This is a genomic window from Clostridium carboxidivorans P7 (assembly GCF_001038625.1).
Taxonomy (GTDB): Bacteria; Bacillota; Clostridia; order Clostridiales; family Clostridiaceae; genus Clostridium_AM; species Clostridium_AM carboxidivorans.
Genome location: NZ_CP011803.1, coordinates 807,401 through 922,743 on the forward strand (window position 1 = coordinate 807,401; position 115,343 = coordinate 922,743).

General features: G+C 29.9%; 104 protein-coding genes, 1 pseudogene and 1 riboswitch (2 of these 106 running past the window's edge). Of the genes and pseudogenes, 80 read left to right on the top strand and 25 right to left on the bottom strand.

What is annotated here, in order from left to right:
* The 3 genes from Ccar_RS03495 to Ccar_RS26635 all read left to right on the top strand — a co-directional run.
* A protein-coding gene (locus Ccar_RS03495; protein WP_169823839.1) for a DEAD/DEAH box helicase crosses the window boundary here: on the top strand, positions 1–1,174 show its final stretch. It extends 2,009 nt beyond the left edge of the window; 1,174 of the gene's 3,183 nt are visible here — the last part of the coding sequence; its start codon lies beyond the left edge, outside the window; its stop codon occupies positions 1,172–1,174.
* A gap of 157 nt (positions 1,175–1,331) precedes the next feature.
* Positions 1,332–3,008, top strand: a complete 1,677-nt coding sequence (locus tag Ccar_RS03500) for an AAA family ATPase (RefSeq protein ID WP_007059474.1) — start codon at positions 1,332–1,334, stop codon at positions 3,006–3,008.
* 983 nt (positions 3,009–3,991) lie between these two features.
* Complete coding sequence (locus Ccar_RS26635; protein WP_242655061.1) at positions 3,992–4,123, top strand: DUF3791 domain-containing protein; 132 nt, start codon at positions 3,992–3,994, stop codon at positions 4,121–4,123.
* A 265-nt stretch (positions 4,124–4,388) separates the two neighbouring features.
* Here Ccar_RS26635 and Ccar_RS27200 read toward each other — a convergent pair whose 3' ends face one another.
* Together Ccar_RS27200 and Ccar_RS03510 are read right to left on the bottom strand one after the other, a co-directional pair.
* On the bottom strand, positions 4,389–4,895 hold the full coding sequence (locus Ccar_RS27200; protein ID WP_007059473.1) for a hypothetical protein: 507 nt from the start codon (positions 4,893–4,895) through the stop codon (positions 4,389–4,391).
* A gap of 13 nt (positions 4,896–4,908) precedes the next feature.
* Complete coding sequence (locus Ccar_RS03510) at positions 4,909–5,799, bottom strand: ParA family protein (protein WP_007059472.1); 891 nt, start codon at positions 5,797–5,799, stop codon at positions 4,909–4,911.
* A gap of 293 nt (positions 5,800–6,092) precedes the next feature.
* Here Ccar_RS03510 and Ccar_RS03515 point away from each other — a divergent pair, with 293 nt between their 5' ends.
* From Ccar_RS03515 to Ccar_RS26655, 24 genes are all read left to right on the top strand, one after another.
* Positions 6,093–7,016 (top strand): DNA-methyltransferase, encoded by a 924-nt coding sequence (locus Ccar_RS03515; RefSeq protein WP_007059471.1) that lies wholly within the window; start codon positions 6,093–6,095, stop codon positions 7,014–7,016.
* A gap of 227 nt (positions 7,017–7,243) precedes the next feature.
* Positions 7,244–9,487, top strand: coding sequence for an McrB family protein (locus tag Ccar_RS25995; RefSeq protein WP_082141585.1), 2,244 nt, complete (start codon positions 7,244–7,246; stop codon positions 9,485–9,487).
* Positions 9,465–11,171 carry a restriction endonuclease-like protein gene (locus Ccar_RS03525; RefSeq protein ID WP_007059468.1) on the top strand — a complete coding sequence of 569 codons (1,707 nt, stop codon included), beginning with the start codon at positions 9,465–9,467 and terminating at the stop codon, positions 11,169–11,171. The genes Ccar_RS25995 and Ccar_RS03525 overlap by 23 nt, the downstream gene beginning before the upstream one ends.
* A 198-nt stretch (positions 11,172–11,369) precedes the next feature.
* Positions 11,370–11,933 carry a hypothetical protein gene (locus tag Ccar_RS26000; protein WP_007059467.1) on the top strand — a complete coding sequence of 188 codons (564 nt, stop codon included), beginning with the start codon at positions 11,370–11,372 and terminating at the stop codon, positions 11,931–11,933.
* 100 nt (positions 11,934–12,033) lie between these two features.
* The gene (locus Ccar_RS26005) at positions 12,034–12,549 is read left to right on the top strand and encodes a toll/interleukin-1 receptor domain-containing protein (RefSeq protein ID WP_050787045.1); all 516 of its coding nucleotides are present in this window, start codon (positions 12,034–12,036) and stop codon (positions 12,547–12,549) included.
* Positions 12,550–12,957: 408 nt separating this feature from the next.
* Positions 12,958–14,835 (top strand): SLOG domain-containing protein, encoded by a 1,878-nt coding sequence (locus Ccar_RS03535; RefSeq protein ID WP_007059465.1) that lies wholly within the window; start codon positions 12,958–12,960, stop codon positions 14,833–14,835.
* 25 nt (positions 14,836–14,860) lie between these two features.
* Entirely contained in the window at positions 14,861–15,544 is a 684-nt protein-coding gene (locus Ccar_RS03540) for a TIR domain-containing protein (RefSeq protein WP_007059464.1), read from the top strand.
* A gap of 68 nt (positions 15,545–15,612) precedes the next feature.
* Positions 15,613–15,849 carry a hypothetical protein gene (locus tag Ccar_RS03545; RefSeq protein ID WP_053075331.1) on the top strand — a complete coding sequence of 79 codons (237 nt, stop codon included), beginning with the start codon at positions 15,613–15,615 and terminating at the stop codon, positions 15,847–15,849.
* A gap of 354 nt (positions 15,850–16,203) precedes the next feature.
* Complete coding sequence (locus Ccar_RS03550; RefSeq protein ID WP_007059462.1) at positions 16,204–16,704, top strand: TIR domain-containing protein; 501 nt, start codon at positions 16,204–16,206, stop codon at positions 16,702–16,704.
* A 117-nt stretch (positions 16,705–16,821) separates the two neighbouring features.
* Entirely contained in the window at positions 16,822–16,974 is a 153-nt protein-coding gene (locus Ccar_RS26645; RefSeq protein WP_007059461.1) for a hypothetical protein, read from the top strand.
* Between the two features lie 887 nt (positions 16,975–17,861).
* On the top strand, positions 17,862–19,154 hold the full coding sequence (locus Ccar_RS03560; protein ID WP_007059460.1) for a hypothetical protein: 1,293 nt from the start codon (positions 17,862–17,864) through the stop codon (positions 19,152–19,154).
* Between the two features lie 595 nt (positions 19,155–19,749).
* Positions 19,750–23,022, top strand: a complete 3,273-nt coding sequence (gene hsdR, locus Ccar_RS03565) for a type I restriction-modification system endonuclease (RefSeq protein ID WP_007059459.1) — start codon at positions 19,750–19,752, stop codon at positions 23,020–23,022.
* Between the two features lie 2 nt (positions 23,023–23,024).
* Complete coding sequence (locus tag Ccar_RS03570; protein WP_007059458.1) at positions 23,025–24,446, top strand: class I SAM-dependent DNA methyltransferase; 1,422 nt, start codon at positions 23,025–23,027, stop codon at positions 24,444–24,446.
* On the top strand, positions 24,446–25,789 hold the full coding sequence (locus tag Ccar_RS03575; protein ID WP_007059457.1) for a restriction endonuclease subunit S: 1,344 nt from the start codon (positions 24,446–24,448) through the stop codon (positions 25,787–25,789). The genes Ccar_RS03570 and Ccar_RS03575 overlap by 1 nt, the downstream gene beginning before the upstream one ends.
* Before the next feature lie 674 nt (positions 25,790–26,463).
* Positions 26,464–28,395: a hypothetical protein gene (locus Ccar_RS03580; RefSeq protein ID WP_048029891.1), complete on the top strand. Its 1,932-nt coding sequence runs from the start codon at positions 26,464–26,466 to the stop codon at positions 28,393–28,395.
* Between the two features lies 1 nt (position 28,396).
* Positions 28,397–29,239, top strand: coding sequence for a hypothetical protein (locus Ccar_RS03585; protein ID WP_007059454.1), 843 nt, complete (start codon positions 28,397–28,399; stop codon positions 29,237–29,239).
* On the top strand, positions 29,239–29,982 hold the full coding sequence (locus Ccar_RS03590; protein ID WP_007059453.1) for a hypothetical protein: 744 nt from the start codon (positions 29,239–29,241) through the stop codon (positions 29,980–29,982). Before Ccar_RS03585 ends, Ccar_RS03590 begins: the two co-directional genes overlap by 1 nt.
* A 169-nt stretch (positions 29,983–30,151) precedes the next feature.
* Positions 30,152–30,592 carry a hypothetical protein gene (locus tag Ccar_RS03595; RefSeq protein ID WP_007059452.1) on the top strand — a complete coding sequence of 147 codons (441 nt, stop codon included), beginning with the start codon at positions 30,152–30,154 and terminating at the stop codon, positions 30,590–30,592.
* Positions 30,582–31,319 carry a hypothetical protein gene (locus Ccar_RS03600; RefSeq protein WP_007059451.1) on the top strand — a complete coding sequence of 246 codons (738 nt, stop codon included), beginning with the start codon at positions 30,582–30,584 and terminating at the stop codon, positions 31,317–31,319. Before Ccar_RS03595 ends, Ccar_RS03600 begins: the two co-directional genes overlap by 11 nt.
* A 595-nt stretch (positions 31,320–31,914) precedes the next feature.
* Positions 31,915–33,180: a DUF262 domain-containing protein gene (locus tag Ccar_RS03605; RefSeq protein ID WP_157132458.1), complete on the top strand. Its 1,266-nt coding sequence runs from the start codon at positions 31,915–31,917 to the stop codon at positions 33,178–33,180.
* A 2-nt stretch (positions 33,181–33,182) separates the two neighbouring features.
* The gene (locus Ccar_RS03610) at positions 33,183–35,039 is read left to right on the top strand and encodes a DUF262 domain-containing protein (protein ID WP_007059449.1); all 1,857 of its coding nucleotides are present in this window, start codon (positions 33,183–33,185) and stop codon (positions 35,037–35,039) included.
* Between the two features lie 270 nt (positions 35,040–35,309).
* A complete protein-coding gene (locus Ccar_RS26650) occupies positions 35,310–35,447 on the top strand; it encodes a hypothetical protein (protein WP_156184550.1) in 138 nt (45 codons plus the stop codon).
* A gap of 177 nt (positions 35,448–35,624) precedes the next feature.
* On the top strand, positions 35,625–35,819 hold the full coding sequence (locus Ccar_RS27310) for a hypothetical protein (RefSeq protein WP_242852187.1): 195 nt from the start codon (positions 35,625–35,627) through the stop codon (positions 35,817–35,819).
* 94 nt (positions 35,820–35,913) lie between these two features.
* The gene (locus Ccar_RS26655; RefSeq protein ID WP_007059447.1) at positions 35,914–36,069 is read left to right on the top strand and encodes a hypothetical protein; all 156 of its coding nucleotides are present in this window, start codon (positions 35,914–35,916) and stop codon (positions 36,067–36,069) included.
* A gap of 7 nt (positions 36,070–36,076) precedes the next feature.
* Here Ccar_RS26655 and Ccar_RS03620 read toward each other — a convergent pair whose 3' ends face one another.
* On the bottom strand, positions 36,077–36,727 hold the full coding sequence (locus Ccar_RS03620; RefSeq protein ID WP_007059446.1) for a Crp/Fnr family transcriptional regulator: 651 nt from the start codon (positions 36,725–36,727) through the stop codon (positions 36,077–36,079).
* A gap of 109 nt (positions 36,728–36,836) precedes the next feature.
* Here Ccar_RS03620 and Ccar_RS03625 point away from each other — a divergent pair, with 109 nt between their 5' ends.
* Positions 36,837–37,586: a class I SAM-dependent methyltransferase gene (locus Ccar_RS03625; RefSeq protein ID WP_007059445.1), complete on the top strand. Its 750-nt coding sequence runs from the start codon at positions 36,837–36,839 to the stop codon at positions 37,584–37,586.
* 35 nt (positions 37,587–37,621) lie between these two features.
* Positions 37,622–38,011 carry an OsmC family protein gene (locus Ccar_RS03630; RefSeq protein WP_048029894.1) on the top strand — a complete coding sequence of 130 codons (390 nt, stop codon included), beginning with the start codon at positions 37,622–37,624 and terminating at the stop codon, positions 38,009–38,011.
* Positions 38,012–38,098: 87 nt separating this feature from the next.
* Here the strand turns inward: Ccar_RS03630 and Ccar_RS26220 are convergent, their stop codons facing one another.
* The gene (locus tag Ccar_RS26220; RefSeq protein ID WP_156184607.1) at positions 38,099–38,440 is read right to left on the bottom strand and encodes a nucleotide disphospho-sugar-binding domain-containing protein; all 342 of its coding nucleotides are present in this window, start codon (positions 38,438–38,440) and stop codon (positions 38,099–38,101) included.
* Here Ccar_RS26220 and Ccar_RS03640 point away from each other — a divergent pair.
* From Ccar_RS03640 to Ccar_RS03665, 6 genes are all read left to right on the top strand, one after another.
* Entirely contained in the window at positions 38,419–38,679 is a 261-nt protein-coding gene (locus tag Ccar_RS03640; protein ID WP_007059442.1) for an RtcB family protein, read from the top strand. The genes Ccar_RS26220 and Ccar_RS03640 overlap by 22 nt on opposite strands.
* 80 nt (positions 38,680–38,759) lie before the next feature.
* Positions 38,760–39,689: a hypothetical protein gene (locus Ccar_RS03645; protein WP_007059441.1), complete on the top strand. Its 930-nt coding sequence runs from the start codon at positions 38,760–38,762 to the stop codon at positions 39,687–39,689.
* A gap of 2 nt (positions 39,690–39,691) precedes the next feature.
* Positions 39,692–40,744: a radical SAM/SPASM domain-containing protein gene (locus tag Ccar_RS03650; protein ID WP_007059440.1), complete on the top strand. Its 1,053-nt coding sequence runs from the start codon at positions 39,692–39,694 to the stop codon at positions 40,742–40,744.
* Between the two features lie 311 nt (positions 40,745–41,055).
* Positions 41,056–41,853: an RNA ligase family protein gene (locus tag Ccar_RS03655; protein ID WP_007059439.1), complete on the top strand. Its 798-nt coding sequence runs from the start codon at positions 41,056–41,058 to the stop codon at positions 41,851–41,853.
* A 7-nt stretch (positions 41,854–41,860) separates the two neighbouring features.
* Complete coding sequence (locus Ccar_RS03660) at positions 41,861–42,949, top strand: AAA family ATPase (RefSeq protein ID WP_007059438.1); 1,089 nt, start codon at positions 41,861–41,863, stop codon at positions 42,947–42,949.
* Positions 42,950–43,205: 256 nt separating this feature from the next.
* A complete protein-coding gene (locus Ccar_RS03665) occupies positions 43,206–43,535 on the top strand; it encodes a hypothetical protein (protein ID WP_007059437.1) in 330 nt (109 codons plus the stop codon).
* Positions 43,536–43,546: 11 nt separating this feature from the next.
* Here Ccar_RS03665 and Ccar_RS03670 read toward each other — a convergent pair whose 3' ends face one another.
* From Ccar_RS03670 to Ccar_RS03695, 7 genes are all read right to left on the bottom strand, one after another.
* The gene (locus Ccar_RS03670) at positions 43,547–44,296 is read right to left on the bottom strand and encodes an ATP-binding protein (protein ID WP_007059436.1); all 750 of its coding nucleotides are present in this window, start codon (positions 44,294–44,296) and stop codon (positions 43,547–43,549) included.
* Positions 44,238–45,341 carry a DnaD domain-containing protein gene (locus Ccar_RS03675; protein WP_007059435.1) on the bottom strand — a complete coding sequence of 368 codons (1,104 nt, stop codon included), beginning with the start codon at positions 45,339–45,341 and terminating at the stop codon, positions 44,238–44,240. The genes Ccar_RS03670 and Ccar_RS03675 overlap by 59 nt, the downstream gene beginning before the upstream one ends.
* Before the next feature lie 16 nt (positions 45,342–45,357).
* Positions 45,358–45,942, bottom strand: a complete 585-nt coding sequence (locus Ccar_RS03680; RefSeq protein WP_007059434.1) for a sigma-70 family RNA polymerase sigma factor — start codon at positions 45,940–45,942, stop codon at positions 45,358–45,360.
* The gene (locus Ccar_RS03685; RefSeq protein WP_007059433.1) at positions 45,933–46,577 is read right to left on the bottom strand and encodes a sigma-70 RNA polymerase sigma factor region 4 domain-containing protein; all 645 of its coding nucleotides are present in this window, start codon (positions 46,575–46,577) and stop codon (positions 45,933–45,935) included. Before Ccar_RS03685 ends, Ccar_RS03680 begins: the two co-directional genes overlap by 10 nt.
* Before the next feature lie 412 nt (positions 46,578–46,989).
* Positions 46,990–47,163, bottom strand: a complete 174-nt coding sequence (locus Ccar_RS26225; protein ID WP_007062839.1) for a YvrJ family protein — start codon at positions 47,161–47,163, stop codon at positions 46,990–46,992.
* 98 nt (positions 47,164–47,261) lie between these two features.
* Positions 47,262–47,480 carry a DUF2922 domain-containing protein gene (locus tag Ccar_RS03690; protein WP_007062838.1) on the bottom strand — a complete coding sequence of 73 codons (219 nt, stop codon included), beginning with the start codon at positions 47,478–47,480 and terminating at the stop codon, positions 47,262–47,264.
* Positions 47,481–47,825: 345 nt separating this feature from the next.
* Positions 47,826–48,050 carry a DUF1659 domain-containing protein gene (locus tag Ccar_RS03695; protein ID WP_007062837.1) on the bottom strand — a complete coding sequence of 75 codons (225 nt, stop codon included), beginning with the start codon at positions 48,048–48,050 and terminating at the stop codon, positions 47,826–47,828.
* Positions 48,051–48,339: 289 nt separating this feature from the next.
* Between Ccar_RS03695 and Ccar_RS03700 the strand changes: the two genes are divergently transcribed.
* The 10 genes from Ccar_RS03700 to Ccar_RS03740 all read left to right on the top strand — a co-directional run bounded on the left by Ccar_RS03700 (position 48,340) and on the right by Ccar_RS03740 (position 56,943).
* On the top strand, positions 48,340–49,224 hold the full coding sequence (locus Ccar_RS03700) for a DUF4351 domain-containing protein (protein WP_007062836.1): 885 nt from the start codon (positions 48,340–48,342) through the stop codon (positions 49,222–49,224).
* A 348-nt stretch (positions 49,225–49,572) separates the two neighbouring features.
* Positions 49,573–49,761, top strand: coding sequence for a hypothetical protein (locus tag Ccar_RS03705; protein ID WP_007062835.1), 189 nt, complete (start codon positions 49,573–49,575; stop codon positions 49,759–49,761).
* Positions 49,762–50,008: 247 nt separating this feature from the next.
* Complete coding sequence (locus Ccar_RS26015) at positions 50,009–50,275, top strand: ScoMcrA-related endonuclease (RefSeq protein ID WP_007062833.1); 267 nt, start codon at positions 50,009–50,011, stop codon at positions 50,273–50,275.
* A 141-nt stretch (positions 50,276–50,416) separates the two neighbouring features.
* Positions 50,417–50,902 carry a hypothetical protein gene (locus Ccar_RS26020; RefSeq protein WP_007062832.1) on the top strand — a complete coding sequence of 162 codons (486 nt, stop codon included), beginning with the start codon at positions 50,417–50,419 and terminating at the stop codon, positions 50,900–50,902.
* 23 nt (positions 50,903–50,925) lie between these two features.
* Complete coding sequence (locus tag Ccar_RS03715) at positions 50,926–51,246, top strand: hypothetical protein (protein WP_007062831.1); 321 nt, start codon at positions 50,926–50,928, stop codon at positions 51,244–51,246.
* A gap of 164 nt (positions 51,247–51,410) precedes the next feature.
* The gene (locus Ccar_RS03720) at positions 51,411–51,773 is read left to right on the top strand and encodes a VOC family protein (RefSeq protein WP_007062830.1); all 363 of its coding nucleotides are present in this window, start codon (positions 51,411–51,413) and stop codon (positions 51,771–51,773) included.
* Positions 51,774–51,890: 117 nt separating this feature from the next.
* A riboswitch (FMN riboswitch) is annotated at positions 51,891–52,004 on the top strand.
* 449 nt (positions 52,005–52,453) lie between these two features.
* The gene (locus Ccar_RS03725; protein WP_007062829.1) at positions 52,454–53,971 is read left to right on the top strand and encodes an FGGY-family carbohydrate kinase; all 1,518 of its coding nucleotides are present in this window, start codon (positions 52,454–52,456) and stop codon (positions 53,969–53,971) included.
* Between the two features lie 205 nt (positions 53,972–54,176).
* A complete protein-coding gene (locus Ccar_RS27535) occupies positions 54,177–55,016 on the top strand; it encodes a methyl-accepting chemotaxis protein (RefSeq protein ID WP_007062828.1) in 840 nt (279 codons plus the stop codon).
* 171 nt (positions 55,017–55,187) lie between these two features.
* Positions 55,188–55,892, top strand: coding sequence for a hypothetical protein (locus tag Ccar_RS03735; RefSeq protein WP_007062827.1), 705 nt, complete (start codon positions 55,188–55,190; stop codon positions 55,890–55,892).
* Positions 55,893–56,037: 145 nt separating this feature from the next.
* Entirely contained in the window at positions 56,038–56,943 is a 906-nt protein-coding gene (locus Ccar_RS03740) for an EamA family transporter (RefSeq protein WP_007062826.1), read from the top strand.
* Between the two features lie 207 nt (positions 56,944–57,150).
* Here Ccar_RS03740 and Ccar_RS03745 read toward each other — a convergent pair whose 3' ends face one another.
* On the bottom strand, positions 57,151–57,693 hold the full coding sequence (locus tag Ccar_RS03745; RefSeq protein ID WP_007062825.1) for an MORN repeat-containing protein: 543 nt from the start codon (positions 57,691–57,693) through the stop codon (positions 57,151–57,153).
* Positions 57,694–57,973: 280 nt separating this feature from the next.
* On the opposite strand from Ccar_RS03745, the gene Ccar_RS26025 reads away from it, so the two are divergent.
* From Ccar_RS26025 to Ccar_RS03755, 3 genes are all read left to right on the top strand, one after another.
* Positions 57,974–58,693, top strand: coding sequence for an Ig-like domain-containing domain (locus Ccar_RS26025; RefSeq protein WP_007062824.1), 720 nt, complete (start codon positions 57,974–57,976; stop codon positions 58,691–58,693).
* A 62-nt stretch (positions 58,694–58,755) separates the two neighbouring features.
* Positions 58,756–58,878, top strand: a complete 123-nt coding sequence (locus Ccar_RS26230) for a hypothetical protein (RefSeq protein ID WP_242655118.1) — start codon at positions 58,756–58,758, stop codon at positions 58,876–58,878.
* Positions 58,879–58,936: 58 nt separating this feature from the next.
* Positions 58,937–59,647 (top strand): hypothetical protein, encoded by a 711-nt coding sequence (locus Ccar_RS03755; protein WP_007062823.1) that lies wholly within the window; start codon positions 58,937–58,939, stop codon positions 59,645–59,647.
* Positions 59,648–59,748: 101 nt separating this feature from the next.
* Here the strand turns inward: Ccar_RS03755 and Ccar_RS03760 are convergent, their stop codons facing one another.
* Complete coding sequence (locus Ccar_RS03760) at positions 59,749–61,338, bottom strand: cell wall-binding repeat-containing protein (RefSeq protein ID WP_007062822.1); 1,590 nt, start codon at positions 61,336–61,338, stop codon at positions 59,749–59,751.
* 372 nt (positions 61,339–61,710) lie between these two features.
* On the opposite strand from Ccar_RS03760, the gene Ccar_RS03765 reads away from it, so the two are divergent.
* From Ccar_RS03765 to Ccar_RS03775, 3 genes are all read left to right on the top strand, one after another.
* A complete protein-coding gene (locus Ccar_RS03765) occupies positions 61,711–62,943 on the top strand; it encodes an MFS transporter (RefSeq protein WP_007062821.1) in 1,233 nt (410 codons plus the stop codon).
* Between the two features lie 259 nt (positions 62,944–63,202).
* Complete coding sequence (locus tag Ccar_RS03770) at positions 63,203–63,826, top strand: TetR/AcrR family transcriptional regulator (RefSeq protein WP_007062820.1); 624 nt, start codon at positions 63,203–63,205, stop codon at positions 63,824–63,826.
* A gap of 14 nt (positions 63,827–63,840) precedes the next feature.
* Positions 63,841–66,198 (top strand): PEP/pyruvate-binding domain-containing protein, encoded by a 2,358-nt coding sequence (locus tag Ccar_RS03775; RefSeq protein WP_007062819.1) that lies wholly within the window; start codon positions 63,841–63,843, stop codon positions 66,196–66,198.
* A 359-nt stretch (positions 66,199–66,557) separates the two neighbouring features.
* On the opposite strand, the gene Ccar_RS03780 is transcribed toward Ccar_RS03775, so the two are convergent.
* From Ccar_RS03780 to Ccar_RS03790, 3 genes are all read right to left on the bottom strand, one after another.
* The gene (locus Ccar_RS03780) at positions 66,558–67,289 is read right to left on the bottom strand and encodes a LytR/AlgR family response regulator transcription factor (RefSeq protein ID WP_007062818.1); all 732 of its coding nucleotides are present in this window, start codon (positions 67,287–67,289) and stop codon (positions 66,558–66,560) included.
* On the bottom strand, positions 67,286–68,518 hold the full coding sequence (locus Ccar_RS03785) for a sensor histidine kinase (protein WP_157132485.1): 1,233 nt from the start codon (positions 68,516–68,518) through the stop codon (positions 67,286–67,288). The genes Ccar_RS03780 and Ccar_RS03785 overlap by 4 nt, the downstream gene beginning before the upstream one ends.
* A gap of 228 nt (positions 68,519–68,746) precedes the next feature.
* Positions 68,747–69,424 carry a hypothetical protein gene (locus tag Ccar_RS03790; RefSeq protein WP_007062816.1) on the bottom strand — a complete coding sequence of 226 codons (678 nt, stop codon included), beginning with the start codon at positions 69,422–69,424 and terminating at the stop codon, positions 68,747–68,749.
* 381 nt (positions 69,425–69,805) lie between these two features.
* Here Ccar_RS03790 and Ccar_RS03795 point away from each other — a divergent pair, with 381 nt between their 5' ends.
* A complete protein-coding gene (locus tag Ccar_RS03795) occupies positions 69,806–70,840 on the top strand; it encodes an Rpn family recombination-promoting nuclease/putative transposase (RefSeq protein ID WP_007062815.1) in 1,035 nt (344 codons plus the stop codon).
* A 176-nt stretch (positions 70,841–71,016) separates the two neighbouring features.
* Here the strand turns inward: Ccar_RS03795 and Ccar_RS03800 are convergent, their stop codons facing one another.
* Both Ccar_RS03800 and Ccar_RS03805 read right to left on the bottom strand, forming a co-directional pair.
* A complete protein-coding gene (locus Ccar_RS03800; protein WP_007063980.1) occupies positions 71,017–72,033 on the bottom strand; it encodes a fumarylacetoacetate hydrolase family protein in 1,017 nt (338 codons plus the stop codon).
* A gap of 130 nt (positions 72,034–72,163) precedes the next feature.
* On the bottom strand, positions 72,164–72,799 hold the full coding sequence (locus tag Ccar_RS03805; protein WP_007063979.1) for a TetR/AcrR family transcriptional regulator: 636 nt from the start codon (positions 72,797–72,799) through the stop codon (positions 72,164–72,166).
* 262 nt (positions 72,800–73,061) lie between these two features.
* On the opposite strand from Ccar_RS03805, the gene Ccar_RS03810 reads away from it, so the two are divergent.
* Complete coding sequence (locus tag Ccar_RS03810; RefSeq protein WP_007063978.1) at positions 73,062–73,697, top strand: hypothetical protein; 636 nt, start codon at positions 73,062–73,064, stop codon at positions 73,695–73,697.
* A 450-nt stretch (positions 73,698–74,147) separates the two neighbouring features.
* Positions 74,148–74,876, top strand: a complete 729-nt coding sequence (locus Ccar_RS03815) for a DUF429 domain-containing protein (RefSeq protein WP_007063977.1) — start codon at positions 74,148–74,150, stop codon at positions 74,874–74,876.
* A gap of 74 nt (positions 74,877–74,950) precedes the next feature.
* Here the strand turns inward: Ccar_RS03815 and helD are convergent, their stop codons facing one another.
* Complete coding sequence (gene helD, locus Ccar_RS03820; RefSeq protein WP_007063976.1) at positions 74,951–77,197, bottom strand: RNA polymerase recycling motor HelD; 2,247 nt, start codon at positions 77,195–77,197, stop codon at positions 74,951–74,953.
* 641 nt (positions 77,198–77,838) lie between these two features.
* Between helD and Ccar_RS03825 the strand changes: the two genes are divergently transcribed.
* Together Ccar_RS03825 and Ccar_RS03830 are read left to right on the top strand one after the other, a co-directional pair.
* Complete coding sequence (locus Ccar_RS03825; RefSeq protein WP_007063975.1) at positions 77,839–78,219, top strand: hypothetical protein; 381 nt, start codon at positions 77,839–77,841, stop codon at positions 78,217–78,219.
* Between the two features lie 142 nt (positions 78,220–78,361).
* Entirely contained in the window at positions 78,362–79,654 is a 1,293-nt protein-coding gene (locus tag Ccar_RS03830) for an L-cysteine desulfidase family protein (RefSeq protein ID WP_035775519.1), read from the top strand.
* Positions 79,655–80,419: 765 nt separating this feature from the next.
* On the opposite strand, the gene Ccar_RS26965 is transcribed toward Ccar_RS03830, so the two are convergent.
* Positions 80,420–80,584, bottom strand: a complete 165-nt coding sequence (locus Ccar_RS26965; protein WP_007060447.1) for a hypothetical protein — start codon at positions 80,582–80,584, stop codon at positions 80,420–80,422.
* Positions 80,585–80,991: 407 nt separating this feature from the next.
* Here Ccar_RS26965 and Ccar_RS03835 point away from each other — a divergent pair, with 407 nt between their 5' ends.
* From Ccar_RS03835 to Ccar_RS03850, 4 genes are read left to right on the top strand one after another with little or no spacing between them, the layout of a single operon-like run.
* Positions 80,992–81,762 (top strand): DeoR/GlpR family DNA-binding transcription regulator, encoded by a 771-nt coding sequence (locus tag Ccar_RS03835; RefSeq protein ID WP_048029897.1) that lies wholly within the window; start codon positions 80,992–80,994, stop codon positions 81,760–81,762.
* Between the two features lie 2 nt (positions 81,763–81,764).
* Positions 81,765–82,703, top strand: coding sequence for a 1-phosphofructokinase (gene pfkB, locus Ccar_RS03840; RefSeq protein WP_007060445.1), 939 nt, complete (start codon positions 81,765–81,767; stop codon positions 82,701–82,703).
* Positions 82,704–83,147, top strand: coding sequence for a PTS sugar transporter subunit IIA (locus tag Ccar_RS03845; protein ID WP_007060444.1), 444 nt, complete (start codon positions 82,704–82,706; stop codon positions 83,145–83,147).
* 21 nt (positions 83,148–83,168) lie between these two features.
* Positions 83,169–84,569, top strand: coding sequence for a PTS fructose transporter subunit IIC (locus Ccar_RS03850; RefSeq protein WP_007060443.1), 1,401 nt, complete (start codon positions 83,169–83,171; stop codon positions 84,567–84,569).
* A 338-nt stretch (positions 84,570–84,907) separates the two neighbouring features.
* Here the strand turns inward: Ccar_RS03850 and Ccar_RS03855 are convergent, their stop codons facing one another.
* Positions 84,908–85,534 (bottom strand): TetR/AcrR family transcriptional regulator, encoded by a 627-nt coding sequence (locus tag Ccar_RS03855; protein ID WP_007060442.1) that lies wholly within the window; start codon positions 85,532–85,534, stop codon positions 84,908–84,910.
* 284 nt (positions 85,535–85,818) lie between these two features.
* On the opposite strand from Ccar_RS03855, the gene Ccar_RS03860 reads away from it, so the two are divergent.
* The 3 genes from Ccar_RS03860 to Ccar_RS03870 are packed head-to-tail and all read left to right on the top strand — an operon-like array spanning position 85,819 to position 89,613.
* Complete coding sequence (locus Ccar_RS03860) at positions 85,819–87,858, top strand: FAD-dependent oxidoreductase (RefSeq protein WP_048029900.1); 2,040 nt, start codon at positions 85,819–85,821, stop codon at positions 87,856–87,858.
* A gap of 15 nt (positions 87,859–87,873) precedes the next feature.
* On the top strand, positions 87,874–89,163 hold the full coding sequence (locus tag Ccar_RS03865; protein WP_007060439.1) for an aconitase X: 1,290 nt from the start codon (positions 87,874–87,876) through the stop codon (positions 89,161–89,163).
* Between the two features lie 3 nt (positions 89,164–89,166).
* Positions 89,167–89,613, top strand: a complete 447-nt coding sequence (locus Ccar_RS03870) for an aconitase X swivel domain-containing protein (protein ID WP_341391592.1) — start codon at positions 89,167–89,169, stop codon at positions 89,611–89,613.
* A 130-nt stretch (positions 89,614–89,743) separates the two neighbouring features.
* Here the strand turns inward: Ccar_RS03870 and Ccar_RS03875 are convergent, their stop codons facing one another.
* Positions 89,744–90,472 carry a metallophosphoesterase family protein gene (locus Ccar_RS03875; RefSeq protein WP_007060437.1) on the bottom strand — a complete coding sequence of 243 codons (729 nt, stop codon included), beginning with the start codon at positions 90,470–90,472 and terminating at the stop codon, positions 89,744–89,746.
* Positions 90,473–90,631: 159 nt separating this feature from the next.
* Between Ccar_RS03875 and Ccar_RS03880 the strand changes: the two genes are divergently transcribed.
* From Ccar_RS03880 to Ccar_RS03915, 8 genes and pseudogenes are all read left to right on the top strand, one after another.
* Positions 90,632–91,453: an Imm6 family immunity protein gene (locus Ccar_RS03880; RefSeq protein ID WP_007060436.1), complete on the top strand. Its 822-nt coding sequence runs from the start codon at positions 90,632–90,634 to the stop codon at positions 91,451–91,453.
* Between the two features lie 311 nt (positions 91,454–91,764).
* Complete coding sequence (locus Ccar_RS03885; RefSeq protein WP_007060435.1) at positions 91,765–92,946, top strand: GGDEF domain-containing protein; 1,182 nt, start codon at positions 91,765–91,767, stop codon at positions 92,944–92,946.
* 884 nt (positions 92,947–93,830) lie between these two features.
* The gene (locus Ccar_RS03890; RefSeq protein ID WP_007060434.1) at positions 93,831–94,847 is read left to right on the top strand and encodes an SAM-dependent methyltransferase; all 1,017 of its coding nucleotides are present in this window, start codon (positions 93,831–93,833) and stop codon (positions 94,845–94,847) included.
* 84 nt (positions 94,848–94,931) lie between these two features.
* Positions 94,932–95,468: a GNAT family N-acetyltransferase gene (locus Ccar_RS03895; protein WP_007060433.1), complete on the top strand. Its 537-nt coding sequence runs from the start codon at positions 94,932–94,934 to the stop codon at positions 95,466–95,468.
* A gap of 124 nt (positions 95,469–95,592) precedes the next feature.
* Positions 95,593–95,679: pseudogene (locus Ccar_RS27320) on the top strand (tail fiber protein); the annotation flags it as partial.
* 114 nt (positions 95,680–95,793) lie between these two features.
* Positions 95,794–96,219, top strand: a complete 426-nt coding sequence (locus tag Ccar_RS03905; protein ID WP_007060431.1) for a hypothetical protein — start codon at positions 95,794–95,796, stop codon at positions 96,217–96,219.
* A 21-nt stretch (positions 96,220–96,240) separates the two neighbouring features.
* Entirely contained in the window at positions 96,241–96,534 is a 294-nt protein-coding gene (locus tag Ccar_RS03910; RefSeq protein WP_048029902.1) for a DUF6916 family protein, read from the top strand.
* Between the two features lie 58 nt (positions 96,535–96,592).
* Positions 96,593–100,960 carry a fibronectin type III domain-containing protein gene (locus Ccar_RS03915; RefSeq protein ID WP_242852188.1) on the top strand — a complete coding sequence of 1,456 codons (4,368 nt, stop codon included), beginning with the start codon at positions 96,593–96,595 and terminating at the stop codon, positions 100,958–100,960.
* 129 nt (positions 100,961–101,089) lie between these two features.
* Here the strand turns inward: Ccar_RS03915 and Ccar_RS03920 are convergent, their stop codons facing one another.
* The gene (locus tag Ccar_RS03920) at positions 101,090–102,211 is read right to left on the bottom strand and encodes an HD-GYP domain-containing protein (protein ID WP_007060428.1); all 1,122 of its coding nucleotides are present in this window, start codon (positions 102,209–102,211) and stop codon (positions 101,090–101,092) included.
* Positions 102,212–102,512: 301 nt separating this feature from the next.
* On the opposite strand from Ccar_RS03920, the gene Ccar_RS03925 reads away from it, so the two are divergent.
* Positions 102,513–102,749 (top strand): hypothetical protein, encoded by a 237-nt coding sequence (locus tag Ccar_RS03925; protein WP_007060427.1) that lies wholly within the window; start codon positions 102,513–102,515, stop codon positions 102,747–102,749.
* A 94-nt stretch (positions 102,750–102,843) separates the two neighbouring features.
* Entirely contained in the window at positions 102,844–104,415 is a 1,572-nt protein-coding gene (locus Ccar_RS03930) for a P-loop NTPase family protein (protein ID WP_007060426.1), read from the top strand.
* A gap of 87 nt (positions 104,416–104,502) precedes the next feature.
* On the opposite strand, the gene Ccar_RS03935 is transcribed toward Ccar_RS03930, so the two are convergent.
* Positions 104,503–105,189, bottom strand: coding sequence for a YjjG family noncanonical pyrimidine nucleotidase (locus Ccar_RS03935; RefSeq protein WP_007060425.1), 687 nt, complete (start codon positions 105,187–105,189; stop codon positions 104,503–104,505).
* A gap of 252 nt (positions 105,190–105,441) precedes the next feature.
* Between Ccar_RS03935 and Ccar_RS03940 the strand changes: the two genes are divergently transcribed.
* Both Ccar_RS03940 and Ccar_RS03945 read left to right on the top strand, forming a co-directional pair.
* On the top strand, positions 105,442–106,131 hold the full coding sequence (locus Ccar_RS03940; protein ID WP_007060424.1) for a Crp/Fnr family transcriptional regulator: 690 nt from the start codon (positions 105,442–105,444) through the stop codon (positions 106,129–106,131).
* A 209-nt stretch (positions 106,132–106,340) separates the two neighbouring features.
* Positions 106,341–108,356, top strand: a complete 2,016-nt coding sequence (locus Ccar_RS03945) for a molybdopterin-dependent oxidoreductase (RefSeq protein WP_007060423.1) — start codon at positions 106,341–106,343, stop codon at positions 108,354–108,356.
* Between the two features lie 268 nt (positions 108,357–108,624).
* On the opposite strand, the gene Ccar_RS03950 is transcribed toward Ccar_RS03945, so the two are convergent.
* Positions 108,625–109,194 carry a dihydrofolate reductase family protein gene (locus tag Ccar_RS03950; protein ID WP_007060422.1) on the bottom strand — a complete coding sequence of 190 codons (570 nt, stop codon included), beginning with the start codon at positions 109,192–109,194 and terminating at the stop codon, positions 108,625–108,627.
* A 306-nt stretch (positions 109,195–109,500) separates the two neighbouring features.
* Here Ccar_RS03950 and Ccar_RS03955 point away from each other — a divergent pair, with 306 nt between their 5' ends.
* From Ccar_RS03955 to Ccar_RS03975, 5 genes are all read left to right on the top strand, one after another.
* Positions 109,501–112,473, top strand: coding sequence for a DEAD/DEAH box helicase (locus tag Ccar_RS03955; RefSeq protein WP_242852189.1), 2,973 nt, complete (start codon positions 109,501–109,503; stop codon positions 112,471–112,473).
* A gap of 210 nt (positions 112,474–112,683) precedes the next feature.
* Positions 112,684–113,424 (top strand): NADPH-dependent oxidoreductase, encoded by a 741-nt coding sequence (locus Ccar_RS03960; protein ID WP_007060420.1) that lies wholly within the window; start codon positions 112,684–112,686, stop codon positions 113,422–113,424.
* 240 nt (positions 113,425–113,664) lie between these two features.
* Entirely contained in the window at positions 113,665–114,105 is a 441-nt protein-coding gene (locus Ccar_RS03965; RefSeq protein ID WP_007060419.1) for an NAD(P)H-dependent oxidoreductase, read from the top strand.
* A gap of 75 nt (positions 114,106–114,180) precedes the next feature.
* Positions 114,181–115,041, top strand: coding sequence for a helix-turn-helix transcriptional regulator (locus tag Ccar_RS03970; RefSeq protein ID WP_007060418.1), 861 nt, complete (start codon positions 114,181–114,183; stop codon positions 115,039–115,041).
* Between the two features lie 58 nt (positions 115,042–115,099).
* Positions 115,100–115,343, top strand: partial view of a hypothetical protein gene (locus Ccar_RS03975; protein WP_007060417.1) — the 5' portion only. The gene runs 122 nt beyond the window's last position; the window shows 244 of its 366 coding nt (coding positions 1–244); the start codon lies at positions 115,100–115,102; its stop codon lies beyond the right edge, outside the window.

Sequence of the window (115,343 nt, forward strand, 5' to 3'; positions counted from 1 at the left end):
AGTACTGGACTTTGTAGGTCAGGCTCATAAAAACTATGATTTTGAGCAAAAATTTAAAGCACTCATTGGTAAATCAAAGCATTCAGTAGAATATAGTATAAATAATGGATTTTTAAATTTACCTAAAGGCTGCTATATACATTTAGAAAAACAAGCTAAAGAGTATATATTAAGAAATATAAAGGGAGCTAAATTGACAAAAGCAAGCCTTATAAGTAAATTGAAATACTTTGAAGGTGACTCTTACAAAAAGCCAACACTTGAAAACTTTTTAGATTATTATAATTACAGTTTAGTTGATGTTTATGGCAAAAATGGAGACAGAAGTTTTTCTAGAATGAAGGTTGAAGCAGGATTAATAGATGACTATATAAACAAGGATGAGGTAGTTCTTACAAAGAAAATGAAAAACCTATTTCATATTAATTCAAGAAAACTTATAGAGTTTATGATAAAAGTGTTAACTTTAAAATCTAAATTTGACACTATCAATTCAGATGAAGAAGAAAAACATATGCTTGGAATGTTATATTACAGCTTTTATATGGAACCTCCAGAAAAAATAGGTTATGAATACTTTGAAGAGGCTTTATATAACCTTTGTTCTAATAATAAGGAATTAATAGGAGAAGCTGTAGAAATTCTTAATTATAATTACTTGCATATTGATTTTGTAGATAAAACTGTGGATTTAGGAGGCACTGTTCCATTAGATTTACATTGCAATTATTCTATAGATCAGATTATGGCTGCCTTTGGATATTTTAATGAAAATAAAAAGCCATCCTTTAGAGAAGGAGTAAAGTATTTTAGAGAAATGAAAGTAGATGCCTTTTTTATAACCTTAAATAAAACAGAAAAGGATTATTCTCCTTCCACTCTTTATGAGGACTACGCTATGAATGAGAGATTGTTCCACTGGCAAAGTCAAAGTAGAACCAGTTTAGAAAGTGAAACAGGACAAAGGTATATTAATCATTTCAAAACAGGTAATAAAATAGTTTTATTTGTTAGAGAAAATAAGAAGAAGGATGGTTTAGCTGCACCTTACATTTATCTGGGAGAGGCAGAGTATGTAAGTCACAGAGGAAGCATGCCTATTAGCTTTGTGTGGAGATTGAAGGAAGAGATGCCTGCTGGGATTATGGGAGCAGCTAATAAGGGAGTAGTTTAAAAAGTTATGAAAGCATTTATAACCAGCAACATTCATATATTCGAATTGATATAATATGTTTTTATAATTTTAAATAACTAATTTATAGGCTATAATACAATTAAGAAAATCATTAAGGAAAAATAAAAACATCTTTATAAAGAAGGAAGGTGCATTAATGAAGAAAATACAAGTTGGAACATCAGATTTTAAAAAGTTAATAGAAGGCAATAACTATTTTGTAGATAAAAGTTTATTAATAAAGGAATTTATAGAAAATGGAGCAGATATAATATTGACACCAAGACCTAGAAGGTTTGGAAAGACATTGAATTTAAGTATGCTCAAATACTTTTTTGATATAAGGACTAAAGAAGAAACTAAAGATTTATTTAAAGGCTTAAAAATAGAAAAGGAAAAGGAAATAATGAAGCTGCAGGGAGAATATCCTGTTGTTTTTATTACTTTTAAAAATGTAAAATATATTTCCTATGAAGATTTTAAAGATGGTATTGAATTCCTTTTATCCAGTTTGTATAAGGAACATGATTATTTACTCCAAAGTGATAAATTATCGGAAACAGATAAAAAAGAATATCTGGAGATGATGGAAAGAAGAGCTTCAATAGCTTCCTTAAGTAATGGTATTAGTTCTCTTATGGGTTATATGAACAAGCATTATGGAAGAAAGGTTATGCTTTTTATAGATGAATATGATGTGCCAATACAAGAAGGATATCTTAGAGGATACTACAATGAAATGATAGTCCTAATAAGAAATTTACTAACAGCAGCTTTAAAGGATAATCCATATGCTGAAAAGTCATTAATAACAGGTATTCTTAGAGTGGCAAAGGAAAGCATCTTTTCTGGTTTAAATAATTTAAAAGTATATTCTATATTGAGCTTTAAATTTAGTGACAAATTTGGATTTACAGAAGAAGAAATGAAAGATCTTATAGAATATTATAATTTAAAAGACAGCACAGAAGGAATAAAAAATTGGTATAATGGATATATTTTTGGCGGAAAAGTAATATATAATCCATGGTCTGTTTTAAATTATATTGATAATAATGAAGAAGGCTTTATGCCATATTGGATTAACAGCAGCAGTAATGATCTTATAAAAAGGCTTCTATTAAAAGGGGATAAGGAAATAAAATTAGATCTGGAATACCTTATTGAAGGAAAATCTATAAATAAAGTAATTGATGATACTATAGTTATGGCAGAGGTTGAAGATTCCAACCAAAATATATGGAGCTTTTTACTTTTGAGTGGTTATTTGAAGGCGGTAAAGACAGAACTAATAAGAGGAAGATTAAATTGTGAACTCCAAATTCCAAATGAAGAGGTTCATATATTTTATGAAAATTTAATAGTAAAATGGTTTCAGGAAGCTATGACCAATCAAAAGTATGAGGAAATGTTAAGTAATTTAGTCACTGGTGATATAGAAAACTTTGGCTATGCTTTTCAAGAATTTGTAATAAATAATTTGAGCTATTTTGATGTATCAGGAAAAGAGCCAGAGAAAGTATACCATGCATTTGTACTTGGAATGCTTGTTTCTATTTCAAACACTCACAAGGTGAAGTCAAATAAAGAAAGCGGTTTTGGAAGATATGATGTAATGATAATTCCAAAGGATATCTCAAAGCCAGGAATTATTATTGAATTTAAGAAAATAAATGTGCTGTCAAAGGAAACAATAGAGCAGGGAAAAGTAGAAGCATTAAAGCAAATAGATAAAATGAAATATGATGAGGAACTTATAAATTGTGGAGTTAAAGATATAATAAAGATTGCTATTGTGTTTAAGGGGAAGGAAGTAATGATTTCTGAGTCATAGGAAAGGTTAAAGAAAGAATATAGGTTTTGTAAGATTCTTATCTATATATACAAAATTTTTATCCGATGGCTACCATCCGTAATACTCCCATCCTCTTAAGGTGGGAGATAACGGCTGACACGCCCCTGGATAAGTTCTTCTAAGACTCAGATGGAGAAAGTATTCCTCATAAGCAAACTCCATCTGAGTCTAAGAATCACTTGATAACTTGAAGACTTTGACTGACTTTATAATTGGTCGAAATATAATAAGGAAAAATATTTACGCTTTTCCTTATTAAACTTTGTATTTTTCTAAAAAAATTGCACATATTAATATCATAAGGGACATAACAGTTGAACGCAGACTTCTATACGCTCCTTAAAAGCGGGGTATATACAGGTCGACCAACGATTATATGATGGTCATTAAAAATGGCTGTTATATAGTCAGAGGGCAGATCTTCTAGGGTGGAGAAAAGTTTTATTATAGTCGACATCGATCAATTGATTATAATGGGATTCCAATTTATTCTATGAGGTCGAGTTAAGACTACTCAGGGTGCCGACGGATCAAATAAAACACAATTCATTATGGCTTTAACCATAATTTTGTAAATTTTATTTTATTCCTTTCGATCCTATACAGCCGAAAGGTTGTATAGGGTTGAGTAAGTATTCTGTTTGGTTGAACGAACCATGATTATAGGTTGTGATTTGCTTTATTATGGTGGCAATATCATAATGAGGTGATAAGCTATCTATAATTGTGCAAGATAGATTGTTATATTCTTTATATGAATTACTGGAGTTTTATAGTGAATTCCAGTTAAAAATAGAAGAGGTCATATTAATGGTAAATATACTATTAATATGATCTTTTTTATATTTAACCATTTTCTGGTTAATTTAGTAACAAAAATTGACCTCTCTGTTTTCAATTTTTGCAAGGTAAAATCTCTTTGATGATGAATATTAAGATGATTTTTAAAAAGATAAAATAGAATGAAATATGTTATAATTTTTACAGATGAAAACACATTGGAATTTACTATCTTTTGTATTGAAAGTTTAGCGGAGAGATTAAAAATGAGTTCAAAAGGAATATATAAATTAATTAATTCAGTCTTTATATAAAGATATAATACTTGAATTTTCAAAAGAAACTGGTAAGAGGTTAGATGAAAGTGTTAATTTATTCTATAATTATGAAGCATAAAAGCTATCCAAAGGATTTGGTTCATTAAAGCAAAAAATGAAAAAACAGTTTAAATTGCTGGTATACTTATGGAGATAAGATAGTTATTTTTACAGAAGAAAAGGTATGGCATTTTGCTATGCCTTTTCTTCTATGAGTTGCACAGCGACAGGAATATCTACAGAATACCATTTTAGAGGAAATCTATTCATGTGTACTTGTAGTTCTAAACACCTGTCCCATTTTTGAAAGTTTGGAGGCTCTTTCAACTATATATTCTATGACTACATTAATGTCTTTTTGCCTGTATATCCTTCCATTCAAATCAGGAGTGTATACTTTAACTATATTTATTAGCTGCTCCAATTTAAATAATTTTAGCTGTGCTCTTAGTTTAGCTTCGCCCATATCTCTAAAGGCAGTTACTGGATTTAATAAAGGTATGTTATTACTAATTGAATCAGGATTACAGCTATTTACACTAATTGAAATATTAACATTGATATTCAACTTATCACATTTTTTTTGCAGTTCTTCAAGTATTTCTGCTAGCTTCTTTATATCATTTACATTAGTCTTTTTATTAGATGCTTCAAAATTTCTTAAAACTTGTTTAACATATTTTTTATTAAAACCTTTTTCTATTATAGTATTTATATCAAGGCCATCCTTGTAAAACTTAATAATCTGACTTTTTTTAGTGATTTTCATATGAATTCTTCCTTTACAAATTACTTCTACTCATAAATTCTATAGTTAAATTCTTGTAGTCGTTAAAGTTGTCTCCATATTTCTTTTTAACTGTGTTGATTGTTTGGCAAAAATCAGCTATGTTTGAGGAAGCATCCCTTTGGTATATTATTGATTCAAAAAGTTTAGGAACATAACTAGAATCCTTTCTAGGTTTAGCTTGTCTAGAACGTAAATCCTCAAGAGTACGTTTATGCATGCCGCTTTTTTTTATCATTTTATTAATGATTAGTCCTAATTCTGATAGATTATAGGAAGGATTTAGCCTTTTAAGCTTCCTCTTTGAGGATTCTATTTTATTGAGCATTTGAGGTATACCATAGGTAGATAAAATATCAGGAATCACTGGAATTACATAATGATCACTGACATAAATACCGTTTAAAGTGATAAGACCTAAGTTTGGAGGGCAATCAATTAATACATAATCATATCTATTTATCAATTTTTGTGTTAAGTACTTTGATAATATAGGTATTGAATTATTATTTATCTCATGATTTTTATCAAGTTCTGATAATCTGTCACTTAAATCAATCAAATTGATACTTGATGGAAGTAGATGCAGATTATTGTTACCACCTTTAATATTTGAAGTTCTTTTTATTATAGCTTCTTCAATATCAAAAGCCTTAGTTCCATTTAGTTCATCAAAAAACATTTGGTGGATAGTTTTATTATTTTCGTTTGCCTTCTTCCAAGTGTCTTGATCAATAAGCAAGATAGTGGCATTAGTTTGAGGATCTAAATCTATTACCAATACCTTTTGATTAAATTCATAAGTAAGAAATTCAGCTATTGCAACTGCAGTTGTGGTTTTACCCACACCGCCTTTTAAATTAATAAAACTTATAACTTTTCCCATAATGTCTCCATTTAATTAATACAGTATATTTATATTATTTTGGAGGATGAAACATTCAGGATTGGGGAGAAAAATGGATAGTTAAAGCATTAAAATGGAGTTTTAATTTTACAAGTATTGATAATAAAGTATATATAGAATTTACAGTGAAAAATATATTGTGAATTAAAAGTTGATCTTTAAATATTACTTATGGTAAGATCTGATCGGTTATTATAAGTAAATAGAAACCTAACAGAAAATATAATTAATTTTACAAAAGAATAAATTTACAAGGTGAGGTAGGTTATAAAATGAAAAATGGATTAGCTGATTTTATACATCAATGTTTTAAAAACAAAGATTGCTTTACTTTAAAGGATGCATATGAAAGTATTGTAAATAAGCCAAAAGAAACTGTAAGAGCTAGGATATATGATAATTTAGGAATAAAGTTTGAACGTATAGAAAAAGGCATATATAAAACAATTAGTGGAAATGAAGCCTGTGTTGTTATAGAAGGGGATGGAAGAGATTTATCTATAATAGAGGATAATTCTATTGATTGTATTTTAACGGATCATCCATGGCTAGATACTAAATCAAATAAAGGAGGTTCTAGATCTTTTAGTGATTATGATTGTTTTAGGTACAATATAGATGATTTTAAAGAAAAAGCTAGAGTGCTTAAGCCAGGATGTTTTTTAGTTGAGATTATTCCAAGTGAAAATGAAAATAACTTTGAATATTTATATGAAATAAAAAAATATGCTAAAGAATGTGGATTGATTTATTATTCTAAGGTTACCTGGAAGAAGGGCAACTTTGTAAGCAACACTGGAAGAAAGGCTAAAAATTCACAGGATGTAATGATTTTTTCAAAGGGAAAAGCAAGGGCAATGCGAATGGATCAAAAGAAAACCTTGAAGACAGGAGAAAATTGTTATATGAGTGGCTGCAATGGTATGCTTCCTACTATGTTTGATGTGCCTCCAGTATCAAAAAATAAAAGGATTCATCAAAGCGAGCTGCCAACTTCTTTGTGTGAGCAAATCTTAGAATTTGTCACCTATGAAGGAGAAGTGGTATTAGATTCCTTTGCAGGAAGTGGAGCTGTAGGCGAAGCTGCACTTAATAAGAAAAGAAACTGCATATTAATTGAACTGTTAAGGGAAAATGTTGTTAAGATAAAAAGTAGATTGAGAGATAAGATTTATTTTGATGTGGTTTTGGAGTGAGAAATATAAGATTCAATAAAAAAATATGCTTTAGAATAACATTAAAAGTGCAGAGGTTAAGTAATAATTTTAAACACACCAGTGTGTGTGTTTAAAATATTACTTAATCTCTATTTTTTTTCTTTAAAAAATACCCAATGTGTTATAAAATAACAGTATAATTTGAAATTTTATGTCAGAGAAGTAATTAATGTAACTATAATAATTAAATTTGACAAGTAGGTGAAATGATGGAAGGAAGAACAGGGGGATGGATAGAAGCTACTGGAGAAGATTTACTAGGAAAAAAACTAGTTGATAAATCGATTTTTAGACATGGCACTACCTTACCTAAAGATGAAGCATATAAATATTTTAGTGTTATAAACAGAGATCATTTGGAAAGAGGAGAAAGTGAAGTAGTTACCTTTTTAATTGATGGAAAAGAGTTTAAAGCTTTATTTAGAAATGTAAAATCAGATAAAAGAGATAATACATATCAATTCCTTTTTAGAAAAGAACTTAAAAATTACTTAAGAGAAACATTACCAAAAAGCTATAAATACATATTTGAATACAAAGAAACCTCCAACATAGAAAAACCTCAAGAGTACATAGAGTTTTACAAAACTGACAAGATTAATACCTTTAGGGTTGAGCTTATTGCTGATGATAGTTACAGCTTTAAAGATATACCTAATGAAGAAGAAAATGATTTTAAAGATGTTGAAAAAGCTGTTTTAGAGAACAAAAATGAATTAAAGAAAAAGTTTTTTACTTACATTGGAGATAAGGAAGAGAACCTTGGAAACAAGTATCAAAAAAGTTATAAGCTTGTTTTATTAATAGCTCTTTTAGAATTAGCAGATTTTGAAGGAAAAGCTGTATTTGATGATGTTTGCTCGCATATTATGAATGCTTATATAGAAAAACATAAAAAAGGCTTACTAGTAGAGACTTCAGATTCAGAAATTCAAAAAAGCATAGAAAGTTTATCCTTAATTATTGTGAGAAGGGTAATGAGCGGAAATCCATATGAAGCTATAAACAGAGATAACTATATATTTAAGGAATATGTAGAGGATGTTGAATATTTGAGTTTTAACACAGAACTTTGGGATAAACTTACTGAGGAAGATAAAGAAAAACTAAAGGATATTTTAGAGTTTAAGCTTAATAAATATTATTCAGAAAAAGTTTTGGGAGAAAATGAAGAGTTACAAAGTAGGGAAGAAAATGCATCTGCAAATGAAGAAACTAATATGATTGAAACAGTAATATCAAAGAAAATTTCAAGATTAGAAAAAGATTTTGATAATAAAGCTGTAATTGAATTTATTCATAATTACATAACGGCAGAAGGTTATGAATATAGCAAGGATATTATAAAAAATTTATATCTGTCATTAAAAACTAAACCTTTTGTTATTTTATATGGAATTTCTGGAACAGGCAAAAGTAAATTGGTGGAGCTGTTTGCTAAGGCTTTAGGAGCTTCAAGAGAGGATGAAACTTATAATTTAATACCAGTAAGACCAGATTGGTCTGATGCATCGGAACTGATAGGGTATAGAAATATAGAAGGAAATTTTCAACCTGGAATACTTACAAATATAATCAAGAAAGCTTCAGCTCATAAGGAAATACCTTACTTTGTATGTTTGGATGAAATGAATTTAGCCAGAGTTGAATATTATTTCAGTGATATATTATCCATAATGGAAACAAGGAATAAGGAAAATATAGAAATAAAAACAGATAAGCTTATAAGAAGAGAGCTATTTGCTGGAGATAAAGATGCTGTAGAAAGCTTTGAAGATTTATATATACCAGAAAATTTATATATAATTGGTACAGTAAATATGGATGAAACAACCTTTCCTTTTAGTAAAAAAGTGCTGGATAGAGCAAATACTATAGAATTTAATGAGGTTAATTTAGATTATGCTTTTGATAGAGAAAAAGTTGAGGTACCACCTAAACTTTATCCTAATAAGCTTATACTTTCAGAATATATAAAGATATCTGAGTGTAGTGAAAAGAAGGATACAGCTAAGGAGGTTATAGGAGAACTTATAGAGATAAATAACATTTTAGAACAATGTGACATGCAGTTTGCCTATAGAGTCAGGGATGAAATAGTTTTTTATGTAATTTATGCAGTTAGTGAAGGAATAATGGATTTTCATGAAGCTTTAGATTATTCAATAAAGCAAAAGATATTGCCTAGAATAAGCGGCAGCAGTAGTGAAGTAGAACAATGTTTATTTACACTATTTAAAGTTTTTTCAAATATGGATACAAGCAGTTTTAATGCTGATTATATAGATGAAGAAGCTTTAAAGAAAATGAAGAGTTATTTAGTAGATGATGAGAAAAAGCTTAAAGATGGCAGCAGAGAAAAGAGTGTATGTAAATATCCTATATCTTCTGAAAAAATATTAAAGATGCTGTGGAGGTTTAACAAAGATGGATTCACAACCTTCTGGTAGATCAAAAGAAGAATTATTGTGCTTTGAAACTGATAAAATATACTTCACTATAAAAGGAAAAAATAGAAACTCTGAAATAGATGAGAAAGACACAGATAGCAGGGGATATTCAATAAGCTATTCAGAAGAAAAAATTACTGGTATGGAAAAAGCATATTTCTTTGAATATGAAAATTATGAATTGATAATAGAAAAGAAGGATAGAGATATAGATTTAAGCTTTCATCATGAAAATAAAGATATAAGAAACAAAATAACTAAAAATAGAAGTGGCAGTTTAAGCGGCATTATAAATTTTAAAGGGGAAATAGGTTATTCTGATTTAGTAATAAGAATCAATGGAAGAGATTATCTTATTGTAACAGTAGAAGTATTTCCTACAAAAATAGATTATAGAAAAGATTACACAGCTATTCGCAATGATGTAAATGAAGAAATTTATAATTTAGCCTTTGATTTTCTTAAAAGAACTTATTCTCTAAGTGGTCTAACTAAACACAAAGGAGATTCTTTAAGTGAATACTATAGTATTTTAAATTATATTTTTGAAAAGCTAAAAAAAGCATTAAAGGTTATTACAGCTATGCCCCATCATTCACTGATTAATGGAGGTCAGATTGTTCCTTATCATAAATTAAAGAATGTAACCAGTGAAACAATAAAGTGGCTGGAAAAGAGACCAGAAAAACTTGTAAAAAAGAAGGACAAGTTTCTTCCTATAGAAGCTTTGCAGATTAGCAAGAAGATAACCTTGGATACTAATGAAAATAGATTTTTGAAGTTTATAATTAAGAGTATTTTATTTAAGCTTAAGGAACTTAAAAAAAGTTATTTGAAGCTTGGAAGAACATCAGACAGCTCCTTTATTTCAAAGCTGGATGGTTTTACAAGAACCATGAATAATTATTTGACTTCCACCTTTTTAAAGAACGTAGGTGAATATGAATTTAGAGAAAATTCATCTATGGTTTTTAAAATGGCTGTAGGTTATAAGGAGGTTTATAAATATTATTTGATGCTTCAAAAAGGACTGACTTTAAAGGGACAATTATTTAAGCTTAATATAAAGGAGCTTCCCCTGCTTTATGAGTATTGGTGTTTTATAAAGATAAATGCATTACTTAGAAAACACTATAATTTAATATCAAATGACACAGTAAAAGTAAATAACAATGGAATTTTTGTATATTTGAAAAAAGGCAAGGAATCTAAGGTGGTTTATGAAAATCCTGAAAATGGTGAAAGATTCGTTCTTTCTTATAATTTAAATATGCATTCAGAAACTGTAGGACAAAAACCTGATAACGTTTTATGTATAGATAAAATAGGTGAAAAAGCAACTTATAATTACATATTTGATGCTAAATATAAGCTGGACAGAGCTGTAAAAGGCAGCAGCTATGAAAAACACAATAAAACTCCAGGGCCTAAAGAGGAAGATATTAATACTATGCATAAGTATAGAGATGCTATAGTGCGTAAAAATGAAGAAACAGGAGCATATGAAAAAGTTGTAGCTGGAGCTTTTGTGCTGTTTCCTTATGGGGATGAGGAAGAGTATTCAGAGCATCCGTTGTATAAGAGTATAGGAACTGTGGGCATAGGGGGGATTCCTTTTTTGCCGAGGGGGACGGAGTTGATGGAAGAGTTTTTGAGTGAGATTATTTGGCATAATTATAAATGAGATTTATAAAGAAACAGAAGATAGTTTTAAATTATATTAAGTTATAACAGCAATTACTAGAAAAATTAAATGATTACACTGTTTATAAAAATAAATAATTGATACTAAGGTTATAAAATAAAAAATTAGAAAAGTGTTTTTTTATGGGGCTAAAATTAAACAGTGCATAAAAAGAATATAGTAAAGGAGTAACAATCAATGCCTGGATTTACTAAACATATGTATTTGAATGATTTAAACAAAATCAAAAGTGACTTTAGTAATTATATAAAAAATATAATTCAAATTTTATCTGAAGAGTATAATTTAGATTCAATAATGTATATTTTAGAGAAATATTATCCTTATGAATGTCAAATATTAAATGAAAAGTATGATTATTATTGTTTGAAGGACAAAAAATTAATTCCACTAAATAAAAAAGTAAGATATTTAATGCCTAAACCTAAGAGTATAATTAGAGGATTAAAAATAACTAAAAAAATATTGTCAAAAACATATAAGGATAATTACGCTTTGAATTTTGATAAAAATTTGCAATTAGAAAATGAAGAACTTTTAAAAAAAGAAAGAGAACCTAAAATAAATAAAATAAAAGAAAAGATAGATAAAGCTAAACTTAAAGCACAAGAAGTTGAACCGTCTTTTTTAGATGAGTTAATGGGATTATATGAAAGGAAAAGAACTACACAGAAAGACAAAGTATATATTTTTAAAGAATTGGAAAAGTATTATTGTCTTAAAGTTATATCTTTTTTTTAGGAAAAAAATAGATACAGAATATAATAGACAGTTACGATAGATGGCTTTCTTCCATTTACAAGGATTAAAACATTTTGTTGTATTGAGAAGACAAAAATACATGAGAATACCTAGTAAGAATAAAAGGAGAAGAAAGTTTTTAAAAGAAGTCTATGAAAATCAGAGATTTGATATAGCTGCGATTCCAAAAGAACTTGAATATAGAATTGATAATTCAAAAGAACAAAAAATAAAGGAATATGATTTTTTTATTTCTCATAGTAGTGCTGATTTTGTAGAAGTTCAAAATATGATAAAAGCTTTAAATCATGATAAAAAAAATGTTTATTGTGATTGGATTAATGATACAGATTATTTAAAAAGACATTTAGTAGGAAATTCAACTAAAGCGGTTATTGAAAAAAGATTAGAGCAATCAAAAAATGTTTTGTTTGTTAGATCAGAAAATTCGTTAAAGTCTAATTGGGTAAGATATGAGCTGAATTATTTTTATTCGTTAGGTAAGAAAATATTTGAAATAAGTAAAGAAAATGTTATAAAAGGAAGGTATGGATATAAGGTGCTAAGTGATTTATGGTTTTATGATGAAAACTATAATAATATGAATTTATTCTAAGGTTAAGAAGTAATTTGATTAGCTAATGTTGGCAATATTCGAAGTAAATATATCTATAGTCTATAATGTATAATTTATATATTAAATATTTATATTTTTTGTATAAATGTTAATCTTTAAAATGCTCTGAAACAGTATTGTTTTGTTGAGAAATTTTTTGTTTCACTTTAAATTACGAATTGCAGATACGGTTAATTTTGAAGACTTATATTATAAAATATGATAATATATAATTAAATGTAATAATATATAAGTTAATGTAATAATTTCATGTTATGTATTGAATATTCAATAGAGTATGCAAAATAATTTATGCTAAATTTAAAGTTTATAGTTAGATTTAATATTATTTGTAATGTTGTCAAGAATTTTGGATATTATAATGTAAACTAAATTTTGGAGGGTTGTATGGAAATTTTATTTATTTCACCAAATCTTACAATGAAGGAACCAGGTAAAGGTAATGTATTTTTAAATGCATGTATAAAAGAAATAGAAAATTATTTATTTGATATTCCTGTTATTCGAAATTTAAACCATGCATCATCTGTTATGTCTAAATTAGATAAAGATGTACTAATTATCATTTTTAATGATAATTTAGATAAATATCCAGATGAAATAGTAAAATTAATAGATGTTGCAAAGGAGAAAAAAATTGATATATGGCCAGTAGCTATAAATAAAGATATTAGGGATCCGATAGATAATATTGGTATCAAACAAAGTTATGATGTTTTTGAACAATTAAGATGTAGAAACTTAAACGATGAATATCTAGAGACGATTGGAATAGTTTTTGCAAGAAAAGCTATCTCAAAGGTTTTACCGAATTTCTATAGTGATAATAGTTTACTGTTTATTAGTCATAGAAGATTAGATGGAGAAGAAATAGCAGCTAAGTTTTGTGATCAATTGTCTATTCAAGCAAGAAATAATAAAAGTTTTAGAGATGTAACTAATGTTGAAGTAGGGGAAGTAGCACAGAAAGTAATAGATTCTTCATTAAGTGAGAGTGATGTATTAATATTTATACACACAGAAAAATCAGCAGAATCTGATTGGATTCAAAAGGAACTAATATATGCTGTATTAAATAGTATACCTATAATTTGGATAAGAGTAGATAAAGCGAATGAAGAAAAATTGCGAATAAAGCCAAGTGATAATCCTCATATAGAGTGTAAAAGTGAAGATTTTTATGATCAAAATAAATTAATAAAAATTATTGACAGTGTTTTGCAAAAAAGTTTTGAATTAATTATGCTAAGCTCAACTAGTGTTTATGATAGAATAAATACATTTGAAGAGTTATGCGAATCTTCAAATTTAGAATTAATTGAGGAAAATAAAAGATATCTTATTTACAATTTAGTATCACCACGAAAGGGATATATATATCCTCAAAGAAATATTAATCAATATATTCAATATTTTGGTAGAAGATGTAAAGAAGAAGATTTTACTAAAATAATTAAATTTCTTGAAGATAAGAAACTTAACGAGCATCAATTATATGATTCTGCGATATTATTATCAGATAAGGTTAAGGTAAGAAAAATTAATGAGAATATAGTAGAAGATAACTATGATGATTTTTATAGTACTTGGCAGGAGTATATTAATGGTAAAGCTTTTTCTAATGATGGTGAAATTATTATTTCAGGAGCATTTCCCAATTGTGATGAAATATATAAACAATCATTATATGATGCAGTAAATATATTTGCTAAGGAAATTTTAAAAAATGGTTTTACTTTAACATTTGGTTCTCATCCCACATTTAAAAATATTATATTTGAAATTGGAAAAAAGTTTAGGCCAAGGGATTATAAAAATGCAATTAATATGTTTATTTCTAAATTTTTTGAAAAATATTATGATATATCAACTTTGAAAATGAATGCTACAGTAACAGAAATTGATGTGATTGACGGTAATAATGATGATGAGCGTAAATTAAAAAGTTTAACTGAGATGAGAGAGAAAATGATAAGTAGGACTAATGTAAAAGCGCTAATTTGTTTAGGTGGAGTAATTAGAAATGGCGATACTAAACAAGGAATTGATGAGGAAATTAAAATCGCTAGAGCAAATAATATTCCTGTTTTCATAGTTGGATCTGTTGGAGGAAGATCATCTCAATTAGCTGCTGAATATAGAAAAAAAGGAAATTGGAGTGATATTAATAAAGAATCAGTAATTTTGAATGAAGAATTAGCAATAAACTTGGATTATAGAAGTTTAGCTAACAAGGTTATTAGTGCAATAGGAAATAAGAAATAGGTATTTGAAGGGAAGTGTACAGGCTATGGGACACAAAATCTTTGTATCATATAAATATGCTGATGATAGTATATATAATTTAACTTCAAATGAAAATTCAACTGTAAGAAATTATATTGATGAATTTGAATCTAAACTTGATGAATCAGATGATATTTATAAGGGAGAATCAGATGGTGAAGATTTATCTCAATTAAGTGAAGAAACAATTTGGCAAAAGCTTAAAGATAGGATATATGATAGTTCATTAACTATTATATTTATTTCACCTAATATGAAAGAAAGTGGAAAAGCGGATAAAGATCAGTGGATTCCATGGGAAATCTCATATTCTCTTAAGGAAGTTAGCAGAAAGAATAAAAATGGAGATCCGGTTACTAGTAAAACAAATGCTATGATTGCAGTTATTTTACCAGATGATAATAATTCATATTCCTACTATTTAGAAACTAAGAGTTGTTGTGCATCAGGGTGTACTATGCATAATACTAATAAGTTATTTGATATAATTAGAAAAAATAAATTTAATTATAAAAATGGAGATAAAGAAGAGTGTGATAACAAAGATACTATTTGGCATGGTGAATGCAGTTATATTAAAGCTGTAAAATGGGATGATTTTATAAATGATATAAGTGGATATGTAGATGAAGCTTATGAAAGACAAGATAATATGTCAGATTATGATATATATAAAGAAATAGAATAAATTTTAGTAATTGATTATCTCTAAAATATATCTAAGAAAATAAATACATGAAGATGAAGGAGGCAACTGTGAATTTTGATAAAGAAGATTTTAAAGCATATTTAACAATGATTGAGAATGTAATATCACGTATGGCTACCAATTCTTTTATAGTAAAAGGTTGGACTATAACCATGATTTCAGCAATTTTGGTTTTGGCAGTATCAAAAAAACTTAAATTACAAAGTATATATCATTGCAATTGTAGCAGATATTTCATTTTGTTTTATAGATTGTTTTTATCTCAGAACAGAAAAATTGTATAGAAATATGTATAAGAGTGTTCTTGGTTTTAAAAATAACTTAAAACAAATTAATTTTTTTGATTTAAATGCAAGTGAATACAAAGATAAAAATACTAGTCCAATAAATGTATTTTTATCTTGTTCAATTTGGCCATTATACTTAGTTATTTTAGCAAGTATAGTTTTTATAGCATAGTTTTAAATAAAACATAAAGATTAAATTTTATATTTGTTTGCCTATAAAAAAGAGTTTAATTCAAAAGTTGCCTTAATAGGTTGTTAGAAATTATAAGAAGAGTAAGTAGAATAGTTTCTAAGTTTTCTTTTGCAAAAAATAAGAAATATTTTTATGAAGAATGAAAAGGGAGTGTTATTATGGCAAAGAGACAAGTATTTTTCAGCTTTGAGTATAACAAAGACTGTTGGAGAGCAGGTCAAGTTAGGAATATGGGAAAGGTTGACGATAGTTCGACTTTTTCAGATAATGATTGGGAGGAAGTTAAAGAAAAAACAGATACAAAAATTAAAGAATGGATAGATACGCAAATGTCAAAGCGTTCATGTTTAGTTGTCTTAATTGGAGAAACTACATCAGGACGTAAATGGATTAATTATGAGATTGAAAAGGCATATGAGTTAAAGAAAGGTATTGTAGGAATATACATACATAACCTAAAAGATAAAGATGGTAATCAAACTAGTAAAGGAAATAATCCGTTTTATCAAATTTATATTGGTGAAAAAAACGAACGATTGTCTAAATATGTTACTTGTTTTGATTCCGGCTACCAATCAAGCAAATATGTGTATGATGATATAAGCGAAAATATTCAACAGTTAATAGAAGATGCAATTGAGAATAGTGGTGATTACTAGAAGTTAGGAAAATAATAAAGTGGTACATGCTTTAAATATATTGTGTGAAGTAAAAAGTAATATAGCATCTAAAGAAGCTACTGATATAATAAAGAAAAGTTAAAAGATAAAAATATTATGTATGCACGATTTAACTTAAAAACTAATGGAGATTTTAGTGAAGTTGGAAATTTAAAATACTCACCTAAATCAGAACTTACAAATTTTTTAGTAGAATATGTAGCTGATTTAGATGAGTGGGATGAAGAGGTTATAGATATGCAGATATGATCTGGAGTATATTACTATTTTAAAGATAAAGAAATGTATGAGTTTGTAAAAAATCAAATACATGAATCGTTACAGTCGTGCATAGGCGTTAATGAGGTAGCTAACGGGTCTAAACTACAGGCTGATTGGTTTCCTAGTGTTAAATTAGATAAATTTCTGTCTAATTCACATAAAGATAAAAAACTGGCTATTAGGCTTGCTAGGTGATTATATGATAATTTTAATTTAATAACTTTTATAGATTCTTGTATTTGGGATTATTCAGATAAATTAATTAGAGAAATAGATGAGAAATATTGCAAGATTATAATAATACAACTTACAACTATAAAAAAAGAAATATATCTACCACCTATGTACGCATGATGCTAATGGATTCATTAATAAAAGGGATAGACAAAAGTGAATGTGTATTTTTTCTTAATACTGGTAAATCTATAATAAAAACTGAAAAAGAAATACTAAAAAATAAAAATAAGACATATTCTTCTTGAATTTATTCAGAAATAAATGAAACTAATTTAATTAGAAAGAAGCCTCTTATTCCACTAGGGAGAAATAGAGAATTTGTTTTTAAATCGTTAAATGAGTCAACTTTTTATAATTTTTTAGCAAACTATAGTATAGATTTAAGTGAAATGTATGAAATTGATGACAATATTTTATACTTATGGAAAAAAATAATACGCATTTAGATGAAGGATTAAAAGGAATAAGATGAGTTCTGAAAATAATCTAATAATTCGACAATATAAATTATATTGCAAATCAATTTTATATTAATATTTGTATAATTAGCAAAAAATAAGAGGTTAACAATTGATCAATTTGGTGTTAAATTAAGATATTATAATATAAACAAATATTATGGGGGGGGACACATAAGCATGAAATTAGATACTAATGCATTAGATTTATTCCTTTATGCAGCTCAAAACAAAACAATATATTTTAGAAAGGAGATCAATTCTCAGTTATATGATGAGGAAGCATACATATTAAAATCTCATGATATCAAAGAATTCACAAAAGACAGTATACTTTATAGTAATTTAATAATTGATGTCCAAAATTCCAATAAGGACATAGAAAGAATCGTTATTAATAATATTAAGAATATGGACTACAGTATAGGAGAGAATTCAGTAAATGAGTTTAGAATATGGATATTTCCAATTAATATTGGAAAGCCCAAAATTCATAGTCAAGCTTATCAAGAAGAAGATACTAACATAAAAGCATCATACAGATTACGTATTTATCCAGATCTATATTTTTTAGATAATAGTGGGAGAAGTGGGGGAATAGAATTGATACAATTTATGAGAATTAATCCTATTTTTATAGATAGAGATTTTAAAAGAGATTATGATAAAGTATTTATAGCTATGCCATTTAAAGAAGAAAAGTATACTGAAATATATAGAAATCATATAAAAACACAATTAGATAAAATGTATTTAAAAGCAGTTAGAGTTGATGATGAGCACTATTCAGGAGATGTTATGGAGTTTGTTTGGAGAGAAATTAATGAATCTGCGTTTGTTATTGCAGAAATTTCAACAACAAATCCTAATGTCCTATATGAAATAGGAGTAGCACATACATTAGGAAAGCATGTAATTATTCTTACTGATGGAACAGAGGAAGTTCCATTTGATTTAAAGAAAAATAGGTATATAGAATATAATATGGATAACTTAGAAAAATTGGAATCAGAGATATCTTTAGTTGTTGAGAATATTGTTAAAGAAATTAATTATGCAACTATAAATGATAGGCAAATTTTAAGTGGCAAAGAACTTAAAGAGTTAGGTAGTAAATTAAAATTATTTGAAACAGTTATCATACAAAAACAATTTAATCTTGCATTAATAATGAAACAAGAAAATGACCTAATTAAAGAATTTAGAGAAACAGAATCTTTAGGTCAAAGTGTATATTTAGATAATAACAAGCTTATAGTAGATTTAAGTTTATATAATGAAAAAAATTTAGCTTTTACAATTGATCTTTCCAATAGCGAATATATTAAGATACTAAATGATATAGTAGAAGGAAAGGCGGTTTGTGAGATATATGTTATAAATGATAATTTAAGCGATATGTCAATCAAAAGAATATTAGATTCAGATATGACAAAGCTTCAATTATCCAGACAATTGAGAATGATAGAGTAGTGATTTATTTGTAAAGTTTAGCTTATAGCAAGCTCCGGCAAATATTATCAAACACACCAGCAGGTTGTGCGAAAATATAATAAATAAAATCTTAACTATTTAAATGTTTTATACGCAAAGTTAAGCAAATTTTATGAATTTTCTTAGCATTGTAATATAACTCAATATATTTAAAGATTTCTTTTTGAGCTTATTCAAGTGAATCGAAATGTGTATCCTGAATAAGCTCTCTTTTTATAGTAGTATAGAAGGATTAAATTATTGCATTGTCATAAGGGTTTACATTTCTGCTTTGACTATGAATAGCACCATATTTTTTAAATAATGTTTGAAATCATCCTCATATAAATTTAGGATCTTGATCTGTATTTATAATTAGATCATTTGTTGGATAATCTTTTCTAGTTGCTAAATCCTCTTGAACTATTTCCCATTAGGTAATAAAATAATATCATGGAAAATTATGTAGAAACTTATTAGAAATGGGTAAGGCATACTAAAATAAATGATTGAAAGAAGGATCGTATATTCCTATTTAGGGTTGATATTAGAATAATAAAAATTATAAATACAAAGGGTTTAAAAGGGTGATAAAATGAATAACTTTACATTCTTAAAAGAAAAATGGCCTATCCTAGAAAATCTAGGAAGATTAGCAGAAAGAAATCTTTACATAGATTCAAATACTACATTTATAAAATGTGGTATGTTTGGTGAAATTGTAGTTCGATATATGTTTTCAATGGAAGATATTGATACTAATTTAATAGCTCATGATAACAGTCATAATAATAGAATAAAGCTATTAAAAAGGGAGGATTTGATTCCAGAAGATATTGATAATATACTTCATATGCTTAGAATAAAACGAAATGATGCAGCTCATAATGGATTTGAGAATGTTGAAAAAGCAAAGGTTCAATTGGAGTTAACATTTAAATTAGCTGTTTGGTTTATGCAGACTTATGGAGAGTGGAGTTTTGAGCCTAAACCATTTGTTATGCCTGATGAAAAGGAAAATGAGCATATAGATAATGTTAATGAGATATCCAAAGAATATGAAGAAAAGTATAAAGCTTTAGAAGATGAACTTAATGCTTTAAAGGATCAGGAAAAAGATAAGGAAGAGTTAGAAAAGCGCAGAGAACAAGGTAAAAGAGCTAGTAGAAGAATTGAACTTAGTGAAGCTGAAACAAGAAGAATTATTGATGATCAATTAAAATCAGCAGGATGGGAAGCTGACACCATTAATATAAGATATTCAAAGGGGGCAAGACCTCAAAAAGGTAGAAATTTAGCTATAGCTGAATGGCCTACTTATTCAGAGGAAAAAGGCAATGGTAAAGTTGATTATGCATTATTTATTGGAGAAAAATTAGTTGGATTTATAGAAGCTAAAAAATATTCTAAAGATGTAGCTGGAACTATGATTGAAGCTAAAAATTATGCTGTAGGAGTAAAAGAAGAACATGACGCTTATGTTATTTCTAAATGGAATGATTATAAAGTACCATTTTTATTTGCAGCTAATGGCAGAAAATATATAAAAGAAATTGAAGATAAGAGCGGTGTTCATTTCTTAGATTGCAGAAATGCAAGGAATAATGATAAAGTCCTTCAAGGATGGTATTCTCCAGAAAAGCTTGAAGCTATGCTTGAGGAGAATATTGAAGAAGCCAATAAGAGCTTAGATGAATTAAGCTTTGAATTTTTAAAATCAGAAAACAGCATAGGTCTTAGAGATTATCAAGTTGAAGCAATAAAAGCTGTAGAGAAGGTTATTACAGAAGGAAAGAAAAAATCAGCTTTAGTAATTATGGCTACAGGCACAGGAAAAACAAGAACTGTATTGGGGCTTGTTTATAGGCTTATAAAGACTAATAGATATAAAAGAATTCTATTTTTAGTTGATAGAACTTCACTAGGAGATCAAGCCTTTGATACTTTTAAGGAAGTAAAAGTAGAAGATTTAAAGACCTTAAATCAAATTTACAATATTAATGGTCTTGATGAAAAGCTTATTGATAAGGAGACTAAAATTCACATAGCAACAGTACAGGCTATGGTTAAAAGAATCATGTACAATGAAGATGAAACCAATGTTCCGTCTGTTGGTGATTATGATTGTATAATAATTGATGAAGCACACAGAGGATATACATTAGACAAAGAAATGACTGATAGTGAAGTTGAATGGAGAGATGATAGAGATTTCTTAAGTAAATATAAAAAGGTAATAGAGTATTTTGATGCCTTTAAAGTTGCACTTACAGCTACACCAGCCCTTCATACAACAATGATATTTGGAGAACCTGTATATAACTATAGTTATAGAGCTGCAGTTATTGATGGATATCTTGTAGACCATGAACCACCTCACCTTATACAAACTGAACTTACTAGAGATGGAGTTCATTATAATAAAGGTGACAAGGTTGCTAAATATAATAAATTTACTGGTGAGCTTATTAATGGAGCAGAACTGGAAGATAATGTGGATTTTGAAATAGATCAGTTTAATAAAAAAGTAATTGTAGAAGCTCATACAAGGGCAGCTCTTGAAGAAGTTGCAAAGTACATAGATCCTGAAAATGATAAAGGAAAAACCTTAATTTTTGCAGCTAGTGATGCTCATGCTGATATGATAGTCAGATTATTAAAAGATATCTACAAGGAAACTATAGGTGGAGTTGATGATAATTCAATTTTAAAGATAACAGGCAGCATAAAAGATCCAGAGCTTGCTATTAAGAAATTCAAAAATGAAAATTATCCTAATGTAGCAGTTACAGTGGATTTATTATCTACAGGAATTGATGTTCCAAGAATTGATAAGATAGTTTTTTTAAGAAGAGTAAAGTCAAGAATACTTTATGAGCAAATGTTAGGCAGGGCTACAAGATTATGTGATGATATACAAAAAACACACTTTGAAATATTTGACTGTGTAAGGCTTTATGAAGCTCTTAAAGATATAACAAATATGAATCCAGTTGCTGCAAATGGAGCAGCAAGCTTTAAAATATTAAAGGAAACCTTAGAAAGATCAGAAAGCATTGAAGAAAAAGAAGCTGTAGTTAATAAGGTAATAGCAAAATTACAAAGAAAAAAGAAATTAATAGATGAAAAGGAAAGATTAATTTTTAAAAGCCTTTGTAATGATAAAACACCAGAAGAATTTATCAAGGAATTAAGAGGTGTTGATGCCGAAAAGGCTGCAAAAGAAATAATCAGTCATAATTCTTTGGTGGAATATTTAGATGAAAAATATAGTAATGAAGAAATAATAATAGTTTCTGATAAAAAAGATAGGGTAATATCACATACAAGAGGATATGGCAAAGGTAAAAAGCCAGAGGATTATATAGATGAATTTAAAAAGTATATTGAAGAAAATAAAAATACAATTCAAGCTTTAGAAGTAGTATGCACAAGACCACAAGATTTAACCAAGGAAGCTTTAAAGCAGCTTAAAGCCATATTAGATGACAAAGGCTTTAATGAGGAATACTTAAATACTGCATGGCAAGACTTAAATAATGAAGAAATAGTAGCAGATATAATTGCTTTTATAAGGCAGCAGGCACTGGGAAGTCCTTTAGAATCTAATGAAGAAAGGGTAAAAAGAGCAGTTTCTAAAATAAAGAAAGAATATTATTTTACAAAACCTCAAGAAAATTGGCTAATTAGAATAGAAAAAGTGATGTTAAAGGAAGTAGTTATAGATAAAGAAACATTAAACACAGGAAGCTTTAAAGCTCAAAGCGGTGGGTTTGACAGATTGAATGAAAAGATGTTTAATGGTAACTTGGAAGATATAATAAATAAATTAAAGGCATATATGTTTGAAGATAAGGAGATTAGCTAAAGATGAATACACAAGAGATAGTAAGTAAACTTTGGAACCTTTGCAATGTACTAAGAGATGATGGAATAACTTATCATCAATATGTAACAGAATTAACTTATATACTTTTCTTAAAGATGGCAAAAGAAACAGGAGCTGAAGAAAAAATTCCTGAAGGATATAGATGGGATGATTTAAAATCCAAGAATGGAATAGAACTTAAAAAATTTTATAAAGAATTATTAAATTATTTAGGAGAAAAAGGTACAGGTACAGTACAGCAAATATACCAAGGTTCTGCTACTAATATAGATGAACCAAAGAACTTAGAGAAAATAATTACAACTATAGATGGATTAGACTGGTATTCTGCTAAAGAAGAAGGTCTTGGTAATCTTTATGAAGGTTTGCTTGAAAAAAATGCATCAGAAAAGAAATCAGGTGCAGGGCAATACTTTACACCAAGAGTATTAATAGATGTAATGGTTAAATTAATAGATCCAAAACCGGGTGAAAAATGTAATGACCCAGCAGCAGGAACTTTTGGATTTATGATTGGAGCAGATCACTATTTAAAACAAAAATATGATAATTATTTTGATTTAGATACAGACCTACAAGAATTCCAAAGAACTAAAGCATTTTCAGGCTGTGAATTAGTTCATGAAACTCATAGATTGGCTCTTATGAATGCTATGCTTCATGATATAGAAGGAAATATAATTCTTGGAGATACACTAACTAATGAAGGTAAGAAGATGAAAGATCTAGATGTAGTGCTTTCCAACCCACCTTTTGGAACTAAAAAAGGTGGTGAAAGAGCTACAAGAGATGACTTGACTTTCATGACCTCAAATAAGCAGTTAAATTTCTTGCAACATATATACAGAAGCTTAAAAGCAGATGGAAAAGCAAGAGCAGCAGTAGTATTACCTGATAATGTTTTATTCCAGGAAGGTGACGGAACAAAGATAAGGGAAGATTTAATGGATAAATGTAATCTTCACACAATATTAAGACTTCCAACAGGTATCTTCTATGCTCAGGGAGTTAAAACTAATGTGTTGTTCTTTACAAGAGGTACTACAGATAAGGATAATACAAAAGAAGTATGGTTTTATGACTTAAGAACAAACATGCAAAATTTTGGTAAGACAAATCCGTTAAAGGAATCACATTTTGATGATTTTGTAAAAGCATATAAAGCTGAAAATAGAGAAGAAGTTAAAGATGAAAGATGGAATAAGTTCACTAGAGAAGAAATTAGAGAAAAGAATAATAATTTAGATTTAGGACTTATAAAAGATGACTCAATCTTAGATTATGAAGACCTACCAGATCCAATAGAAAGTGTAGAGGAAGCAGTATCAAAATTAGAAGAAGCAACTGACTTACTTATGAGCGTTATTAAAGAATTAAAAGCTCTTGAAAGTGAGGGCAGATAATGGCTAAGAAGCAATTGACGTTGGAAGAAAGATTAGAAGAGGCTATTATTAAGGATGGGCCTTATGAGGTGCCGGAAAATTGGGTATGGATAGAGATTGGAAGAGTAATAGAAGTTGTAAGTGGTGGAACTCCCAAATCTAATGTTAGTGATTATTATGAAAATGGAGACGTAGCATGGATAACACCAGCAGATTTATCAGGGTACAGTAATATTTATATTTCAAGAGGAAAAAGAAATATAACTAAATTAGGGTTGGAGAAAAGTTCAGCAAAATTAATGCCCAAAAATAGTGTATTAATGTCGTCAAGAGCACCTATAGGATATGTGGCTATTGCTAAAAATGAGATTAGTACTAATCAAGGATTTAAAAATTTTTTGCCTTCTCCAGTATATTTACCAAAGTACTTATATTTCTATTTAAAATACAGCAAGGATTTAATAGAAACATATGCCAGTGGAACAACTTTTTTAGAGATTTCTGGTGCAAAAGCCAAATTACTTCCTTTTCCAATTGCACCACTAAAAGAGCAACAAAGAATTGTTGATAGAATAGAAAGTCTTTTTGAAAAGTTAGATAAGGCTAAGGAATTAATAGAAGAGGCTAGAGAGGAATTTGAGAAGAGGAAGAGTGCTATTTTGGAGAAGGCTTTTAGGGGGGAATTGACTGAAAAGTGGAGAGATGATACAAAAATTAATAGTTTTAAGGATACAAAGTTTGAAGAATTATTTGCTTTTATTGGAGGTGGCACACCATCAAAGGCGAATAAAGAATATTGGAATGGAGAAATTAATTGGGCTTCTGTAAAGGACATTAAAAATAACTATTTATATGATACAATTGATAAAATAACAGAAGAAGGGGTTAAAAATAGTTCAACTAATGTAGCTAAAAATGGAGAAATAATATTAGTTACTAGAATATCACCAGGCAAGGTAACAATAGCCCAAAAAGATATAGCTATAAATCAAGATTTAAAGATAGTTAGACCTAAAATAGAGGAAATAGATTATAAATATATGTACTACTTATTTTTATATAAGGAAAAAGATTTAATTTCTAAATCTCAGGGAACTACTGTCAAAGGTATTACAATAAATGAACTAAATAAAATACAGATAAGCTTACCAGTATTAGAAGAACAAAAAGAAATAGTTAGAATTTTAGATAAGCTTTTAGAAGAAGAATCAAAAATAGAAGAGCTTACTCAGTTAGAAGATCAAATTGAATTAGTAAAGAAATCAATTTTAGCAAAGGCTTTTAGAGGAGAGCTTGGAACAAACTCAGAAGAGGATGAAAGTGCTTTGGATTTATTGAGGGAAATATTGAGTAAAGATATATAGAAGATATTTTTATATAACGTATTTAAATGTACCTATAATCAATATATATCATGTAGATAATAAGTTATTAACATGGATTTGGGAAATTAAAATTGCGTTATTACTTAATGTTCCATGTGAAGAGAAGGAAAAAACTAAAAGGCTTGGAATTTGAAAGTTACGAATATATAAAAACAAAATAAAAGTTAAGATGGAGGGTAATTCCAACCTTCCTTTTTTATTTCAGTTAGTTTTCTATGATAGATTTTCTATACTATTATAAGATGAATTTTGATGAAAAAAATTGGTAATGTTTCTGATATTATCAGGTGTTTCGTTAAATGAGCCTTCAAATATATATAGAAAGTTTAGGCAAGCCTTCAAAGAAAAACTAAAATTTAATTAGTCAATGAATTTTCATTGGCTAATTTTTATGTTCTAATTAACTTAAATTTTATTCTTACTTATCAAGGATTTAGTAAGGCAGCAGTAATAGAAAAATAAAAATTAGATACATCCATATTCCTACTAGTAAATTCAATCTCTATGACACTATAATAATTTCTAGCAGTATTCTCCAATTAAATACTATATATTGAGTTATATCATATATAATGATATATTATGTATGAAAATAGCGTATTAATAAAAAATATTATCTATATTTAGGGAGAAAAGACAAAAAGGAGACCGTTATGAATGATTTAGAAAAGAAGGGTTTATGGAAATTCTCATGCATTCCAGGCATAGAAGAGTCAACCTTTAATAAGGTACTAGAAAAATTTTATGATCTTGGAATAGCAGGTCTTACTAGAGAAAATGTACAAAACTCTTTAGATGGGAAAATACCTGGGAATACTAGTCCTGTTATTGTTACAATAAAAACAGGGAAAGTAAAAAAGGAATTTATTCCAGGGATTGATGAAATAAAAGATAGGATTTTATGTCTTGAAGGACGTAATGATTATACAAAAGAAACTATAGAACATATGCAAAATAAGATGAATCAGGAAGAAGTGGATTATATATCTTTTGAGGATTCAAATACAAAAGGGCTAAAAGGTGCTAAAAATGGACAAAGTGATTCCAAAGAAGATACCTGGAGTATATATGCATATAACAAGGGAGTGCACTCAGAAGAAGAAGATACAACTTTTGAAAAATTTAGAGGCGGTTCACATGGTATTGGAAAGATAGCATCTAATGCAGCATCAGAGTTACACATGATGTATTTTGCAAATTGTGATGAAGAAGGAAACAAGCATCTGGGGGGAACAGTACAGCTTATAGAGCATAAATATCAAGGAAAATACTATCGTTCCACAGGGTACTTTACAGACGTAGAATACATTAATGAAAATATAACAAAATTTTATCCCTTTGAAAATCAGTTCCATGAGATATTTGCAAAAGAAACTAGAGGGCTTAAGATAATTATTCCTTTTTTAAGAGAACAGTTTAATGACGAAAAAGAAATAATAAAAAGTATATGTGATAGCTTTTTTGTTGCAATTGTTCAGGAAAAATTAGAGGTAGTTATTAACGATAACAGAATAAATAGTAAAACAATAAAAAACTATATATCAAATAAAGATTATTATACTCAAGATATAGTTGATATGAAGAACGAATTTACACCGCTATATTTTAACACTTATATGACTAAAAAACCTATTCAAATTAAAATTGCTGATTGTGAAGCTGGGTATAATTTTAAATTGTATTTTAATTATAATGAAGCAATTCCAAAAGGACGAGTTGCAGTTATAAGAACTATAGGCATGAAGATAGAGGATAAAAAAGTTAAAGGAAATGTAAACAAGCCTTTTAATGCTGTCTTAATACCAGAGTCCATTATAGAGGATGCTTACTTAAAATCTCTTGAAAATGAATCGCATACAGAGCTTTCTTTTGAGCATATAAAGAATCAAAAGCTGCAAAGGAATGCTAAGAGATTCATAAATAATATATCAAGGGAAATATCGAGGATTATTGAAGAAGAGATCAAAAAGAATAATCCAACAGATGGTTTGATGGATACAAAGGATATATTATATGTGGTTGAAAATCAATTTAAACAAGATCTTTCAAAAGCTGCAGCCACAGTGAAACTCAATAAAGGAAGTAAAGAGCTGACAATTGTTAAAGTTGAAGCAGATATTCCTAAAAAAGAAGAACCTAAAGTTAAAGATGAGAATAAGAAGAAAAAGAAAACACTAAAAAAAGTAAAAAAGCGTGAAAAAAATAATGAAGGCAATGAAGAAAATGAGAACAGTCAAGAAAAGCAAACAAGATATAATGCGCATCCAGATATAGTAGAAAGACTAATTATAGGAAATAAAGAGTTTGTTAAATTTGACTTTTCAGATAGTGTAGAGTTGAAAAAGGTAAAGGTATGTGATATATCATTATCCGTTGTTGATGGTATGGGAATGGAGTATTCCAATGAATTTAGCATGAGCAATAATTATAAATCTGCAGTTGATAAAGCTACAGGAAAACAATGCAAAATAGAAAATAACGTGATAAAAGATATTCAAATAAAGAAAGGTATTGCACAAGTTGAATTAGAGTTAAAAGAACAATTTAATAAAGCTTTAAAATTTGTGTATTATGTAGAGGTATAAGATGATTTATAAGAAAGATGCTAATTTCCCATATCCTTTATTAACAAATACATCTACTAGTTATAAAAACTGCAATTTTATACTGGATGTGAATTTACAAGAAAATACACATAATTATAGATTTGAAATAGATTATCAGATAGATTCAGCATTTATCACCGAACTTTTAGAGTCTGGACAAGCACAACTTGTTTTAGTCATTCAATCAAAGGACAACAAGTTCTTTAATCTTAATTTTGGAGATAAAGCTAAAGAAATTTCTAAATCAAGAATATCCTTAAGTAAAAGAACAACAGTTCAATTACTTATACAATCAAAAGAAGAGATAAGTTTTAAAGATAACAATGATCTTAGCTCTTTTTATAAAGAATTTAAAGATGAGATTGTAGTACCTAAAAATTCCGTTTTAGGCTTCTCTAATAGTGTAATATTTGAAGGAAGCAATGCAAAGCCTTTGGAACTATTTGAGAAAAAAGTAAATCCAAATATTAAGTCAGATATAAAAATTGAACTTGGTAATGAAACTATTATTATTAACTACAAAAATGAGGAGTTACAATTTAGTGATTCGCCAGTAAGTGCTGCATTAAATAATCCTTATATCTATATGGGGCTTCAAAAAGCATTATATAGATTTATAGTGAATAATGGTGAAGATGGTGAATTAGTGGATCTTGAAAGCATAGATCCTCCAGCAGATGGTCTTGATTTTAAGCTGTATAATCTTATGAAGAAAAAAATGATTAGCGAGTTAAGCATAGAGAATATGGATGAAGTTATTTGCTCAATATCAGATAAAATATTAGAGAGATATAATGCTGCTGTAAGGAGGCTGTATTCATAATGGAAATTAGACTGTTAAAGAAAGGCTATAAAAACAATGAGCAGTTTTATAAAGATTTTTTAACTGGTGAAATTAAAGATGAATATTTTTCAGGTGAAGTAGTGCATATAGATGCGGCTCCAGATTTCCCTATATATATGGGTGTTGGGTATGAAAAGCAGAGGAGGGAGCTTTTTCTTCAGGCTTTTGATATTATTTCTAAATATTATCTTAATACAGATAGGGATATTCATTTTGATGAAGTGTTCTGGCACTCTCTATTTTGTGTTTATAAAAGGGAGTATTTACTTGAAACATATCCAGAGATAAATAATGGAATTAATAATTTTAATAATATTGTAGTGAAGAAATTTGACTGGGAAAATTATATTTACAAGTGTGTTTTAGGTGCACAGTATATTAATGATAACGTAATTGATGATAGTGAAAGAAAAAGATATTATGATCTTATAATTGATAATCTTGATTTATATAATTATATTATAAAATATGAAATCTTTAGAAACGATAAGTTTTTGATTAATATATTAGATATTACAGATGATTTGGGCTTAACTAAAATACTAAAGTCAAAGATAAAGAGTAGAGATGGCTTAGGAAAAGATGAACGTGTGGGTAGAAGAGTTATTTTTGAATTTAACAAGAGTTACCCTATAATTATGTCTCCTATGCTGGAAAAGAAAGAATTACAGGAAATATTTTTAAAGTATCTTAGTTATTATTATGATGAAGTTCAGCTGTAGCAGATAAGATCAACAAAAAGTAGCAAGTTCAGACAAGCCTTCGCAAGAACCTGCGAGGGGTGTTAACAAATTATTTTGCTCATAAATTAGTGCCTAAGGAAAGATGTTTTATTTAGGTACTAACTTTCATATATATGATGTGTAGCAATAAATTTGGAGAGAAGTAAGTATGAATTGGATACAGAGTAATTCTGTAGCGGATTTAAAGGAATTAGGATCATTTAAAGAGGTAAAACAAACAATTAAACAATCTACGTCTAATATTATAGAACTAAAGGCAAGAGGATGGAATGAGCTTTATAAAAAGGTAGCTGCGCTGCAAGGGGTTTTAGACTCATTAGGTGTAAGCATAGCAACAATAAATGATAAAAGTTTTTTTACATCTGAAGCAAGTGAATATATTTTTTATCTACTAGAGCTTGATGGAGAGGCAAGATTAAAAAAATTAAAAGTTACAAAAACTCACTATTCAAATAGAGAAAAAGCTACAAAATGGAGAAATGATATTATTAAAGTAATACATTCTGATAAATGTCACCATCCAAAGGCTGATGAGGCAGTAAATAAGTTGACAGAGATATACAAGGGGATGTTAGGTAATGAAAAATAATGCCTTAGTTCCTTATAAATATTCTGTTACAGAAATTAAGTACAATACACCAGAAATAGATGAAAAGTGTTATCCAAGAACAATTACAGAAATCAATAATGCTTGGAGGAATTGTTCTTTTTTAGATGATAGTGGACATGTATGGGTGGCTGTAGATAAAATTCATTCAATATTGAGAACTAGCAAAGGTAATGGAAGGTATCACATTGAAGGTGTAGAGGAAAGTGCAAAGAAAACTATAAATAATACAACATATATTATGGGATATAAGTTAGGGGCGTTAATAGATAGATTTATCCAGGAAACTGGTGAAAGTAGTAAGAGCAGATATCTAAGATATTCGGAAGAACTATATCGTGCCATACGAGATAGTGATACTGCAAAGAAGTTAAGGCTAGAATTTGCATTTGAATTATCAGACTCTAGAAAAGGTTTAAAAAAAGCTAGAATAAAAACACATAAAATCATTAGGGATGAAGTGACAGGGGGACAGCTTATTAAGAAAACCTGTGAATTTTCGCATATAAGGAGTTTTGCAATATTTCCACAGTTTGGTGACAATATAGAAAATGGTTTAATTGTTAATAAAGATATTCATGAAATAATTACTAATGCAGGAGTAAATGATGAGGAAGAACTTTATGATCTATGTGTTAGCAATAAGTGGGATATTTCTTGGTATGACAAATTTAAAAAACACTTTGGGTTAGTACTGGATATAAAATGAAGATACTTGCTTTTTATTATATATTAAATATCTTGTAATTAGGAGAAAACAAGATAGTAAGAAGAATTTATAAGGATTACCTTGATGGAAAAGATTATTGTAGGTTTGCCTGATGGCACAGAGATAGAAGTTGTAATTGAATAATGGATTTTAAAGAGCCAGTTGAGGATAATTTAGTCATTCTTAACTGGTCTTTTTTTTCTTATGAATAAAAAAATGTAGAAATAGTATATAAAAGCAGAGGAGTTGAATGATTAATGTAGAATATTAATATATTATATTTTCTTATTAAAAGTAATTAAAATAGAAAATGTTTTTACAATAAAATATAACATAACCAAGTTACTAAAAGCTCAAGAGGAATGAGCAGTTCATAGCAAACGTAAAAGTGGTCAGAAGCGAAGGCTTCTATCAGTAGCTTGCTGAATACAGTGCTAATATAAAAATATAAAGCCTGCAGATTGCCATAGATGGATTCAAGAGATACTTGAAGAAGGCAATGGTGCAGTATGACTAAGGAGATACAAGGATGGCATTAATTGAATCGCAGTTGAAAATACTTACAGTTAAGGAATTGTTTGAAAAGCAGTTATATTTGCCAGAGTATCAGAGACCATATAGGTGGTCTACAGAGTCTGTAAATATTTTGTTTGATGACATATGGTCTGCTCTTAAAACATCTTCGGATGGTGAGTATAGACTTGGATCCGTGGTGCTTCATAAGGAAAATACAGGCATATATAACATCGTGGATGGACAACAGCGTATAACGACATTGGCAATACTGTTTAAATGGCTGATAAAAAAAGATGATGCAATTCTTAAAAATGTAACAGATCTTAATTATACAAGAAATTCGTCTGAAGCATTGAAGAAAAACATGAATCTCATAAAAAGTCGCGTAAATGAGCTTGGAATTGGCAAGGATAAGTACCTAAATTTCGTCAAAAACAATTGCACATTTGTTAGCATTGTTACAGACAGTCAGTCAGAGGCTTTTCAGTTTTTCGACTCTCAGAATCATAGAGGAAAGGAACTGGATCCACATGATCTTTTAAAAGCTTTTCATCTCAGAGAAATGCGAGATGAGAATGAACAGACAAAGATAGATGTTGTTAACAAATGGGAAAATTATAAAGAGGAGAATCTAAAAATTCTGTTTAGTTATCATCTGTATCCACTTACACAGTGGTATAGGGGAAGAGATGGTATAGACTATTCCAGTGCAAAGATAAAGCAGTTCAAGGGTGTAAAAAAGGATTTGGCTTATGATTATATCCTTTATCACAAAGCTGCCAATATATTTGTAGAGGATATGAATAAGTATTCAAGGGAGTTTAATCGTAAGGAGGTTAATCAGTTCCAACTTACGCAGCCAATACTCTCTGGAACTAGATTTTTCCGCTATGTAACTCATTATATGGATCTTTTGGAACAAGTTGATGAGATTATTGAAAGTAAGACACCTGATGATTCAGGAATCATTCCTAAAGATGGCAATGGAAACAAGTATGTTAACAGACTTTTTCAGAATGCTTTGATGTTCTATGCGGATAGATTTGGTATTGAAGCAATTACTGATAAGGCTTATAAGAAGCTCTTTAGTTTTTGCTATAGCATCAGGCTGACAATGCAAGCAGTATATCAGCAGACGATTAATAATTATGCATTGGGATATCATAGAAACAATGTTGATGGCATCAATATATTTGAAAGAATCTGCGAAATGGCAACTCCAGAAGAAATAAGCATGATTGTAGTCAGCAAACCAGAAAACATTCTTGAAGGATTTGTATCTTCAGGTGGCAAATTTGAAAAGCTGTATAGCACTGTAAGCGAATACTGTGGATGGGGTGAATAATCATGTTGAAGAATTTGGAAAACATTAAAAATATCGGAGTTGAGAAACTTTTTGATGATAAATATGAGGTGCCAATTTATCAAAGAAACTATGCATGGAAAAGTAAACAGATAGAGCAGCTTATGGATGACGTTTTAGATATTAAAGAAATAAGTGAATCTAATTATTACATTGGAACATTGATAGTAAATAAGCGCGGTGATGTATATGAAGTAGTTGATGGACAGCAGAGACTAACCACGATTTTTTTGATTATGTTATATCTCGGAATGAAGATTGACGAGGTACTGCGTTTTGAAGCACGTGAAAAGTCCAACCATATTCTGAGAGAACTATATTCAAGTCAGAAAAAAGATGAGATTGTCAAAGGTGATGATCATGAGATAAGTATTGGATACGAAACAGTTCATAAACTGTTTGATAACAAAGGTATAGATAAAGATACTTTTAAAGAAAAACTTAAAAAGGTACGTATTGTAAGAGTACAGGTACCTATTAATGTGGATTTGAATCATTATTTTGAAATAATGAATACCCGTGGCGAGCAACTTGAACTTCACGAGATCGCAAAGAGTAAGTTTTTGGAGAAGCTTTCTGATAAGGATAAGGTTGTTGCTAGCCTTATCTGGGAGTCCTGTATGAATATGAATTCATATATCCATATGAATATGAATTCAAAGCATAAGTCTATCATTCTAACTGAAGATAGAGATGAATTTGCAGATGGCATAGAATCATTTGATACATTGGTAGCAAAGCTTGAGGCGAAAGAGGAGGATAACGGTACTTTCTCTTTGGGGGATTTCTTCAATAATCCAGAAGAATATAAAAAGAAAAAAGAAGATGGAAGCATTTATGAGGATGAAGATCGCGGAAGTAAAAGATTCGAATCAATCATTGGATTTCCTCAATTCCTGTTACATGTAAATGCTGTGATGAATAACGAGGATGAGAATGAGAGTAGCCTGGATGATAAGAGGTTGCTGGTGATACTAAAACCTCGTTGGGAAACTCCAGAAACTACAAAGGAATACATTTTTAATCTCCTGAAGTATAGATTATTATTTGATAAATATATAATCAAAAGAGATAAGAAATTAACCGAAGAAGGTAAGTGGTCTTTAATGCGTTCTAAGAAGTATTCGAAGAAAAACAGTGTCTACTATGCCGGAACATTTAATGATTCACAGATAGATGATGAGACATTGAATGAAAAGTATGATTCTATACAGATCGCGAAAAACTATCTTACGTTACAGTCAGCACTTAGAATTACATATACATCTCCAAAGATGATGCATTGGATCACAGTGATCCTCCATGCATGTGGAGAACGAAAGACGGATGTAAATTCTTTGCTTACAGAACTTGAGAATTATGCTGTTTCTAAGGTAAAAAAATCTAGATATGGAGATAAAACTAATTGGTTTGATTATCAGAGAATTGTATTCTCGTACTTGGATTATGTTTTATATCGAGATGGATACAGCTATGAAGGTAAGGAATATATCAGGAAGCAGCCTGATTTTGAATTCCAATTTAGAAGCTCTATAGAGCATTTTTATCCGCAGCATCCGGTAAATAAGCCTGTTTGTCCAAATGAGATCCTGAATGATTTTGGAAATCTTGCCCTTATAACGATATCAGGAAATTCAAAGATATCTAATTTGGATCCTGTATCGAAGAAGAACACCTACAATAATGTCATTGAACAGAGTCTTAAGCTTAAAATTATGGCAGAACTTGTAGGAAACGATTCGGAAAGCTGGATAGATAATGCTTCTGGCGATAATAATATTGCGAAGAAGCATGGTCAGGAGATGTTTAAAATACTTGATTGTGAGATTGCAGATCATTAGCATTCAGTTTATAGCAAGCTCAGGCAAGCCTTCGCAAATACCCAAGAGTTGTAAATTTTAATTATGTAGTTAGGCTAAATTTAATATAATTAAAAGGGATTTATTATGAGGTATCATCAGAATGTAGATGTTTTGAAAATAATTCATAAAAATAGAAAATCAATCTAAGAACAAACGTTTGTATATTAATTGGTAAAATAGACCATACTATATCTATAAGCATTGGAGGGATATAATATGGTCTATTAATGTGTTAGAAAAGAAGATCTTATGATTTTAATAAGAGAAGAAACTAAAAGCTATGGAAACAAAAGTGAAAAAAATCATATTCAAATGGATAAAATTTTAAAAAGATTATTTACTCTAAAAAACACTAAACCAATAATAGATTTTCTTAATTCAGCCTAAGCCTATAAAGACAACATAGTTATAAGAGATACCTTAAAAGCTATAGATTTATCGTATAATAATAATAAGATAATCTTGGAAGATTATGATGAAATGACATCTGCAATAGAAAATATAAATTCATATTTTTTAAGTATGTATGGAAAATATACGAATTTCGATGAGGAGGTTAAAGATATGGTGAAGAGTTTTTATGATCCTAAGGTTGAAGAAAGGGGTGTTCAAAAGGGAAAAATGGAAGAAAAGATAGAAACAGCAGCGGAAATGATAAAAGAAGGAGAACCTATAGAAAAGATCAAGAAGTACACAAAATTAGATGAAAATAAAATTTTAGAATTGATAAAGAAAATTGAAAATAAAAAGGATCAGTAAAATATGGCTAATTCATCCATATTTTTGATATTTAAGTTAAGATTAGCATTGAAATGATTTACAAAAATTAACATTTAAAGGGTGATGTATCTCTATGTCAAATACATCATCATTAACAAAAGAAATTTATTCTTATGTACTTAAGGAAGTAAGTAAAAAAACTGGAATAAAATTAAAAGGAAAGAGCTTAGTTTTAAATACAAATACTAAAAACAATATTTTAATCAATCAAAATACAGAATTAATATGAAAATATATCATGCCTCTAAAAATTCTAAAAGAGCATTCTTGTTCAGTATAAGTATTTTTTTATATTTAGTATAAACCCATTTATATTTAGAGAATTTATTTAAAGTTCTACTTACAGTAATTCTACTTACACCTACAGATTTTCCAATATCCTCATGGGTACAATTAATGGGATAGCTTGTATATCTATTCATCCTTAACAGATATTGAGCTATTCTTTTTTCGGCTGATAAGAATGAAATATTATCAATTTCATTTGATAACATTCTAACTTTTTGTGATAAAAGCTCTATGAAATTTAGAGCAAGAAAAGGTTCTTTTTGAAAGTACGACATAATATCAGTTTTATTAATGGTGATAATTTCTGAATCGGAAAGAGTTTTAGCTGATGACATTCTTGGAAAACCATCAAAAAAAGAAGCTTCTCCAAAAATTTCACCATTTTTATAAATTGTTAAGATTTTTTCTAAACCATCTGAGGAATTTACAAAAACTTGAACTATTCCTTCTTTTAAGTAGTAAAAATTATCAGCAATTTCTCCTTGTTGATAGATTAATTGATTATTTTTAAATATTCGTGCAGGTTTTGTTTTAAAAATTTCAAACAATTTAGTGGGCATATCTATTTTGTGGTCTAAAAATAAAATCCCTTTATCCAAGAAAAACACCTCCGTTGAAATAATGTTTTTCTAATTGTATCATAGTTTACATTCTTCATTAAAGTTTTATGTAATAATATAATAAAAAAATTTATGGAGGTAGTAAATTATGAAATGGAATAGTAATCTATATGATAATAAACATTCTTTTGTGGCGGAATACGGTAAATCTATGATTGATTTAGTGAATGTGGAGAAGGACCAAAAAATTTTGGATTTAGGTTGCGGTACTGGGATACTAACAAATGAGTTGGCAAAAGAAGGGGCAACTGTTATTGGAATAGATTCATCAACAGATATGATTAAAAAGGCAAAATTAAATTACCCAAACTTAAATTTTCAAGTGGCAGACGCAACAAATTTAGATTTTGAAAATTATTTTGATACTGTTTTTTCTAATGCTGTTTTTCATTGGATTCCAAATCAAGAAAAATTATTGTATTCTATTTATAATTCATTAAAGGACAATGGAAAATTGATTTGTGAATTTGGAGCAAAGAATAATGTGCATAAAATTCAAACTGCATTTGAAATAGTACTAAAGCAACATGGATATTCTTATTGTTCAGAATTTTTCTTTCCTTCAAAAGAGGAATATAAAATATTATTAGAAGAAGCTGGTTTTGAAATAGAACATATAATTGAATATGATAGACCAACGCCACTTGCTGATGGTGAAAAAGGATTAAGTAATTGGAGTTGTCAATTTTTTGCAAACCATATATCAAATGTTTCATATAAAGAAAGGGAACAAATCTTATTTGAAACAGAAAAAATTTGCAAAGATAGTTTATGGAAAGAGAACCAATGGATAGCTGATTATAGGCGTATTAAAATTATTGCAGTAAAAAATAAATAGATATTCCAACCTATGAAAAATGGAGGTAATAGATAATGATAATTTCTGAAAGTAAACAAGAAAATTATTGTACAGAAATTTCAAATGGTAACTCAGTTATTTTTTCTGATGTAACAGAAGAAAAAGGAGGAAAAGGACAACATTTAAGACCACATGATTTGCTATGTGCGGGATTTGCCTCATGTATTAATATTACTACAAGAATGATATTAGAACGTAAAAATATAAAATATGAAAAGGTAATTGTTAAAGTAGATTTAGATAGAAGTGATGAAAATAAAACAAAATTTCTTTATGATATTGATATTTTGGGTGATATTTCTAATGATACAAAGCAACTAATAATTAGTATGGTTAGAAATTGTCCCGTAAAAAAAACTTTATCCAAGGAAATAGAATTTCAAAGTATAAGCAAACTCAGATGAAGAAACAAGCTGTGGAATAGCAGCTTGTGGAAGTAAGTCTATGACACAGGCAATTGTCAGTGTCATAGCTGAACCTGTTGCCATTCATTACATCTCAAGACACTTTACAATAATTTTTGCACATTCCCTAGCTCCCTTTTCAGTTGCTATTTTTTTGCTCAATGTTTTAGCGTTTGCTGCGATTTCATCAGTCAAAGCAAATTTGATTGCATCAGCAAGTTTATTAGAAGATAAATCTTTTTTAGAAATAGGTTTCGAACCTACCCCTAAGTCATAAGCCCTGTGTGCCCATGCAAATTGATCATTGGAAAAAGGTACAATTATGCTTGGGACTCCTGCTTTAAGGCCAGCTGCTGTGGTGCCAGCTCCTCCATGATGGCATACTGCTGAAACCCTTTTGAATAGCCATGAATGAGGAATGCTATCAATTTAATAGTGATTGTCGGGATAAAGAAGAATTTAATAATCTGAATCTAGATAAAAATAAAGTACATTTACTAATTTATAGCGGCAGTAGAGGTTTAGGAGAACATACTTTAAGAAAGCATATTGAACAATACAGCTGTCAGAATGGTTTGCTAGAGGGTAGTGAAGGTTTTGAAAGCTACTTAAAAGATTATGAAAAGGCAATACTTTTTGGTTTGCCTAGTACCCACGGGGTGCATTGATAATTTGTTAACAAATTGTTTTGCTATAAGAAAAGGTGTATTATAAACTTATATTTAATAATGTAAGTGAGGGATTAACAATGAGATTTTTGCCATTTATCAATGGGAAACTTTTTTTAGTGATATATGGGATTTATGCAGTGGCATTAATAATATTATTGTCAAAGAAATTAAAAGGTAATGATGAATATTATGTGGCAGCAGGTTTAGATGAAGTACAATATTATGTTTTAGATAATAAATATAGTTTGGAGAATATGTTTTACTATATAACGTACAGGCTATATGCTAAAAGAATTCTATTAAAAGATGAAGAAGAAAAAACTTTTTATGTAAATAAGTCTGTTTCCATATATCTATCAAGTATTGAAAAAAAAGTATACCATTTATATTTAGAAAAGTTTGCACCAAAGGATTTTAAATCAAGTATGCTAAATGAAAATCAATTTAAAGGGTATTATTATAGCATTTATAATGAATTAATAACAAAGGGATTAATTAAAGATAGTGATATGATAAAAAAGAATAAATCTACTTTAAAAATGGGAATGCTTATTATATTTATTCCAGGGGTTTGGAGACTTATTGGAGGAATAGAAAGTAATATGCCAGTAACAGCCCTAATAATAGAAATTATTGTGACTTTTGTTATAATAAGGGCTGTATTATCTAGTCTGGTTAATGATAACTTGACCAATAAGGGACATGCTTCTAAAAGAGCATTTGAAAAGCAATATAATTCAATAATTAATGATTCTGACAGCAGCTCTAACAGTAATGTAGGTTATGCAAATACTATGCAGGAGTTTTTAATTGGAGCAGCATGGATGAATTTTTTAGGTGTAAATAATATATATAGAAATAGTGGTAGTGATACATCTACTTTTTTTGACAATGATAGTAGTTTTGATTCTTCTGATAGTAGTTCTGATTCTTCGGATAGTAGTGATTCGGGAAGTTCTTGTTCTGCATGCTCATCTTGTGGAGGCTGTGGTAGTGGAGGAGATTAATTTTGAAAAGATTAATTTTGCAATGGCATATTACTGCAAGGTGTAATAAAAGATGTAAGCATTGCTATCAAGAAGACTACAGTGGGGAAGAATTTACAATAGAAAAATTAAAGGAATTAGGGTCTCAATATTTAGAACTTTTATATGAGTATAATAAAAATTGTAATGAAAAAATAAAGGGACAAATAAATATAACTGGGGGAGAACCATTTATTAGAGAAGATATTTGGGAGCTTTTAGACTTTTTCAAAAAGAATGCTGATTATTTTAATTTTGGTATACTTACTAATGGTTCACTTTTAAATGAGGAAAATGTTATTAGATTAAAAAGCTATAACCCTAAAATGGTACAAGTAAGTTTAGATGGAAGTAAAAAAGTTCATGATGAAATAAGGGGCGCAAATTCTTATAATGAAGTTATAAAAGCATTAAAACTATTAAGAAAATACAATATAAAATCATTAGTTTCATTTACTGCAAATAATAAGAACTATAAAGAATTTAAGAATGTAGTAAAGGCAGCTAAAAAGTGTAAAGCATATAAGGTCTGGACAGATAGAATGGTTCCAATTGGATCAGGAAACTGTGGGGAAATTAAAACTTTAAGTAAAAAAGAAGTGGTTGAATATATAAATATAATACGTAAAGAGCAATTAAATGTATTAAATAAATTTACTAAAACTAAAATTTCTGGTGAAAGAAGTCTCCAATTTTTAAATGGAATTAGTGAGTGTTATAAATGCAGTGCAGCAGATGGACTGGTAGTACTTCTTGAAAATGGAGATGTAATGCCTTGTAGAAGATTACCAATTGTAGCAGGGAATATACAAAATTCAGATTTAAAAGAAATTTATTTTAATTCCAAAGTATTTAAAGATTTAAGAGATTTTAAGGAAAAGCCTAAAGGCTGTACAAAGTGCAACTTTTTTAATTTATGTAAAGGTGGAGCTAAGTGTATAGCTTATGGTGTATATGGTGATTATAAAATTGGAGATTATGGCTGCATTCTTAAGAATGAAGAATGTGGCTTGGATGATATTTGCCACAATACATAAATTAGTTGCTACTAAATATTGACTATGGATAAATTGTAATGTTATAATAAAAATTATTAAAAATATAGAATAAGAGGAAAATTATTATGTAATTAAGTAGATTTATCTAAGGAAAATTAAAAAGGGTATTTGTATTCATTAAAAAATTTAATGAGTTTATTTATGTGCTCTAATTTAATTTTAAAGATAATTTACTTTTTATAACCATAATAATTGCCTTAAAAAGAATATCTCTTTTAGGTTTATTAGTGTTGTGAAAAGTTAAGCTTCGCAGCACTTTTTTGCTGCGTAAATTTAAAGGAGATGATTATATGGAAAGAATTTATAAATATCCAAGAACTCCTCATATTGAAGGATCAAGATTTCAACAGGGGGACGAGGATTTAGATAGTATAAAGTTTGAAAGAATTAAAAATAGATTTTGTGTACTTGAAGAAAAGGTAGATGGGGCTAACTGCGGTATTAGCTTTGATAAACAAGGAAGAATGTATTTACAAAGCAGAGGGCATTTTTTAAATGGGGGATATGGAGAAACTCAATTTGATATGTTTAAAACCTGGGCAAATACTTTTATTTATAGGCTTAGAGAAATTTTAGGTGATAGATACATTATGTATGGAGAATGGCTTTATGCAAAGCATACTGTGTATTATGACGAACTTAACCACTATTTTATGGAATTTGATATATTTGATAAGCAGGAAGAAAAATTCTTAAGTACCAGGAGAAGAAAAGAAATGCTTAAAAGCTATCCTTTTATAAAGTCTGTACTGGTTTTAAAAGAGGGAATGCTAAAGTCTAAAGATGAAATTACAACACTTTTGGGTAAATCAAATTTTAAATCACATAACTGGCAGAGAAGTTTAGAAAAAAGCTGCAGTGAGCTAGATTTGTCCTATGAAATTGCTAAAAAACAAACAGATACAACTGATTTAATGGAAGGTATATATATAAAAGTAGAAGATGAAAACTATGTACTTAGCAGAATGAAATATGTAAGAGCTTCATTTTTAAATACAATTATGGATTCTGAAACTCATTGGGTTAATAGACCTATTATTCCTAACAAATTAAAATCAGGAATAGATATTTTTTCTGAGGAGGCGTAGTGTAGTTATGAATATAGAAAAATTTTTAAGGGAAAAGAACTACGACTTTAAAGACATAGTGGAGAAATTTAAATTTATAGATAAGTTTAAAGAAGTTAAGCAAAATCCTAAATTTCATGGCGAAGGAAATGTTTATGAGCATACTAAGTTAGTATGCAGCGAAATTTTAAAGCTTGAAGAATGGGAATATTTAGAGGATAGAGAAAAGGTAATTTTGTATACAGCAGCACTATTTCATGACATAGGTAAGGTTATTACTACAAGGGAAGAAGATGGGCAAATAATTTCACCTAAGCATGCTGTAAAGGGTGCAAAGATGTTTAGATACTTAGCCTATAGAGAATATGAATTTGATAAGTCTATAAGAGAAGAAATAGCGGCACTTATTAGATACCATGGGCTGCCTCTGTATTTTATTGAAAAAGAAGATATAGATTACCATCTTATAAAAGCAGCTGAGATTACTAATATGAAACTGCTTTATTTATTAGGAAAATGTGATTTGCTTGGAAGGTACTGTGAAGATAAGGCAGCCTTGCTTGAAAGGGTTTTTTATTTTAAAACCTATGCAGAAGAATTAGGTTGTTTTTATGGACCTAAGAAATTTAAGAATGACTATACAAGGTTTTTGTATCTTACAGGAAATAAGGTTTATCCTGGAGCAGAGATTTTTGATAATAGAAGCTTTGAAGTAATAATTATGATGGGACTTCCTCTAGCTGGAAAGGATACTTATATAAAGTGTAATCTTAAGGGGGTAAAAGTAATATCCTTAGATGATATTAGAGAAGAACTTAATATTTCACCTTCTAAGGATTTTGGAAAAGTTGGAGCGGTGGCCTTTTCTAAAGCAAAGGAATATTTAAGAAGAAAAGAAAGCTTTGTCTGGAATGCTACGAATTTAAGGAGAGAGAATAGGCAAAAATTAATTAGACTATGCACAGCTTACGGAGTAAAAGTAAAGTTTGTTTATTTAGAGGTGCCTTATAGAGAGTTGATTTTAAGGGATAATAAAAGAGAAAGATATGTACCTATTAAAGTAATAGATAACATGATAAAAAATATGGATATGCCTGAAGCAGAAGAAATTTGTTAGTTAAGTAAGCTTAAGGTAAAGCGTGAAGTAATTATATTCTAAGATGGACTAGCTTGGCATTAATACAGCAAGCTAGTCTGTTTTAGTTAACCTTAAAAAAGAAAGAAAGTTTACTAATAACAAGCTCAAGTAAGTCCTTACAAATCCCCTCAAGATGTAAATTTTAGAAGCTAAGTAAAGTTTATAGAGAAAAATTCGATATAAATAAAGCATATAAAAAGTGTTATATAAGCATCAAAGGAGACAGCTTTAGATTATGAATAATATTAAAGATAAATTATTTAGAATAATGGCAATTATATTGAATACTATATATGTTATTGCGATAGTGCCAGTTGGATTTGCGTTCCTTGTAGCAGGTGCAATGATATTTGATACACCAAAGTCAGCTGAAGATCCGATGGCATGGTTATTCTTCTTTCTTACTTTATCAATACCAGTAGTAACATTTTTAGCATGTGTAAGCTCCATTATCTTAGTATCTAAAAAATCCAACACTAAAGCGTTTTTATGTAGTATATCACCAATAGCATACATTTGTATTATTGTGTTAATTAATTGGTTATTTACAACTATAAGGGGGTAATTTAGTTACTTCTACTTCAACCTATAATTATTCTCCTTACCGTGTATTTCTACAGTGAAATTTTTGCACATTTCTAAAATTCTGCTGCCTATGCTTTCATCAAAGTATAAGAGCTTTTCCACAGTAAATTCTGAAGATATTATTATGGGCAAATTTTTCATGTATCTGTAATTTATTATTTCAAAGGTTATGTTTATATCTGCCTCAGTAAGCTTGCCTTTATAGAGATCATCTATTATTAAAACCTGTGCTGTTTTGAACTTTCGCGTACAGGCTTCATAATATTCTTCATCTAAAATATTTTGTTTTAATTTTAGTATTTGTTCTCTATAGGACATATAAATTACGGGAATGCCCTTTGATAGAAGGTTTAAACCTATAGCTATGCTCAAATGGGACTTACCGCTGCCAACTTGTCCTAAAAAAGCTATACTATTTTTTCTGGTATTTCTTATTTGTTTAAAGCTTCTAAAGTATTTGATAGCAGTATTCTTTGCTTCTTCAGTGGCTGTATTATAGGCATTGTAGTTTTTGAAAGTAAGTTTATTTTTTTGAGTTTCTATGCCTGAAAAACTCCACATCCTCTTAAGCTTATCCATTTCTCTGCACTTGCAAAAGGCAATGGTATCTTGAGCATCAGGAGAGTGTTTTATAATATATCCTTTTCCACCACAAATAGGGCAGTTTTCTAAAGCGTCAGCTTCAGATGAGTCCTTCCATGTCTCCTTGATACCACTCTGTTTTTGCTTCTTTTCCTTCATATTTTCCAGATTCTTTTTCCTGAGTCTCTGAATTATATCCCCAACTCTTTTCATAGTTTCCCCATGTTGTTCCAAAGCTTTTCCCTCCTTGCAGTTTTTTATAATCATCAAGAAAATCACTGTTAGTTTTAAAGTTATGAAAACCGTAATAACTCTTATGTTTTTTATAATTATTTAAATAATTTATGACCTCTTTTTCATCTCTTAAACCTTTATTTTTCCAGCTGTAAAGCACCTTTTCAATATATCTTAAATTTTTGGCATTGCTTTTTAATGCCTGCTTCATTCCAAGAATAATTAGGTCCTTGGAATTAAAGTCCTCCATAAAGTTTTTTAGTTGGTCAATTTCATAAGGACTGGCACAGCTTATATTGTCACTGTAAAAATTTACAACATCGGTGAACCCTTCTTCTTCTTTTTTTAAGTAAGTCTCTGTAGTAATCTCTGGTATTGCTTTATTAAAATAGGCATTATCCATTTGACTTTTTGACTCAATGGAAGAAGGAGAAAGGTACTTATTGCTGGACTTATTTACATCATCTAAATTTTCATAAGCTTTATCATCGTTGTAATAAATATTTTGATCCATAGAAATTTCATTTGCTTCTAAGTTATCAGGAGCTTCTAGTTTTTTATCATCTTCAGAAATGTCAGATGAATTTTCACCTGGCTTTCCTTTAGTGTCAATTGTTGAATTAGTACCATCTTCAAAAGAATCACATAAGCTTTCAAGTTTTTCATAATCTATGGTGTACCATTTAGTTTTGTCCATTTTTGATTTATTGAAATTAGAGCTTAAAACAACTCCTGAAGTTTCAAGCTTTTTTATAGCTCTTATTATGGTTCTCTTACATAAAAAGCTTATTTGATTGTGCCAGGCTTCATAGCTGTTATAAATCCATGGTGTGCCATTTATTATGTGATTGCTTTTTAAAAGCCAGTAGTGAATTTGCTGAAGTATTATACTTTCTGTAACTCCAAAAATTTCTGCAAGCTTAGGCTGAAAAACCATAGTGATTTCATTTTCCAAAAGTACTTTTTTCATAATTAACATCAATCCTTTACTTATTGATTATTTGCTTCAGCTTCTCAAGTGCTCTTGCATGCCGCTTTTTTGCAGCTGAATATTTTATATTTTTAAATTCTGCATATTCCTTTAAAGATTTTTCCTTAAAATAGTGCCAGTATATAATTTCTCTAAAGTTGTCAGGGAGAAGTTTCAAGGCTTTTTCTAAAGTCCTAACATCTTCTTTTAGTAATATATCCTCTTCCACATTATCATCACTGAGAAGTATGTCCATAAATTCAGTGTCTTCATCCATAGTATTATTTAAGCTGAATTCAAATTTTTCTCCATTTTTCTTATTTAAATAACTTCTAAGTTCATTGCATGCAGCATTTTTAATAGCAGTAGTGGCGTAGGTTGTAAAAGCATTTTTATATTCACAGTTATATTTAAATACAGCATTAATTAAAGCTATAGCTTCTATTTGTATTAGATCTTCTATTTCGTACCCATTTATGTAAATAGAACTAGCAGTTTTATACATAAAGCCTTCAAAGTTTTTGATTATAGCTTTAAGAGATAATTTATCTCCATCTTGGGCCTTTTTTACTAAATCTAGAAGCTGTAATATTATAAGCACCCCCCAATAATACAGGCCATAAATAAGAATAAACTGTGTTTCAATTCTAATAAGGATTTGATTTTTTTATACTCTATTTTTTTACGCATTCTGAAAAAGGTGGATCTTACAGAGGAATAATTTAGGTTGTGAGTTTCAGCAAAATATTTTAGTGTTTCTCTTTTATAAAAAATACATTCAAACAACTCAATTTCTAAAGAGTTTAACTTATCCCTTAGATAGCGTATCAGATCTTCCTTGAAAAAAATATTATTAAAAATGGAGGTTTCACCGGAAGCCAATGTTTTTTCTATATACTTTAAATCGTCTTCATTATCTAGATATTTGTAATTATATTGAGGTTTACAGTTATCCCTAGAAACTTTTTTTAAACAATTAGATATGGTTTGACACATGTAATTTCTAAAGCTGCTTTTAGTAGTACCATTAAAATTCAAAACTGCATTGAACATTGATATGTTTAAATCACTTAAATAGTCTTGAAAATACTTGTTTCCATAAGAAGTTCCTATTTTGGAATTATAATGTTCTAGAATAAAGCCTTCAAAATTTTTATGCAGCTGTGTTATAGCTTGCTCATCTTCATTCCTTATTTTTTCTATGAAATTTTTTAAATCACTATTGTAAAAATTCATATTATCACTTCTTTCTTATTTTTTCCCTTTAATAATAAAGTTCCATTTTATGCAGAAAATGTTGCATATTAATAAAAAAATGACTTTACTTATTTATACAACTTTTTTATATAATTTCACTTAATTTAGTGATATATGATAAACTTTCATATTTATTATAGAATAATTTGATTTTTTAGTGAGGAAAAGCCTCTAATATGGTAGATTTACGATGAAAAAATTTCATGCTAATATTTTCTAAAACTGAAGAATTTTAATCAATATTTTCAACTTTGATTTTTATTTTTCATTTTTGAAATTTAGTTTTAGCATTGTATGAGACTTTGTTTTATTATTACAATAATTAAAGAATATAAAAAAGTTCTGATTGGAAAATTTCAATCAGAACTTTTTTGAAGTTAATTATTTTGCATCAGGGACCATTTGATTTCTTTTCATCCCTTATCATTTGGTTTATAGCATTGGATAAATTATTTATGCTGCAAGTTAAGTTTTCCATTTTGCTTTCGATTCTTACTAAGAGGTAAGCAGATACCGCAATGGGAAACCCTAAATTGCCTATTAAGTTTACAAGATTTGTTTCCATGTTCTAAACCTCCAAGTTAATTTTGAAAATAATGCGATAAATGGACAATTAAACTTGATTTAACTGTCCATTTGTAAATTATGGGTTTGAAAGTTTCATTATTTTACTGTTAAGCTGGAGCTGTTTCTTTCTACTATGTGAGCAGAGTCTTTTGATTTTAAATCTAAACCACCTGATGTAAATATGTTTTTAGCTAATATTACATCCATAGCTGCTTTAACCTCAGCTTCAGTAACATCTTCTTTAACATTATTTAAAGTTATGGAAGATTTTTTACCTTCCTCATTTAGAAAGGTCATAGATAATGATTTCGCCATATTAATACCCCCCTTGTTTTTTTTATTATTTTGGAATAGTTGAGTGACTAATCTTTGTAGTTTGAGCATAATACGAAGCATTTTTTAGAGGACATAGGACAATTGACAGAGGACAGTGAAGGAGGATTTTTCTCTGTTACACTACGAAAAATCTTTAATTAAATTTTTAATGACTCGTTTCGCTAAAGTGAAACATTGCTGACTAATATAAATCTAAATATTATTTTGCTTTAGCAAAACAATATTTAAAAATAAATTAGTTTTCTGACGTAAGGAAGAAAAGTTACCTTCACTGTCCTTTGTCCTCTGTCAATTGTTCTCTAAAAATAATACTTAGTATTATTTTTAAGCGTTAGTTATTCCGTTCTGGTCTTCTCTTACAAGTTCATTTAAAGTTTTTCCAAGTAGTGTTTCAAATTGCTTTGCTACATCAAAAATATCCTGATCTGCTGCTGAAGTTTTCACTTTTGAAAAACTTTGTTTTTTGATTACATCCTTTCCATTTTTGTCTACACCATCCTTGTACTTAAGAATCATTGCAGTTTCAAGCTTTGTTGCTTTTGCAGCCATGCTTATCATCTCCTTTCACTTAATATATAGGGGGAATTAAAAAAAAGGAGACAATATTCTTAAAAGTAGGATTAATGGAAAATGTTTTAGCAGCAATCTCGGGCAAGCCTTCCTTAAACTTTATCTTAATGATTAACTTATAAATAAATAGATTATGTTTAAAAATTAATATTTTCAGATGTTTTTAGAGTATGGATAGACAAAATAAGAACTTATGTTTGTATAAAGTCTGGAAATTATACCAATACTATAGTTAAGTAAAATTTGGTATAATTAGAGGAGAGTAATTATGGATTATCAAAAAATTGAGGATTCAGTTTTAAAAAGTGCTATGGACTTTTTTAGACAAAGTGCAGTTAATTTCTTTGGAATAAATACTAAAATAATTGCACCAGCGGAAACAGAATTAAAAGATATTAAAATAAGTACAAATATTATGGATTATACCTTTTATACAGAGGATGGTAATTATCTTCATTTTGAATTTCAAACTACTAATAAAGAAGAAGACATAAGAAGATTTTTATTCTATGATGCATCTTTATATTATAAAAGCAATAGAAAAATAAAAACCATAGTTGTATATTCAGCAGATATAGAAAATGCTAAAACGTATATAGATGCAGGTAATATCAAATATAGCATAGATGCATTTTATATGAACAATATAAATGGAGATGAAAAGTATGATATTCTAAAAGATAAAATTGAAAACAATGAAGAACTTACTGATGAGGAAATATTAAGTCTTACATTTATACCTTTAATGAAGGGAAAATTAACTAGAACGGAGAGAACTTTAAAGAGTATAGAATTAGCAGATAAGATAGAATCAGGAGAAAAGAAAATAAAGTGTCTTACAATATTGTATGCATTTTTAGAAAAGTTTGGAGATGAAGAAAGTAAAAAAAGGTTTAAGGAGGTTTTCAATATGACCGAGATAGGGAAAATGATATTAGAAGATGGAATGGCGAAGGGAATAGAAAAGGGTATGGAAAAAGGGAGAGCTGAAGGAAAATTAGAACTTTTATTAAAGCAGTTGACCAAAAAATTCAAAAAGATACCAGAAGAATATAGAAAAAAGATAAAAGAATTGTCAGATGAAACACTGGAAATAATAGGACTAGAAATATTTGATATGAAAGATATTAAAGAACTTGAGAAATATTTCTAAAAATATTATCAAGCTCAGTCAAGCCTTCATAAATACCCCAGATGTGTAAATTATGGCAAGTAAGTAGTTGATTATTTGGAGCAAAAACTATTAGTTTTCAGTTTGAATTCTAATAGTTTTTATTTTATTAACATTTCTTACAGGATATTTAAGAAAATTGTAGAATTATATTTAGAAGATGACATGACTTATATATAAGTAAGTTATATATTCTATAATATTAGTCTAAAATAATTAATTGCAGTTGTTTTAGGCTTTTATTTTTATACAGAAAAGAAGAATATATTTCAATAACAGGTAGATTGGAGAAAATTAGCTAACAAAATTTGAAATTGCGAGGGAATAAGTATGGGAAGATTTTTTATTGATTCTGATTTTGAAGCTTTTGATGGGAGGTTTGGTGCTAGCGACAATGAAAAAATAATCGCAAATAGGGTATATGTTGTAAATAATAGATTTAAAGTATTGCATGAAACTAATCTTAAGAAGTTTTTCTTAAAATATGATTTACATGCACATTGTAAAAGAGCATGCTAGGGATAGTGTTCATAATGATGAAAGTATTGAAAAATACTTAGAAGAAGAATTTACAAAATTAGTGCCATTATATAAGTTTATGAGCTGGCATCCTCAAAATAATAATTATATAGGTTTGTAGTTTGTCTTGAAATTCTTGTGTATTTGACAAGTGAGCATCATAAATTTGAAAGATACTTACAAGGAAATATTAAAGTACTATTAGGAAATTATAAAAAGTTTAAAAGAATGAAACGGAGATATGAAAATGGCAAAAATCAATTGGACGGATATTACCAGGGAAGATGTCATAAAAGCAATTGAGATTTTTTATACTGAAAATCCAGAGTATCCAAGCTCAAAGTCCACATTTCTTATATATAATGGACAGAAGCTACCTGCTAAGCATATTCGTGGAATGGCATATAAGGTAGCATATGGAGAAGAAATTAGTAAGAATGATTTTGGTGGTGGCATGGAGACGGTGCGTTTTTTTGAAAGATTGGGATTTGAAATGTTTTATACAGGGAAATGAGAGCATATAGCTGCAAAATCAGTTATAAAGCAAAAACAATCAAAAAAGAAAGTTGAAAAACAGTTATCAGCCTTTAAGATTAAAATTCCATCAAAAGCTGTAATAGAGCAAAAAAATGAATTACAGCTGCTGCTTAATAGAATGTTCAATGGAGACATTGTATGTGAAAAAACATTTTCTTGGTTGAAAACACCAGATATAATTGAAGAGGATTATGAGAAGCTATACAAATCACTATCTGAATATAGAGGGAATAAAACATTTGCAAAGAGGAATGTTCAATTAAGATGTGACTTCGTTTGTGAAGGTGAAAAATTGATTATTGAGTATGACGAAAGGCAGCATTTTTCAGAGGCAAGAAAAATATCATTATTGTCTTATCCAGATATTTCAGTGTGCTTTGATAGACAATTATGGATACAGGCATGTAATGATATAAAAGCAAAAGATGGACAGCCAGTAAATAGGGATGAAGTAAGAGCTTATTATGATAGCACAAGAGATATTGAAGCTAGTAAACATGGATACAAACTAATTAGAATAATGCATGGACAAATAGATTTTGAAGCTGTTGGAGCAGAGGAGCATTTGAAAAAGCTGCTGAAGGAATATATGTTTATAAAATAAAATATATAAATGTTGTATTTTGTTTGGTTAAAGAAAATGATATTCTGAAACCAGAAAAAGTCTTATCCTTACTATATGATGATGAATTAAAGAAAATTGGAAATAAGAGATATAAAGGAGAAAGCAAAATGTGGTTAGCTGAGAATCAAATTTTAGTTGTTACAGACATAGATTTAGAAAGTGAAAAAATATACTATAATGGTGATAATGAGGTGCAAGCTTATAAGAGATATAAAGAAGTGCAGCATCTCAACAAGCAGATAGTAAGAGCCAATGTGAAAATGTGTAAGGTGCGGGGATATGATTTTATACATAGTTTTGAGGTCATAGAAAGATTGGTATGATAATTCTATATAATGATGTAGGCATTTGGAAAATAATCTATAAAGTAACAAATTTATTTTTATAATAACTTGTAAATATGGAGTTTTAGTCACATATAAATATTTTAAATTGCAATAATATTTTATATAATTAAAGAAGAGATATTAAAGGGAGGAATTAGAATATGAAATTCTGTTGGAGTACATTAACAGTTAAAGATCTAGAGGAATCCTTAAAGTTTTATGAAGATATTGTTGGACTTAAGATTCAGCAAAGATTTAAAGGTGGACCAGGAATGGAAATTGCCTTTGTAGGAGAAGGAGAAACAAAGATAGAACTTATATATAACTCAAATGTGAAAGAAGTAAATTACGGTGCTGATATTTCCCTTGGCTTTGAAGTGAATTCAGTAGATCAAATGATGGAGCTTGTTAAGTCAAAAGGAGTAGCTATACATAGCGGACCATTTCAGCCTAATCCACATGTTAAATTCTTTTTTGTGTTAGACCCAAATGGATTGAAAATTCAATTTGTGGAGAATATGTAGTAAAAAAACACTATGTTGTGAATTAAACTTTATAGCTTGGTGTTTCTTTAAAAATTAGTATAGGTTATTATTGACAGGAAAAAACGACAATGATATATTAATGGTAAAGTTATATAAAGTATCCTTCGGGGTTGGGTGAAATTCCCTATCGGCGGTACAGCCCGCAAGCCATTTGGCAGATTCGGTTAAATTCCGAAGCCGACAGTATAGTCTGGATGAAAGAAGGTGAATGAATAATGTTGTATATTGTTAAATTTAACAATATGTTTATTGTGTTTACGAACCCCTAGGAAAACCTAGGGGTTATTTTTATGGTTAAAAAAGTTGTTATATAGAAATTTATTTTTTACTCTATAGATGTTTTATCCGATCGCTACCATTGCTAATACACCCAACTTTTGTATGAAACTCCTTCTCCTATTGTCGAAGGAGTAAGTGATTCGCACAAAATCATAGATTTTGGCTCTCTACTTAACTGGGGGATAAGCACTGCTACGCGCCTGGATAAGTTCTTCTAAGACTCAGATTAAGAGAGGCGTTCCTCACAGGCAAACTTCACCTGAGTCTAAGAATCACTTTATGTAGCTTGATATCAATGTAGACAATACTTTATGTAAGGAAAAGAGGTGAATTTTAGTGGGAGATTACTATGTTTAAATATCTTCTGCTAAAAATTAAAAATGGGACATTATTATATTGGTTTTGATGCAGGTACTCAAAGTGTAAAAGTAGCTGTATATGATGAAAATATGAAATGTATAGTAAAATCATCAAATAAGACAACTTTAAAATATCCACATCCAGGATGGGTTGAGATGGATGCAGATGAATATTTTTTACTTACAAAATTAGGAATTAAGCAGTGTATAAAACAATTGAAAGATAAAAAAGTTGATCCTAAACAAATCAAAGCAATCATGGGTGATGGAATTATCTGTGGAGTTGTTGGCATAGATGATAATGGAAAGGCAATTACACCTTATATAAATTACCTGGATTCAAGAACGCAAGGTGATGTTGAAAAACTTAAAAAATTAGATCTTGATATTTGGGGAAGAGAAACTGGTAATGCTGATCCAAGCTGTATGTTTCCTGCATTACATGCACGATGGATTTTAGAAAATATTAAAGAATTTCAAGAAAGAGGAAAGAAGTTTGTTCATAATGCTCCTTATATTTTAATGAATCTTGCAGGTTTAAAGAGCAGTGATGCCTTTATTGATTGGGGAACCATGTCAGGTTGGGGACTTGGATATCGTGTATATGAAAAGGAATGGTCTGATGAACAGCTTGATTTATTGGGAATAGACAAAAGTTATATGCCTAAGATTGTAAAGCCTTGGGATATTATTGGTACTTTGTCAGAGAGTGTTGCAGAGGAAACTGGATGCCCTTATGGCATACCAATTTGTGCTGGAGCGGGTGACACCATGCAGTCCATGCTTGGAAGTGGAATACTTGAAGCAAATAAAGCTGTGGACGTTGCTGGAACTTGTGCTATGTTTTGCGTTTCAACAAATGGAATTATTCCAGAGCTCAGTAAGAAGGGGAGTGAACTGATTTTTAACAGTGGTACTTTGGAAAATACATATTTTTATTGGGGATTTGTTAGAACTGGAGGTTTGGCACTGAGGTGGTTTAAGGATAGTATTTGCCAAAAATCTGATGATGATAGTTATTATAAAGTACTTAGTGAAGGGGCAGAAAAAGTTAAGCCTGGATGCAATGGTGTGATTTTTTTACCATATTTAACTGGTGGATATGGCGAATTTTCAAATGTTAATGGCTGCTTCATGAACATGAGCTTAGATACTAACCAATTTGTCTTATGGAGATCTGTTCTAGAAGCTATTGCATATGATTATATGGAAATTACAAATGATTATAGAAATGCTGGAATTGCAATAAATAGAATTACAATAACTGAAGGTGGAAGTAGAGATCATCTTTGGAATCAAATTAAAGCAGACATTATGGAAAGTGAGGCAATTACATTAGAAGTTTCAGGGGGTGCTGTACTTACAAATTGCATTGTTGCTTCCTATGCAGTGGGTGATATACAGGATTTAAAGAAAGCCCTTGCAGGTAACTTAAAAATCATAAATAAGTATACCTCTGATATCAATAATTCAAAAATTTATAAAGATCATTATAAACTTAGAAAAAGTGTATTAAATAATTTAGCTATAAAATTATAAAGAGAGGAATTAAAATATGAAATTTTGTTTCTACAATATATTTCTTTAAAATTCAACCTTATTAATAAATAAAGCATTTTATAATCAATTTATAGAGAAAATAACCGATATATGTAATATATAGAATAAAATTATATATTTAAGTATATTATTTTTATTACTAATAAAATTGTATTAAAATAGAAAGTATAAGGGGGAATTTAATATGAATATAGGAGACGAAGAATTTTTTAATTCATTAAAGACAGTATTTATAGTATTACCACAATTGTTCTCTTCTGATGTGGCAATGACACTTACTAATAAAGAAGAGTATATTTTATTTAGGCAAGCAAAAACTTTTCAATTAAGTGTTTATGAAGGAATGACAATACCACAAGGAGGAGTTTCAGATAAAGCAATAAAAACTGGGCAAATCAATTCACTGCGTTATCCTAAAGAAACATTTGGTTTTCCAATAGTAGCTTATGGAGTACCCGTTATTAATCCCGGTACTGATAATGTAGTAGGAACTGTAACATATGCTATTTCTTTAGAAAAAGAAAATTTAACAAGTGAAATGGCAAATGAATTACTGAAATTTTCAGAAGAACTAGCAGCATCTTCTCAAGAGTTAGCAAGTTCTACAGAAGAGTTATCTAGTAATAGTCAAAATGTTAATCATTTAATAAATGAGACTCAAACAGGTATTACAAGTATGGATGATATAATTAAGTATATAAAAAGTATTGCAGATACTACAAACTTGTTAGGACTTAATGCAGCAATTGAAGCAGCAAGGGCTGGAGAGCAAGGAAAAGGTTTTTCAGTAGTAGCGGGAGAAATAAGAAAACTTGCTACAAATAGCAAAGATTCAACGTCACAAATTAATGAAACTTTATTTAAAATTAAGGAAGATATAAATAGTATTATAAGTGTTTTGAATGGGTTTTCTATTACAAGTGAAACTCAGGCCGCACAAGCTCAGCAGATAGCTGTTGGAAGTCAAAAATTAAGTGAATTATCTACTAAACTTTTAAAACTATCTGAGGATATTTATAACTAAAGTTTAGTGTTTCTATCAAAACAATCTTTTATATAAGAAGTTGAAGAAGTAAATATAAATGTTTTCTACATAATTAATAAAATATATATTAATCTTTGGCATATGTGATATAATAAAAGGTACTGGCAAAAATAAAGTATAGATTTGACAGCAAGTTAATAAAAGAAAGAGGTGCTTACCATAAAAAGCAAATATGAAACAAAAGCCAATGAATATGAAATAAAAGAAAACATTGCATATGTAAAGTTGAGAAAAAAAGATGGTACATTTATTGATACAAAAATAGATGCTGAGGATTTAAAAGCAGTTTTAGAAAAGGGAACATGGTTTGCAGAGTGGAATAAAGAATTTAATAATTACTTAGCTCTAACTTTAAATCACCAATCTGTAAAGGGGAAAACTGTGAAAGAAAAGCAAACCTTACATTCATTTATATTAGCTACACATACTAAAACTCCTATTAGACATCTTAATGGAGATACTTTAGATAATAGAAAATGTAATATAGAAATATACAATCAAAACACTGTAGTTAATGATTATGAAACTGTTGATTCAGAGAGTGTTTATATTATACTTAGAGATAAATATGGTAGAAAAAAAGAAAGAGTTTTAATTGATAGCGAAGATTTAGATAGAGTGATAAATAGCGGTAATTCATGGGTTTATTACATGAGCCAAGGAGAACATTATGCTGTAGCAAATACTCCTAATGGTAGAATTTATTTGAAAGATTTTATAATGAATACTCCAGAAGACATGATTATAAAATGCATAAGCCACAACACTTTGGATAATAGAAAGTGTAATTTAGAGAGTGTTTCTGTAAATGAAGAGTCTCTAGAAGATGATGAAAGTAAAAACTTGACAACTTAAATTATTAATTTTATACTATAAACGAAAATTAAATAACAAAACCTTTTAGGACGTGGATTTTTCTAGAGAAATTCTATTTTCGCCACACAATTATTAACGTGATAATTGTGTGGCTTTTTTATGTTAAAAGAAAGGGGTAAGATTTTTGAAAAATTGGTATTATGCATTAGCTGTTTTTTTAGGCGGATGCTGTTATGGAGTATTATCAACATTTGTTAAACTTGCTTATTCAGCAGGCTTTTCATCACCAGAAGTAACAGGAGGTGAATATTTTTTTGGAACAGTACTTATTTGTATGGTGGTTATGTTCACAAAAAAGGAAAAGTTAAATTTCAATCAAATTTTTAAACTAATATTATCTGGAATTCCATTTGGTTTAACAGGTTTATTTTATTATCAATCACTGAAGACACTTAATGCCTCATTAGCAATAATCTTTTTATTTCAATTTGTCTGGATTGGTACACTTTTTGACTGGATATTCAATAAGAAAAAGCCTACAAAAGAAAAGCTTATTTCTATATTCATTCTAATAGTTGGTTCAGTTTTGGCTGCAAACATTATTACACAACAGAGTGATGTTATTTCTTTGAAAGGGACAATCTGGGGATTACTTGCTGCTTTAACGTATACAACTTCTATTTTTCTCAGTAGTTCAGTTGAGAAAGATACTTCTCCAGTGTTAAAAAGTGCTCTTTTTTCCATTGGTGCTTTAATAGTTGTTTTTGCATTGTTCCCACCAACATTTTTATTGAATTTATCTACCTTAAAGAGATTGACTCCATATGGATTAATTCTTGGTATATTTGGAGTGGTTCTTCCACCACTCTTATTTTCAATTGGAATGCCACACATTGGACCAGGGCTTGGCACTATACTATCTGCTTCTGAACTTCCAGTAGCTGTTACTATGTCCTTACTGTTTTTATCTGAACATGTGAACTGGATTCAATGGATGGGAGTGTCACTTATATTAGTAGGAATTATAGGTAGTAATATAAAGATAAAGAAAGATAAGGTAGATGATGTTAATCTGAAAAAAATTGCTTAATGCAATGAATTGATTTAACTGAACAAGTATTAAAAGTTAAAAATAAAGTAGAAATTGATATCAAATAAAATAGTGTATATTCATTAATAGGTAAATGCTTGAATGCTAAATAACCGTACACTCCTATATAATTTGAGTGTACGGCTAAAAGTAAAGGATAGACTACATATTAGTATATTTGAAAAAATGGAATGGTATTTCTCAGAGCTATTTAAAAAATCTATTGTTTTCAAAATTTCCTATAGAAACCTCAGAATTTGAGTGGAGATATATACCGCTGCCATTTCTTACGTCATCCTTCCAGTCACCTATATACTTATCACCATCTGACCAGTTATGAGTACCTTTGCCATGGCGCATATCACTTTTCCAATGGCCTATATAAGTTTCACCATCTGACCATGTGAATATACCAAATCCGCTTTTTTCACCCATTTCCCATTGGCCTTCGTACTTGTCACCATCTGGCCAAGTGTAAATACCATAACCATGCTGCATATCATTTTTCCATTGGCCTATGTATTTTTCACCACAAGCCCAGGTAAAAGTACCTTGACCATTCATTTCATCATTTTCCCAGTCGCCTGTATACTTACTGCCATCATTATAGAAATAGATGCCTTTACCATGCATTTTGCCATCTTTACGTTCACCTGCATAATGCCCACCATGGACATGCACACTAGTGTCTTGTTTAATATTTAGTTTTATGCTATCTAAAGCTGATTCAGATATTTGAAGTTTTTTCATTTGTAACTCTCCTTGTATATAATATATAATTATTTTTTCTTAAAGTAAGTTTTGATAGAAAGAAAATGAAAATCATTATCGTTTAAAGACCTAAGTTGATTATATCATATAAAAGCCTATAGTCTATATTATTTATTAAATTCTTTAATATTTTTTTGCATAATCCATAATAAAAGAATTGTAAGATAATTTTCTGGTTTGCAGCTGCACTTATAGATAAAAGTATAACAAAGATATATAATTAAATTGTAAATTTTTATTTTATAAGGAGGATATTACCTTGAACTTAAAATATAAAATAATAGCGTTATATTTAACTTTAATTTGCAGTTTGTTATTACCAAATTGTACACATGCTAAAGATTTGAGAACTCAGAATAATGTTACAACTGATAAAACATGGTCTATAAAATTTAATTTTCCAATTGATACCAAAACATTAGATAGTAATATAAATATAACAGATAGTAAAGGAAATGTGATTAATACTGTCTTTAATGCAAGTGCAGATAATAAAATAATTACCGTAATACCAAAAAAAGCATATATTCCCAATGAAACATATACTTTAAATATAAATCAAAATATTAGATCAGTTAGAGGCAAATCTTTAGAAAAATCTTCAACTAAAAGTTTTGCAGTTTCCAATATGTATAGCATAAATACTGAGAATGAAAAAATTATAAAAAAAGCACGTTCTTATTTTTATACAAATGATGAATTAGAAAATATGAAAATTAAATATTTAGGAAATGTTGAGGGATATTTTATTTATTATGTTCCTTTGAAGCCAGTAGTAGAGGAAGGTAGTGATTACACGGCAAAAGGATATGTATTTTCGGCAAGAAGCATGCAAAGAATTGTAGGTATTAAAGAGGGTAAATTATATACATTAGGAAACTTAATATTTGAAACATCATTAAGGGAACATGTAGGAGAAGTATATAACTTACTAATAGATGAGTTTAAAGATCTAAATAATATACCTTATGAAATATAATGTATACAGTATTTTGTCATTATTAGCAAGCCTATGGAATTGGTAATGGTGATTATTTTTGTTTGAATGTAAAGGAATGTCCTAATTCTAAGGTATATTACTATTATCATGAGGACTCGAGGGTAGAGAAGTATAATGATAGCTTTGAAGAGTGGATTAAAGATTTACCAAATTTTCTAGGTTAAAAATAACATATAAACTGAATACAAAAATACGTACTATTTTAGAAAGGAATTTAGAAGAATGATTAAAAATATAATTAAGACCCAATATGGATTAGAAGGGAAAGGACAATATGAAACATACTGTACTTTGAAGAATTTACCAACCATAGATATACTTAAAAAGAGGCTTATTTCTATGTCTGCCTTTGATATCATTTTTAGTGAAGAAGAATGGTTAAGAGTATACACTTGGAGGCCTAATTGGGATGAAAAAAGCTCTTTAGCTGTAGTTGACAATGGTGGCGGAGATACAATGCACATAGTATTTTCTAAGGATGGATGTATTATTAAAGGTTTTGACCATGAATCAGAGTTATCCCCTTATGCTCAAGAAGAATTTGAGGTATGGAAAGGCATTTATGAAGATGTTCCCAAAGTATTATTAAACTTGCTTGATGATGAAGCAATTGAGCAAGATGATGTTACGTTTTGTATTTGGCAGGATAACAATAATAAGCAGTGGCAAAAGGGAAAAGTGGAAATCCCAGAAGGATGTAGTGATGGTTCTGATTATATGCTTAGTAGAATATTTTCGGCAGAGGACTATGTAGATTGGTCAAAAGATTATTGGGAACCAAAAGAAGAATTATCCATTGAAGATGTAGAAAAGATATTTGATCATCAGCCAATTACAGAAGAAATGATAAAAAAATTAAATCCAGATAGAAATATCAAAGCAGCAATGGAGGAACTTAAGAAAATTAATTATCCCGTAGAATATAGTTTTTAATTAAGTGAGGATATTATAATAAATGTTTGAATGGCATCCATATAACTTATTTTAGAAAAATGAGCTATATGAATGCCATCTTTAAATTATATTAAAATAACTTACTGCATATACTGTTTGGCCTTCTCAAGTCGCTGCTTCAATTGTAGGATTTTACCTCTTTCACTACCTAAATATTGGGAACTGCCAGCTAGGTTATAAATAGACTTAGATATAAGTTCCATTCTATCTTTTATTTGTTTCTTATAAGCAGCAGAGCCTTTGGGATAGATACTTGGAAATTTACTATTCCTAATTAATGAATCAATTGATGATACACAGTCAGAATAATCATTATCAATCTTTTGCATATTGCTATGCTCTATTTGTACAGCTTTTATATACTCAGACTTTAAGCTTTCCAATCCATCTGGGCTTTGTAGATTCAAAATATCTTCCGTTACCCCTATAGCTCCACCCAAATTAGCTAAGTTACTATAATTGTTGCTAAATTCATCAGAAAAAAAATTGCGAACAGCTTCAACTGATGGAGCAGGCTCAGAGGCATTTTTGTTCATAGCATCTTCAATAGCTGAAAGCACGTAACTAAAATCTGAAAGACTTTTAGAAACTAATGAAGTATTATTTAACATGTCATCACAAGATTTTAAAAGTATGTTTATATAATCTTTTTCAGCCTGACTTATTTTTTCAGGATCTTTAAAGGAGTATTCAATAGGAAAATCTATAGAACCTAGTCCTCCAAGTAAAACTATATTTGAGTAATTTTGAGTATTTATAAAGCTTTTCTGACTTTCTATGTCTTGTCCATCTGTAAGTATTATAGGGGCATTAAGTTTAGCTGCTAAAGCAGTGCCAGAAAGAGCATCAGGGAAATTTGTACCATTTGCAATTATGGCTGTGTCAGTATTTAATTTAAAGTATTTGGCAATGTTAAGTGAGGTTTCATATCTATCATCACCAGCTACTCGGATTATTTTACTATCATCTAAGGTTGGAACTAAATTCTTTAGCTCTCTTACTATTTCAGATCCTACAACACCAGTTCCACCAACAATATATACTTCACTTGGATCAATGTTTGAAATAGTGTTTTTTATTTCAACAGGTAGAGCTTTCTTTTCAGTAATAAATATAGGGTACCCTTTTGCTGCTGCAATGCTTGAAATACTGAGGGCATCAGCAAAGCCGTCATAACCGTTAGTTATAACAATTGGAGTCTTTTTTTCTATATCAATGCTTTGAACAATAACCTTATTTGTTTCAGCTCTGTTTATACCACCAAGTCTTATAATGTTACTATAACCAAGATTCTTCATGTACTTTACAAAATCTTCACTTATAGAGCCGCTGCCACCTAAAATGTATATAGTACCGCTTTTATCCAGATGATTAATAACATAATTTATGGAATCTGTACTTTCATTTACTGTATTATTTAATAACAATATGGGTGCAGTGTATTTTTTAGAAAGTATACTTCCAGTTAAAGCATCAGGAAAGTCTTTTCCACTTGCAATAATTACGTTTTGTATTTTTCCATTACTGAAGTTATTAGATATATTTACAGAAGTTTTATACCTGTCTACGCCGTATAATCGACTTACATTATATCTAGTTTCAGCATGTGCAGTAATAGAAGCAGTTGTTATAATGCTAGAGGCAACAATTAAACTTAATATTTTTTTCAAATTGTTTACAGCTCCTTTATAATTTTATAATTTAATTTTATTAAATAAGTGTTAGGATTTCTATAGTAGATGAATGGAATTTTAATGAGCATAACTAGTAGTGTTATCATAATACTATAAATTTACAGATATTGTTAGAATAGGTTTAAATAAAAAGCTGATTGACAATAGTAATTGATAATATTAATATATCTATGAAAATAATAGATAGGAGGAAAGAACTTATTAATAATTAAGATACATAATACAATTACAGGTTATTCTTTTGTGAATATATGTGGATTGATAGTCAGGGAGAAAGTTTAAAATTGTACAACTAAATTTAGGAATAAAGAAGATTTTAATTATGAATAAATTTGAAGGAGTGATTAGATGGAAAGGTCATCGCCTGCGGCAGTAAATTTTTTTAGAAATCGTTTTGTTCAAGTTATTATGATTTCAGGTATTTTGCTACAAATAGGAATATGGGTTCGTAATTTTGCTATTCTATTGTTTGTAATGGAAAAAACGAACAATGATGCTTTTGCTGTTTCAATGATTTCTGTTGCGGAATTTGCTCCAATATTTATTTTTTCATTTATAGGAGGAACCTACGCAGACCGCTGGCCTCCAAAGCGTACAATGGTTTGGTGTGATTTATTAAGTGCTATTTCGGTGCTATTAGTATTGCTTACAATAATTTTTGGGACTTGGCAAGCTGTATTTTTTGTAACATTTATTTCTTCCATTCTTTCACAATTTTCTCAACCATCTGCTATGAAGTTGTTCAAAATTCATGTGCCTGTTGAAATGCTTCAGATGGGAATGGCAATGTTTCAAACATTGATGGCAATTTTCATGATTATAGGACCAATGCTAGGGACGTTTGTATATCAAAGATTTGGTATTAATATTGCAATTGGAGTAATGGCAGTAGCATTTTTACTATCAGCATCGGTATTGACATTTCTACCTGCTGACAATAAAGAAGAAAATAAACAAGCGGAGACAAATTTTTGGCAGGAACTAAGTGACGGTTTCAGATATGTATGGGAAAGAAAAGTACTTACTATACTTGGTGGAGTTTTTGCTATAGCAGGTCTCGCAGTAGGCATTATTCAACCTCTAGGAATTTTTATTGTAGTGGAAAAATTGGGTTTGCCAAAGGAAAATTTACAATGGATACTTGCAACAAATGGTGCAGCAATGCTTATAGGTGGTGGTATACTGCTTAGTTTTTCAAAGAAGACTAGTCCACAAAAACTCCTTGCCCTTGGTATGTTTGCCAATGCTATATCAATTATGGGGATTGGAATATCAACAAATTGGATAATTACTCTTGCATTTGAGTTTTTAAATGGATTGTTTATGCCTTGTATTCAAATTGGAATCAATACTCTTATTCTACAATTTACTGAGCAGGAATTTGTAGGAAGGGTTAATGGTGTTCTAAACCCACTTTTTATGGGAGCAATGGTAATCACCATGAGTTTAGCAGGATGGTTAAAGGTTCAGTTTTCTCTGGTAATTATGTATATGCTTTCTGGTGCTCTGTTCTTTTTAGGAATGCTTCTAACTGCAAAGTTATTTAATAAAGAAAACAAATTGATTGCTGGTGGTGAATAGGTGTGAACTTAAGTATAGAATAAAAAAAGTAAGAGTGTTACAAAGTACTGTAGAAAGTATCTTTGTGACACTCTCTTTTAATTTTATTGTAAAACATATTTAGCCTATTGACCAATATGGTCAATAGTTTTATAATAATATTGACCAGCATGGTCAATAGACATTGGGGGTATACATTATCTGCATAAGTTAGACTTAGAAGAGAGATGTTAGACCATTTTGTTCCTATAAATAGTTACTAAGAGAGAAGGTTAATGATATGTTTTCAAAATTTCTAAGTATAGATATAGAAAAGCAGAATCGCATTTTAAATGCAGCCATGAAGGAGTTTGCAAAGAAGGGCTATGAAAAGGCCTCTACAAATGAAATTGTTAAAGAATCAGAGATATCAAAGGGCTTGCTATTTCATTATTTCAAAAATAAAAAGCAGCTGTTTTTATATTTATATGACTATTGTGTAGGGTTGAATATGAATGAGTTTTATAAAAAAATTAACTTGAACGAATCAGATTTTTTTATAAGGTTGCGTCAAACTCAGTTGATTAAAATGGAGCTTTTAAAAAAATATCCTGAAATATTCAGGTTTATTGAAACTTCATATTTAGAGGATTCAAATGAAATAAAGCAGGAGTTGGAAGCCAAAAACAAGGAATTAATGAATAAGGGTGTAGATGTATTATTTAAGGGTATTGATATGTCTAAATTTAAAGATGGCATTGATATAAAAAAGGTTATAAATATTGTTGTATGGACTTTACAAGGCTTTGCTGATGAAGTGATGACAAGGAAAAAGCTATCCTCATCAAATCCAATTAATTATGATAATGCCTTTTTGGAAGCAGATGAGTATTTAAACATGCTTAAAAACTGTTTTTACAAGTAAAAGGAGGAGCTATTATGGGAGATATGGTGAAAGGGTTTAAAGAATTATCTACTGAATTTCAGCTGTTGGCTGGTGGTAAGGGTGCTATGCTATCAAAAATGTTTCAGGATGGTTACTCAGTACCGGATGGTTTTGTAATTTTACCGTGGGCTTTTCAAAATGAAAAACTGAATGATGAAGCTTGGAATGAAATAAAGGTTCATTTGAACAGAATAAGAGAGAAACATAAAGATTCATCCTTTGCAGTGAGATCTTCTGCTTTAAGTGAGGATTCTGCACAGGCCTCCTTTGCAGGAGAATTTGAAACAGTTCTTAATGTTGTAAGTGATGAGAAGATTTTTGAAGCTATATATGAGGTTTTTAAGTCAAAGTATTCGGATAGGGTAAAAGCATACAGCAATGTACATGGCATAGAGCAGGCTCATCAGATAGCTGTGGTGGTTCAGCTTATGGTTCAGTCTGAAATTTCTGGAGTATTGTTTACTGCTGATCCAATTACAGGTAGTCACGCTGGTATGAGTGGTAACTATGTATATGGATTAGGAGAGCAGCTGGTATCTGGTGAAGCAAATGCATATGCTTTTTCTTTGACAAGACCTAAGGGAAAATATGAAGGCCCAGATGAATTCAAAAAATATGCTTTAGAACTATATAAGTATGCATCAAAGCTTGAAAAGAAATATGGAGGTCCTCAGGATATTGAATGGGCTGTAGGAGAAGGAAAACTATATATACTTCAGGCAAGGCCAATTACAACCTTAAAGACAGGCAATAGGGATACCTATGAATGGAATGATACCCTAGATGGAGATTATTTATGGACAAATACAAACGTTGGAGAGGCAATGTCAGATGTTTTTACTCCGCTTAGCTGGTCTATAATAAGATTGCTGGATGAAGAGCAGATGACAATTCCCGGATACTATCTATTTTCTGGTAATATTTGTGGAAGAGCCTACACAAACCTTAGTTATGCTTTATCTCTATATCCTGCATTTGGTAAGGATATAAAGCCACTTTTAAAAATAATGAGTGAGGTTTTTGGACAAATGCCTGAAGGGGCAAGTATTCCTATATATCCATTTTCAAGATTAGATTTAATAATGTCAATGGCACCTAAATTAAAGCATCGTTTAAAAAATATTATGAAGGCCTCTAAAGAAATACCACATCACTTGAAGGAGTCATCAGAATTGTGCGGAAAGATTACTAAACGCATTGAAGAAGTGAACAATAAAGAAGAATTGCTGTCCTTATGGGAAAATGAACTTATACCTCTAAATTTTAAGGCATTATGGGTTGTTCTTGCAGGTGGTCGTAAAATGGTTCTTGCTAATAAATTAAAGGATGAACTTACAAAGTTAGTAGGAACTGAAGCTACAAATACACTAATGTCAAACTTCAGAGGAGACTCAACCCTTGAAAGTCTTGGACCAGTTATAGGTATATCAAAGATTATTAAAGGGCAAATGAGTCGTGAGGAATACAAAAGGCTATATGGTCATCGAGGACCACACGAGTTTGAATTGTCCATACCTCATCCTGGGGAGAAGGAAGCATGGCTTGAAAAGCAGATAGAGGAATTTAAAAAGTCAAATACTGATGTATCAGGACTTCTTGAAAATCAGCAGGAGCAATATGAAGAGGCCTTTAGAAAATTAGATCAGCGTTTTCCTAAAGAAGCTAAGCGTATTAGAAAAAAAGTAATAAAGGTAGCTGAAGCTGCTCGTCTTAGAGAAGCTGTTCGCTCTGAATGGACGAGAGCATTTAGAGTTAACCGTTATTTTGCTGTAAAGGCAGGGGAACTTACTGGATTAGGAGAGGATATATTTTTCCTTTATATTGATGAAGTTTTAGCTTTGCTTTCTGGAAAAGACTTAGAAATTGATAATATATCAGTTAGGAAAGAAAACTATAATAAATATAAAGCTCTTCCACCACTTCCATCAATTGTAAGAGGAAGATTTGATCCATTTAAATGGGCAGAAGATCCAAATAGAAGAGTTGATTACTATGATTCTACTATGCCTGTTGTTGTTTCAGCTGATTCTGAAACCTTAAAAGGATTTGCTGGGGCAGCAGGTAGAATTGAAGGAACTGTTCGAATTCTTCAAACTTCAGAAGAAGGGGAAAAATTTCAGGCTGGTGAAATTTTAGTAGCATCCACAACTAATGTAGGATGGACACCACTTTTCCCAAGAGCTGCAGCTATAATTACTGATATAGGAGCTCCACTTTCACATGCAGCTATAGTAGCTAGAGAACTTGGAATTCCTGCTGTAGTAGGGTGTGGAAATGCTACATTAAGATTAAAAACAGGAGACAGAGTTATTGTTGATGGTGGACAAGGTGTAGTGGAGATATTGAAATAGCAGATACTAGGGAATATAAGAAAGCTTTCAATACACTTGATAAGGCTGCCTTTTATAAATAGAATCAACGTTGTTATATCTGTAGGCTCATAATGAACATTGAGCTATATATTAAGAATTTACTCTATGCTAAACATCAAAATATGCATAATATCACAAAAAAATAAAAGCACTAAAGGTTTGCAAATAAACCTCATATGGGTAAATTGTCTATATGAGGTTTATTGTAAGCGTGCTTTATTTGCTATAACTAGACTTTTTAATTGATGATATAATTAATTTATTTACATATGATATCATTAGAAAACAAATTGTTAATAATCTTTAGGAGAAGCTAATGGACCATGAGAGATGCTTTGCTATTTAGTACAAAAATTCTCTAAGTTCTTAGCTGAGCTGTAACATATCTCTCCATTTACCATATGAATTATACGATTTTTCTTATCTATTTCTGAAATGTTATCCTTATTCACTAAATAGGCTCTATGAAATCTTACAAAACGTTCATCTAAAGTTTCTTCTATATCTTTCATTTTACCGTAAAATTCAACTTGTCTATTAATTGCGTGTAATATTATCTTATGAATTGTATCAGAGGTTTCAAAGAAAAGAATATCTTTGTATTTTATATTTATAACTTTATCTTCTTTTCTTATAGTGAAAATTTCACCATCATCTTCATCACTCTTTAAATATCTCTTTTTAGTTTCTAAAATGCATTGTTTAATTTTTTCAGCCATATTTGAATAATCATCTTTAATTATATAGTCCATAGCCTCAACCTTGTAGGTAAAAGTCAAATAACTCATTTCCCCATGAGTAGTTACAAATACTATGAACCCTTTTTCGTCAAACTCTCGAATTTTACTAGCTAGGGTTATACCGTTAATATCAGAATTTAAGCCCACATCTAAAAAGTACAAAGAAACATCCTTATCATTTTCTTTTGCTTTGTTTAATACCTCCATAGGATTTGGAGATGCTATTTCAATTGTCATATCTAATTCTTCTTCTAGTATAATATCTTTAACTATCCCTCTTATCCTATTTCGATGCTCTTCAATATCTTCACAAATATATATTTTTATCATAAACTTATTCTCCTATTTATAATTTCAATGTTTTGGATAAATAAATTATCTTCTATACTGGTATCAAGAATAGTATTGTAGTAATTGCCAAGTATGCTTTTTAGATTAGCAAGTCCTATTCCTCGCCCAGTTCCTTTAGTTGAAAATCCCCTTACATATATTTCGTGTATTTTAGGCGTTTCTCCTTCAAATGAATTAATCACTATAAAGCTAATAGATCTTTGTTTTTTAATAATCCCTAGCTTTAAAACTGGATTATCACATAAAACTGCTGCTTCAATAGCATTATCTAGTAGAATACCTAAAATTCTGCACAAATCAATAGTATCCATCTCTATATCTTCAATAGGGTCCGCGACATCTATAAATATATCTATTCCTTCTGACTTTGCTTTTAAAACCTTTGAAGAAATAAGTCCTTTTATCTCTGGGGTTTTTATATTTGAAAGTAAATTTAGTCTTAAAGAGTGCTTATTTAAATTATCACTAAGCGGTAATATTTTATTAAGAAAAAAATTTTTTAATCCAGCAAAATTATCTGTATCTAAATATCCTCTTATACAAGATAGTATATTTACAAAGTCATGCTTAAAAGCTCTAATATCTTCATTTAAAACTTCTATATTATTTGTGTATTCTGTAAGTTTTTCCAGTTCTAATTGCCTAAATAATATTTCCTCATGTCTTTTGCTTAAATATATGAATGCTAAAGTTATTCCAAAGAAAATAACAATAGTCACTTCGTTTAAAATCAATAATGCATTAAAGATAATTTTGTTAAAAGATAGAATTGAAATGGTATATGCTGTAAATCTGTCAATGATTAAAGCAAAAGAAAATAAAGATATTATGCTATAGTATAAAAAACTATTTTTAAATATATCTTTGATATTATAATTATTCAGTTTACTATATTTTTTTATTAAGAATATCATAACTACTGTGTATAGATAACTTACAAGGGTTGATATAGGCATAAAATAGATATTATAAATTAGCTTATCGTAATTAAAAACACTGATAAAAATTATTTTAACTAAATTTACTGCAAAGCTATTAACTATAAATAGTATAAATACTGAAAATAGTGCTTTTTCTAGATATTTAATTTTTTCCTTATGATACGCTGTAGAAAAAGCTGCAATTAAACCTATACTTAAAATGAACCTTGTATCTAAAATACAGCTAATATAATTTAATTTATCCTCAAATATTAAAAATAACATCATAATACTAAGAACACTTATGCTTATGATTAAACATTTTTTAACTTGAAATTTGAATAATCCCAGGAAGTAAACAAAATATATACTTATAAGGCAAGTGCATATATTCAATATATAAATCATAAAAGCATCAACTCCAGATAAATAATAGCCAAACTTATTATACATAAAATTACAGTTAATTTATATATAATAGATATAATTAGCTGTAATTTTAGTATTATTAGATACTTATTCTATGGTTTTAATTTTTTTAATCTTGAAATATAGGCTAGTAAAACCTATTGTGGTAAATGAATCAATAACAGATGCTATAATTATATTCACTCCTGATGATATGGATGAATTAAATAAATGTTTTAATAGCCTTAATAATGCTTGATCATTAATTAAAGTCATGGTTATAGAAATTATAACCATACCAAAAATAAAATTTCTAAAACCCTTGCTAAGACTTATACTATTTTTTATAGAATCTTCTATTCCATTATTTTCAAGAGTAAAGACTTGAAGATAAAATGCTGAATATACACAGAACAATATTCCTGGTATAACTAATGCTAGCGTTCCCAAAATAGTTATAGTATTCACTATTAAATATAGAGCTAAAGCACTAAAACTTCTTGGCATTAATTCTTGAATAATATTTTTTACATCAACTTCTTCTTTTTTATATTTTTTCTCCACTATTTTAATTATTATCATCTCTCCAATACAAAGTATAAACTCACCAAGAACATAAAAAATAAGTTTTTTGATCGTAAAATTATTATAGGGGTCGTAAAGTGTATATATAGCTGTTCCTACTAATACAAAGGTCATAGTTGCAATTAAAATTTCTTTGTTTTTGAGACTTCTAAGTGACTCTTTTAGAATTTGTAAAATTGATATTTCCTTATTAATCTCCATTTTGTAATCCTCCATATTTAGAATACATATTCAATAAACTTTATAACTTTATTCTAAATAGAAACAACCTATATTTCATTAAAAAAGTAATGAAATATGAATTATTTGTAGTGAAATGTTAAATTTATTCAAATTGGTAATTTTATTATATAATTATATGAGCTTGAATTAAGTAAAAATAAAATTATCAACATAAGTGCATTGAAAGACTTGAATAATTTACTATCAAGCTCAAGTAAACTTTTGCAAGAATTCTTAGGAGTCATTTATAAAGTGTATAAAAGTACATAATAAAAGAGAAACCTAGTGCAGCCTTTGAGAATTTGGGCTATAATATAAGTAATGGTTATTACATTATAAAAATGATAGGTGAATAAAAAAATGCGAATAAAGAAAGAAATGCATCACATACATGATAAGAGCTATAAGGACTTATTTTCAAATAAAGAGCTATTAGTAGATATGATACAAAACTTTGTTAAAAGTTCATGGATAAAAGAAATAAAAAAGGATAATATTGAACTAGTAAACAAGTCATATATACTTTCAGATTATGAAGAGTTAGAATCAGATATAGTATATAAAGCAACAATAGATGGTAGAGAAGTTATATTCTATATATTGTTAGAATTTCAGTCCTATGTTGATTATAGTATGCCTATAAGACTATTTTTGTATATGTCAGAAATATGGAGAGAAGTTTTAAAAAATACAAAACAAGCAGAAGTAAAAAGTAAAGAGTTTAGATTACCAGCAATAGTACCTTTGGTTTTATATAATGGAGAGTATAAGTGGACTGTAGAGAAAAAATTTAAAAATATTATAAATAAAAGTGAGTTATTTGGAAATAACATAATTGATTTTGAATATATACTTATAGATATAAATAAGTATGAAAAAGAAGAACTGATGGAATTGAAAAACTTAGTATCAGCAGTATTTTTATTAGATCAAAAGGTTGATATTGAAGAGTTTATAAGTAGAGTAAAAGATATAGCTATAGATTTCAACAACTTAACAGAAGAACAAAAAATGATGTTAAGACATTGGTTAAGAGTAACTTTAAGTGATGAACTGAAAGGTAACTTAGGAGAAAAGATAGAAGATATTTTGATAGCAAAAAAAGAGGAGGTTAATCGTATGACTTCTAATATTTCAAAAACGATAAAGGAAACTTTTGCAAAAACTAGAGAAGAAGGAATGGAAAAAGGAATCGAAGAAGGAATAGAAAAAGGAATAGAAAAAGCTAGACAAAAAGATGTGGAAATAGTCTTAAAGTTGCTTACGAAAAAGTTCGGAGCTTTAGATGATGTACTTAAGAAAAAAATAGAAAAATTAGATAGTGATAAGTTAAGTTCCATTATTGAAAATATTTTAGATATAGAAAGTTTACAAGAAGTTATTAAAAGCATATAACACTAATCGATGCTGATATTTTACCAAGCTCAGGCAAGCTTTGCCAAATGCTTCAGGGGTGTAAACTTTGGAAGTTGAGGAATATTTATAACTGATTTTATTTACATCATTCCTGTTTTTTATATTGTATATAAAAATAATTAAAAATGTGGTTAATTTGACCACATTTTTAATTATTATATTAATTCAGTACTAACTTGATTTGTTAGTGTACCAATATTATCTATTTCTAATCTTATAACATCACCCAAATTAAGTAAATGACCATTTTCCATTCCACAACAATTAGGAATTGTTCCAGATGCCATAAACTCTCCTGCATAAATCTGCTCACCTTTAGAAGCATAAGCAATAGCTTTTCCAATGGAATGATAAAATTCATTTAGTTGTCCTTCAGCAGCTAATTCTTCATTAATAAATACTTGCGTTTTTAAAGTATTGAGTACTGGTAATATTTCATCTGCTGTTACAACTACATTAGATATGGAACTAGCAAAATCCTTTGCTTTACATGGTCCAAAGCCTGTTTTTCTCATCTCATCAAGCTGAACATTTCGAGCGCTGAAGTCATTAAATACACAGAAAGCACCTACAGCAGCAAGACCTTCTTCTTCTGTTGCATTAAGAAGATCCTTGGTAATGATCATACCAAGCTCTAATTCATAGTCTTTAAGTGTTGCATAATGTGGATAGCTTACTACTTCACCATCTCCAATAAATGATAGAGTATTTCCCTTATAATATACAGGATTATCATACCACGCCTTTTTAGGCTTAAAAGCTGGAAATGGATGTCTGAATATAGCTTCGTAGGCTCTTACTATGGGGTATACCTTAGGCATAGTATATTTTGTAAAAAGCCTACCGCTGTTAATTACATGTCTTTCACACAGCATAAAATCACGGTAAAGTAGGGGACGAAAAGGCATAATTTCTTTCATATTCTCAGTTTCACGGACAACTTTCGAATCAGCTTTTTGTAAAAGGAAATTTAAATGTTCTTTATTTTCAGGAAGTGTCTGTAAAAATAAAATAAGATCTTTAGAAACAGACTTTATTTTTGAATATTCTTTGCTGTTATCTGCCTCAAATTGTTCCAGGAGCTTAGATAGTACAATCCATTGGCCTTTGTATAAAATAGCAAGTGAAACTTCATTTTCCTTGGAATTTATTTGTAATTTCTTGATTTTCAATTTAATCTCTCCCTATATACTAATTTTATTTAAAAAATTTATAGAAGTTAATATTGCTTGAACATGTTCAAATGAAGCTAATTTAATACCCGAAATGATAGCCATATCGGGTTATTATTATCTATTAATATTAGTTTTCTGCTATTAACAATGCAAAATCTTTTATTTCATTTTTTAATTGCAATATATGTTCTTTTACTTGATAGATTTCAGTTTTTGGCACATTATAAGTTTGCAGGCTAAAATCTAAAATCATATCAATTCTTTTTTCAAGAGAAATTTGCCTAGTTAAATACTGATTAGCAATAAAACTGCGCATAGCACCTTTGATTGCCAAGGTTCTTATGTAATAATCCTCAAACTCAAAATCAGGATTATAATTTTTAAAAAGAAGTTGTGACCTTTTAGCAGCAGCATCTACAAGTCCATCAAAAATACTTTTTAAACTGTAAGCTTCATAATAGATTTCACAGATGCATTCGTCTTCTTCTACTGCTGTAAGTTCAATAGCACAGGATAGTCCATATCGGAGAACCGGGTCTAAATTTTCTCCAAAATAATTGCAAATGACCTCATCACTCTTCTTAAAGGTTTCAAGAATAAGACTTTTGAAGATTTCTTCTTTATTTTTGTATAGGTAATATATACTGCCAATTAACACACCAGATCTTTCAACAATTTGACGAATTGTGGTCTTTTTGTAGCCCTGCAGTATAAAAAGCTCTTTTGCACTCTGAAGTATTTTGCTTCTAGTGTCTTCCATCATAGTCACCTCAAAAATAATCTTTCTTTAACATGTTCAACAACTAAATAATACCACTGTGAAAATAAAGAGTCAATAATAATTTTAACATGTTTAAGTAGAATGTTTTTTAATAGAATAAAGGAAGGATTTTTCTTATATAATTTTTATGAGTTTTGTAACAAATTAAATAGTATGTAAATATTATTTATTAATAGGGAACAAATTTTAGCCTTTTGTAGAATTCTGCAAAAAGCTAAAAAACAACGAATAGGAGGAAAAAGTTATGTCACATCATAAAGATGATATTAGAATTGATAAAGCAGAAGATACTCCTTTGGAAACAGAAAACATTTTAATAGGAGCAGGAGCATATAATAGCTCATGCAAATCATCAGATAATGGAAAAGGTGTAGGCGTAATGTACCAGCAACAGGGTGCTGTAAAGATACACAATGGAAGAATAATAGGTTGTGATAGTAATGGTTATATAGTAAAACACTGCTCAGATGCAAGTAAGGGAAGTCCTTTTAAATTTGATAAATTCTATTTTTATAGTGAAAAGTATTTTCATACCCATAATATCAATCATTCTCATGCATATGCTTTCATTGATATTGGTATAAGAGACAATAAACATGTATTTTGTTATTATGGAAAGGAAAAGGATGCTAAAAACCTTCATACTCATAATGGCGTATTTCATTCTTTTACCTATAAAGATCCTAAAACTAAGAAGTCTATAACCAGCAGTGATTTTAGTACTTTTTTAAGTTTTAGCACTTCACCTCATTTAGTAAGTAAGATAGTTTACTATCATTATGTTGAAGAATATGATAATAAAAAACATCAAACTGTTTTAAGATATGTAAAAACTTCAGCATCTGATATAAAGCATTACGGAGAAGTATCAAATAAATAATATATTAGCAAAAGAGCAATTTTAAAAACTTTACCTGGAGTTAATGGTGAATATGTTTCTAATAGTAAGTTCAGGCAATCTTTCCTAGGTATCTCAGGAGTATAAAATTTGCAAAACTAATTTATTTTTTAAAAAAGTTTGATATTATATAAATAAGAAATGCTTAGTGCTAGTAACACCAAGCATCTTTTTGTGATAGCTTAATTTGCCTGCTCTTATTTCAATCTGTAATTATTTCCCTTTTCACGCGTTTCTACAATGAAAAATTTTCACATTTCCAAAATTCTGCTTTCTATGATTTCATCTAATTTTATCCATATAAATTTTATTTGATTCTAACTAGTCTTTATATAAAGCTCAGGTAACTACTAATTAAATTCCATAAATAAAGGTTTATTCATGATAATGTAGAATAATTTTAAAAGAAATTTATTTGTGGGGGATTTAGAAATGATAAAAAGTAAGAACTATATGTGTGTTGGGATTGATGTGTGCAAAGGTAAGTGGGTGGCAGTAGCTTTAACGGAGAAAAGTTTTGAAGTTAATAAGTTTAATAGCATAGAAGAAATATGCGAGAAATATGAAAATGCAGATAGTATAATTATAGATATTCCTATTGGTCTTCCAGAAAATATTGATGATATACGTCCAGAAGTTGAAGCGAGAAGATATTTAAAAGGAAAGGCGTCAAGTATATTTAATGTTCCATGTAGACAAGCAGTTTATGCAGAAAATTATACAAAAGCAATTGAAGAAAATAAAACAAATCTTAAAGTGAGTTTAAGTCCATTATCTTATGCAATATGTAAAAAGATAAGGGAAGTAGATGAATTTTTAAATAAGGTACCAAAATGGAAAAATAAATTATTAGAAGGACATCCAGAAATATGTTTTTGTAAATTAAATGATGGACATGCAGTTTTGGAAAATAAAACAAAACCAGAAGGGCAGCAAAGAAGATTAGAAATACTAAAGAGATATTATAGTGAAAGTGATTTGGTAATAGATAAATACTTAAAAGACGTGCCAGCAAGAAAGAAAATAGATGATGTGATAGATGCATTAGTGTTGGCTGTTTCTGGAGCTATAGGTCTAGAAAATAAATTTGAGACAATACCTAAAGAACCTATGAAAGATAGAAGAGGAATAAAAATGCAAATGACTTATGGAAAGATATGAATGATTTTTTATAGTGGTTTGCTTAAGTAGGAATCATAGGTGTATTCCTACTTAAACAATTATATTTTACAGAATTAAATTTGGTAATTTTCTTTCAATAATGGAGTACAGTTGCCTGAATAATATATGCGCAAAATATGAAGAGCTCTGGTACAAGCGGTATATAGCAGAAGCCTTTCCTCCTCGCAGCAATAATTTTCATCTCCTGCATTATATATAAGAACTACATCAAATTCTAATCCTTTAGCAAGATATGCTGGGATTACCAAGGTATCACTTACATATTCATCATCATCCTTCAATATGGCTTTAACATGAACCCTTTCTTTTAAAAAATTATATACTTCATTTGCTTCTTTTACAGTCCTTGTTATAATACCAATGGATTTATAACCCTTCTCTTTATACGCTTTTATATCTTCGATAAATTTTTCTTTTATGGCTTTTTCACCTGAAAAACCAAGGATTAAAGGTTCAGCTCCACTTCTTTCTACACATCCATCAGTAATCTCCTTGGCAAGCAGCTTTCTGGAGAACTTAGTAATTTCCATGGTTGATCTGTAACTTTTGCTTAAATTTATTATGCAGGTATTATCTTTAGGAAATATATGAGAGATGTTGCTATAATCTCCTACATTCATAAATGGATTGATGGATTGATTAAGGTCACCCAGTATGGTTATATTAGCATGCTTAAAAAGCTGATAGAAGATTTCATACTGCAATGGCGTATAATCTTGTGCTTCATCAATAATAACATATTTTATTTCTGAGGTTTTGGGAATTCCTTCTAGTGCTCCTTTGAGATATAGAAGAGGAGGTTGATCCTCATAATTAAGCTTTTCAGACCTCAAATTCCCCAAAGTATAGCTTTTTATTTCGTCAATTTCCTTTTTGCTGTATCCAGTATTAAAATTTGCAGAAAAACATTCCAATTTCATAAAAAGCTTTTTATAAATATCCATTAAATCAAACTCTGTTATTTTATTGATTTCAGAATATATATCCTTCATTTCATTTTTTACAATAGCTATACTACGATTTCTAGCCTCTGTTTTATCTATATAAGAATCTGACTCCTTAAGTTCACTGGTTACTTCTTCAACCCAATCTTTTTCATAAGGTTCCATAAGAAATAATATTCTTTCTCTTATCTTTTGGAGTCTTCTTTTTAGTGGAAGCTGTATATAATCTTTAAAAAACAGCTCCTGCAAATCCTCAGAGGAGATTATTAACTTGTCTCTCACAATAATATCTTTAAAATTTCTATCTTCTTTTTCAGTATAGTCTACATATTTTTTTAATATATCTATAAATTGTATGGAAGATTTATATTTTATACTCATTATTCTTTTTTGATACATTGGTTCATTCTTAGCTGCAAGAATATTTTCCATCATTTCACTGTAATCTTCCTTTTTAAAAGTAGATTCTAAGACCTTTTGCATATATTCTTTAAATGTAGTTTGACACATATTGTCTTCTCCAAGCTGAGGTAATACATTGGAAATGTACTCATTAAAAATTTTATTTGGAGAAAATATTATTATATTTTTTGATGCTATTTTATCTCTATGCTTATATAAGATGTATGCAATTCTATGAAGAGCAATGGAAGTTTTTCCACTTCCAGCAGGCCCCTGAACAATCAAATTTTTATAATCCTCATTACGAATTACTTTATTTTGTTCTCTTTGAATAGTTGTCACTATATTCTTCATTTTACTATCAGTACTTTTGCTCAACATACCTTGAAGTATTTCATCATCAATATTTAAATTGCTATCAAACATATACTCAATTTTGCCATTATTAATTTTGTACTGTCTTTTTAAAGTAATTTCACCATGAATTTTTCCTTCAGGGCATGTATAATTAGCTTTTCCAATTTCATAATCATAGTACATGCTAGAAATGGGTGCTCTCCAATCATATACTAGAAAATCAAAATTGTCATTGATAAGATTGAAGATTCCAATATAACACTTTTGAGTTTTCTCATCTCCTTTTTCGAGAAAATCCATCCTCCCAAAGTAGGGAGATAAAAGTATTTTTTTATATTTTTCTTCAAGCTTTCTGACAAATTCATGTCTTTTTTTCTGTATTTTCATAGTTGTGATGAACTCCATAAAGTCTACAACTTGATCCAACCCATTAGTTATGGACAAAGAGCCTACATCCTGCCAAAGTTGCCTTTGTGTTTCAATAGAATCCTTTCTAAATTTTTCTTTAAAATCATGTTCTTCGTTAAATTGTTTTTGAGCTTCTTTGAGCACTTCTTGCAGCCATTCATTTTCCAGGTTCCATTCAAAGTTGTTCAATTAACCCCATCCTTTCATTAATAACAAATAATTAAGTAAGGTTACCATAAAAAAACATTGACATTGCTTTAAGAAAATAGTATAATATAATTGAGAAAATATATTATACATGAAATATAACGCTAGTAAATCTATATTATCATTTTTGTTTTGGTGTGTCAATAATTATGCACCTTTTTTCGTTAACTTTAATTATTAAAAAATCTTGCTCGTTATAATGTGAGCTTCTAGTCATACATTCTCTATTTCCAATACAATAGGTACAATGTAATTTATTAGGCAGTTCTTTTATTCACCCTTTAAACATGCTTCATAAACTAGTATAGAGATTATTATTAACAAAAATTGTTTCGGTTTTTGTAGAACATCAGACACTCTACAAAAACTGGAACAATTTTTTGTTGTTAAAGGCCGGCAAATATTAATTAAATTGCATAAATAAAGGTTTATTCATAATATACCTAGTGTGACAGCCCTATCCTAAAACGGAAGTAGATATTCGTAATTTTATATTTGTTGCTAGTCGCTTTTGGACATGAAAATTTTAAAAAGATTATTTACTCTAAAAAACACTAAACCAATAATAGATTTTCTTAATTCAGCCTATAAAGACAACATATCTTATGGAGCGAAGTTGTATTATGCCGATAATGATACATGTATATAATGAGTTGAAAATAGTTATAAAAGATACTTTAAAAGCTATAGATTTATCGTATAATAATAATAAGATAGCACTGGAAGATTATGATGAAATGACATCTGCAATAGAAAATATAAATTCATATTTTTTAAGCATGTACGGAAAATATACGGATTTCGATGAGGAGGTTAAATATATGGTGAAGAGCTTTTATGATCCAAAAGTTGAGGAAAGGGGAATAGAAAAAGGAAAGATAGAAATAGCATCAGAAATGATAAAAGAAGGAGAGCCTATGGAAAGAATTAAGAAGTACACAAAATTAGATGAAAATAAAATTTTAGAATTGATGAAGAGAATAGAAAGTGAAAAAGTTCAGTAAAATGTGGTGAAGTTCATCACATTTTTATTTTAAAACAACTTTATTTAAGGCTTTTCGGCGGGTTAACAAAGTGTTTTGTTGTAAAACAACAATATTAATGGTATATAATTTAAATAGTAATATAAATTTGGGGGGATTGTCTATGCATGAATTAACACAATTAATTAAAAATGATATGAAGCCTGCATTGGGAGTAACAGAACCAGGTGCAATTGCCTTTGCAGTAGCAAAAGCAAGAAGCTATACAAAAGGAAATGTGGTAAAAATAAATGTAGCAATGAACAGTGGTATGTATAAGAATGCGTTTACCTGCGGTATACCAAACAGCAGCGAGGTTGGTAATGTCTTTGCTGCAGCGCTGGGTTATGTGGCAGGGAATGCTGATAAAGGTCTTGAAGCATTAGAAAATGTAACAAGGGAGGATAACATAGAAGCTGATAAACTGGTAAAGGCTGGCGTTGTCACAGTTGAACTTAGGGGAATTACAAGCAAAATATTTATAGAAGCTGAAGTTATTACTGAAAGTGATACAGCTGTTGTTACCATAGAGGATTCACATACCAATATCACAAAGATTACTGTAAATGGGAAAGTAGAAATGGAACAAAAATGTCAAAAAGGCAATGACGCCGATGAGCTGCTAAATGGAGTATTTGATATACATAAATATACTCTTCAGCAATTATATGATTATATTACAACTGTTGATATTAAAGAAATAAGTTTTATAAAAGAAGCTTATAAGGTTAATCTGGAATTATATAATGAAGGGTTAAAAAACCCTAGAACAACATTTGCCAGACATCTTTTGAAAAACAATGAAGGAAAGGAAATTTCTAAAAATGAACAGGCTACTGCATCTTTGCTGTGTAATGCGGCAATTGAAGCTCGTGTAATTGGTTTGGATAAGCCAGCAATGAGTATTACAGGTTCTGGTGCCCATGGAATTATAGCTACCATGCCTTTGTATGCAGCTTATAAAGTAAATGGTTATACTGAAGAACAGCTGCTTCGTGCTACTGCGCTCAGCTATTTAGTTTGCATGTATATCAAAGAGTATTCTGGAAAGCTTTCAGCTTTTTGCGGTTGCGCAATAGCGGCAGGTTCTGGAATGGCATGCGCATTAGTATATTTACGAGGCGGAACTGTAGATATGATGTCCCATGTGCTGAATAATATAGCCAGCAGTATTACTGGTATGATATGCGATGGAGGAAATCAAGGCTGCACCATGAAAGGAATTGTTGCTGTAGATGCTGCCTATAAAGCTGTAGATTTTGCAATGAATGGTATATATATTGATAATGTACACGGCATTAATGGTAAAACTCCTGAAGAAACCATGAAGAATATGGGCTGTATTGCATCTCCAGGAATGATTGGCACCGAAAAAACCATTGTAGAGATTTTTGAAAACAAAAGGAAAGGTTATTAACCAATTGGACTTAAGTGATACAAGAGTGCAGTGGAAGTTTGGATTTTAACTTTTATTCCGTGATATATGGTAAGTGTCTCATCACGGCTAAATGTTTTAATTATTCTAAAGCTCGAAATTTTTGAAAACCTAAGAACTTTGTCAAACTCGGTTCCCTCAAACAGGACTAAAGTTCTAAGGTTTTCAAAAATTTTGAGCTAAGAATAATACTAAAACAATTTAGCTAATGTGATGAAACACTTACCATATATCACTATATAAAAGTTAAAATTCAAACTAATAACTTCAAGCGTACATATATATAATTAAATTGTCATAAGTTACTTTAGAAATTCAAAATTATATTTATCAATACCTTTGGATTGTTGAAAAATCTAATATGAAAATGCATAAATGTTTCAAATGCAGTTAATAATCAACAAAAGCACTGTTTTTACAGGATAAGCAATTTTTTATATTAGAATTACAGCAGTTACTACACAACTTTTTAGGTGGAGGGAGCTTTTAAGATATAGTGTATAAAAGCTTTTGAGTGAATTTAGGGGCTCTTATGTCTAAAATTTAAAAAATCTCGTAATTTGAATCAGGACGATTCAAGCCGCGAAAGTCCCAGGACGGGACATTTGAGCGGGTAGAGATTTTTTGAATTTTAGGCATTAGAGCTCCTTAATGAACGGCTGGCTTTTATACACTATATCTTCAATGCGGACTCCACCTAAAAAGTTGTGTCGCAATGTGCTTATATTAACTTAAAATAAATTACTATTATTTATTCTTTTTATAATGATTCATACTTAAAAAAATGTAAGACACTCCTAAAAGCATAAAAATAATTCCTGTAGAATATTTTTTATCAATCAATTCCATTGTTCCTGCAAATAAAAAACAAATACTTGAAAATAACCATAATTTCCATGATTTTATATTCAAAATTGCATCCCTCCTAAAGCTTAACTATTTGTTTGTCGATTAATTATACCACAACTCAACTTTTGCACGTACAAAGCTTTAATTTTCGCCACAAAAGTCGTTCTGTTTTTTATGGGGTACCAGATTCCATGAACGTAACAAGGATAATCTACAATAGTTATTGCATTATCAAACTCAATCATCCATATTCTATCAAGTATTTGCTCTCTTATGAGCACGGTTTCTTTGAAAATGACCAAATACAATCGTCTGTAGTCAGTATCGTTCATAATCAATTAAAAACATTCAAAATTTTGTTGACATTATGAATTGAATCGGTTACAATTAAATAAATCAATCAAAAACGTTTACAAAATGATTGATTTTGGAATGTATATTAAAAATAATTGAATGAAAGTGATGATTATATGTTTGCAGAGGAACGTCAAAAAAAAATATCAGAATTATTAAAGGAACAAAGTAGTTTAAAAGTAATTGAATTGACAGAAATATTCAATGTTTCTGAATCTACTATAAGAAGAGATTTACAAGAGATGGATGAAAAAGGTCTCTTAACCAGAACTCATGGAGGAGCAGTTAGCATACAAAGTACTAGTTTTGAACCTTCTTTTAAAGAAAAAGAAATAGAAGGTCATGATGAAAAAGTTATTATAGGAAAAATTGCAGCTTCCATGATAAAAGATGGAGATACAATTTTACTGGATTCAGGAACCACAACTTTAGAAGTAGCAAAGCACATAACTGCACATAGAGTTACAGTTATAACAAATTCCATAGATATATCAGCTGTTCTAGCAAATAATGAAAATATAGATCTTATTGTTACTGGTGGAAGTATGAGATTTACTACAAGAGCTATGGTTGGTTCTATAACCGAAAATGTATTAAAAAATTTTAGAGTTGATAAAGCTTTTATTGGAACTAATGGTATATCAATAGAAGAAGGTGTCACAACCCCTAATTTTATAGAAGCTCAAACTAAAAAAGTTATGATGAATGTATCAAATAAAGTTATTGTTTTAGCTGATAGCTCTAAATTTAATAAAGTATGCTTTTCCGTTATAAGTCCAATAAGAGCTGTATCTTCTATTATAACAAGTGGAAATTTAAACAAAGAAACTTTAAAAAATTTTGAGGATGCTGGTGTTGAAATAATTTGTACTGAACAGGAGGAATAAATGTGATAATAACAGTAACTTTAAATCCTGCTCTAGATAAAACTATTACATTAAATGGATTAAGTATTGGAAATGTAAATAGGGCAATTACTACAAGACAAGACATTGGCGGAAAAGGCATAAATGTCTCAAAAGTTTTAAAAAACTTTCATGTAAATTCTTTATGTACAGGTTTTTTAGGTGGCAACCTTGAGAATGTGTTTATCCAAGATTTAAAAAAAAGGGAACTAAGTAATGAATTTATCCATATTAAAAATGAAACAAGGACAAATACTAAAATAGTGGATAGTTTAAGTAATACAAATACAGATATAAATGAACCAGGTCCAAACATTAGTGAATACGAACTTGAAGCATTTATAAATAAATTTAAGTCAATATGTAACAAAGGAGATATTGTAGTTTTATCAGGTGGAGTAAGTCCATCCTTACCAGATGATATATATCTACAGTTAACAAAAATAGCAAAAGCAAAAGAAGCACTAGTAATTCTAGATGCAAGTGGAAATCTTTTGGAACAAGGCATAAAGGCTTGCCCTGATATTATTAAGCCTAACGATCATGAACTACAAAAATTGTTAAACTTAAGTGATGTCTCCGATGAAAGCATTATAAATGCAGCTAAACAACTAAACAGCCAGGGAATATCAAAAATTATGATTTCACTTGGAGAAAAAGGCGGAGTATTTGTAACAAAAAATGGTGTATATAAATGCCATGGACTTAAGGTTCCAGTAAAAAGTACTGTAGGTGCTGGAGATTCAATGGTAGCAGCTATAGTGTACAGCTTATTGAACAATTATGGTGATGAAGAAACTTTAAGATTTGCAACAGCCTGTGGTGCAGCTTCAGTATCACTTGAAGGTACTCAAGCTTGTACTTTAGAACAGGTAAAGAAATTATTAATAGATGTTAAATGTGAAATTAAGGAGGAATTTTAAATGGCAACAAAAGACATGTTTTCAAAGAACAGAATATGTTTTGATTTAAAAGCAACTAATAAAGATGAGGCTATAAAAGAGTTAATACAAGTTTTATATGATGATGGCAAAATAACTGACAAAGAAAAATTTAGACAAGCTGTTTTAAAAAGAGAAGAAGAATTTTCAACTGGTATAGGTATGGGAATTGCAATACCACATGGGAAAAGTGATGCTGTAAAGGAACCTTCTATAACTTTTGGAAGAAGTAATAAAGGTATAGATTATGAATCTATGGATGATAAACCAGCCTACTTATTTTTCCTTATATCTGTTCCAGAAGAATCAAGCGATATTCATTTAAGGGCATTAAGCGAAATTTCTAGAAAACTTATGCACACTGAAATAAGAGAAAAGTTATTTAAAGCACAGAGTTTTGAAGAATTCATAGAAGTTTTTGAATAAATAATAAAGGGGGAAAAAATTATGAAATTAGTAGCAGTAACGTCTTGTCCAACTGGTATAGCTCATACTTATATGGCAGCGGAAGCCCTTCAAATGGCAGCAAAGGAAATGGGGCATGAAATAAAAGTTGAAACTCAAGGTTCTGTAGGTGCTGAAAATGTAATTACAGAGCAGGAGTTAAAAGAAGCAGATGCAGTTATAATTGCAGCAGATACAAATGTTGATATGTCAAGATTTGTAGGCAAAGCAATGGTAAAAGTTTCAGTTAAAGATGCAATTAAGGATTCTAAAGACCTTATAAACAGAGCTTTGGCTGCTAAACCAGCAGAAAGAAAAGCTGATACAAAAATGCCAGTAGTTGAAAAGAAAGAGAAAACAGGTGTGTACAAGCACTTAATGACAGGTGTATCCTTCATGATACCATTTGTTGCAGCTGGTGGTCTTTTAATAGCTTTAGGTTTCGCACTTGGTGGAATTTATGTTTATAACTGCCCTGGAACTCTAGCAGAAGCGTTGTTCAACACAGGTAAAGGAGTATTTGCTCTTATGTTACCAGTTCTATCAGGATATATTGCTTATTCAATAGCTGATAGACCAGGTATTGCAGCTGGTTTTGTAGGTGGTTCTCTTGCAAGTGGAGCAATTTATAGTGGACAATTTTTAGCTCATCCGCCAGCAGCTGGCAGCAGTGGATTTTTAGGTGCTTTAATCACAGGTTTCTTAGCAGGTTATATAGTTTTAGGCTTAAAGAAGATTATTAAACTTCCAAAAACATTAGAAGGTTTAATGCCAGTTTTAATATTACCATTACTTTCAGTAGCACTAATTGGTTTAATATACTTATTTATCTTAGGCACTCCTCTTATAGCTATAAATACAGCTTTACTAGCTTGGTTAAAAGGCTTGGCAGGTGCAAATGCAGCAGTTCTTGGTTTAATTCTTGGATGCATGATGGCATTTGATATGGGTGGTCCAGTTAATAAAGCAGCTTATGTTTTTGGTACAGGTACAATAGTAGCAGGTGGTTCTCCAATAATGGCAGCAGTTATGGTAGCTGGAATGACTCCTCCACTTGGAATAGCTTTAGCTTCAACAGTACTCGCTAAAAAGAAATTTACAGATGCAGAAAGAGAAGCAGGAAAAGCAGCTTGGGCACTTGGATTATCCTTTATAACAGAAGGTGCTATACCATTTGCAGCAGCAGACCCATTAAGAGTAATACCTGCAAACATGGCAGGTTCTGCAGTTGCAGGAGCACTATCAATGATGCTTGGTTGTAAACTTGCAGTTCCTCATGGTGGGGCATGGGTTTTAGCAATTCCAAATGTTGTAACAAACCTTGGTGGATACTTAATTGCTTTAGTAGCAGGTACTGTAGTAACAGCTGTGATACTTTCAGTAGTTAAGAAAAATATTGAATAGATATAAATATTAGTTTTAAGAACTGCCTTACAATAGAAAGTAATTTCTAAAGTAAGACAGTTCTTGCTTGTTTTGAACTCAACTTTCGCAAATATAATTTTGACTTAATATGAGCATGATGCGATGCAACTTTTTTAGAGGACAGAGGACAATTGACAGAGGACAGTGAAGGATGATTTTTCTCCGCTTTGCTACTAAAAATCTTTAATTAAATTTTTGATGACTCGTTTCGCTAAAGCGAAACATTGCTGACTTATATAAATTTAAAGCTTATTTTGCGTTAGCAAAACAAGTTTAAAAATAAATTAGTTTTCCGACGTAGAGAGGAAAACTTACCTTCACTGTCCTCTGTCCTCTGTCAATTGTCCTTTAAAAGTTTGTTTGTGAATATAATAGAAGATTACCATTTCAATATCATTTAGTCCTTGTTTAAGCAGTTCATAGGAGCCTTCGTGAAGGCACCAATCGTAAATTGTACCTCTGGATATTCTAAGCAGCGTATCTGTTATTTCTTCTGCTGAACCTCTGAATTCATTATTATCAATGGATGTCTTGACTACCTTAAGTAGAGCCTTATAAAAAAATCTATTTTTATTTAAAATGTATTTTTCTTCATTACTAAGTTGATTTTTAAAAAACTGAGTTGCCAAAATAGAACTATCATTTTTAAGCATCAAAAGTTGAGTAGACATTAGAAAACGAATGGTTTCCAATGTTGATTTTTGAGTATAAGAATCCCACTCTTCCTTTAATTTTTCATCTAATGCGTTAAAGGCTTCATTAATAATGCTTTCCTTTGACTGAAAATGATGATAAAAAGCTCCAACAGAAACATTTGCAGCTTTACATATATCACTTATCTTTACTTTTTCATAGGACATTTTAGCAAATAGGTTTACAGCACAACAATATATTTTATTTTTAGTTTCAATAGATTGCTTTTGTCTTGTTGTTAAGTTATTCATAATTAAAGTTCCTTATTTAAAAAAGATTTTTCCATCACTACCAGTGCTAACCCCTCATTTTTTATCAAAATGAGGGATAAGCACTGCTACGCGCCTGGATAACGCCTTCTAAGTGCTAAAGACACTAAGAAGCCTGTTAATTTTAAATATAGCACTGATTGAAAATCAAGTCAATTTTGTGGTTATTTCAAGTTTGACATCTTAAAATTCCAGTGTTACGATTTATACAGAATGATATTCGGTGAATTTAATTCTATAAATTGTATGAGAGGAAGTGTACATTTATGTCTAATAAATATTCTAATCTATTTCAACCTATTAAAATTGGAAATATGGAAGTGAAAAATAGGATTGCTATGATGCCAATGGGGGTATTTTCTCCAAGATTAATGAATAATGATGGCAGCTATTCTAAAGATGGTGCCGATTATTACATTGAAAGAGCTAAGGGAGGTACAGGTTTAATCGTCACTGGTTTAGTACCAGTTGTTAGTATTCGTAAAGGAATGCCCTGTATAGTTAATAATCCAGAAACTTATGTTAAAAATCAGAAGTATTTAACTGAAGGAATACATAAGTATGGCAGCAAAGTTGTTATTCAATTAAGTGGGCTAACAGGAAGAGCTGGCGCTCATGGTACAGAACCTGTGCCAGCAGAAATACAAAATGTGTGGGATCCAACAAAAAAGAATCCTGGAATGACTAAAGAAGACATCAAACAGTTGATTAAAAGTTTTGCTCAAGGTGCTTATCTTGCTAAGAAGGCAGGAGCTGATGGAGTGGAAATTCATGCTGTACACGAAGGATATTTGCTAGATCAGTTTGTTATTGCTTCTATGAATTACAGAACTGATGAATACGGAGGCTCTTTGGAAAATAGATTAAGGCTTCCAATAGAAATTGTACAAGCTATTAAAGCTGAATGTGGTAAGGATTTTCCTGTGCTGCTTAGGTTTAGTGTAAAAAGTTATATTAAAGCCTTTAATCGTGGTGCGCTTCCAGGTGAAGAATTTGAAGAATTCGGAAGAGATATAGAAGAAAGTAAAATCATTGCCAAAGCTTTACAGGATGCAGGTTATGACGCTTTAGACTGTGATAATGGAAGTTACGATTCATGGTTTTGGCCTCATCCACCAACATATATGCCAAAGGCATGTAATTTAAAGGATGTAAGAGAAATAAAGAAAGTTGTTGATATACCAGTAATTTGTGCAGGTCGTTTTGATGATCCAGAATTAGCAGATAAGGTAATTGGTGATGGCGAAATTGACATGATGGGAATGGGTCGTCCATTATTAGCAGATCCTTATATAACACAAAAGTTTGAAAATGGTGATTTGGATAATATAAGACCATGTATATGCTGTCATCAAGGATGTCTTGGACGTGTATTTCAGGGAAAAGATATTTCCTGTGCTTTAAATCCTGCTTGTGGAAGGGAAGTAAGTTATGAGATTAAGAAGGCAGCTTTAAAGAAAAAAGTTTTAGTTGTTGGTGGTGGAATTGGAGGTATGGAAGCAGCTCGTGTATCTGCCTTAAGAGGCCATAGTGTTGATTTATATGAGAAGAATGCAAATCTTGGAGGAGTTTTTACTTCTGCTGCTGCACCAGATTTTAAGGATGATGATAAAAAACTATTAAGCTGGTATAAAAAGCAGATAAGGGATTTAAAGATAAATGTTCACTTGAATGCTGAAGTAACTGAAGAGTTTATTAAAAATAATAACTATGATGAAGTATTTATAGCAACTGGAGCTAAAGAAAGAACTTTACAGGCAGAAGGTTTAGAGGGAGATAATGTTACCTATGCAATTGATACTTTATTAAAAGGAAATGTAAAAGGTGAAAGTGTATTAATTATTGGAGGTGGCTTAACTGGATGTGAAATTGCCTATGATTTAAGTAAAAAGGGCAAAAAAGTTACTATTATTGAATTAAGTGAAACTATATTGAATGTTATGGGGTTGTCTGCAGCTAATTATAATATGCTTATGGAATTACTTGATTATTATAAGGTAGATGTAATTAAAAATGCTTCACTTATAAAATATCAAGATGGAACTGCTGAAATAAAAGTAATACAGAAAAATTATCCTAATAGCAACAATCGTGCAAGGTTCCCTTATGCTATAGGGCCTCAGGGAATAGCAACTACTGTCAAACTTCCAGTTGATCATATTGTAGTTTCAATAGGTTATATAAGCAATAATAGTCTTTATGAAGCTGTTAAGGGTGACAATGTCTATCTTATTGGAGATGCAAAGTTCCCTACAAATGTAATGGAAGCTATATGGTCTGCTTATGAAATTGCTATGGAGATATAGTTAGGAGGAATATGTATGGAGAAGTATAACATGGAACTTACTTTGGAGGAAAAGGAAATTTTAGACGGAAAACAAGGTAAGGTTATGAAAAAGATACTAGAGTCTGTAGTACTTTATGGTGAAGCTTTTGGAGCAAAAAGACTTTTGCCTATTGAAGGTCCTGCTCATATTGTTACTTCCTTCGGAAGGTCTGGATTAGATACTGTATTTGATATTATGGATGAAATTATTCAGTCAGGAATAAAAGTAAAGCATCCTTTTACAGTAGATCCAAAGCCTATGGATTATGAAAATATTGAATATACTGAAGCAGAGAAGGAAGCACTATTAGAAACCTATTGTAATCAGGATAGATATATAAAACAATTGGAAAAGCTAGGACTTAAAAATAGCAATGCTTTCACCTGCACTTGCTATATGAAGGAAGTTGGAAATAGGCCTAAAATGGGACAAGTAATTTCCTGGGCTGAATCTTCGGCAGTAGTATATGCCAATTCAGTTCTTGGTGCCAGAACCAATAGAAATTCTGGTGTCATTGAGCTTTTATGTGCTCTCATAGGAAAAGTTCCTGAGTTTGGACTTGTAACAAATGAAGGGAGAAAAGCAAAATGGCTGATAGAGGTAAGAACTTCTACAAAACCTAATGCACATCTGCTTGGTAGTGCTATAGGAATGAAGGTAGTAGAAGAGGTACCATATATTATTGGGCTTGATAAATTTTTAGGTAATAAAATTACCCCAGTTGTTTCAGATTATCTTAAAGATATGGGAGCATCTAGTGCTTCAAATGGTGCAGTAGGTTTATATCACGTGGAAAATATAACTCCAGAGGCAGCAGATGAGGGAAGAGGTCTTTTAGTTCCTAATTATAAGACCTATGTGATAGATGATAGTGAGCTTGAAAGAGTGATGAAGGCTTATCCAATGATGTGGAAGGATATAAATGCTAAACCAGATATATGTCTTATAGGATGTCCTCATTTGTCACTGGAACAAATATATGAATGGGTTGAAAATATATCAAAAGCTCTAAAGAGTGCTGGCAAAGAGAAAGTAGCCTTAACTACCTATTTGTCAGCAGCACCAGATGTAATCAATAAGTTTAAAGAGGATGAAGAAAGTTATAATAAATTGCTTCAATGCGGATTGACACTTAACTATTTGTGCCCGCTTATGTATCTTGGTAATACCAAAGGTTCAAAACAATTTCCTGTAACAAATTCCAATAAATTAAGAACTTATTCAAAAGCAAGGTTTTTCTTGGATGATGAAATTCTAAAAATTATTGTCAGCGGCAGTATTTAGGGGGTGAAAGTTTTGAGTAGAATTTTTAAAGGTAGAGTTGTTTTAGCAGGAAATATAGAGGGAGAAGGTATTGTAACTCATCAAGGCTTAAATATTATTGCATCTTACATTAAAAGCTTTAATAAGGATAAAGCCATATGCTCTGATCAAAATAATAAAGACTTATATAATAAAGATTTAACAGGAAAAATAATATGTCTTCCACAGAGCATTGGATCTACTACTGGTGGAATGATTTTGCAAAGTGCTGTTAGTTTAGGAATTGGACCTAAGGCAATGCTTTTTTCTGAACATATAGATTCATTAGCTGTTGCTGGAATAATACTAAGTGATGTTTGGAATGATAAAAAAATTGTTACTATAGATCAGCTTGGCAGCGATTTTTTAGATTATGTTAAGGATGGAAATCTCATTACAATAAAGGAAGATGGAACGGTTATAGTGGAATAGAGCAGGTAACAATGTCAGAAGAACTTGGTAAATACAAAAATTTTCTAGAAAGAAGGATGCAGATATAGATTGTCCACATATACTGCATCCTTGTATATTATCTTTAGTGTTTTTTAATATGGAAGTATGTCTAGTACATATAAGCATTTAATATAACACTTTTATATTCATCCAGCAGAGGAAGTTTATTATCAATTGCTATATTAATAATCTTATCTGTAGGGTAACTAATTCTTCTATTTGTTAAATTAACTCTATCTTCAACAAAATCTAAAACTCCATAGGATATTCTATTATCGCCATCAAGTGAATTGCCTATACTTCCCACATTAAATATGATTTTATCATCCACTTCACCAATAAAAGAAGTATGAGAGTGTCCACTTAAAATAATTTGTTCTTTCACATCTTTTATTGCTTTTTTAATTTCTTCTTCTGGTACACTGTTATCTATTGCTTCAACTATGGATTGAGGTGTTCCATGAACACATAGTAGGCTAATTCCATTTAAATTAATTGAACATTGTAATGGCAATTCTTTAAGAAATGATATTTGATCTTCGCTTAAGTTATCCTTTGCATATTTATAATATGAATATAGTTCCTTTTCTCTTTTTGTTGAAGGCATCCAAACATCTGTAATTTCTTCAAGCCATAAATCTGTATTTCCTTTAATCCATGCTATAATTTCTAAATCCGTATCTTTTAGCATTTGAAGAGGCTGTGAAGGCATAGGACCTTTCATCACTACATCTCCTAAAATAATAATTTTTTTAATACCTAAACTTTTTAAATCATTTATTGCATATTGTAATGCTATTCCATTGCCATGAATATCAGATAAAACTGCTACCTTCATAAAAGTCCTCCTTGATTTATATTTTAGTTAATAGGTAAGAGCGAATAATTAATAGTTAATTAAGTGAAAATTGTATATACGAAAGTTGAGCAAATAATAGTTTGTCTATATAATAAATTATAGCATACAGATAATAAAATGAATGAAAGAGGTTGTATTATGTCACGAAAGGAAATTTTAGATAAATTAATTTTAAGGAAAACAATTGCCCCTAATGTAGCAGAGGCTTTAAAAAATAATATTGATTTTGGTGATTTGCTTATATATTTTAGTAATGCAAGTAATGCATACTGCTTGGTTAATGGTTTTCGTTATGAAATAAGACTAGATGAAAAACCAATTGTTTGGGAACGTTATGAGATGGGGGAAGATTTATTTTTAAAACATGCAGAGAATTTTTCAAATAACTACTTTGAACCAAAACAGGAGTTATTACTAAAGATTCCTAAGATTATGTGGGAGTTTCTTGCTCCACTTAAATGGATAGAAAGTAATATTGAAATGTTATCAGACATTGAACTAGGCAGTACATTGGTTAGAATTGGTGAAATATTACTTCGCGAAATGAAACAGAAGAAAAATGCAGCATCAAAGTTATCAGATGATAGTTTGTGGGTGGAAGTTGTTGAAAGAACTCTTGAAGTGTGCAAGAAATTTGTACAAGGAGAAGGTGTTACAACTGATGAACTTTATCCTCTTTTAGATAGTGAAGATTGTTCAGATATTGTTGAGCTTTCATGTCAAGTAGAAGATAAGGATATTATATTACTTATAGGTCATATAAGCAATATAACATCATATATACTTACACTTGCTATTTACAAGGAAGAAGGTAAAGATTGTCCACTTCCTGAAATACTTGATAGTTTCCAGGGAGAAAATATGTCAGAGATGTTTATAAAATTTTTGCTTTATATGATACAGGATAAATTAATTAATGAAGAGAAAGTACTTATTTGTTTAGGTTTAAATAATTTATAATTTCAGTGCAAAAGTTGGTTGATTTTAGCAACAAAAGCTGTCTTATATTAGAAAGTGATTTTATTGTAAGACAGTTTTATTTTTATGTTAGAAGCTTAATTTGTTTACTCTTATTCAATTTTAGGAAAGCGACTTTATTAAAATATTACATTGCAAAGTAGTTTTTAAACAGCCTTCTAAAGTCGGTAATTGTAAAATAAAGTCGTTTGATATATAATTATATTATTATTAAGAGAATGGTATAGCATTATGGGAGATTTGGCGTTTTAATAAGCAATTTGTGACTAGTTTAAGTGGAAGGAATGAGAACCATGATGAATAAATTAAGTTTTTTTAATAAGTCAAATTATGCCTTTACAAAAGAACAAAAGTGTAAAATTAACCATGATCTTAATGCAAGTAATATTACACGAATAAAATTATTTCTTGTTTCATATATGATATTTGAACTTGTATTTATATTATTTAATGATATACCATATATGATGAATCCTTCTTTTCATGCAGTTTGGAATGATAATAGGTTCTTCATTTTACATCTAATAATATTATTTGTATCTATTATTGGAATAGTACTAATAAAAATCTTAGGAAAATATGAAGAATGTAGAGTGGAAAAAATATATAAATTATTAATTCCAATTTTGACTAGTTTACTTTTAAGCTCCATGGCTATAATTAATGGCTTAGATCTAGCTGTACATGGGAACATAACCAGTGTTTTTATAGCTAATCTTATTATATTTAGTGCTGTTATATTGATGCGTTTTCCATTAAACTTAGTTGTGTACTCAATTCCGTTTTTAGTTTATATAGGTGGATTGGTAATATTTCAACATAATGTTAATTCATTAATTTCTAATGGTGTAAACGGATTAATTTATTTTTTGGCAGTTATTCTGATTTCAACAGTTATTTATAATAATTATTATGAGAAAATAGCTAAAAATATAATTTTAGAAGAGACTATTTTTAAGTTAGACTATTTATCAAATCATGATATTTTAACTGGACTTTTGAATCGAAGATGTTTTAGTGCCCAAGCCTCTGAAAAAATGAAAATTTTAACTGAAACAAAAAAAGCAGCAGCTCTTATTTTAGTGGATATTGATTATTTTAAAGATGTAAACGATAAACTTGGCCATCCTATTGGAGATATTGTGCTTAAGGAAACAAGCCGTATTTTTATGGAGCATATAAAGCCCAATGATTTAATTACTCGTTGGGGTGGTGAAGAATTTCTTGTTTTTCTTTTTGATACTTCAATTGATGAAGCTTATGTTATAGCTGAAAAAATTAGAGTGGCAATTCAGGATAATGTGATAGTTACTGATAAAATTCAAATAAAGATAACTGCAAGCTTTGGTATTTCTCTATTAAAAGACAATTTTTCAGAATCCTTTGATGCTTCCTATAAATCAGCAGATGTTGCCCTTTACCAAGCTAAAGAACAAGGGAGAAATAAAGTTGTAATAGCTTCATTGGATATGTAAAAGTAAAAGAATAAGATTTCTTTAGTGAATGAATTGAAGTATCAATTTGTTGTTAAATAATTATAAAAAAGTTATTCGGAATAATTTGTACTTAAACGAAAAATTCTCTTTACAATTATGGTTGTATAGAGAATTTTTTTATTTTTCCATTTATTTAAAGGTAACTATCCAGTAGAAAATCCATAACAAATACATAGTGAAGTTTTTATAATAATTTTTAAAATTTATCATAAAAATACTCCAAAAGGGGTATATCACATAAAAAACTTTTAAATTATAATAAAAACAAATTTCAAACAAATTAAGATGATTTTTTTACATATTAGCTTAGTTTGGTAGAAGATATTTTTGTTCGTAGGCTATATTGAAACAGAATTAGATGTAATTGCTGATAATAGACTTGCAGAAATAAAAGTTATATTTAAATAAAAAACTGGCCATTTGGCCAATGGTATTTTATAAAAAATAACTATACTATTTGAGTGTAAGTATTTTTATGTGGACATTTATCTATATAAATTTTAAAAATTATATTTGTGTGTTAAATAGCAATAAAATATCTATAGAAAATTATGATTTGCAAAATTGTTTGACTTTATCATTAATGATAGCAATATATAAAGAATTTTCACAAAAATAGAAAAATTGCATAAAAATTTATTTATATAAAGGTATTTGGTGAAAGGTGAAGAATATTATATTAATACAATATATTGGAAATGGAATTCGTTAGGATTGATGAAGTTACAATATATGCTAACGTGAGTAACACAAGATAAGCAAGGTTGAATATATTTATGTGATAAATGGGAATGGTGGATTCATGCACAAATTAGCAACCTAGAATATAAGGATTTTTTGCAAACAGGAGGAAGTTTAATTTTATGAACAGTTATAAAGAAAAATTGAAAGAGATAACTAGAATTTTGCTTGAAGAAGAGGATGAGTATGGAAAAATAAAAGATACATGTGATGATTTATTCAGACTTTTTCTAGCTGCATCAGAGTTGAAGGAAGATGAGTATAGTAGAAAAGAATACTATCTTCCAAAAGGAAAGGCAATTGGTACGTTTTGGGCAGGGGTCTGTGTGAAGGAATTAATGAGAACAAAGAGATTTATTAGGGGGATTTTTTATGGAATAAAAAAAGCTCAAGAAAAGTTTCCTGATAGAACAATACATATTTTGTATGCAGGTACAGGTCCTTTTGCAACACTAATGCTTCCGATGACTACTGTTTTTTCAAGTGAGAAAATAAAATTCACCTTGCTTGAAATAAATCAGGGAAGTATAGAGGCTTTAAAAAAGATAATTAAAGTTTTTGAAGTGGAAGAATATGTAGAAGAAATTGTCCAATGTGATGCTACAGAATACAAGATTGATAAAAGTAAGCCTGTTCATATGATTATTACAGAAACCATGCAAAATGCACTTAAAAATGAACCACAAGTAGCTATAACTCTTAACTTAGTTCCTCAAATGGAGATAGAAGGAATTTTAATACCACAAAATATAGATATTGAAGCTGTCTTAATAGACCCCAAGAGGGAAATGGAAAGAACAATGGGAATTGAGGGGGCGGAAGACGATTTCTATTATCCTCTGAGTAAAATATTTGAGTTGAATAAGGAGGGTGTAAAAAGAGTAATGAAAAATAAAAACTATGAATTTCCTGAAATAGAGATTGAGCTTTCACATACCATAGAGAAACGATATAAAAGGTTATGTTTACTTACCACTATACAAGTTTTTGAAGGAGAGCAATTAACCTACAACCAATGTTCTTTAAACTTACCTTATAAAATAATGGATATAGACTGGAGAAATAATAAATGGAAAGAGTTAAGGTTTCAATATGTAGTTAGTGAAAAACCAGGCTTTTTATATAAATTACAAGTGTGATTATTTAAGAATTAATTTTAAGTATAAAAACTCACCTAATGGATGATATGAATTAAAAATGTACAATTATTCTATAGGAGATAAATGCTGAAAGGAATGATTATAAACATGGATAATAACGAACAAAAGTCTAGTATGAATACTGAGGAAGAGATTAATATTTCAATAGAAGTGCTAGAAGCTAAACATGAAGACATGCTGTTAAAAATATTTAAGGAAAGTCGTCAAGATTTGACATGGATTAGTGGTATAACTGAAGAACAAAAAGAAAGTATTATAGCACAACAATTTATGATGGAACAGCAACAGTTGATGGAAATGTATCCAGAAGCACAGCTGAATATAATTACGATGCATGGAAAGCCTATAGGGCGTCTTTATATTTATTATGGTAAAACCGTAGACCGAATTTTGGAGATTGGGTTGTTAGAAGAATACAGAGGCCGAGGTATTGGGAGAAAGATTGTTACGACAGTGATAGAGAATGCTGTAGAAAAGAAAAAAACAGTATCGCTGCAAGTTGCTTGGTTTAATCAAGGGGCGTATGCATTTTATGAAAAACTTGGATTTAAGGTTGTAGAAAACAAAGGAATTGCTTATGAAATGAAGTGCATTCCATAGTATTAAGAATTTTATGAAAAGGTATAGTCCAGTGTAGCATTGCTACATTGTTGATTATAAATAATAAAAAAACAGGAGGAATTAAAAAATGGACGCTTATATTGGAACTATTTTAGCATGGGCAATGAATTGGGCACCAATGGGGTGGATGTTATGTCAAGGGCAGTCAATTCCGATAGCTCAAAATTAAGCACTCTTTGCGCTACTTGGATACAATTTTGGAGGTAGTGGTAATAATTTCTGTCTGCCAGATTTAAGAGGACGTTTTCCTATAGGGTATGGAGTAAATCCAAACAACAAAGTAAGTTATCAGTTGGCGCAGTGTGTGGATAATGCTGAAGCTGTAACACTTACAGCAAATAACATACCAGCACATATACATCCGATTACAAGCAACGTTACTGGAGGTGGAGGTACTACACCAGTAAATGTCGAGGTGAAAATACCTGTTAATACTGATGCTTATAATGCTGCTACAGTATTAAACACGCCAGGTAACACCTGTACGCTTGGAATTGCTAAAACTTCAGGAGGACAGACTGCCAATATTTATACTACCAACAGTCCAACAACAGGAGCAAATTTAAAACCATTTAATGTACAAGCTAATATTACTGTTCCAGCACCTACAGTAACATCAACATGTAATGCTAATGTTCCTAATCCTTTTAGTGGAGTTAGAGTTATGCCATCTTATTTATGTGTAGGTTATATAATATGTGTTCAGGGAATCTTTCCCTCAAGAGAATAACAAAATAAGGAGTTATAAGCAATGTTAGAGAATTTTACCATAGGTACATTTAGTGTAGGGGATGTATTTAAGGTCTTTTATGGAGAAGGGCAGCATGTGGAAATTACCCTTGTACAGGTATCTGCTTCAAAGTTTAAAATTCCAAATTTGAAAAGAGAACCATTTTTTTTAGTGTTTTCAAGCAATAAAGAAATATGGATTGAGACGGGCTGTTATAGTATGGAGCAGGAGAAAGTAGGAAACTTTGAAATGGCGATTACTCCTACAGCGCCATTAGATGGAAAATTTAATTATTATGAGGCTGTTTTTTCGTAGTAAAGCTTTTGTTTCATATGTAGTTTAAAGATAAAAGAGTTACAAGGAGGATTTTAATGTGAAAAAATTTTTGAAAAAGGTATCGATACTATGTACACTTTTGTTTATTTTAACAATTTTTCCAGGCCCCATGGGACTAGGGAAAAATAAGGTTTATGCAGCAACTACGCCTCAATCTGAGAGTTTTGAATCAAGTTCATATTCTGTTGGGCAATATAGTGGATGTAAAAGTATTGGGGATTGGACATATTGTTTGCTTAAAACAGATGGAACTGATGATACAAGAGATATTAAGGATGCTGGAGGAGTTCAACAGGCGCCTATGGTTGAAATTGCGGACCCAAGTAGTGGTTATAGTGGTCTTATTACTAACTATTCGAAGGCAATTAGTTTTATGGGGTTAGCACTAGAAGATAACGGTGTAAGAATTACTTCTACAAAAGGTAATTTTAAATTAGTATCCTTTCAAGCAGAGGATAATTTTACGGATGTAGATACTAATGATCCTAATGTAGTATTTACAGTAACAGGATATAATGGGGGAAGTGCTGTTTTAGGTGCAATACAAACATTTACTGCTCCAAATGGAACTGGGCAAACAGTAACTTTGTCAAGTGCTGGTTGGAATAATATAAATGAGTTCAGAATTAGCAGTAGTACTCCTACCCCAAATTTATCCATTTTTATGGATAATATTGTTGTATCCGATCCGATTCTACCAGGAAAGATCTTAACAGCAGCAACAATAAACAATGATGTAGATAATGATATAGATGTAACCTTTGGAGCAGATCCAGCCTTTGAAGGAGCAATAACAGGAGTAAGCTTTAATGGAAAAGCACTTGAAGCAAGTCAGTATAGTGTTTTTAGTGGAAAGGTAACATTAAAACCATCAGCAACAACAACAGATTCATCAAAGCAAAGCTATTTAAGAACGCCTGCAACAGGAAATGTAGTAATAAAAGCAACAGACTACAATGACTCAACAGTATCGCAGACAATCAATGCAGGAGCAGTGGCAAGCCTTTTGGTTAGCAGACAGCCAGCAGCTGGAACAGCCAGTGGAGATGCATTTGCAACACAGCCAATAGTGACTTTAAAGGATCAATATGGTAATATTTGCTCAACAGGAGTATCAAAGACAGCGAATGTAGTGGCAAGTGCAAAAGCAGGGACAGGAACATGGACAATAGGAGGAACAGCAACGAAGGCAGCAGTAGCAGGTGTAGCAACTTTTACAGATTTAACATGCAGCCTTACAGCAGCAGGAAATGGAGCAATTCACTTTGCTAGTGGAACACCTGCAGTGGACAGTAATACCTTTACAATACCTGCAGTTGCGGCAACTGTACCAGGAGCACCAACAGGAGTAAGTGCAACAGCAGGAGATGGCCAAGCTACAGTAAGCTTTACAGCACCAGCATCCGATGGAGGAAGTGGAATAACAGGCTATACAGTAACATCAGCTCCAGGAGGTATTACAGGAACAGGAACAGGAAGTCCAATAACAGTGAGTGGATTAAGCAATGGAACAGCATATACTTTTACAGTAACAGCAACCAATGGAGTGGGAACAGGAGCGGTTTCAAGTGCATCTAGTAGTGTAACACCAACAGCTGCGGCAACTGTACCAGGAGCACCAACAGGAGTAAGTGCAATAGCAGGAGATGGCCAAGCTACAGTAAGCTTTGCAGCACCAGCATCCGATGGAGGCAGTACAATAACAGGCTATACAGTAACATCAAATCCAGGAGGTATTACAGGAACAGGAACAGGAAGTCCAATAACAGTAACTGGATTAACTAATGGAACAGCATATACTTTTACAGTAACAGCAACCAATGGAGTGGGAACAGGAGCGACATCGGTGCCTTCCAGTTCTGTTACACCAATGGCTTCACAGACAATTACTTTTATTGGTCCAGGAGCACAGAATTTTGGAACAAAACCTACAATTTCAGCAACAGCAAGCTCAGGGCTAACAGTAGTGTTTTCATCTAGTAATACTAGTGTGGCTACCATTACACCTAGTGGAACACTTACTTTTGTTGGTACAGGGATGGCTACAATAGATGCAGATCAATCAGGAAATGCTTCCTATCTTGCAGCACCAAGAGTTTCAAGAAGCTTTATGGTAAATGCAGTAGTACCAGGGGTACCAACAGGGGTAAGTGCAACAGCAGGAGATACCCAATCTACAGTAAGTTTTACAGCACCAACCTTCAATGGAGGAAGTGGAATAACAGGCTATACAGTAACCTCAAATCCAGGAGGCTTTACAGGAACAGGATCAGGAAGTCCAATAACAGTGAGTGGATTAACCAATGGAACAGCGTATACTTTTACAGTAACAGCAACCAATGGAGTGGGAACAGGAGCGGCTTCAAGTGCATCTAGTAGTGTAACACCAACAGCACCATTACAAACAGCAGCACCAGTAATAACAGGGACTCCAACAGTTGGGGATACAAGTATAAGTGGAACAGCAGAATCAGGATCAAATGTAATACTTAGTGTAGGAGGAGTTGCAAGACCAGCAGTAACAGCAGTAGGAGGAGCTTGGACGGTTAGTGGATTGACATTAACAGCAGGACAAAGTATATCAGTAACAGCACAATCAAGTGGAAAAACAATAAGTAGTGCAGCCACAATAGTAGTAGCACCAGCACCATTGCAAACAGCAGCACCAGTAATAACAGGGACTCCAACAGCTGGGGATACAAGTATAAGTGGAACAGCAGAATCAGGATCAAGTGTAATACTTAGTGTAGGAGGAGTTGCAAGACCAGTAGTAACAGCAGTAGGAGGAACTTGGACAGTTAGTGGATTGACATTAACAGCAGGACAAAGCATATCAGTAACAGCACAGACAAGTGGAAAAACAATAAGTAGTGCAGCCACAGCAGCAGTAGCACCAGCACCATTACAAACAGCAGCACCAGTAATAACAGGGACTCCAACAGCTGGGGATACAAGTATAAGTGGAACAGCAGAATCAGGATCAAGTGTAATACTTAGTGTAGGAGGAGTTGCAAAACCAGCAGTAACAGCAGCAGGAGGAATTTGGACAGTTAGTGGATTGACATTAACAGCAGGACAAAGTATATCAGTAACAGCACAGTCAAGTGGAAAAACAATAAGTAATACAGCGACAGCAACAGTAGCATCACCAACATATACTCTTACTTATACAGCAGGATCATATGGAACAATATCAGGGATAAGTCCACAGAATGTAGCTAGGGGTAAAGATGGATCAACAATAACAGCAGTACCAAATCCAGGATGTCACTTTGTAAACTGGAGTGATAGTGTGTCTACAGCTACAAGAATAGATAGAAAGGTTCAAAATGATATAACTGTGACGGCTTACTTTGCAATAGATCCATCACCATATATACCACCAACACCACAGCCTACAACTGAAACCAGACAAGTACCAGTGGTAGTTGAGAATGGGAATCAAGAAAGTACTGCAGTTCAGACAACTATAACAAGAACTACAGATACGCAAGGGGTAAAAACAGATATTGTAAAATTTGATGAAAATACAGCAGCAGAAGCTGTAAAGAAGGCTTCAGAAACAAAAAGTACAAAGGCAGCTATAGATATTTCAAATACAGCAGGGAATAGTGCAGATAGAACAGAATTTCAACTTCCAGCAGTTTCAATGGGTGAACTTGCAAAACAAAATATCTCCTTAGATTTGAAAACAGAAAAAGCAGCCTTAGAGGTACCAGCAGTGACAATAAAGAAATTAGGTGAACAGGGTGCAGCAGTAAAGATAAGTGAGGAAAAAGATGAAAGTAAAATTGAAAATAATAAAGCACTTGTATTAAAATTAGCTTCAGGTGCACATATAATTGCGGCACCACTTAATATAGAAGCTAATATTACAGGAAGAGTAAAGATAACTATTCCTATAGATTCATCTAAGCTTCCAATTTCAAAGGAGGAGTTAGACAAGTTTCTTTCTTCCTTAGCAGTTATGGTTCATCACAGTGATGGACAAGACGTGGTGGATAAAGGAACTATTGTATATGATGAAAAAGGCAACGTAGTAGGTATTTCTATTTATGTAAATAAATTCAGCAGCTTTACTTTAATAGAAATGCCAAAGGATTATTTCAATGGAAAAACCACTGTTATGCCAGATAAGGTAGATCAAAATAAAGAATGGCATCTTAAATTTACAAAGGAAGCAGATCCATCCACAGTAACATCAGATAATATATATGTAACGGATTCAAAAGGAAACAAAGTGGATGCAAAGGTAAGCTGTGAATCGGATAATGTAATTAAGGTATCACCTGTAAATTCATATAAATCAGGAGAAACTTATTATATTTACATCAGCAAGAATGTTACTTCAAAGTATAGTGAGTCATTATCAGAAGATTTGAGATATCAATTTACTGTAAAATAAAATACTCATAATAAGAACAAAATGTTTTGTTTTTTGTAAGGTGGTTATCCACCTTACAAAAAATTAGATATTAAGCAAAACACAGAAAGTATTAATATCAATATAATTATAACTATTGACTTAGCTTGGTTATAATACAAGTTTTTTCACATGTACATCTTTTGTTTCTGCTAAATTTATAAACTCAGATCCAACAGAAATTAACGGACATGTCAAATTGTTATAGTCAATTTTTAAAATTGTACCTATCTTTTTTGTATTCAATAGAACTTTCTCACCAACATAAAAGCTGCTAATATTTTCAATGAATACTTTACAAAAGTTGTAATCCAATTTCCCTAAACTTTCACTTTTGATTGTTTCAAGAGCTTCAAAGGGAGATCTCCTTTTTTTATATATTCTATTAGAGTTTATGGCTTCAAATATATCTGCTATTGCGATGATTTTCGCAAAATTATGTATTCTTTCTTCTTTAAGTTTTAGTGGATAACCTGAACCATCCAATCTTTCATGATGCATTAGTATCCCATGAAGAACCTCTTCAGGAATAGAAGATATTTTTTTCATAAATTCATATCCTAGTATTGGATGCAGCATTATATGTTTGAATTCTGATGGAGATAATTTTGTACTTTTATTTAAGGTTGAGCAATCCAATTTGGTTTTTCCAAAATCATGTAATACAGCTGAATAAGTTAGTAATTCTAGATCTGATCCACTTAATCCTAACCACTTACCAAGCATAAAAGATAGTACAGACACATTAACAGAATGCCTGTATAAATAATCTCCTCCACTTCCATAAAGAACTATATTTTTCACAACTGGTGCTGGATAATGGAGATCCGTCTGTATATCCATTGAAAGTTTCTTTATTTCTTTTATAACGTCATCAGCTTTATAATTTATATTTGTAAATAGTTCTCCAAGCACTCTTGTATATGCTTGAAAATACATTTCAACTCCTAAAACATTTTGATTTGATCGTACATTGACATTTTTAGATTTATTATGTACAGGGAGCATAATGTCAATGTTTTTATACCTTTCTGGATTAAATATTTTTACATCGCCTTCTATACAAAAATCTTCTAATAATTTCTTCAATTTTTCTATAAGTTTTTCTGTAAGTTTTACATCTGAAGCTATGAAAACCTTATCATTTAATTTAATCTCTTCTGCAACTACCATGTCAGGCTCTAATTTATCTATAGGCACAGCTATTTTACCAGGTATCTTATCCAAATCCAATTTTCCCATCTCCTTCTATCCACTACAGTATATTTGAAATCTTATTCTCATAAGTAAATTGATTACTAAAATGTATACTATAATTATTATTATACTAAATTTCGTCATTTTTTCTAGCGTACTGAAGGACATTGTTATAACTTTTTTATAAAAAATATGATTTACAATTCTTCAACTTTTTCTTTAAAGGAGCAGGTTTCAAATAAATGATAAAAAAGTGATGTTTTTTTTATGGAATTATGAAAAAAAGCAGTTTATAATCAATATATAGTTGGCATAGTGGAACGGAGGAGAAAAAATTATGAAAGTTATATTTGAATTTAAGGATACAAGTGGAAAAGCACTTACAGATAATACTATAGAAAAGGAATTAACTAATGATGAAATACTTGTAATATTGAATAGCAAAGAAGTAGATTATCCAGTTAATAATGGATTTTTATTCACTGTCAAACATTGTATAGTTGAAAATTCTGCATATGATATGTTTACAGAGCCATATAAGCTAAAAATAACTCTTATAGAAAAGTCAAAATAGCTGCATAAAGGAAAAAATCCACCCTGGATTCTTTAGTGATTGTTTAAATTGAGCTAAATTGTGATAAAATAAAAGCTAGGATGGTGAGAGATGCATGAAGAAGAAGTTTAATATAACAGGTACCTGCGTACCTAAAATGCATTACATGGTAGACACATCAAATAAGATAAATAAAATAATAAACTTAATTGAAAATCAAGAATACTTCATAATAAATAGGCCTAGGCAATATGGAAAAACCACCACTTTGTTTGTACTGGAAAATAAACTTAAGAAATCAGAAGAGTATCTTCCTATATCCATTAGTTTTGAAGGTATAGGGGACTTAATATTTGAAGAAGAAGAAGCCTTTGCAAAAGCTTTATTAGAAATATTAGGAGACACTTTACTTTTAGAACATGAAAGTTTATCAGTTTTCTTAGAAGAAAGTAAAAAAGATGTGGAAAACTTTAAAGATTTATCTAAAACTATAACTAAGTTTATTTTAAAGTCTCAAAAGAAAGTGGTATTAATGATAGATGAAGTGGACAAAAGCAGCAATAATCAATTGTTTTTAAGCTTTTTAGGCATGCTTAGAAATAAGTATCTACTAAGAAATGTTGGAAAAGATTATACATTCCATAGTGTAATATTGGCAGGAGTGCATGACATAAAGACATTAAAATTAAAAATAAGGATAGATGAAGAAAGAAAATATAATAGTCCTTGGAACATAGCTTCAGATTTTGATGTGGACATGAGTTTTTCAAAAGAAGAAATAAAAACCATGTTAGATGACTATGAAGAAAACAAAGGAGTAAAGTTAGATAAAGAATATTTTTCAGATAGGCTTTATTACTATACTTCAGGTCATCCATTCTTAGTAAGCAAGCTTTGTAAAATTATAGACGAAAAGATAATGCCAGAAGGTAGTTTTACCTGGGACAAAGAATACATGAATTTAGCTGTTAAGGAGATTCTAAGGGATAGCAATACTAATTTTGACAGCCTTATTAAAAACATAGAAAATAATAGAGAACTAAAACAAATGGTTAAAAATATTATTATAGACGGAAATAAAATAACCTATAATCATCTCAATCCAACAATTAATTTAGGAATGATATATGGAATTTTTAAAAATGAAGATATGTATTTAAAAGTCAACAATAGGATATACGAACAATTATTGTACAATTACATGAGTTCAATAATAGAAACTGGAACTAACATAGGTTGGTACAATCAAAGGAGTGCTTATATAAAGGAAGATGGCAGCTTAGATATAAGAAAAATACTTGTTAAATTTTCAGAATTTATGAAGCACGAGTACTCAGAAAAGAGAGAAGCTTTTTTAGAGGCAGATGGAAGACTTTTATTTTTAGCTTTTATAAGCCCAATAATAAACGGCACAGGCTTCGCTTTTAAAGAAGTGCAGGGTGGTGAAGAAAAGCGCTTTGATATAGTAATTACCTATAATAAAAAAATGTATATATTAGAGCTAAAAAGGTGGAATGGGGAGGAATATCATAAAAAAGGTTTAATACAATTATGCCAATATTTAGAGCAGTATAACCTAAGTAAAGGTTACCTATTAATATTTGATTTTAGAAAAGAAAATAGAGAAGCAGGTAAAATAGAAGAAAATACTGTGAACAATAAAAGAATAGTAGAAGTTTTCTGTTAGGTATTAACTATTGAAGGAATAAAAGTAGAAAACAAATCAATTCATGTTGTATTTAGCATGAATTAATTTGTTTTTTGTATATTGATATTATCTAAGTATATCATTAAGTTCCATCAAATTAGAAATTTCATAAGTAGGTTTAAATTTTGTTGTGTTTGCAATTTTGTTTGAGTTAAGCCAGCAGGTGTCAATACCTGAATTTATACCGCCCTGTATATCAGAGGTTAAGCTATCACCTACTATTAATACTTTGCTTTTGTCAGTATGCTTTATATTATTTAAAGCAAGTTCAAATATCTTGGAATCTGGCTTGGACACTCCTACTTCTTCAGATATAACTATATCTTGAAAATATTTTGCTATAATGGATTTCCTTATTCTTTTATTTTGCACATCTGTAAGACCGTTAGTTACTATACTAAGCTTATAACTTTTATGCAAACTTTCTACAAGAGGTATGCTGTCATCATATAAAAAGGATGCATTAGCTAAATGCTTCATATATGATCTGGCAAATTTAACTTCATCAAATTTAAGGTTCAATTTATCAGATAATCTCTTAAATCTTTCTACCTTTAATTTTTCTTGAGTAATTAATCTTTTCTCAAATTCCTTCCAAATGGCTTTATTTATATCACTGTATATTTTTAGGTGATAATTTTCATCATATTCAATATTAAATTCAAGCATGGCATTTTTAAAAGCATATTTTTCAGATTTTTTAAAATCAAATAAAGTTTCATCTGCATCAAATATTATTATTTCATATTTCATAATTAATCCTCCAATTAATTAGTTTTTATCTCATCCCTACCATTGCTCAGGTAATAGGTATCCCTCACAGGCAAATTCCATATGAGTCTAAGAGTCACTTGATAATTGTAACATATATTAAAGCACTCATATAAGGAACATTCTGTTAAAGAAAATCATTATAGAGTTCTCCTTTGCTTTACATTACTTTAAGGATAAGTTACCATATTGATATAAATTATGATATGACATATGTCCTGTTAAGGAGGGTTTATGGATAGAATTTCGAATAGCGAACTTTTGAAGTATTATTTTGTTAAGTATGATATAAAAAATATATTTGATGATAATATAATAAATTATGCACAGCTTCATTTCTATCGTAAGGATGAGCTTATACTAAAAGCAGAATCTGAACTTGAATATTACTATTTGCTTGTTAAAGGAAAAGTTAAAATATCCTATCTTTTTGAAAACGGGAAGTCAATGCTTTTAAAGTTTTACAAGGAATTTAACATTATAGGAGACATAGAACTTCTGAAAGATAAGCCTATACGCTGCAATGTTGAAGCAGCAGAAGATACCTATTTGATTGCGATACCTTCAACTATACTGAGAAAAAAGTATATGAATAATGTTAACTTTTTACATCATTTAGTAGATTCTTTAAGTGAAAAGCTTGAGGCAACTATTAACAATACATCATATAACTTTATATATCCGCTTATTAATAGATTGGCCAGCTATTTAGTTGAGCATATAACAGATAAAAACAGCATAGTTTTAAGTTCATCTTTTAAAGAAATAGCTCAATTTCTAGGAACAACCTATAGGCATTTAAATAGAACCTTTAAAGAACTTGAGGCTGAGAAAATTATAAAGTGTGAGAATACAACAATATATATTTTAGATGAAGCTAGACTTCGAGAACTTTCTAAAAATTTGTATATGACATCTATATAATTAGTTGAGAGATGTTAAATATTAAGGTTAGAAGTCTAATGCTTACTTTACGAATTACAGATTATATAAAGTTAATATTGAGATGATAATTTTTTATGTGGTATAATCTATTAAATATAAAATTAAAAGTTTTTTATACACTAATTCTTTGAGCATCATTTTTAAAATACAAATATGAAAAACTTGTGAAAATATAAGGAGGAATAGTTGTGGAAGTTTTTAGATCAGTTTGTCCCTATGACTGCCCTGATACCTGTGGTCTTATTGTTCATGTTGAAGATGGAAAAGCTGTAAAGGTACAGGGAGATCCTGAACATCCTTTTACAAGGGGAACACTTTGTCCAAAGATGGCTCATTATGAAAAAACAGTTCATTCTGAAGGACGTATTTTAACACCACTTTTGAGAAAGGGTGCTAAGGGTAGTGGTAACTTTGAGCCTATATCCTGGGATGAGGCTATTGAACATATTAAAACAAATTGGAAAGAAATTATTAAAAAATATGGAGCAGAAGCAATACTTCCATATTCATATGCAGGAACTATGGGAATAGTTCAGCGTAATTCAGGTCATCCGTTTTTTTATAGTTTAGGTGCTTCAAGACTTGATAGAACTATTTGTGCACCAGCTAAAGAGTGTGGATGGAATGCAGTTATGGGAGAAACTATGGGGCCTCACACGAGTGAGATACAGGAAAGTGATTTAATTATTTTATGGGGAATCCATGCAGTAGCAACGGATATTCATATTATACATGATATAAACATAGCTAAGAAAAAGGGAGCAAAGGTATGGTTAATTGATACATATGAAACAAGTACAGCTAAAATTGCTGACAAAGTTATTGTAGTTAAACCGGGTACTGATGGCGCTCTAGCACTTGGAATGATGCATGTAATGGCAGAAAAAAATTTAATTGATAAAGATTTTATAAATGAATATGTACAAGGATATGAGAAACTTAAAGATACCGTTTTGCCAGATTACTCACTAGATAAAGTAAGTGAGATAACTGGAATTGATGTTTCAGTAATTGAAGATATGGCAGTGCAGTATGCAAAAGCTAGAGCACCATTTATTAGACTTGGTAGTGGTTTGTCACGTTATGGTAATGGAGCAATGACTGTAAGGACAATTACCTGTTTGCCAGCACTTGTTGGTGCATGGGGAAAAGCTGGAGGAGGCTTACTTACATCTGTATCTGCATCTCATGCTTTTGATAAGAAACTTGTAACTCATGAAGAATTTCAAGAAAAAACAACAAGAATTATAAATATGGTTGAATTGGGTAATGCTCTAAATGAATTGAATGATCCACCTATAATGAGTTTATATGTATATCATTCCAATCCAGCAGCAGTAGCTCCTGATCAAAACAAGGTACTGCAGGGGTTAGCTAGAGAAGACTTATTTACAGTAGTTCATGAGCGTTTTATGACTGATACAGCAAAATATGCTGATATTATTTTGCCAGCAACAACTTCTCTTGAACATAGTGATTTATATAGTGCTTATGGTTATTATGCTGTACAGAGGGCTTATCCAGTAGTACATCCAGTAGGTGAAGCAAAATCCAATTTTGAAGTATTTAGTTTGTTAGCAGATGCAATGGGAATAAACAAACCTTTCTTTAAGCAGTCGGCTGATGATTTAATAAATACTATACTTAAAAAACCAACTTCATGGCTTGCAAGTACTAAAATTGAAACATTAATTGAAGGGAAACCATTAGAGTTACCACTGCCTGATGGGTATAAGACTCAATTTAAAACCTCTTCAGGAAAAATTGAAATCTTGAATTTAAATGAGGACGAGCCTTTACCAGGATATTTTAAACCTCATGGAGATGATGCAGAATTTTGGTTAATAAATGCTCCAGATCCACGATTATTAAACTCTTCCTTTAATGAAAGAGAAGAACTAGTAAAAACAAATAAAATGATTTTACAAGTAAATCCAGAGGATGCTTCTAAAATAGGATTAGAAGATGGTGAACTTGTTACTGCCTATAATGAAAGAGGAGAAGCTGATTTCAAGCTAAGTATCACAACTAAAGTTCCAAAAGGAGTTGTTGTTACTGAAGGAGTTTGGTGGCTGAAAAATACACCAGGAAATCGTTCAGTTAATACGCTTACTTCCCAAAGGCTTACTGATCAAGGAAAAGGAAGTACTTTTTATGATGTTAAGGTAAATATTAAAGCGCATCAAAAGAGTATGAGCAAGTAATTTAAAGGGTGGATTATAAATAATCTAGAGAAAGAAAGTGAAGTGGAGCTGTCGCATTAAGAAATTTACATACAATATATTGTTTTGAAGATTAATGGTAAACACAATATACTGTAGTATTTATTCTTAGTGCGACAGCCCCCTTAATTATAGTTATTAGGGATAGCTTGTTAGTAATTTTACTAATAACTTTTGTTTCATAATATAAGAATTTTGCGACGCTCCATTTACATTTTAAACTTTATTTTGCTTTTGGCTCTATTAAAAATTAATTACCATTCCAATGATAGATTAGTTGTACAACGCCAGAAGAGAACGTTCTTGTATTAACCATATTTAAATTCAATCTCTGTTTTATATCAATAAACAATGGTTTTCCTTCTCCTAAAATAACAGGGTGAATAGATAATCTAAATTCATCAACAAGCCCTAAATTTATAAAAGTTGTAATAAGACTTGCTCCTCCATATAGCCAAATGTCTTTACCAGGCTTATTCTTCAATTTATTTACTTCTTCAATAATATTTTCATTTATAAATATTGCTTGATTATCAGTATCTATTTGTGCTCTGGAAAATACATATTTCTCTTTACTATGAACCAATTTCCAAATTTCTTTTTCACTATCAGAATCTTCATCTTGGGGAATATATTGTCCCCATAAATCGTAACTTTTTCTACCATATAAAATAGTGTCAATTTCATTCAAGAAATTAATGAACCCCATATCAGCGTCCATAATGCACCAATCAACTTCTCCATTTTTTCCTTCAATAAAGCCATCTAAAGTAATTGCTAAATCTAAAATTATTTTTCTCTGTTTTACGTTATTTGGCATAATTCTTACTCCTTCTTATGTTCTTTCTTAAAAAACTTTAATTGTGATACAATGTTTTACAACTGCGAAGCACTTATATATGATAAATTATACTACTATTCCCATGTATTTATATATCTTTATAAATATAAGCATAGGTAATTTTAAATAGTTTTCTTAATTGCTTTGAAAATGATTTAGCAATATGTTTAAAAATATTATTATGTGCTAGAATGTTTAATAGAATACAAGGCATCTTCAAAAAATAATAAGTCTGTCTGCTAGTCTAATTATTTTTTGAAGATGCCTAAACAGGAGTGAATAAATTTGTTTGAAATAAATGAAGAAGAAATAAGACCAGTAATAAAAAAAAATAGTAAATTAATTCAACAATTAAAGGAAAGTCTAATATCCTCTAAGACAAACATAGAAACTAAGACTTTAAACTTACAGTATAAGCTCCAATTTAATATTGCCCGCAGAGTAAGTGAAGCTTTTTTAGAATTAAAGGTGGGAGAAGAAAAGCTTTATGTAGTAAAGAATATGAAGAGTTTTTTAGAAGCAGTTATAGAACAAAATGATCTGGAATTTGGTAAAAATTTTACATATAGCTCATATTTACACAGGTTTAAGGATGAAGACAAATTTATTCTGAGTATGCTTAAAGATCTATATGAAATAGATAGGGCTGCAGAGGGGATGATAATGTATGGTTATCGTTATAGCAAAACACCAAGATTTTTAAGTGGAAAAAAGGCAAGGCTTACGGAAAATAACTTGAAAAAGTTTCTTGATAATATAGGAGAAACAGCTATAGATTTGGTCATAAATGATGATAACTACAGTGAAGTTAAAGTGGTAAGAGAAAATTTTCCTTTAGAATTTAAATTAGATAGCAAGGAAAATAATATAATTTTATCTCAAATTTCAAAGCTGCCTAAAGCTTTAGTGAAAAGTGGAAATTATTTTTATTATAATAACAAAATATATATACCAACAAATGAACAGGTAAGGGTTTATAAAGCACTTTACAATACTTTTACTGAACAAAGAAGTTCTGAAATTACTTTTAATCAAAATGAAAGTGAAGAAATAGCTTCTTATATAATTCCAGCCTTAAAAAAGATAGGTACAAAGGTAACCGTGAATAACAGTATTAAAGAGAAATTTTATGAAGAACCTTTAAAGCCATGTCTTTATTTTGATAAGGATAGGGAGGCTGTAATTTGTGATGTAATATTTAAATATGGAAACATAGATATAAATCCCTTAAGAGATAATGAGGCAAGGGAAGATGGTAAGGTATTGGTTAGAGATATTGAGGAAGAAGCAGCTGTAATAGATACCTTGACTGCCTTTCAATTTGAAAAAAGGGAATTTAATTTTATTTTAGAGGATGAGGATAAAATTTTAGATTTTGTGGGAGAAGGCTTAGAAAAACTTCAGGAATTTACAGAAGTTTACTATTCAGGAGCATTTAAAGATATAAGAATTTACACCTCCCAAAGCTATAAATCTAACATAAGATTAAATGATGAGGATCTTTTGGAATTTACCTTTAATATTGATGGGGTAAGTAGAGAAGAATTAAAGCATATATTTGAAGCATTAAAGCAAAAGAAAAGATATTACAGACTTAAAAATGGAGGCTTTATTCCTCTTCAGACAAGAGAGATTCAAAAGATATCAGATATGATAGATTATTTAAATATAAAGACTTCAGACCTTACAAAGGATCAAATAGTTCTTTCTAAATATAATTCTGTTTACATAGATACAAGTCTTAAGGAAAATAACATAACTTTTGTACAAAGGAATAAGAAGTTTAGAGAGCTGATAAATAATATAAAGGATATTGGTGACATTGATTATACAATTCCAGAAAAACTGGATAAAATTATGAGAGGTTATCAAAAATTTGGATTTAAGTGGTTTAAAACTCTTTCAAGCTGTGGCTTTGGAGGTATTTTAGCAGATGAAATGGGTCTTGGAAAAACCCTTCAAACTATAGCTTTTATAAAGTCAGAGGTAGATGAAAATGAGAAAAAGCAGCCTTCTTTGGTGGTGTGTCCTACATCCTTAGTATACAATTGGGAAAGTGAAATAAATAAATTTCAGCCGGATTTAAAATGTTTAATTGTATCAGGCAGCAGGGATGTAAGAGAAAGTCAGTTAAAGGAGATGGAGGAAGCGGACATAGTTATAACCTCCTATGCACTTATTAAAAGAGATATAGAAGAATATAAAGCTATAAAATTCAGACACTGCTTTTTAGATGAAGCTCAAAATATAAAAAATCCTAAATCTTTAAATGCTCAAAGTGTAAAATCAATTAAAGCTGGCAGTTATTTTGCACTAACAGGAACCCCTATTGAAAATTCCATTACAGAATTATGGTCAATTTTTGATTTTATCATGCCAGGATATTTGTTAAGTCATGGAAAGTTTAGTCAAAAATATGAAACACCAATTATAAAAAATGGTGACAAAAAAGCTTTAGAGGAATTGAATAAACATACTAAACCTTTTATTCTTAGAAGACTTAAGAAAGATGTTATAAGAGAACTGCCACCTAAAATTGAACATAATATGGTGGTGGATATGACAGAAGATCAAAAGAAGGTATATGCAGCTTACCTTCAACAAGCTAAAGAGGAAGTAAATAATGAAATAAGAGATAAGGGAATTAATAAAAGCAAAATAAAGATACTTTCTATAATCACAAGACTTAGGCAAATATGCTGTGATCCCTCTACCTTTATAGAAAACTATGAAGGTGATAATGGAAAAATGGAAGCTCTTAAGGATATAGTACAGAATAATGTAAATGATGGTCATAAAATATTGTTATTTTCTCAATTTACCTCTGTGCTTAAGAATATTGGAGAGATGTTTAAAAGTGAAAACATAAAGTATATGTATCTTGATGGCAGTGTAAAAGCAGAAGATAGAGGGGAAATAGTTAGAGAGTTTAATGAAGGGGAAATTCCTATATTTTTAATATCTCTTAAAGCTGGCGGAACGGGACTAAATCTAACTTCTGCAGATATAGTGATTCATTATGACCCTTGGTGGAATCCAGCAGTAGAAAATCAAGCTTCGGACAGGGCTCATAGAATTGGACAGAAGAAAACTGTAGAGGTTATTAGACTTATTGCTAAAGGAACCATAGAAGAGAAAATACACAAAATACAGGAGAAAAAGAAAGAAATAATAAATGATGTTATAGAAGAAAATGCTGGAGAGGAAATTTTGCTTTCCAATATGGAAGGAAAGGATATCGAGGAGCTTTTCGGTTAAATAAAGAATATTTATCTATATATATGTGAAAAATAAATTTATATCTAAAATCGTATGAATGTATAATTAAGAAAAAGCTTATATTTAATAAAGAGTTGAATTCAGATTATTTTTATGATACAATAATAATAATTAATAGATAATTATTATTAGTTAAAACTGTAATAAAGTTTTAGTAATTAAAAATAATATTGTATGGAGTGATAATATATGAATAAAGTAATTGAGACAATGAAAGAACATAGATCTATAAGGAATTATACAGACAAGGAGATATCTGAAGAAATAATAAATGAGCTTGTTAATGTAGCACAGGCAGCACCAAACTCAATTAATGGGCAGCAAACAAGCTTAATAGTTATTAAAGATAAGGCTACAAAAGAAAAACTTGCAGAGCTTACTGGAGGACAATCATGGGTTGCTGCAGCTCCTGTATTTTTTATATTTATAGCTGATTTCTATAAAATAAAAATTGCTTCAGAAATAACTGGTCTGCCAATGAATATAACTGAAAGCGTTGAATCAATAATGGTAGCTTCAGTTGATGCAGGATTGTCTGCACAAAATCTTATGACAGCAGCTGAATCACTTGGACTTGGAATTGTTCCAATTGGTGGAATTAGGAAAAATCCAGATGAAGTTATAAAACTTCTTGGATTACCTAAATACACATTTCCAATTTTGGGCATTGGTGTTGGATATCCTTCAGGTAATTCAAAAATAAAGCCTAGAATGCCAAAGAGTGTATACAGACATGATGAAAAATATAACAGTGAAAATATTAAAGAGGATATACTTGAATATGATAAAGAAATGGCTTCTTACCTTGAGGATATTGGAAGAACTCAAGAGGTAAACTGGAGCAGCCAGACAATGAATATTTATCAGAATGTCTATTACCCAAAGGTTTATCCTGTTTTAAAAGATCAAGGATTTGAAAATTGCAAATAAAGATAGGTTATTTTAAAGCAAGCATTTAAAATACTACCTAAGAATGTATATATACTTCCTAATAAAGCATTTTAGTGCTTTATTGGGAAGTATGTTTATTTAATTACTAATTTTCTTGTAATTGTGGATATTTATGTTCCAATAAATGTATAATGTATATATTAAAACAATATGTCTTTGTACTTTTATATACAAAATATATTAGGGAGATGGATAATATGATTTTAGGAATTAGTGTAAGTGGCAGAGAAAATGTTAATGGCAGATGCAATTGTTTTTGGTGCACCTAATTATGGAGGCATTATAAATGCTCTTGGTCATGCATGCTTAGAAAGAACTTTTTGCTTTCGACATAGAGGAGTTTTTAGTTTATCTGGAAAAATTGGCATAGCAGTTAGTACCAGTTATATTGGGCAAGGAGAGGATTTAGTGAGCATGATTATAAAAAAAGCTATGATGTCTAATAAAATGTCAGTAGTTGGTGCTGTATCTGCTCACGGATATGCTCAATGTTATACATGTGGATTTGGTCACAAGTGTAGTGTAGGGCACATGGTTAAGGAACATGGTCCTTTGGACAAAATTGAAAAAAAGCATCTTCCACCTAGTTTTGAAGAGCAGGAAGATACAATTCTTCAAGTCAATAAGATGGGAAAATTATTAAAATCTTTAGGAGTGTAAATGGAAAGTATAATGAAACATTTCCAATGTTTTGGTAAAGAAATAACCATTTAAAATAGTAAAGAGGAGAGATTTATGTCTGATTATCTGTCAGTGGTGAATTTGCTTATAGAGTATATTGAAGAAAATCTACAATCAGATTTATCCTTGGAGAGCTTGTCAAAATTAGTGAACTATTCAACATATTACACTCAAAGAATCTTTTCTACTGTCACTTGTATGTCTATACATGATTATATAACAGAAAGAAGATTGATAAGGGCAGGAGAAGAAATACTGAATGGGGGTAAAATTATTGATGTAGCATTAAAGTATGGATATAGTTCTCATAATGGTTTTACAAAGGCTTTTAAGAAAAAGTTTGGATTACTTCCTTCAAAGGCTGATGAATGTCTTGATATTACAGTGGATAAGCCGTTGAGAATATTGGAAAGAGATTTTTATAATAAGGATGGAAATTTGTGCATTTGCCACAAATTGATTTATTTAGAAGAGTTAGTACTTTGGGGAAATATTTTTGTTGTTAATTTAAAAGACTTTTGGAATGATGATAATATGATACGATATGTAGAGAATAAAGTTATTTCATTTATAAGAGCAAATGAAAGCAGCAGCACATATTGTATTGGGATTCTCTGCAGCTCGAATTTGGAGGTCCAATACTTTATTGGAAAAATAGTTCATGAAAATACTGCTGATGTATGCAAATGCAATAGAGGAAAAAAGTTGGTTATACCAAAATCACTGTATGTGAAATTTTCATATAGAGGAAATATTAAAGAAAATCCTAATATAATTATAACCGATGCACTAAAATGTTTTTCTACCTGCGGAATTACACCTTATCAGGAAAAAATAGATCATATAGAGATTTTTACTAAGAGCTATCTTCAAACTAAAATATTTGATATTGTAGTGCCTATAAAGAAAGCATGATTGTTTGAGATAAAGCTGGTAAAACAAATTATAATATCACTTAAAGGAAGTGATATTTATGATTGAAAAGTATAAATTAATCTTTACCACAGTTATAGGAATCATTATATTGTCAATGGTAATTGTAACAGAAATTCAAATCAAAAATGAGAAATTAGTTAATATAAAAACTGCATTTATAGTTATTGCATTGTTAGGTTTTATTATGTGCTGTATTGGCAAGGCAGTTCAAATAAATGGCTGGATGAATCCTATTGTGATTATTTGCATTTTGCTTGGAATAATTGCATTATTGTTAATAG

What these genes read in the sequence shown, in the direction of transcription:
- Ccar_RS03500 (WP_007059474.1), top strand. Translation starts at nt 1,332, where the DNA reads ATGAAGAAAATACAAGTTGGAACATCAGATTTTAAAAAGTTAATAGAA.
- Ccar_RS26635 (WP_242655061.1), top strand. Translation starts at nt 3,992, where the DNA reads ATGAAATATGTTATAATTTTTACAGATGAAAACACATTGGAATTTACT.
- Ccar_RS27200 (WP_007059473.1), bottom strand. Translation starts at nt 4,895, where the DNA reads ATGAAAATCACTAAAAAAAGTCAGATTATTAAGTTTTACAAGGATGGC.
- Ccar_RS03510 (WP_007059472.1), bottom strand. Translation starts at nt 5,799, where the DNA reads ATGGGAAAAGTTATAAGTTTTATTAATTTAAAAGGCGGTGTGGGTAAA.
- Ccar_RS03515 (WP_007059471.1), top strand. Translation starts at nt 6,093, where the DNA reads ATGAAAAATGGATTAGCTGATTTTATACATCAATGTTTTAAAAACAAA.
- Ccar_RS25995 (WP_082141585.1), top strand. Translation starts at nt 7,244, where the DNA reads ATGATGGAAGGAAGAACAGGGGGATGGATAGAAGCTACTGGAGAAGAT.
- Ccar_RS03525 (WP_007059468.1), top strand. Translation starts at nt 9,465, where the DNA reads ATGGATTCACAACCTTCTGGTAGATCAAAAGAAGAATTATTGTGCTTT.
- Ccar_RS26000 (WP_007059467.1), top strand. Translation starts at nt 11,370, where the DNA reads ATGCCTGGATTTACTAAACATATGTATTTGAATGATTTAAACAAAATC.
- Ccar_RS26005 (WP_050787045.1), top strand. Translation starts at nt 12,034, where the DNA reads ATGAGAATACCTAGTAAGAATAAAAGGAGAAGAAAGTTTTTAAAAGAA.
- Ccar_RS03535 (WP_007059465.1), top strand. Translation starts at nt 12,958, where the DNA reads ATGGAAATTTTATTTATTTCACCAAATCTTACAATGAAGGAACCAGGT.
- Ccar_RS03540 (WP_007059464.1), top strand. Translation starts at nt 14,861, where the DNA reads ATGGGACACAAAATCTTTGTATCATATAAATATGCTGATGATAGTATA.
- Ccar_RS03550 (WP_007059462.1), top strand. Translation starts at nt 16,204, where the DNA reads ATGGCAAAGAGACAAGTATTTTTCAGCTTTGAGTATAACAAAGACTGT.
- Ccar_RS26645 (WP_007059461.1), top strand. Translation starts at nt 16,822, where the DNA reads ATGTATGCACGATTTAACTTAAAAACTAATGGAGATTTTAGTGAAGTT.
- Ccar_RS03560 (WP_007059460.1), top strand. Translation starts at nt 17,862, where the DNA reads ATGAAATTAGATACTAATGCATTAGATTTATTCCTTTATGCAGCTCAA.
- hsdR (WP_007059459.1), top strand. Translation starts at nt 19,750, where the DNA reads ATGAATAACTTTACATTCTTAAAAGAAAAATGGCCTATCCTAGAAAAT.
- Ccar_RS03570 (WP_007059458.1), top strand. Translation starts at nt 23,025, where the DNA reads ATGAATACACAAGAGATAGTAAGTAAACTTTGGAACCTTTGCAATGTA.
- Ccar_RS03575 (WP_007059457.1), top strand. Translation starts at nt 24,446, where the DNA reads ATGGCTAAGAAGCAATTGACGTTGGAAGAAAGATTAGAAGAGGCTATT.
- Ccar_RS03580 (WP_048029891.1), top strand. Translation starts at nt 26,464, where the DNA reads ATGAATGATTTAGAAAAGAAGGGTTTATGGAAATTCTCATGCATTCCA.
- Ccar_RS03585 (WP_007059454.1), top strand. Translation starts at nt 28,397, where the DNA reads ATGATTTATAAGAAAGATGCTAATTTCCCATATCCTTTATTAACAAAT.
- Ccar_RS03590 (WP_007059453.1), top strand. Translation starts at nt 29,239, where the DNA reads ATGGAAATTAGACTGTTAAAGAAAGGCTATAAAAACAATGAGCAGTTT.
- Ccar_RS03595 (WP_007059452.1), top strand. Translation starts at nt 30,152, where the DNA reads ATGAATTGGATACAGAGTAATTCTGTAGCGGATTTAAAGGAATTAGGA.
- Ccar_RS03600 (WP_007059451.1), top strand. Translation starts at nt 30,582, where the DNA reads ATGAAAAATAATGCCTTAGTTCCTTATAAATATTCTGTTACAGAAATT.
- Ccar_RS03610 (WP_007059449.1), top strand. Translation starts at nt 33,183, where the DNA reads ATGTTGAAGAATTTGGAAAACATTAAAAATATCGGAGTTGAGAAACTT.
- Ccar_RS26650 (WP_156184550.1), top strand. Translation starts at nt 35,310, where the DNA reads ATGATTTTAATAAGAGAAGAAACTAAAAGCTATGGAAACAAAAGTGAA.
- Ccar_RS27310 (WP_242852187.1), top strand. Translation starts at nt 35,625, where the DNA reads ATGGTGAAGAGTTTTTATGATCCTAAGGTTGAAGAAAGGGGTGTTCAA.
- Ccar_RS26655 (WP_007059447.1), top strand. Translation starts at nt 35,914, where the DNA reads ATGTCAAATACATCATCATTAACAAAAGAAATTTATTCTTATGTACTT.
- Ccar_RS03625 (WP_007059445.1), top strand. Translation starts at nt 36,837, where the DNA reads ATGAAATGGAATAGTAATCTATATGATAATAAACATTCTTTTGTGGCG.
- Ccar_RS03630 (WP_048029894.1), top strand. Translation starts at nt 37,622, where the DNA reads ATGATAATTTCTGAAAGTAAACAAGAAAATTATTGTACAGAAATTTCA.
- Ccar_RS03640 (WP_007059442.1), top strand. Translation starts at nt 38,419, where the DNA reads ATGAATGAGGAATGCTATCAATTTAATAGTGATTGTCGGGATAAAGAA.
- Ccar_RS03645 (WP_007059441.1), top strand. Translation starts at nt 38,760, where the DNA reads ATGAGATTTTTGCCATTTATCAATGGGAAACTTTTTTTAGTGATATAT.
- Ccar_RS03655 (WP_007059439.1), top strand. Translation starts at nt 41,056, where the DNA reads ATGGAAAGAATTTATAAATATCCAAGAACTCCTCATATTGAAGGATCA.
- Ccar_RS03660 (WP_007059438.1), top strand. Translation starts at nt 41,861, where the DNA reads ATGAATATAGAAAAATTTTTAAGGGAAAAGAACTACGACTTTAAAGAC.
- Ccar_RS03665 (WP_007059437.1), top strand. Translation starts at nt 43,206, where the DNA reads ATGAATAATATTAAAGATAAATTATTTAGAATAATGGCAATTATATTG.
- Ccar_RS03670 (WP_007059436.1), bottom strand. Translation starts at nt 44,296, where the DNA reads ATGAAGGAAAAGAAGCAAAAACAGAGTGGTATCAAGGAGACATGGAAG.
- Ccar_RS03675 (WP_007059435.1), bottom strand. Translation starts at nt 45,341, where the DNA reads ATGAAAAAAGTACTTTTGGAAAATGAAATCACTATGGTTTTTCAGCCT.
- Ccar_RS03685 (WP_007059433.1), bottom strand. Translation starts at nt 46,577, where the DNA reads ATGAATTTTTACAATAGTGATTTAAAAAATTTCATAGAAAAAATAAGG.
- Ccar_RS26225 (WP_007062839.1), bottom strand. Translation starts at nt 47,163, where the DNA reads ATGGAAACAAATCTTGTAAACTTAATAGGCAATTTAGGGTTTCCCATT.
- Ccar_RS03690 (WP_007062838.1), bottom strand. Translation starts at nt 47,480, where the DNA reads ATGGCGAAATCATTATCTATGACCTTTCTAAATGAGGAAGGTAAAAAA.
- Ccar_RS03695 (WP_007062837.1), bottom strand. Translation starts at nt 48,050, where the DNA reads ATGGCTGCAAAAGCAACAAAGCTTGAAACTGCAATGATTCTTAAGTAC.
- Ccar_RS03700 (WP_007062836.1), top strand. Translation starts at nt 48,340, where the DNA reads ATGGATTATCAAAAAATTGAGGATTCAGTTTTAAAAAGTGCTATGGAC.
- Ccar_RS03705 (WP_007062835.1), top strand. Translation starts at nt 49,573, where the DNA reads ATGGGAAGATTTTTTATTGATTCTGATTTTGAAGCTTTTGATGGGAGG.
- Ccar_RS26015 (WP_007062833.1), top strand. Translation starts at nt 50,009, where the DNA reads ATGGCAAAAATCAATTGGACGGATATTACCAGGGAAGATGTCATAAAA.
- Ccar_RS26020 (WP_007062832.1), top strand. Translation starts at nt 50,417, where the DNA reads ATGTTCAATGGAGACATTGTATGTGAAAAAACATTTTCTTGGTTGAAA.
- Ccar_RS03720 (WP_007062830.1), top strand. Translation starts at nt 51,411, where the DNA reads ATGAAATTCTGTTGGAGTACATTAACAGTTAAAGATCTAGAGGAATCC.
- Ccar_RS03725 (WP_007062829.1), top strand. Translation starts at nt 52,454, where the DNA reads ATGGGACATTATTATATTGGTTTTGATGCAGGTACTCAAAGTGTAAAA.
- Ccar_RS27535 (WP_007062828.1), top strand. Translation starts at nt 54,177, where the DNA reads ATGAATATAGGAGACGAAGAATTTTTTAATTCATTAAAGACAGTATTT.
- Ccar_RS03745 (WP_007062825.1), bottom strand. Translation starts at nt 57,693, where the DNA reads ATGAAAAAACTTCAAATATCTGAATCAGCTTTAGATAGCATAAAACTA.
- Ccar_RS03755 (WP_007062823.1), top strand. Translation starts at nt 58,937, where the DNA reads ATGATTAAAAATATAATTAAGACCCAATATGGATTAGAAGGGAAAGGA.
- Ccar_RS03765 (WP_007062821.1), top strand. Translation starts at nt 61,711, where the DNA reads ATGGAAAGGTCATCGCCTGCGGCAGTAAATTTTTTTAGAAATCGTTTT.
- Ccar_RS03770 (WP_007062820.1), top strand. Translation starts at nt 63,203, where the DNA reads ATGTTTTCAAAATTTCTAAGTATAGATATAGAAAAGCAGAATCGCATT.
- Ccar_RS03775 (WP_007062819.1), top strand. Translation starts at nt 63,841, where the DNA reads ATGGGAGATATGGTGAAAGGGTTTAAAGAATTATCTACTGAATTTCAG.
- Ccar_RS03780 (WP_007062818.1), bottom strand. Translation starts at nt 67,289, where the DNA reads ATGATAAAAATATATATTTGTGAAGATATTGAAGAGCATCGAAATAGG.
- Ccar_RS03785 (WP_157132485.1), bottom strand. Translation starts at nt 68,518, where the DNA reads ATGATGTTATTTTTAATATTTGAGGATAAATTAAATTATATTAGCTGT.
- Ccar_RS03790 (WP_007062816.1), bottom strand. Translation starts at nt 69,424, where the DNA reads ATGGAGATTAATAAGGAAATATCAATTTTACAAATTCTAAAAGAGTCA.
- Ccar_RS03795 (WP_007062815.1), top strand. Translation starts at nt 69,806, where the DNA reads ATGCGAATAAAGAAAGAAATGCATCACATACATGATAAGAGCTATAAG.
- Ccar_RS03805 (WP_007063979.1), bottom strand. Translation starts at nt 72,799, where the DNA reads ATGATGGAAGACACTAGAAGCAAAATACTTCAGAGTGCAAAAGAGCTT.
- Ccar_RS03810 (WP_007063978.1), top strand. Translation starts at nt 73,062, where the DNA reads ATGTCACATCATAAAGATGATATTAGAATTGATAAAGCAGAAGATACT.
- Ccar_RS03815 (WP_007063977.1), top strand. Translation starts at nt 74,148, where the DNA reads ATGATAAAAAGTAAGAACTATATGTGTGTTGGGATTGATGTGTGCAAA.
- Ccar_RS03825 (WP_007063975.1), top strand. Translation starts at nt 77,839, where the DNA reads ATGCCGATAATGATACATGTATATAATGAGTTGAAAATAGTTATAAAA.
- Ccar_RS03830 (WP_035775519.1), top strand. Translation starts at nt 78,362, where the DNA reads ATGCATGAATTAACACAATTAATTAAAAATGATATGAAGCCTGCATTG.
- Ccar_RS03835 (WP_048029897.1), top strand. Translation starts at nt 80,992, where the DNA reads ATGTTTGCAGAGGAACGTCAAAAAAAAATATCAGAATTATTAAAGGAA.
- Ccar_RS03845 (WP_007060444.1), top strand. Translation starts at nt 82,704, where the DNA reads ATGGCAACAAAAGACATGTTTTCAAAGAACAGAATATGTTTTGATTTA.
- Ccar_RS03850 (WP_007060443.1), top strand. Translation starts at nt 83,169, where the DNA reads ATGAAATTAGTAGCAGTAACGTCTTGTCCAACTGGTATAGCTCATACT.
- Ccar_RS03855 (WP_007060442.1), bottom strand. Translation starts at nt 85,534, where the DNA reads ATGAATAACTTAACAACAAGACAAAAGCAATCTATTGAAACTAAAAAT.
- Ccar_RS03860 (WP_048029900.1), top strand. Translation starts at nt 85,819, where the DNA reads ATGTCTAATAAATATTCTAATCTATTTCAACCTATTAAAATTGGAAAT.
- Ccar_RS03865 (WP_007060439.1), top strand. Translation starts at nt 87,874, where the DNA reads ATGGAGAAGTATAACATGGAACTTACTTTGGAGGAAAAGGAAATTTTA.
- Ccar_RS03875 (WP_007060437.1), bottom strand. Translation starts at nt 90,472, where the DNA reads ATGAAGGTAGCAGTTTTATCTGATATTCATGGCAATGGAATAGCATTA.
- Ccar_RS03880 (WP_007060436.1), top strand. Translation starts at nt 90,632, where the DNA reads ATGTCACGAAAGGAAATTTTAGATAAATTAATTTTAAGGAAAACAATT.
- Ccar_RS03885 (WP_007060435.1), top strand. Translation starts at nt 91,765, where the DNA reads ATGATGAATAAATTAAGTTTTTTTAATAAGTCAAATTATGCCTTTACA.
- Ccar_RS03890 (WP_007060434.1), top strand. Translation starts at nt 93,831, where the DNA reads ATGAACAGTTATAAAGAAAAATTGAAAGAGATAACTAGAATTTTGCTT.
- Ccar_RS03895 (WP_007060433.1), top strand. Translation starts at nt 94,932, where the DNA reads ATGCTGAAAGGAATGATTATAAACATGGATAATAACGAACAAAAGTCT.
- Ccar_RS03910 (WP_048029902.1), top strand. Translation starts at nt 96,241, where the DNA reads ATGTTAGAGAATTTTACCATAGGTACATTTAGTGTAGGGGATGTATTT.
- Ccar_RS03925 (WP_007060427.1), top strand. Translation starts at nt 102,513, where the DNA reads ATGAAAGTTATATTTGAATTTAAGGATACAAGTGGAAAAGCACTTACA.
- Ccar_RS03930 (WP_007060426.1), top strand. Translation starts at nt 102,844, where the DNA reads ATGAAGAAGAAGTTTAATATAACAGGTACCTGCGTACCTAAAATGCAT.
- Ccar_RS03935 (WP_007060425.1), bottom strand. Translation starts at nt 105,189, where the DNA reads ATGAAATATGAAATAATAATATTTGATGCAGATGAAACTTTATTTGAT.
- Ccar_RS03940 (WP_007060424.1), top strand. Translation starts at nt 105,442, where the DNA reads ATGGATAGAATTTCGAATAGCGAACTTTTGAAGTATTATTTTGTTAAG.
- Ccar_RS03950 (WP_007060422.1), bottom strand. Translation starts at nt 109,194, where the DNA reads ATGCCAAATAACGTAAAACAGAGAAAAATAATTTTAGATTTAGCAATT.
- Ccar_RS03960 (WP_007060420.1), top strand. Translation starts at nt 112,684, where the DNA reads ATGAATAAAGTAATTGAGACAATGAAAGAACATAGATCTATAAGGAAT.
- Ccar_RS03970 (WP_007060418.1), top strand. Translation starts at nt 114,181, where the DNA reads ATGTCTGATTATCTGTCAGTGGTGAATTTGCTTATAGAGTATATTGAA.